Raw genomic sequence first — 97,625 nt, 5'->3', positions numbered from 1 at the left:
TCTCCAGTTCTGAGACAACCAACCCAGGTGCACCGACGGTTTCGGTATAGAAACCGTCGGTGCACCTGGGTTGCTTGCGCCGAGAGGCGGTGGTGGGTCCCTGGGTGCGGGCAGGGCCCGAGATGGCCGTGCTGGTGACGCCGGGTGGGGTACCCGATTTACCTTCCGGACCAAGGAGATACCTGCGGTACCGGCGGGGTCGACCGGCTGTGGTCCGGTTTCAGAGACACAAGACGAAAAGACCAAAGATTCAAGAACAAGGACGCCTGGAAACAAGGGATCGAAGAACACGAATCCGAAACACCCTGTCCGGCAACGACCTCTAGCACCGACAGGATGATCCTGTCGGTGACACCAGGGGCGGGAAACCTATTGTCGCGGTGGGGGTATGGCGGCCCGGCGCAGCACCCGGTACCGAACCGGGGACAACCCCGAGGCACGACAGACCCTGCGCGGCCGCAACGACGGCGGAACCTCGGTCAACAACTCGGCCGGGTGATGCAAGTGATTGACCCGCGGCGTCCGGGACGGATCCACATGCGCCGGAGCGATCCACGCCGTCCGACCCGGGAAATCCGAATCCTCACCGAGTTTGATGGTCTTCCACCCGCGTGGCCCGTCCTTGACCAGGGCGTGGCAGTGATCGCATGCCAGAGTGAGGTTTTCGATGTCGGTCGGGCCGCCCTTGCTGAACTCGGTCACATGATGGGCTGCGGCCATACTCGCCGGAGCCGAGCAGCCGGGGCGGGTGCACCCGCGTTCGGTGGCGATCAATGCCAGCCGTTGTGCCGGGTTCGCCAACCGGATTTCCCCGATGTGCAGGGGCATGCCGTTCTTGTTCTTCACGAGCACGAAGGTCTTGGAGTCGCGGGCCATCAACTGGAGGGCGTTCTCGACCGGGATCTGCCCACCGGTCGCCAAAGTCGCCACCCCCGAGGCACGTTCGACGTCGTCAATGCTCATCGTCATGATCGTGGAGACCGGCAGGCCGCGATGGGAGCCGAGCTTGGCGGGGTTGAAATCCGGGTGCAACACCGCCAGCAACGCATCGTGCTGGCGTTGGGCCTTGCTGCGCTGGTCACGGGCCGCGCAGGCTTCCAGCACCTCCCGGGGCACCGGGTGGTCCTCATCCTCGGCCCATGGGCTTTCCTTGTCGGCCGGGTTGCACATACCGGGGCGCGCCAGCTTGGCCATGACCGCATCGAACGCCGCACGGGCGTCGGGGGTGAGCTCGACGGTGAGGGTGGACATCAGGTCGTAGCGTTGCGGGCTCAGAACCGCGCTGCGCTGGTTCTGCCGGTCAGCGTCTTCGGTGAGTTTGCCGTCGGGGTCGAGGTAGCCCAGGATCATCTCCCCGATCCTCGGCAAATGCGTCGGATCCAAGGCACGGGCCTGCCGGGCGAGTTGTTGTTCGGCGTAAGCACGGGCCTCGGGAGCGACCTTGCCGGGCAACCGGTTCATCACCTGCCGGATCACCCGCACATGATCGAGAGAGATCGCCCCCTCATCGAGAGCCTGGGCGGCGTTCGGCAGCACCGGGGCCGCGCCGGGCTCGTCACCGACCCGATGCCACACCGCCAGATCCTCAGCGGTGCGCCACCGGTTGATCGCATCCCCGTGCGAAATGTGCAGCACCGATTGCAAATACAGGGCCGGACTACCGGAACCGTTGAGAGCGGGCAGCGACCGGGCGCAGGCTTGCACGATCACATCCCGTTGCACCGACGCCAACCGGCGGGTGCAGGTTTCGATCTGCTGCATCAACGCCACAATGTCGGTGTCCGACGCCGGAATCAACGGCAACGCGGTGAGGGAATCGACCGCCGCGACCAGTGCGGCTACACCGGTCGCGATTGCGGTTTCTCCCCCTGATTCCATGCCTCTATTCTACCTCCGGAAAACAGACCCGGAAAGGCGAATTCCGTTGTGATATAAGGCTATTCAGAATATTCGGGTTTTATCTTTCGCCTTGTTCTTATGTCTTGCTCTTCTTGTCCAGGCGTCTTTGTCTTGTCTCTTTTGCCTTGTTCAGTTGCACGCGGCATTGCGCTGAAGAATCCGCAGCGAACCTGTCACGGAAAGCTCGCGGAACTTTCCGCTGTCCATTGCTCGGCGGTAGATGTTGTACGGGGCCTGACCGCCGTCGGCGGGGTCGGGGAAGACATCGTGGATGGCCAGGAGGCCGCCGCCTGCGACCCAGTGGGCCCAGTTGTCGTAGTCGCGCTGTGCGGCTTCCTCGGTGTGGCCGCCGTCGATGAACAGCAGGCGCAGGGGTGTGCGCCAGATGCGGGCTGCGGCGGCGGAGGTGCCGATGATCGCGATCACGGTTTCGGCCAGGCCTGCGCGAACTATGCTGCGGCGGAATGTGGTTACGGTGTCGAAAACTCCGGTCTCGGGGTCGACCAGACTGGTGTCGTGGTACTCCCAGCCCGGTTGGTGTTCCTCCGAGCCGCCATGGTGATCGACAGTGAAGACCGTCGCTCCGGTTTCGCGCGCGGCCGCACCCAGGTAGATGGCGGATTTGCCGCAGTAGGTGCCGATCTCCAGAATGGTGCCGTCGCCCGCGTACGTGAGCGCGGCTTCGTAGAGTGCGCGACCCTCTTCCGGCGGCATGAATCCGGTGGTTTGCTCGGCGAGTTCGAACAAAGCGCGGGTGTCGGCGGAAATCTCGGCCTGCGTCATACGAAAACCTTTCTGGGGCGCACGCATTGATGCACATTGCACATCGGCGAGTTGCCCGGAGACCGGGCCCATAGTAGCATCCGGACACGTGTCTGATTCCCTTTCCGAACGCCCCACGGTGAGCATGGAGGCCACCCGCCGCCGGCTCACCGAGAAGCAGGCCGACACCGTCGATCGGCTCACCACGGCGGCGATGGAAGTGCTGTCCAGGGAGGGTTTCGCGGGGCTGACGGTGCGCATGGTCGCGGCCTCCGCCGGAGTCGGCACCGCCACCGCGTACACCTATTTCTCCTCGAAGGAGCATCTGGTCGCGGAGCTGTTCTGGCGGCGGCTGGCCGCCACGCCCGCCCCGGACAACGAGGGCCTCGACAGCAATGAGCGGGTGCTCGCGGTGCTGCGGCAGACCGCCATGCTCGTGGCCGACGAACCGGCGCTCGCGGGCGCGGTGACGAGTGCTCTACTGGGCACCGATCCGGATGTGGCGCATCTGCGGTTGCGCATCGGCAGCGAGATTCGCCAGCGGCTCATCGACGCCCTCGGCGCGGAGGCGGATCTGGACCTCGTGGAGACGCTCGAACTGCTGTACGCGGGCGCACTGGTGCGCGCCGGTATGGGGTACGCGTCGTATGCCGAAATCGCCGACCGCCTGGAGAAATCCGCGCTGCTCGCACTGCGCGACTGAGGTCTTCCGGAATCCGCGGATTCGGCTGCCGGGCACACACTCCCGTAGTACCGTCCAGACAGCTGTCTGCTGCACTGCGGGAGGTTTCCGATGACGCCGACCAGACCACGGCAGGTATCGGGCGGCGAACACGAGCACGGCCACCTCGAGGAATTCCGCACCGACCCCATCGCCCTCATGACGCGGGTCCGCGCCGAATGCGGTGAGATCGGCGCCTTCCGGCTGGCCCAGCGCGATGTCATTCTGCTGACCGGTGCGCAGGCCAACGAATTCTTCTTCCGCGCGAGCGATGAGGACCTGGATCAGGCCGCCGCCTACCCGTTCATGAAGCCCATCTTCGGTGCCGGCGTGGTCTTCGACGCCCCGCCGGAACGCCGTAAGGAAATGCTGCACAATCAGGCGCTGCGCGGCGATCAGATGCGCGGTCATGCCACCACGATCGCCCGCGAAGTGCACCGCATGCTCGAATCATGGGGCACCGCAGGCGAAATCGATCTGCTCGAATTCTTCGCCGAGCTGACCATCTATACCTCGTCGGCCTGCCTCATCGGCGTCAAATTCCGCGAAGAGCTCGACCAGCGCTTCGCACACCTCTATCACGAGCTGGAACGCGGGACCGACGCCTACTGCTACGTCGACCCGGACGCACCCATCGAAAGCTTCCGCCGCCGCGACGAAGCCCGCTGGCAACTGGTGAAGCTGGTGCGGCACATCATGGCGGGCCGGCTCGCGAATCCGCCCACCGGCAAAGACGATCGGGACATGCTGGATGTGCTGATCTCGATCCAGGACGAGCAGGGCAACCCCCGCTTCTCACCCAGCGAGATCACCGGCGTCTTCATCTCCATGATGTTCGCGGGGCATCACACCACCTCGGGCACCGCCGCCTGGACGATCATCGAACTGCTCCGCAATCCGGAGGTGATGCGGCGCGTCGTCACCGAACTGGACGAGCTCTACGCCGACGGCGCGGACGTGAGTTTCCATGCGCTACGCCAGATTCCACAGCTGGAGGCGGTGCTCAAGGAGGTACTGCGCCTGCACCCGCCGCTCATCGTGCTGATGCGCGTGGCCCGCGACGAATTCGACGTCTGCGGCCACACCATCGCCCCCGGCGACCTGGTGGCCGCGACACCCGCTGTCTCCAACCGCATTCCGGAGGACTTCCCCGACCCCGGCCGCTTCGACCCCGGCCGCTACTTGGACCCGAATCAAGCCGATCTGTTGAACCGCTGGACCTGGATCCCCTTCGGCGCGGGGCGCCACCGCTGTGTGGGAGCAGCCTTCGCCCTCATGCAACTGAAGGCGATCTTCTCGATCCTCTTGCGCGACTGGGAATTCGAGCTCGCCCAGCCGTCGGACACCTACCGCAACGACCACTCGAAGATGGTCGTGCAACTGCAGCAGCCGTGCGCGGTCCGCTACCGGCGACGGCGCATGTAGCCGGTAGGTGTGGATCCCGGCCAAAAGCATGCCGGGATGACGGGGGCGCCGTCCGCGAGGGCGGGGCTCGTCATCCCGGCGCACTTCGTCTCGTCATCCCGGCGCGCTTTTGGCCGGGATCCACACCGCAATGACTAGAGCGCGGCTTCGATTGCGCTGGTTACCGACTCGTCGGTGGGCTCGGTGCGGGGGCGGATACGGGCGAGCACCGTGCCGTCGCGGCCGATGAGGAACTTCTCGAAGTTCCACTGGACATCGCCGGCGGCGCCTTCGGCGTCGGCCACCTGGGTCAGCTCCCGGTACAGCGGGTGCGCGCCCTCGCCGTTCACCTCGAGCTTCTCCAGCAGCGGGAAGTCGACCCCGTACGTGGTGGAGCAGAATTCGGCGATCTCCTCGGAGGTGCCGGGCTCCTGGCCCATGAACTGGTTGCACGGGGCGCCGACCACGCTGAAGCCGCGCGCGCCGTAGGTCTGCTGCAGTTCCACCAGGCCGGTGTACTGCGGGGTGAGTCCGCATTTGGAGGCGACATTGACCAGCAGCACCACCTTGTCCCCGGCCAGTTCGGCCAGCGTGGTGGGCTTGTCGGTGAGCGTCTGGAGCGGGATTTCGCGAATTGAGGTCACGTCCACGAATATAGAACGAGTTCGTGGACGCCACCGTTCACCCACGTCACGCCCGGGTGCACGAATACCGGACGTCCGGTTCAGGCGTATCGGACCTGCCAGTGCTTGATGCCGTTGATCCAGCCCGCCCGCAATCGCTCCGGCGGTGCCACCTCGGCGAGATCGGGCATGGCATCGGCGATCGCATTGAACATGAGGTCGATCTCGAGTCGCGCCAGATTCGCGCCGACGCAGAAGTGCGTACCGGTGCCGCCGAACCCGACATGCGGATTGGGATCGCGCAGTACGTCGAACGAGAACGGATCGGTGAATACCTCGTCATCGAAGTTGGCGGAGCTGTAGAACAACCCCACCCGATCGCCTTCGCGAATCTTCTGCCCGCCGATTTCGGTGTCGCACAGCGCGGTTCGCTGGAAAGACGTCACCGGTGTCGCCCAGCGCACGATTTCGTCCGGCGCGGTCCGCGGCCGCCGCTCCCGATACAGCTGCCACTGCTCCGGATTGTCCACGAATGCCTTCATGCCGTGCGTGATGGCATTGCGGGTGGTTTCATTGCCCGCCACCGACAGCAGGATGACGAAGAAGCCGAATTCGTCACTGCCCAGCGCCTCACCGTCGACATCGGCGGTCACCAGCTGCGTCACGATATCCGCGGCCGGACAGGCGCGCCGCTGTTCGGCCAGGTTGTAGGCGTATCCGAGCAGTTCGGCATTGGCGGTCATATTCGCGCCGGCGAACTCGGGATCGTCATAGCTCAGCAGCTGATTGGACCAGGTGAACAGCTTGTGCCGATCGTCCTGCGGCACTCCGAGCAACTCGGCGATGGCCTGCAGCGGCAGTTCGGACGCCACCTGCTGCACGAAATCGCCACCGCCGGCGGCCTTCGCCTCGGCGACAATGGCTTTCGCGCGCATGGTGAGCGTCTTGCGCAGGGCTTCCACCGCGCGCGGGGTGAATCCCTGCGAGATGATCCGCCGAATCTTGGTGTGTTTCGGCGGATCCATATTGATCAGCAACGCATTTCGTGACAGCTCCAGCTGTTCCGGTAGCGAATCGGCAGGCATTCGGATGATCGCGCCCTTTTCGTGCGACGACCAGATCTCCGGTCTGCGGGATATCTCCTTGACGTCCTCGTGCCGGGTAATTGCCCAGAAGCCGCCGTCATCGAACGGTGCGGCCTGTTCGGGAGTCTGCGCATTCCACCAGACGGGTGCCGTGCGCCGGAGAGCGGCGAACTCCTCGACGGGACTGCGATCGGCCCAGAGTCCCGGATCGGTGAAATCGAATCCGGCCGGTAATGACGGAACAGACACTGTTCCTCCTACGGCAGCTAGCCGCTATGATCTCGAAACTGGAACGTGTTTCACGACGATTGAACCACGTCACCCGGCACGGTAACCCCGGTTTCGATGGCGTGATCGCGCCTCGGCCGCCCTCCGCCCATACAGTTACCGCTGGGCATTTCTAGAACATGGCCGCTCGTGACTCACTCGGTACCCCCTACCCCTTGAAGTCGATCTTATGACTGGACATCATGTCCACCGTGCGGGCAGACTAGAACCTGTTCTACAGTGACCCCAGGCACACTCGAGGATGAGGTAACGAACATGACCGCTTCTCCGCGCTCCGCGGACGCCGCAACAGCAGCCGACTACGTAGTCGTCGGCGCTGGTAGTGCGGGCGCCATCGTGGCAGGACGTCTCGCCGAGCGCGGCGCCAGCGTGATCCTGTTGGAGGCCGGCCGCAAGGACAACACCCGCATGGTCACCATGCCGGGCGCGATCAGCATGGTGCACACCGTCCCGCAGCTGAAGAAGCGCGTGACGTGGAAACAGTTCTCCACCCCGCAGAAGCACGCCAACGACCGCCTGATCCCCATGACGCGCGGCAAGGTGCTCGGTGGATCCAGCTCGGTCAACGGCATGCTCTACGTGCGCGGCAACAAGGCCAACTACGACTCCTGGGCCGCCGAGGGCAATACCGGGTGGAGCTACGACGAGGTCGTCCCCGCCTACAAGCGCCTGGAGAACTGGCAGGACGGCGCGACCGAACTGCGCGGCACGGGCGGACCCATCGAGGTCACCCGGCAGCAGAACCTGACGCCGATCGCCCAGCAGTTCATGGTCGCCGCCTCCGCCGTCACCGGCGCGCCGATCATCGAGGACTACAACGGCGAATCGCAGGAAGGCATCTCGATCTTCCAGCAGAGCGTCAAAGACGGTCTGCGGTACAGCTCTTCGCGCGGCTACATCACCGATATGCCGAACTCGAACCTGACCGTGCTCACCCATGTGCACGCCACCCGGGTCGTCATCGAGAACGGCCGCGCCACCGGCGTCGAGATCGCCGAGAAGAACGGCACCCGCCGCATCGTGCGCGCCGCCAAGGAGGTCATCGTCTCCGGCGGCGTCATCGGCTCGCCGCAGCTGCTCATGCTCTCGGGCATCGGCCCGGCCGCGCACCTGCGCGAACACGGCATCGACGTGGTCGCCGATCTGCCGGTCGGGCAGAACCTGCACGACCATCTCTTCGTGCCGATGACCTTCATCTCGAAGAAGGCCATCCACCGCGGCATTCCGACCCACTTCGCCAGCGGCATCATGCAGGAGATGCTCCGCCCGGGCAGCTCCTGGATGGGACGCACCGTGTTCGAGGCGTGCGGCTTCGTCAAGACCAAGTTCGCCGAGGGCGACTACCCGGACTTGCAGATCCACACCCTGCCGTGGAGCTACCCGATCCCCAACCAGGACGAGGACAAGCTGCACCTGGTCGATCGCCGTCCCGGCTTCACCATCTTCCCGAGCCTCATCTACCCGAAGAGCCGCGGCGAGATGACGCTGGCCTCCAGCGACCCGTTCGCCTCCCCGCTCATCGACCCGGGCTACCTGAGCGACCCGCGGGACACCGAATTCCTCATCGAGGGCATTCGGATGATCCGGGAGATCATGGCGCACAAGAGCATTGCCGACGACTGGACCGAGGAGCTCGCCCCCGGACCCGCACTGCAGGACGAGAACGCACTGCGCGCGGAGCTCCCCAATCGCGTGCACTCCATCTACCACCCGGTCGGCACCTGCCGCATGGGCGTGGACGAGCGCGCGGTCGTCGACCCGACGCTCAAGGTGCACGGCATCGAGGGCCTGCGCGTGGCCGACGCCTCGATCATGCCCAGCATCACCGGCGGCAATACCAATGCCCCGAGCTACATGATCGGCGAGAAGGCCGCCGAGTTCATCGGCGCGTAAAGCGTTGACAGCACTCCGCCCCGGGACCCGACCCCTCAGGTCCCGGGGCGGAGTGCTGTTGTCACCCGGCCGAGAAGAACCTCAGCCGATGACGATCGGTTCGTTCAGCTCGTACATGCTGCGGCGACCGGTCATATCCGTGACCACCAGGCGCGGCAGGTTCGGCCCGGAATCGGCGTAGGCGTGCGAGGTGGCCGGACCGTTCGTGGTCAGGTGCGCCCCATCGCCGAAGTACCACTCGTACTGGCGAATCGCACCGCCCGCCGGGGTGGCGTCGAAATCCACCGTGGACCCGGACGGACCGGCGGTGCGGGAGACGGTGAAGCCGTCACCGAGAGGCCCACCGCCGCCGAACCATTCGCGGACTCTCGGATTCAGCAGGAAGGTTTTCGCGTACTGCCGCGCACCTTCGACATCGGCGTGCCCGGCCACCGCCTTCCCGCACTGCGGCGCCTGATCACTGTGCGGCGGACAGGCCAGCAGCCGCAGCGAGATCTCCTCGTCGCCCAGCGGATTCATCCACAGCTTGGAATCATTGCCGACCGCTCCGCCGTCCTGACCGAACAGGCCGTCCGCGGCCACCGCGAAGGTCTCCCCGGCGGCGGTATTGGCGCGATCCGCGGCCGTGCGGAACGCCTCCGCCGAGGTCCGCACGAATTCCGACCAGCGCTGCTGCACACCCTGCGGGGTGCCCGGCGCGGCATCTCCGTAGAAGTAGTTGGACACCAGCACTTTCGGACTGCCGGGCAGCGCATGGGCCTTCTCGATGGCGTCCTGCATGCCCCGGCCGCCGTAACCCAGCTTGCTGCTGCTGAAGTACGGCACATTCGCGGCCGGATTGACCGGTTCGGCTCCCGCACCCCCGCATTCGCGGCGCACCGCGGCGGTCAGATCCTGACTGCCCGGCGTGAGTCCGACGGGGATCCCGAAGATCGGATCCAGATCATTGATGCAGCCGTCCAGCAGGACCAGGTCCACCTGATAGCCGCGGTCTCGGGCCTCGCCGCCCGCTTCCTCCAATTGGCAGAACACATCGGGTAGTTCACCGCCGCCGGCATTCGCGGCCGGACAGTGTGCGTTGTCGGCGTGCAGACCCGGTGCGTCCAGCGCCGCCCCGGAGACCGAATAGTCGTGTAGCCGGGTGACCCGGCCGGTCTGCGTGCCGAGCGTTTCGGTGGTGAGGTCACCGAACTTGCGATCCAGATCCAGCCCCTGTCCCCAGGTCACCGAATCACCGACCGAAACCACGTGCAGCGGACGGCAATCCCGGCTCACGCGCAGATTCCACGGCTTGCCGTAGCCGCTGACCGCACCACCGGGAATCCGGGAGCGAGCATCCACGCGAAGCCGGCCGTCCGCGGGTAGCTCGTCCTGCGAGATATCGAATCCCACCGTCACCACATCGCTGTTGACCGGTGCGATGCCGCTGCGAATCGGCTGCCCGCCACCCAGGATTCGCCACTCCACATCGGAGTGGGCGGGCACGCCCGGCGGGATGTACACGGCCGTGGTGCCGTGCAGCCCAGTATGTTCGGCTCCCTTCGTGCCGGCGCACTGCCCGTCCGCCGGCGTACTGACATCGATGATCAGTGGGTAATCGGAATTGGCATCGGCCTGGGCCATCGGCCCCGACACCGCGGTCGCACCCACTAAAGCGGGCAGCAGCGCCGCCCGCCACCAGCGAGATCGCCACAATTTCACATGTGCCTCCTGAGCATTCCGCAACTTGACAGCAGCCATAGTGCGGGCCCCCCGCCCAGTGCCAACCAGGCGCGCCGAATTGGCCTAATTTAGTCACTTCAAGCGGCGTTTCTGCTAGACAAACGGTATGAATGCGAGAAATCTGACGCTCGCTACACTGGCTTTCGCGCTGACCTTCTGGGCCTGGAACCTCATTGGTCCGCTATCAAGCAGCTACACAGACGATTTGGGTCTCTCGCCCGGTCAGACCTCCATGCTGGTGGCCACCCCCGTACTGGTCGGATCGCTCGGCCGAATTCCGGCGGGTGTGCTCGCCGACAAGTTCGGCGGGCGGCTCATGTTCGCCGTCATCTGCTTCGTCTCGATCATCCCCACCCTGTTCGTCGGCTGGTCGAATTCCTATGGCGCGCTGATCTTCTGGGGCTTCTTCCTGGGTATCGCGGGCACCTCGTTCGCGGTCGGCGTGCCCTTCGTGAACGCCTGGTACGAACCGTCCCGGCGCGGCTTCGCCACCGGCGTGTTCGGTGCGGGCATGGGCGGCACCGCACTGTCGGCACTGCTCACCCCGCGCCTGGTCGATCACCTCGGCCGCGCACAGACCCATGTGCTGATGGCGGTCGCACTGGCGATCATGGGCGTGATCATGCTGATGTTCAGCCGCAACTCACCGAAGTGGACCCCGGCGACCGAACCCGCACTGCCGCGCATCCGGGACGCACTGAAGCTCAAGGCCACCTGGCAGGGCGCGCTGCTGTACGCGGTGGCGTTCGGCGGGTTCGTGGCCTTCTCCACCTATCTGCCGACCGTGCTGCGCAATGTGTACGAATTCGCGCAGTCCGATGCGGGATTGCGCACCGCCGGGTTCTCCATCGCGGGCGTGCTCGCGCGACCGCTCGGCGGCATCCTCTCCGACAAGGTCGGCCCGGTCAATGTGCTGACCACCGCGTTCGGCGGCGCGGCCGTCATGGCCGTGGTACTGAGTTTCGATCCGCCACAGGAGTTTCCGGCCGGCGTGAGCATGGTGCTGATGGCTTACTTCCTCGGCCTCGGCACGGGTGGGGTCTTCGCACTCATCGCCGAGCTCGTCGATCCGGCGAAGGTCGGCACGGTGACCGGTCTGGTCGGCGCGGCCGGCGGACTCGGCGGTTATTTCCCGCCACTGATCATGGGATTGGTCTACTCCTCCCGGGGCAATTACACGATCGGATACCTGCTGCTCGCTCTCACCGCTGCCGCGGCACTGGCCTACACCCTGAAGGTGGGCCGCGAGATCCGCACCTGACGTCTCCGAAGGAGCCGCATGCGCACTGCACTCTCCGCCAGCCGCACCAACCGCAGGAAACGCCACCCCCTCGCCGCCGAACGACCCGACCGCGAGCAGCTGTGCGACAGCGCGGCCGCGATCGAGCATCAGGTACTGCGCCACCTGGATTCCTATCTGCTGCAATTGGAATCGATGGTGCGAGCGGCGGGCGGGGTGGTGCACCGGGCCTCCGACGCCGCCGCCGCGAATCGGATCGTGCTCGAGCTCGTTCAGGGCACCGGCGCGTCCGAGATCATCCGGGCCGATTCCGCGCTCACCACCGAGATCGGACTCGGCGATGCCCTCGCTGCCGCCGGAATCACCACGTGCGGAAACGATCTCGCCGCTGTCGATGGCACTGATCCGGCACTGCGCGAGAGACTACTGCGCGCGGAGGTCGCCGTCACGGGCGCGAATTTCATTGTGTCCGAAAGCGGCACGGCGATCATCGTGGAATCCGAAGGCGCCGGCCGCAGGTGCCTGACACTGCCGCGAACCCTCATCTCGGTGGCCGGCATCGATCGGATCGTGCCGACCTGGCGCGACCTCGAGGTGGTCCTGGAACTCCTTGCCGGTGGCGGCGAACGCATGCCACGCTGCATCTCCACCTGGACCGGAGTCATCGACGGCGACGGACCGAGCGAGTTCCATCTCGTCCTGGTCGACAATGCCGGCACCCGTGCGCTCGCCGATGAGCTGGTCCGGGCGGCCCTGCGCACCGACCGGCACGCGACGGCCGTCCCGCGCGAGTATCTGCGGCATGCGCCGGGCATCGAGCCGCATGATCGAACCGCCGTGCTGTCACTGTTCGTCGAACGCTCGAAACACCATGGCGCAGAGATACATCGGGTGACGGCCGACGAACTACCGGCGACCGTGACGGGGGCACTGATCCGGCACGGTGCGCACAGTGTCGTCGCTCCGGACGGCGTGCCCGCATCCTGGCTCGCCGAGTGGGTGGCGACCCCCGGCAATCGCCTGGTCGCCGACGAACCCGAGCTGACCCCGCTCGAGCTGGATCGAATCGATGCCGTGGTCACCAGTTGTGCTGCCGCCGTGGCGGATTCGGCCACCGTGGTGCTGGACGGCGGATCCGGCCAGGGCCGCCGGGCGCCGACGCTGCTGCCGGACTGCCATATCTGCGTGGTCCGAGCCGAGCAGGTCGCCTCGGCCATTCCGGAGGTGATCGCCGTGCTGGATCCCGATCGCCCGCTCACCTGGTTCAGCGGGCAGCGCCGGGTGGTGCTGATCCTGGTCGAACCGGAGTAGCGAAAAAGAGCCACTACCAGCGCTTTTCACTCTGCAAGATCTTTTTAAGGCCGTGCCAAGCGCGGCCGAGCATTGTTTGTCACAACGCCGGAGCAGTTCCGGCACACAGACCACAACCGGCGGGGCGGGAACGCCGGGGCACGGTCCGGCCACGAGGGGTGCCGGATCGTGCTCCAGCAATCCAACCAGCTGGTTCACATAGAAAAAGGCTGTCCTGTCGCGAAGGGGGCGACAGGACGGGGAAGATCCCGCCGGACCCGTCCACGAGGGGTGTCGGGTCCGGCGGGTTCTTCCTGCGCGAGCTACTGGCATGATAGGTAGTAAGTGCGCCAAGGAGATTGGATCAGACGATGGAAACAGTGGTCGTCCTCGTATTGGCCTGCCTGATCTACTGGTTCGGCCTCATTCACTGACCGGGCCGCGCTCAGGAGCGCGCTGCGGGCGTCGCCGCCACCGCGAGCAGGGCATCGGCTATCTGGCGGCAGAAATCCTCGGCACCGTCGGTGCCGTGCGTGAGCGCCCGGAACAGGGTCGCGCCGCGCAATAGTTCGAAGACGGCGTCGCCGTCGCAATCCGGGGCGGCCTGGCCGTCGGCCACCGCACCGGCCAGCAGCTCCCGCAGCACCTCCCGGGTGGGCAGTTCGCCGCGATCCAGCAGGCGGCGGTAGCTGTCATGATCGTCGTGATACTCCGAGAGCAGACCCGGTATGGCCGAACGCGCGGCCGGATGCGCTGACGCGGCCAGGAACAGGCGGGTCCACGCCAGCAGATCCGCGCGCAGATCACCGCTCGGGATCGGGTGTTCGAACGCCTCCAGACCGAAGATGGCGTCCTCGACCAGGGCCCGCTTACTCGGCCAGCGCCGATAGATCGAGGTGGTGACCACACCCGCCCGCCTGGCCACCGCCGCAATCGTGGTGGCCTGATAACCCTCCCCCACCAGCAGTTCCAGTGTCGCGCCGAGCACCTGCGCGTCCAGCTGCGGGTCACGTGGGCGGCCCGGACCGAGACGCGTGCCTGGGGGTGCGCTCACCGGAACTCTCCCATCGGGGTCGAAAAGAAAATCTGCGGATGAGGTTACATCCAGAACAGGTTTCAAATACGCTGCACCTCGTATTCTAATTGTGTGGCCGCGGCCACATGCACCGAGAGGCACCCGCCGATGCTCACCCCCCAGGACGAACTGCTCTGCCACCAGCTGCCCACCACCTTCGACCACGTCCAGCAGAGCGATCTGCGCTGGACCGAGCGGGTGGTCATGTACGGCTTCGACAAAACCCGCCGGGTGAGCGTGATGACCGGCATGGCGCGCTACCCCAACCGGAACCTGATCGACGCCTACGCCATGATCACCATCGGCGACAAGGCGCACACCATCCGCATGTCCCGGCAGATCGACGCCCGCTACGACGGGATCGGCTCCTGGCAGGTCGGGCCGTTCACCTACGAGATCATCGAGCCGCTGCGGAAGGTGCGCGCCACCCTCGCCGACAATGAGCACGGCATCAAACTGCAGCTCGAATTCGATGCGCAGTTCCCGGCTTACGAGCAGGAGCCCGCCTTCTTCCGCACCCGCGGCCGCGTCCGCGAGGATGCCCGGCGGTACTACCAGAACGGCCGCGTCTCCGGCTGGCTGGAGTACGACGGCGAGCGCATCGAGATCGATCCCGCGGACTGGTGGTTCGGCCGCGATCACTCCTGGGGCACCCGGCACGGCGGTGGCGGCGGCGCCATCAACGAGGGCGCCGGAACACTGCAGCCGAACGAGATCCCGGACGGCGTCCTCTACTACATGGGCATCTTCCAATTCGAGGATGAGCTGGTGCATTTCGCGCAGCGCGAGACGCCCGAGGGCGCCCGCTGGCACTTCGAGGGCAATATTCTCTCGCCGCTCGGCTCCGATACCGAGCCACAGCCGGTCCGCGACGCCGGCCACGATCTGACCTTCCGCGACGATTTCCGCATTGTCAGCGGCGGCACCTTCACTATCGTCGACGCCCTCGGCAAGACCCGGGAATTCACCATCACCCCGGTCGGCGACTTCTGGCCCGGCATCGCCGGTTACGACTTCTACCGCGGGTACGCCTCCGGCCTGTGGAAGGGCGAGGACTGGAGCGACAGCTTTGTCGCCGACCTCACCGACACCGCCGACCTGAAGCAGGCCAGCATGCTCAGCGAGACCTTCTGCAAGGTCGAAACCGAGGGCAAGGTCGGCTACGGGCTCGTCGAAATGGTCTTCATGGGCCGCAACGAGCGCTACGGATACAAGGGGTACTGACCTTGAGCACCGAGCGACTGTCAGCAGAGCGGCTGGCAGCGGCACTGGAACCCGCTGTGCACCAGAACTTCCCGGTATCCGGCGCGGCCCGAGTTCGCAATTTCAATCGCACCGATCGCGGATTCGCCACCGAGACCTTCCTTTTCGAGGTCGAAGACGAAAGCGGCGCGCTGCCCCTGGTTTTCCGGCGACCGCCGGAGATGTCGCTGTTCCCCGACTACGACCTGCTGCGGCAGGTGCTGGTCATGAAGCGGCTGGCAGCTACCGATATTCCGGTCGCCACACCGCTGTGGCTGGACCGGGAGGGCGAAACCCTCGGCAGTCCGTACTTCGTGATGAACCGGCTCACGGGCCAGGCGCCCAGTGATTACCCCTCGTACCATTCGGCGGGCAATTACTTCGAGGCCACACCCGAGCAGCGCGAGCGCATGTGGTGGGGATGCGTCGACACCATCGCCGATATCCACCGGCTGGATTGGCGCGCACTGGATCTCGATTTCCTGGCGATGCCGAAGCACGGCAGCGGGCCGGTCGAGCAGATCGTCAACTATCTGGATTCGGCACTGCGCTGGGCCACCGAGGGAGCACTGCCCGAGACCTATGAGCGGGCGCTGGCCTACCTGCGGGACAACAGCTACGTGCCGGAGCACACCACACTCTGCTGGGGCGATGCCCGCATGTCGAACATTCTGTACGACAAGGACTTCCAGGTCAGTGGCGTGCTGGATTGGGAGATCGCGTATCTCGGCGATCACGAGGCCGATCTGGGCTGGCTGCTGTTCCTGGACTGGGCCAGTAGCGAATTCGAGGGTCATGCGCCGCTGCCCGGAACGCCGACCCGCGAGGAGACCATCGCGTACTACGAGAAGCGCACCGGAATGCCGGTCCGCAACCTGGTGTTCAACGAGATCCTGGCGGCCGTGCTGCTGTCGGTTCCCCTGCTGCGCATGGCGAATCGGATCCAATTACCGCCGGAAATGAATATCACCGGCTTCTGCACCACCCGAATCGAGCAGTTGCTGCCCTGATCTCCTCGTCATCCCGGCATGCTTTTGGCCGGGATCCACACCGGCCGCAATACATCGGCTCCTGTGGATCCCGGCCAAAAAGCGCACCGGGATGACGGGGGATTCTCCCGCACGGAGTCCCTACTGTGCGTACTCGTGAGCGTCGGCCAACTCGCTTGCGTCTAACACCTCGGCCGAAACCTGCTCCGCGCCAGCCGCTTTCGCACCTCGCATCAGGAAGAAGGCGACCACGCACGCGGTCAGGACGGCCGCCGCACCGGCGGCGAAGGTGTGCGACATGGCGGTGGTGAACGCCTCCCGCGCCGCGCCGATCAGTTCGCCGTTACCGCTCATGACGGCGGGGGCGATGTTCGCGCGGGCCGCCTCCGGAGCCGAATCCGGCATCGAATCGGTGTAAGTGCTCGCCAGCACCGCACCCAGAATCGCCACACCCAGGGCCCCGCCGGTCTGCTGGATCGTGTCGTTCAGCGCGGAGCCGACACCGGCCTGCTCCGGCGGCACCGCGCCCATGAGCGCACCGATCGCGGCCGGCATGGCCAGACCCGCGCCCGCACCCACCAGTGCCATAGCCGTTGCGGGGAGCCAGAATCCGGAGTCCGCGGTCAGCGTGCAGAGCACTCCGGTTCCGGCCGCCAGTACCAGCAGGCCGCCGATGGTGACGCTGCGGACGCCCAGCTTGCCCACCAGACCGGCGCCGATCATGTTGAACACCAGCGCGGTCAGCGCCATCGGGGTGAAGGCGACCGCGGTCTTGATCGGCGAGTAGTCCAGCACGAACTGCAGGTACTGGGTGAGGACCAGCAGCAGACCGGCATTGGCGAAGGTGACCAGCACCAGGGAGAAGCTGGAACCGGTGAAGACGCGATTGCGGAACAGGTGCAGCGGAACCATCGGATGCTCGGCCTTCAGCTCACGAATCACGAAGGCGGTGAAGCCGATGACCGCGACCAGCAGCGACGGCCAGACCTCGGCGAGGCCATGACCCGGGAATTCGATAATGGTCCACACCAGCGCGGTGGTGCCGACGATCGAGAGCACCATGCCCGGCAGATCCGGCGCGGTCCACGGGCCCTTCGACTCCGGCATCAGCGCCAGCGCGGCGACAATGGCGACCACGGCGATCGGGACATTGAGCAGGAAGACCGAACCCCACCAGAAGTGGTTGAGCAGTACGCCGCCCATGACCGGGCCGCCGACCATGCCGATCATGGCGACCGCGCTCCACGAGGCAATCGCCCTGGGGCGCTCCTGCTCATCGAAGACCGTGATCAGAATCGACAGCGTGCTCGGCATGATGAGCGCGCCGCCGACACCCATGATCACGCGCCCGGCGATGAGCATTTCCGGGGTGGTGGCGTACGCGGCGAGCAGTGAGGCCGCGCCGAAGAGGATCAGGCCCAGCACCATCACCAGCCTGCGGCCGAACCGGTCCGAGAGACTGCCCGAGGTGAGCAGCAGGCCGGCGAAGACCAGGATGTAGGAGTCGATCACCCACTGGATGTCCTGGCCGGTGGCGCCGAGATCGGTGGAGATCTCCGGGATCGCCACATTCAGGACCATATTGTCGATGACCAGCACCAGCGAGCTCAGGCAGAGCACGATCAGGATGAGCCAGCGCTTCGGATTGCGCTGGGCCGCTGGCGAATCCGCCGTCGCGGCCGATGTGTTGGCAGTCATTTCGATCCCCTTCGGAACGTTCTCTCCGTACAGTGTTCGGTGTTGTCGAACACTGTACGGTTTACGTACACTGTTCGCAATACCGAACAGCGTCCCGAGTTTCGAACAGCGTTCTAGCAGGCGATATGCTGACGGCTGACAAAGGAGAAGACGTCATGGGCGAGGCAGAACAGCAGATCCAGTCGGTGTGGACGCGCGAACCACAGCGGCGCCGGCGCGAGCAACCCGCACTCAGCCGGGAGCAGATCGTGTCCGAGGCGCTCGCCCTACTCGACTCCGAGGGCATCGAGGCGCTGAGCTTCCGCAAACTCGGCGCGCGGCTCGGCGCGGGGGCGACCTCGCTCTATACGCATGTGGCCAATAAGGACGAGCTCATGGAGCTCGTCACCGATGCCGTGTTCAGTGAGCTGACGCCGCCGGTGGCCGGGCCGGACGGCTGGCGGCCGCCCATTCTGGCCTTCACCCACGAACTGCACGACCTGATGCTGCGCCATCCCTGGCTGGCATCGGTGCTCGGCGAGATCGGCCTGATGTATCTGGCGCCGAGTATGTTGCGGCTCAACGAATCCTTCCTCAGCCTGCTCGAAGGCTCCGGATTCGAACCGGCCGAGGCCGATACCGCGGTGACGGTGATCTTCTCGTTCGTCATGGGCATCGCCCTGAGTGAGGCCGCGAGCCGGAACACCTTCCGGCGCAGCGGACTCACCGAGATCGAGTGGTACCGCAAGCTCTGGCCCGCCGCCGAGATCGCCGCCCGCCCGTACCCCACACTGCACCGGCGCTACACCAGCTTCGGAGAAATCACCGCCGATCCGAATCTGGACATGAATGAACTGCAGCGCAAGCAGTTCGATATCCAGATCGGCTGCATCCTCGACGGACTCGACCCGGAGCTGCGCGGGAAGCGCTGAATCACGCTGCGGCGATGGCCATTCGACGGCGATGGAACGGGGCTTCCACCATGACCGAGACGGCAAGCAGCACCGCCAGCGCGGTCAGCAATGCCGCAACCGGAACATGGGTTGCGAGCGGGAGCGAAGCCAGGGCGAGCGCCGCGGTGACCACCCGGATCACCACCACACCCTCCCCGAAGCCGGTGAAGGCGGAGCGAATCATCGCCACCGAGAGCAGATAGACCGCCACGCCGCCGACAATGCACGCGGCGGCGGTGCGGTTCAGATGGGAACCGCCGCCGGACACCGCGATACCCATCGACGCACCGGTCAGGGCCAGGCCCAGCAGCAGCGGCAGATGCCCGAAAACGTAGATGTGCAGCAGCTTTCCGGTCCGGGCCAGCTGGGCGTGCGCGTTCGGCCGCATTTTGCCGCCATTGAAGTACGACCACCACAGCCCGGCGGTGAGCGCGAAGGCGGCCACCGCCGTCACCCCGGCCCAGCTCGCGGTGCGGGCCGCCGCCAGGCCATTGGTGAAACCGAGCACCGATTCGCCGAGCACGATGATCGTGAAGAGCCCGAAGCGCTCCTGCAGATGTTCGGTCTCCTGCGAGACCCGGGCCAGCCGCCGGCCGGCCAGCAGCGGCAGCGCCAATTCGAAGAGCATGGCGGCCGCCCAGATGCCGTAGCGCAGCGCCCCGGCCTCGAAAACCAGTCCGCCGAGCCACAATACGGCGCTCGCCGCCGAACCCAGTGTGAAGGAACGGAATACCGGCCGCAGCGCCGCATCCCGGCGCGAATCCCACCCGTACAGCGCCGCCACACCGGCCCGCGCCACCAGATACGCGATCACGAACCCCGCATCGGCATCCGACCCGCGCCCGACCCCGCCCGCGAACACCGCCATACCCACGATCCCCGCCAGCCCGGCGGTGGTCAGCAGCCGATGCGGATTCGAATCGCGATCGGCCCGATTCGCATGCACCGCATACAAAACCCACGCCCACCACAGCGGCACGAACAACCCCGCCGCCGCGGCCACCGACCCTCCATCCGGATGCGCCCCCACCCGATGCGTCACCTGCCCGATAGCGGCCACGAACACCAGATCCCCGAAACATTCGAACCAGGTAGCCCGCCGCGGCACCGTAACCTCCACCGCCACAGCAGAATCCGCGACGGCGCTGTGATCGCCGAGCGTGCCGGAACCATTCCCCCCGCCATCCCGAGACCGACCCTCGTCATCCCGAGACCGCCCCTCGTCATCCCGGCACACTTTTGGCCGGGATCCACGCAGGCGGAGCCTCAACAGGGTTTCGTGGATTCCGGCCGAAAGCACGCCGGAATGACGGGGCGGATCTGATGGCGTGTCCGGGTTCGGCGCCTGGGGGTCGAGCATGTCACCAAACTACTTGTGCGACCTGGTCGTTGATCAGCTCGGTGACCTGGTCGGTGATCGGGAGTTGACCAGGTCAGCAGCTGGCGGAGTGTGCGATCAGCGGCCGGTGGGGAGGTTGGTGCCGCCGTTGGCGTCCAGGACCACGCCGGTGATGAAGCCGTTGGTGGCGAGCATGTGGACGGCGCGGGCGATATCCTCGGGGCGGCCGACGCGGCCGACCGGGGTGGTGGCGACCATGCCGTCGAAGAGGGCCTGGCGCTGGGCGGCCGGGACGCGATCCCACCACGGGGTGTCGATGACGCCGGGCGAGACGGCATTGACGCGCACCGGCGCGAGCTCCACGGCCAGCGGCGGGACCATGGCGTCGAGGGCGCCGTTGATCGCGGCCAGGCCGACCGTACCGGGGAAGGCGGCGCGGGACGAACCGGCGGTGATCAGGGTGACCGAGCCGGTCGGGTTCAGGTGCGGCAGTGCGGCTTTGAGGATGCGGACCTGGGCCCAGAACTTCTGATCGAAGCCCGCGGCCAGATCATCGAGGTTCAGTTCCGCGAAGGGACCGCTGCCCGCCGCCCCGCTGACCGCGATGACCAGGTGGTCGATCGGGCCGGACTGCGCGAAGAAGGCCTCGATATCGGCCTGATCGGTGGCATCCATGCGGAAGCCGGTGCTCTTGCCGCCGATCCGGGCCAGGGCCGCATCGATCCTGTCCTGGGTGCGGCCGGTGATCACGACCTCGGCATTGCCGGCGGCGAAAGCGGTGGCGGTGGCCTCGCCGATACCGGAGCTGCCGCCCATGACGACGACGCGCTGCACGGTGGCTGAATCATTGGTGGTCATGTCTGACGCCTCTCTCGCTGTTGTCCCGCTCTATCCTTACGAGACCTACAGTCTTGATAACAGTGCTATCGAGACTTTTAGTCTCGACAAAGCAGTGAGTTGAATCACAGGAGGTGGAGCGTGAAATCAACCGGGGCACAGCCCAATCCGGAGCGGCCGCACACGGGCAGGCGGCGCAATGAGGCAACGCACCAGGCCATCCTGGATACCGCCCTGCGACTGCTCGCCGAATCGGACGGCGCACCCATCACCATCGACGCCATCGCCAAGGCGGCGGGGGTCGGGAAGCAGACCGTGTACCGGTGGTGGCCGTCGAAGGGCGCACTGCTGCTCGACGCACTGCTCGAGCGGGCCACGATCGACGTTCCGGCACCCGACAGCGGATCGATGCGGGAGGATCTGCGCACCGTCGTCGAGGCCACCTTCACGGGCGCACAGCGGAAACCGACCGGCCCCGCACTGCGCACCGTGGCCCGCGAGGCCGCACGCGATCCGCACCTGGCCGAACTCATGCGCGCTTTCACTGCCCAGCGGCGAACGACCGTGCACGACATACTCATTCGCGGACAGCAGCGTGGCGAACTGCCCGCCGGGGCCGACCTCGATCTCATGGTGGATCAGTTCTACGGCGTCTTCTGGTACCGCTTCATACTCGGCCACGCCCCGCTCGACCGCGCTACCGCCGATCGCCTCACCGACTCGATCATCCATGGCGCGTAGCGCGCACAAAGGCCCGCATGGCGACGAATCACCATGCGGGCCCGTGACTTTCGACTAGCTGCGGCTCACTTGCCGTTGAGCCCGGCGCGCACACCCTCTTCGATGCGCTTGCCGATCTCGGAATCGATGTTCTTCCAGTACTCGAAGACGCGGCTCAGCACCGGCTCCTGCACCCCGTCGAGCACATGCCCGACCACATTGCCCACCAGGCGATCTCGCTGATCATCGTTCAGCACCTCGCGCACCAGCGTGCCCGGCTGCGTGAAATCGCCGTCCTCGGCGTGCTCGATGTATCCGGCGTGCACCATGGTGGGCTCGAAGTCCCACAGGCCGCCGTCGGGCGCCAGCGACGGGTCCGCATGCGGTCCGCCGTACGAATTCGGTGCGTACACAGGCACATCCGCGCCGTTGTACTCGTACCGCATGGCGCCCTCCTTGGAGTAGGAGTTCACCTCCGCGGCCTTGGCCCGGTTCGGCGGCAGCTGCGCGTAGTTGGCGCCGATGCGGTAGCGGTGCGCGTCGGCATAGGCGAACACGCGGCCCAGCAGCATCTTGTCGGGCGAGAAACCGATGCCCGGAACCACATTCGACGGTTCGAAGGCGGCCTGCTCGATCTCGACGAAGTAATTGCCCGGATTGCGATTGAGCGTCCACTTGCCGACCTCGATCAGCGGGTAGTCCTTGTGCGACCACACCTTGGTCAGATCGAACGGATTGAAGCGGTAGCCCTCGGCGTCCGCGACCGGCATGACCTGTACGTTCACCGTCCAGCTCGGGAAGTCGCCGCGCTCGATGGACTCCCACAGATCCTGGCGATGGAAGTCGGGATCGGTGCCCGCGCGGGTATCCGCCTCGGCCTGGGTGAGGCTCTCCACACCCTGATCGGTCTTGAAGTGGTACTTCACCCAGAAGCGTTCGCCCGCGGCGTTTATCCACTGATAGGTGTGCGAGCCGTACCCATTCATATGCCGGTAGGACTTGGGCACACCGCGATCGCCCATCAGCCAGGTCACCTGGTGCGCGGTCTCCGGGCGCAGGGTCCAGAAGTCCCACTGCATATTGTGATCGCGAAGTCCGTTGCCGGGCAGGCGTTTCTGGGATCGGATGAAGTCCGGGAACTTGATCGGATCCTTGATGAAGAAGACCGGGGTGTTATTACCGACGAGGTCGTAATTGCCGTCCTCGGTGTAGAACTTCATCGCGAATCCGCGCGGGTCACGCCAGGTGTCGGGGCTGCCCTGCTCACCGGCGACGGTGGAGAAACGCACCAGCGATTCGGTGCGGGCGCCGGGCTGGAACAGCTTCGCCTTGGTGAAGCGGCTGACGTCATTGGTGACCACCAGTTCGCCGAAGGCGCCCGCGCCCTTGGCATGCACGATGCGCTCCGGGACGCGTTCCCGGTTGAACTGGGCCAGCTTCTCGATCAGATAGTGGTCGTGCAGCAGGATCGGGCCCTGGGTGCCGGCGGTGAGCGATTCGTTGTCACTCACGACCGGGGTGCCGGTATTGGTGGTGGTCGGCTTGGTCATTCGAAAGCCTCCTCGAGGTGTTAGGACGACTGTGGGCCACATTCGGGGCACAGCCCCCAGAACACGACCTCGGCTTCATCAATGGTGAAACCGTGGGCTTGATCGGGTTCCAGACAGGGCGCCGCGCCGGCGACACAGTCGATATCGACGACTGTCCCGCACTTCCTGCACACCAGATGGTGGTGGTTGTCCCCGGTGCGCGCCTCGTACAGCGCCGGTGAGCCCGCGGGCTCGATCCGCCGCAGCAGTCCGGCGCCCACACAGGCCTTCAATACGTCGTACACGGCCTGGGTGGAGACCGATCCGAGCGTCTCCCGCACCTTCGCAGCCACCCCGTCGGTATCGGAATGCGGGGCCAGGGCCACCGCATCCAGTACCGCGACCCGGGGAGCGGTGACCCGCAGGCCCACTGCCCGCAGCCGCTCCCGAGCGTCATAACCGGAGTGCATGCCCTCCACACTGCCCCCGTTTCTGGAATAAGTCAAGAAAAGGCACGGGTACCGGCAGAGGTTCGGCGGGTGTAGATGAAAGGTTCGTCAGCAGGCCGCGGCGTAGCCGTCGATCACGTCGGCGGGCTCGCGGCGCGGGGCCAGCGGGAGCGGCGCGGCGGCGGGCGAGGGCCAGCCCAGGCGCACGAGGGTCTGCGGATACGCGCAGTCGAAAAGCACCTCGGCACGGATGGCGGCACGCAGATCCGGCATTTCGATCGGCTCGGTCTGCAGGCAGGTGGACAGGCCGAGCTCCGTCGCGGTCAGCAGCAGCGCGCTGGCGGCCTCACCGGCACGCAGCTGGGCGCGGCGGTCGTCGGCGGGGGTGCACAGGACCAGCCATGCCGAGGCATCCGGGGCCGGGGCCGGATCGGTGAGCATGGGCTGCACGAATTTCCGCTGCCGAATCTCGTCGGAGGGCGGAATGTACGCGGAATTGCGCGCGGGGACACCGTCATTCGCACCGGTCCGGCCACTCCAGGCGGATAGTTCGCCGAGGTAGTCGAGGTTTGCGGCGTGCCGATCGGCGGCGATGCGGGTGGTGCGGGCCAGGGTCGCGCGCAGTGTGGGCGGAACCTCGCGGGCCACCGCGCCGAAGCCCGCGGCGCCGACGGCGACCTGACGCAGGTGACGGCTGTGGACCGGGCGGGAACCGTAGCGCCGCCGATCCGACTGGCGGTGCAGGACCGCGGCGGCGAGATCGATATCGGCACCGGTGGGCTGCTGCGGAGTGACCGCGATGTGCGCGAGGTGATCCGGATCCGCCGGGTCCGGCAGATGGGTGACATCGGCGGCCATACCGTGCACGGCCAATGCCACTCGCAGATGATGCAACGCAGCCCCGCAACTCAAGAGCAATTCACGCTGGGTGGGGTCGGACACATTCAGCTGACGGGTTCGGTCGGCGTGCAGGTCGATACCGCCTCCGGCGAGGCGCCAGCGCCACGGCTGCGTGTTGTGCACCGAAGGCGCGCGTACCGCCAGAGCGATCGCGGATTCGAATATCTCCATGTCGAGCTGTTTTTCTGCCATGGGTACAACGTTCCGTTCTTCTGAAACTCTCCATAGCGAACATACGGCAATTGTCAGGAGCTCGGTTTCGGCTGTGATATCGGCGGCACCTGAAAGGTCTGCCGGGGCCAGTTCGGAAAAGACGGGATGCGAATCTGGGATTGCAGATAATTCGACGGGAGCCGGGACGGCGTGGTGGATCGGCTCCCCGAATCATGGGCGACACCGGCCGCGGCCAGCCGGACGATGAGGAACACCAGGGCCGCGATCGCCCAGCCGTACCTGCGCCCCCGCAGCGGTTTACCGGCCGGCCGCGCCGCAACCGTGGATGACGGACCGTAGTCGCGCCCGGCCGGACGGGTGGTTTCGGCGGTTGCCCGGGCAGCGGCCGCGAGGCGATCATCCTCTCTGGCCAGCCATTCCAGATTCTCGCGGACGGCGTCGCCGTACTCCGGATCCAATCGCGCCACCCGTCGCAATTGTTCTTCTCCCGCAGCGCGATTGCCGCGTTCCAGATCGATGAGCGCCAGCTCGTACAGCGCCTCCGCATTCTCCGGATCCAGGCGCAGTACCGCGCGAAAGGCCTCCTCCGCCAGCCGCAGCGAATCGGGCCCGCGCAGATTCCGCCGCAGAATCAGCCCGCGCAGCAGGTACACCCCCACATTGTCGGGATCGACCTCCAGCGCCGCGGCCAGCTTCTGCAGGGCCGCCACCGGATCCTCGTCCCGCAGCGTGGCAGCGAGAATGCGCAGATTGTCGGCATTTTCGGGGTCGATCTCCACTGCCCGCCGTGCCGCCGCCACCGCGGCGGCCCGATGCTCACGCACCACCACCGGCCCCAAGCTCGCGTCCCGCGCCAAGGCCAGCTCCGCCAGCGCCCGCACCCGCCAGACGAAGGTGTCCTCCGGAGTCCGCCGCAGCGCCGCCGCACTGAACTCCAGCGCCCGCCCGTACTCCCGCAGCCGAAACGCCACCTCGGCCATATCCGCAAGCGCCACCGCGTTTTCCGGATCCCCGGCCAGCACCTCCCCCAGCAGCTCCCGCGCCCCCGCGAACCGGCCCAACTCCATCAAAACGCGAGCCTTCGCAATTCTGCCGTCCATCCCCCGAAAACCTTTCCACGAGCAAAACCTCGATCGTTCAGCCGTTACCACAATGGTCATCGCGGCCTATCGGCGTCTATCCCCCAAAAATCTCACGAAACGAATAATGCGGCGGTACACCTGAATTCAGGGATGCGCCGAAGGCGGGGCCGGCTCGGGCGGCAGTGTGAACCAGGGGCTGTCGAGCGTCGGCCACGGATCGATTGTGGGCATGAACGTCGGGGGTGGGACAGGGGCTTCCGGGGTGGAATCGGGGGAACAGCCTGCGGCGTACAGCAATAGGCGGATGGTGAAGAAGCCGCCGACCGTGACCGCGAAGATGGTGCGGCGCCGCGGGAGCGGGCGGGGCGGGCGGACCGGGCGATCCGGCCACGTCCGGGAGCGGCGGAGCAGCGTTGCCGCGATTCTGAACACCACGCCGCTGCGGAGCGTGGCCAGCCGCGCACGAACGCTGTCGCCGCGAGACGGGTCCAATTCGGCGACGCGGAGCAGAGTGCGCCGGGCGGGGCGGACCCGGCCGGAGATCATGTCGTTGAGCGCCAACTCTTCCAGGGCGTCGACATTCTCCGGGTCGATGCGAAGCGCCTCCCGCGCTGCCGCTTCCGACTGTTTCCTGGTGTCGCCGGGAGTGCGGCGCAGCATGCCCGCGTGCAGCACCCGCAGGGCCGCATTCTCGGGTGCGAGTTCGATGGCGCGGGCCAGGGCGCGCACCGCCGCATCGCGGTCCGCGGACTCCAGAACTATGGCCAGCACTCGATAATTCTGTGGTTCGTACGGACCGAGTTGCGTAGCGCGCCGGGCCGCATCGCGTGCTTGCTCGCGCAGGGTGCGCCATTGCACGCGGTCTGTTACGCGAACGGACTCCGCCAATCCGACACTCGACAGGGCCAATACCCGCAAAGCCCACTGGGATTCCGGATTCGCGCGCAGGGCCGCCGTACTCTGCGCGACCGCCTCGCGACGATCGCGCAGGCCGAGACTCGCCACCGCCAGCAGCGTCAGCGCCTCGGCATCGTCCGGCGTCGCCGCCAGCGCCCGGGCCAGCTCCTCCCGGGCGGCCTCGAAACGGTTGAGGCCGACGAGGATTCGGGCGCGGTCGAGCTCCGCGCTCACCGCACCTTCATGCGCTTCATGTAGGCGGCGAGCTCATCGTAGGTGCCGTCGTTATTGGCGAATTCGACCACATTGCGGGCGGATTCGAACCAGGCGCCGGTGCTGGGGCGGATCTGGGTGAGCGCCTGATCGATATCGGCCATACGGACCGGGCGCACGGTGCCGGTGCGCAGCGAGTCCGCCATGGCGAGCTGGGTGGCGGAGGTGCAGACGTGCGCGAGGTCCGCGCCCGAGAAGGATTCGGTGCGCTTGGCAATGGCCTTGAGATCGATGCCCTCGATGGGGCGGTCCTTCAGATGGTGACGCAGGATCGAGACCCGGGCCTCCGGATCGGGCAGGGTCACCAGCACCATGCGGTCGAAGCGGCCGGGCCGGCGCAGCGCGACATCGATATCCCACGGATGATTGGTGGCGCCGAGGATGTAGACGCCCTCGTTATTGCCGGTGGCCGAATCCATTTCGGTGAGCAGCTGATTCACCACGGTGCGCAGGCCCGCCGAACCGGACATCTGGCTGCGCTTGTAGCCGAGCGCGTCGATCTCGTCGATGAACAGCACACACGGCGCATTGCGGCGCGCCACCTCGAAGATCTGATGCAGGTTGCGTTCACTCGCACCCAAATGGATATCGAGGATCTCGGCGATCTCGATCGGATAGAAGTTCGCGCCCAGCTCCCCCGCCACCGCGGCGGCGATGAAGGTCTTGCCGCACCCGGGCGGCCCGTACAGCAGCAGGCCACCGCGCGCGCTGGTGCCGAACGCGCGCGCCAGTTCCGGATTGCGCAGCGGGCCCAGCAGCGACAGGTCCAGCTGCTTCTTGACGGCCTCCATACCGCCCACATCGGAGAGCGCCACCTTCGGCTTCTCGAACATGCCGACATCGCCCTCGGTGACCACCAGCGGTTCGCTGTCGTCGTCCACGAAGGCCGGTTTGATAATGTCGCCGACCTCGCGTTCCGCCGCATCCCAGTCGAAACCGTTGCCGCGCGCGGACTTCGGCGTATCGGCCGGTTCGACCGGCGTGGCGGCATCGGGTTCCGCCGGCGGCGTGAGCTGCGGCGCCGCTGCCGCACCGGCGGCCAGGGCGGCGGTGCAGCGCTGCAGGAGCGCCATGGTCGCCGCATTGCCGGGGTCCTGCCCGAGCGCGGTGGCACAGTGCGTCAGGGCCTCGGCGTAGCGGCCGCGGTCGGCGAGCAGCTCGATCACCCGGGTGCGGAGGGGGAGCAACTCCGGATGCTGCGCGAGCACGGTCAGGAGTTCGGTGATCACCGGATCGTCGGTCAATGCTCCCCCAGACAAAGTACGGACTGTTGTGCCGAATGCTAAACGCTCACGCCGACAGCGCGCACCGCTCATTTCCCGATGAGCGGCCCCGAAAGCGCCAAGGTTACGCACGTCACAGCGGTTGCGCTGGAATAGAACCACAACCTGGTCGGTTGATCACCACTGTCGGCATCGTTAACAGCCCCGGGCCTCACCCTCCGTCGCTACGAGCGACCACCCGCCGAGAGGCGCTTGTTGGGTGTCGACGTCACTTCGCGGCAGCGCCGCGGGCGACCGCCGCCAGGCATCCCCCCGCCTGGCGGCGTTTTGCTGTTCAAGCACAGTGCTGTTCAGGGGAATTGCGAATTCGCACCACGATAACCATTTCGGCGTGTTCGCCTATGGCGCGCGGTAATTCGCCACGCGGTGAACGCGAATTCCACGCAGGTAGCCGGGCTGTGGAGCTAGCCTGAAATATATGTTTCGCAAGCGCAGGGGGTTGGCCAGCGCGGTAGCGGTGGCATTGGCGATAGGCAGCGTAGTTTTCAGTTCCGGTGTCGCACACGCGACGCCGGACCAATTGCGTTGCAATGAACCGGCCGGGCGGGAATTCGAACGCGCGGCCCCGGAACAGACGGGACTGGACAGCGCGCGGGTGGCCGACGCACTCCAGTTCGCCGCCGACCGAAATCGGTTGAATGTGCAGATTTTCCGGCACAATTGCCTGATCGGCGAAGGCCCGACGAACAACACCACCGATCGCGTCCCGTGGAATGTCTGGAGCGTCACCAAAAGTGTGGTGTCGCTACTCGCCGGAATTGCCTGGGATCAGGGCAAACTCGATATCGACGCCCCCATCGACCGCTATCTTCCCGCCGGAATCGGCGATCCGCAGCACCGGGCGATCACGGTGCAGGATCTGCTCACCGAGACCTCGGGGCTGCGCATCGGCCTGGTCACCGAGGGCATCACCGGGGTCGTCCCCATCGATCCGTTCAGTGCGGTGCAGGCGATGGGCGTCCCGTTCGACAATCCGCCGGGCACCGAATTCCAGTACAGCCAGCGCAATGTGGACGTGCTCTCCTACGTGATCGAACTGGCCGTCGGCGAACCCCTGCAGGAGTTCGCCCAGCGGGAACTCTTCGATCCCCTCGGTATTCAGCGCGGCGACTACTACTGGGCGAAGGACCGCTCCGGGCACACCTACGGATACGCGCATCTCATGATTCCCCCGGTCGATCTCGCCAGACTCGGCATGCTGACCGCCGAGCACGGCGAATGGCAGGGCAGACAGGTCGTTTCCCGCGAGTACCTGCAGAAAGCCACCACACCCTCGGCGACCAACCAGTGCTACGGGTACCTGTTCTGGCTCGGGCCGGGCTGTGCGGAGAATCCCGAATTCCTGCCCGCCGACACCTATTCCATGTCCGGCCTCGGGCTGCAGCATGTGTTCGTCATACCCAGCCTGGATCTCATGGTGGTGTGGACCGGTGTCTTCGGCACCCACACCACGCAGGGCCTCAGCGGAATTCTGCAGTACGCGGGCGAGGTCTCGCACGAATTCTTCCGTCGCCTCTTCGCCGCATTCCAGGACGCTCCGATACCGGATCCGGGTCCGTATATGGAGTCACCGCTGCGGCTGGACCCCTCCAAGTACTTCGACACCGATATCGCGCTGGCGGTCTTCGGCCTCGGCCCGGACGCCTACCCCGGCTGTAGTGTGCTGTCCTGCTTGAATACTCCGCTGGCACCGCCGTTCAGCGATGAGCCGCCGGGCTGTCTGCTGCTGGCATGCCTCGGCTCGGATCCCCGCACTCCGGGTATCCGCTGATTCCGCACTGCTGCGCACCGGCATCCGTGGGTCCCCGAACCCACGGTGCCTGTCGGGGAGTGACGGCATTGTCACTCAATCGAACAGCAACCGACTCAAGGCGTCACGGCTGCGCGGGCCGCGAGCTCGCGCAGTTCATCGGCCGGTCGACGGCCGGCGAACTGCAGGAGATCCCGCACCACCTCCCGGGACCGATGGTCGTGATGCACCAGCTCCGGAGCCAGTCGCTCGGCATTGAGCAGCGCCTCCAATGCTTCGGCCGCCTGGCGGCGCTGCGCGTGTGCGCGGGCCACATCGACCAGGAAGCGAGCCTGCCGTTCCGGTGAGAGCACCGAGGCGTCCACGGTGCCCGCGGTGTCGAGAGCCTCACCGGCATCACCCAATTCGACCGCCACCGCGACCGCGTGCACGGCCACACTGGTCGGACCGAATTCGGTGTCGAAATCATTGCGGCCCTCGCCCAGTCGCTCCGCGGCTCTGCGCGCCGCGGCCAGACCCGTGCGGGCCGCCGTCCGATTTCCGTCCGTCGCCGCGATCACCGCCAGCATGAGCTGGAGAGAACCGTAGAGCGACAACACTTCCGGACGCACCAGCTCTTCGTCACCGTGGACCTGCGGCGCGAGTGCCGTCACCGACACGCGAGCCGCCTGCTGCGCCTGTTCGAGCCGTTGCAGGCGCAGGAAAGCCTGTGCCATGCGATAAGTTCCGGCTACCACGCTGAGCGCGTCACCGGATTCCTCCGCCGCCGTCAGCGCTCTGTCCGCCGCGACCCAGGCCGCGTCGACCTCCTCCTGCCGGGTGAATGCGGTGGCGGCCACCTGATAGGCGCGTGACAGCAGTGTCAGCACCTCCGGCCGCTTCACGGAGGTGCTCCGCGCCGCGTGTTCGAGATCCGGGATCAATTCCAGCAGACTGCTGCCGACTTCCACGAGCCGTGACTCGTGCGCCAGCTGCCAGGCCAGATCCACTCGTTCCTGTAGTGCCGGTAACTCATCGGCCGACTCGCGATCGGCCTCGTCACCGAGTAGTTGCTCCAAGGCGGGATGCCCGGTGAGCAGTAATCGCAGTTTGTCGAAAACGGCGGATCCGGCACGATGTCCGTCACCGCGGTCGGCGGCCATCGGTTCGGCCGCCTCGGGTCTCAGGTCTCGCACTGCTACGCCGAGGACGTCGGCCAGTCGCTGGAGTACCGATAGTCTTTCGACCGGCAGTACATCCCGTTCGACCTGCGACACCCAACTTTCCGAACGCCTGATGGCGGCGCCCAGTTCTTTCTGCGATAGTCCCCGCCGCCGGCGCAACTCCGCTACCCGTGCCCCTAGGGTACTTTCGGCCACCGGGTCAAACTCCTTCTGCCTGATCGGCTTTCCCGGTCGTCACCGCCCGCTTGTTTCGCCGATGCCTACCATGCCCTTCTCCTTCCCGATGCGATCTGCGGACAAGGATTCCAGACCGGGCGAGCTTACGGCGCACAGTATGGAACATGTATTTTTCTTATTGCACCGCAATTTTTCTGTGTTTAACGTTGATCAGTGAGACGTCGCACCAAATCCGACGACAAGAGGTGCCCCATGACCATCGCACCCGAAACGCGCGAAGTTCATGTGCGCCTGCGCTTTCCGGGCGGCATGGTGCTCGACTATCGCGCCGGGAGCACAATTGCCGAACGACTCGCGGCGCATCTGCGCCCGCATGGCATTGAAGTGACTGTGGATAGTGCGACGGTCACGATCGATGGTTCCGCAGTATGCGAACTTCGGCCACTCCCCTGTGCCGAACTCTGGGAAGACTGAAAATGACAGAAAAAATCGGGCCGCCCGATCCGAGTGGATCGAACGGCCCGATGGTGCCGACTCGGTGCTCTCGACTCAGCGGTCGGCGAGCAGAACCTCGGCGATCTGAATCGTATTGAGGGCAGCGCCCTTGCGAAGGTTGTCGCCCGAGATGAACAGCGCCAGCCCCCGGCCGTCCGGAACGCCCGGATCCTGGCGGATGCGGCCGACCAGAGAGTCGTCGATACCGGCCGCCGCGAGCGGGGTCGGCACCTCAACCAGCTGTACGCCGGGTGCGCTGGACAGCAGCTTCTTGGCGGTCTCCACCGAAATCGGCCGATCGAATTCGGCATTGATGGAGAGCGAGTGGCCGGTGAGCACCGGAACACGCACGCAGGTGCCGCTCACCAGCAGATCGGGCAGGCCCAGAATCTTGCGCGACTCATTGCGCAGCTTCTGATCTTCGTCGGTCTCCTCGGAGCCGTCATCGACCAGCGCGCCCGCGAGCGGGATCACGTCGAAGGCAATGGGGGCAACGTATTTGACCGGAGCCGGGAAATCCACGGCGGAACCGTCGTGCACCAGCTTCTCGGCATCGCCGATCACCGCGCGCAGCTGGGAGACCAGTTCCTCGACACCGGCCAGGCCACTGCCGGAGACGGCCTGGTAGCTGGAGACGATGAGGCGGCGCAGGCCGGCCTCGTCGTGCAGCACCTTCAGCACCGGCATGGCGGCCATGGTGGTGCAGTTCGGGTTGGCGATAATGCCCTTGACCAGGTTGCGGGTCGCCTCCGGGTTCACCTCGGAGACCACCAGCGGCACCTCGGGGTCCTTGCGCCAGGCCGACGAATTGTCGATGACGGTGACCCCGGCTGCGGCGAAGCGCGGCGCCTGCACCCGGGACATGGTGGCCCCGGCCGAGAACAGCGCGATATCCAGTCCGGTCGGATCGGCGGTCTCGGTGTCCTCGACCACGATCTCGCCGCCGCGGAACGGCAGCTTCTTACCGGCCGAACGCGCGGACGCGAAGAATCGCACCTCGTCGGCCGGGAAGTTGCGCTCTTCCAGCAGCTTTCGCATGACGGCGCCGACCTGCCCGGTCGCGCCGACAACACCTACACGCACACCCATGATCTAGCGCCCCGTTCCGCCGTGTACGACTGCCACCTCGGACCCGCCCAGATCGAAGGCCTTGTGCAGCACCTGCACGGCCTCGTCCAGGTCATTGTCCTTGACCAGCACCGAGATTCGGATCTCCGAGGTGGAGATGAGATCGATATTGATGCGCGCCTCGGCGAGCGCCTCGCAGAACGTGGCGGTGACACCCGGGTGCGACTTCATGCCCGCGCCGACCAGCGACACCTTGCCGACGTGATCGTCGTAGACCACCCGGGAGAAGCCGATCTCGCCCTGCTGCTTGCTGAGCAGTTCCACGGCGCGCGGTCCGTCCAGCTTGGGCAGGGTGAAGGTGATGTCGGTCTTGCCCGTCTCCACCTTCGAGACGTTCTGCAGCACCATGTCGATATTGATCTCGGCATCGGCAACGGCTCGGAAGACCTTGGCGGCGTAGCCCGGCTCGTCCGGAATGCCGACGACGGTCACCTTGGCTTCGCTGCGGTCGTGCGCGACGCCCGTGAGAATTGCCTGCTCCAACGGGATGTCCTCCATCGATCCGGAAATCATGGTGCCCTCTTTGTCCGTGTACGACGAGCGCACATGGACCGGCACGTTGTAGCGGCGCGCGTACTCGACGCAGCGCAGCATCAGAACTTTGGCGCCACAGGCGGCCAGCTCGAGCATTTCCTCGTAGCAAATGGTGTCGAGCTTCTGCGCGTCGGCGACAATGCGCGGATCGGCGCTGAAGACGCCGTCCACATCGGTGTAGATCTCGCAGACGTCGGCGTTCAAGGCCGCGGCCAGGGCGACGGCGGTGGTATCGGAGCCGCCACGGCCCAGCGTGGTGACGTCCTTACTGTCCTGACTGACACCCTGGAAACCCGCGACCAGCACGATGGTGCCCTCGGCGAGCGCGTTCTGCACTCTCCCCGGAGCCACATCGATGATCTTCGCGTTTCCGTGCCTGCCGGTCGTGATCACGCCGGCCTGCGAACCGGTGAACGAGCGGGCCTCCGCGCCGAGCGAGTGAATGGCCATGGCCACCAGCGAATTGGAGATGCGCTCACCCGAGGTGAGCAGCATGTCCATTTCACGTGCGGGCGGCGCGGGGGAAACCTGCTGTGCCAGATCCATCAGCTCATCGGTGGTGTCACCCATGGCCGAGCAGACCACGACCACGTCGTGGCCCTGCTTCTTGGTCTCGACAATGCGCTCGGCGACGCGACGGATGCGCTCGGCGGTGGCGACCGAGGATCCTCCGTACTTCTGTACGACGAGAGCCACTACGGAAATCCTCCAAGATCGACAATGCTGCTATCGACCCACAACATTACCGACCCAGGCCACGAGATTTCCGGCCACCTCCCGGCTGCGGCGTCCAGCAGCCCGCCAGCTAAGCCGCCTCGGCCTGCGCCGGGGCCGAATCGTGCCCGGCGATAAGGGTATTGAACAACCAGCTGTATTTCGTGTTGTGGAAGGCCGCGAACAACCATTCGCCGTCGGTCCGCACCACGACGTAGACGTTGACCTTGGTATTGAAACGATTGCGGCGGCGCTTGCCCTTCACGACCGCGCCCATGCCGTGCACCACGGCCACATCCGGGGTGACGAAGCGCAGCGAGGTGATCTCGCCGTCGGTGCGCGTCCCCTTCAGGTATTTGGCAAACAGTGGCGCATGCGCGGCCTCGATGGCCGCTCGCCCCTTCAGGTGCTGGCCGAACCAGGTCACGTAGTCGGCGTCGGGAGCGAAGGCCGCCGCGTACGCCCGCGCATCGCCGGCCTCCCAGGCGCTGATCGTGCTGTCGAACAGGTGTCGGATGGCGGCTTCGTCGGTGCGCTGTGTGGTCGTCATGGCATATCCCCTGAATCAATCAGTAGTTGATTGAGTAAGATAATGCTCGGGTAAGACTATGCTGTCAAGCGATGACGAAGAAACAGGAGTTGGCGGCCGACCTCACCCTCGCCGCCCAGCGCAGCGCCACCGATGCGGTCATGCTGCACGGAGCCATGGCCGATCGCCTCGGCCTGCACGTGACGGACCTGCGCTGCCTCAATCTGCTGCGAATGGGCGGCGCGGCCACCGCGGGCGAACTCGCACAGCGCACCGGGCTCACCACGGGCGCGATCACCCGGATGATCGACCGGCTATTGAAAGCCGGCTACGTGCGCCGGGAACACGATGAGCAGGACCGGCGGCGGGTGATCATTACCGCCGTCCAGGACCGCATCGACGAAATCGCCCCGCACTACGAGGTTTTGGCGCGCGAATTCGGCAAGATCACGGCCGGCTACACCGAGGAGCAACTGCACCTGCTGCTCGATATCTTCAACCGGCTGCACGAGACGTCGCTGCACGTCACCGCAATCCTGCGGGAAAACGCCTGAGCGCACCCGCGAGACCATCGCCGAACCGATGAGTGACACGGCCGAGCGCATCACCAGCTTCCGCACCGGCTATCTCGCACAGCTGGAACCGCGACCGGAAGCCGCTATCTCGCGCTCGATCGCCCGATCGTCGAACGGCTCACACTGCCCGGCATTTTCACCGCGGAGCAGAGCGCCGCATGGCGGCCGAACGCGCGATTCCCGAGGAGCGAATCGGCATGTGACAGCCGTCACTAAATAGTGAAGCGGAACTTACTCACGAGTACGTTCCGATTACGTTGCCCGCCAGTGAAATTCGCAAATACGGCCGAGCGGACAGGACCGATCGGTATGCGACACAGTTGACTCCGCGAGCGACGCTGGTCACAATCGGTGCCCAAGCTGGAGGGTAGGTATGCGCACTAAGACTGATCACCGCTTCATCATCGACATCGATCCCGATCAAGTGATGGAGGCGTTGCTCATGGTCGAGCAACTCCCCGACTGGTCCCCCGCACATCAGGACGTCCGCGTCGCCACTCGCGACACCCTGGGCCGCCCGAAGAAGGTGTACGTCTCGGCGAATCTGATGGGACGGCCCGACCGGCAGGTCGTGGAATACACCTGCACCGAGGACCGGGTCGCCTGGAAGGTGTCCGAGAGCAGCGCCGGGGCCGGCGGCCAGGGCTGGTTCGACCTCGCCGAGACCGAGGACGGCTATACCGAGATCTGGTACCACACCGAGGTCTATCTGCCGATTCCCGCGCCGGGCATGCTGCTCAAGCGCAGCGCGCGCCGCGAGGGCGAGACCACCATCGAGAATTTCATCGCCTTCGTCGAGACCGTCACCGGCATCGAGGGACTCGCCGAGGCCGACGAACAGCCCTACGCCGAGCAGGCCGGCTACGAGCCCGCGCCCTACACGCCGCCACTGCACTACGGCGGCAGCTTCGAACCGGGCTTCGGGACCGCCTGACATTTCGCGTGCCGCCGCTACTCGGGCGTGACACCGTTCCTCGTGTCACGTGACCCTGATGCCGACGTCACCGTGGCTGTGATCATGCCGAGCGCGAACACGCGTCGCTGACACTGTCTTTCGCGCCCCGGACCCTGCAATATGTCCGCCATGCCCGGTGCGCAACGATCCCGAATGACCATCGTGGCCGAGGACGGCTCGGTCACTCAACTCGAATTGTTCTTCGACCTGGTGATCGTCTTCGCCTTCACCATGGTCACCGATCTCGCCGCCCATGAGACCACCGCGGTGAATCTGCTGCGGGCACTGGTCATTCTCATGCTGCTGTGGTGGATGTGGATCGGCTACTCGTGGCTCGGCAATGTGGTCAAGGCCGATGAGGGCATTGCCCGGGTCGCCATGTTCGTGGCCATGGGCGCGTCGTTCCTGATCGCGCTCACCATTCCCGAAGCGTTCCACGATCTTCCGGGCGGCTGGTACGGGCCGCTGGTCTTCGTCATCGCCTATCTGGTGGCGCGACTGATTCACCTGTGGGTGTTCTGGCTGGCCAGCGCCGAGGACGAGCAGCTGCGCGGACAGGTGGTGCGCTGGGCAAGTGGATCTCTCACCGTCGGCGGCGCACTGCTGCTGCTCGGCGCGCACTACAACGGCGGCGCGCAGATCGGACTGTGGCTGGGGGCGCTCGCCTGGGACATGCTGTGGACGGCGTTCTCCGGCAACGAGTGGCGGCTCAACTCCGCCAAGCATTTCGCCGAGCGGTACGGGCTGATCATCATTATCGCGCTGGGCGAATCCATCGTCTCGATCGGCGTGGGCGTGGCCGGACTGCCCATCTCCTGGGCGATCACGCTGGGATCGATGCTCGGGCTGGCGGTTTCGGGGCTGCTGTGGTGGGCGTACTTCGATGTGGCGTCGCTGGTGGTCGAGCATGAGCTCGAGCACGCCACCGGAGAGCGGCGGGTGCAGATCGCGCGCGGTTGCTACACGTACTGGCACTTTCCGATGATCGCCGGAATCGTCGCCATGTCCCTCGGTTTGAAGAAGGTGCTCGGCTATGTGGGCGGGGCACAGGGACATTCACTGAGCGATGCGCTGTACGGCATACCGCTGTACGCCCTCTACGGCGGCGTGGTGGCCTATCTGATCGCCCTGGTGGGTTTCCGGTACTCCGCGACACACAAAGTGCTCATACCGCGTCTGGTGGCGGCTGTGGCGCTGCTGGCGCTCATCTGGCCCGCCACCGCGCTACCGGCGCTGGGGTCACTGGGGATGCTGTGCGTGGTTTTGCTCGCACTCATCCTCTGGGAGGTGGTGGCGTACGCGCAGAAGCGGGAGCGCATCAGGCACGGCGAATCGTCCGAGGACTGAGAGTCACTGCGGGAGCCGGTTGTTCACCGACTCCGGCACCCGCACTCCGGCGTGCACCGCGGCGCGCATCTGATTAACGTTCTCCCGCAACGCATCAGCTACCAACTCGTCGGTCCGGGGATCGGCGAGCACCTGCAGAATGATGCGGAAGCTGGCATCGGTGATGCCGTGAATGATCTCCTCGTGGAACGGGAAGTACCGCACCCGGCCCAGCTGGGGATCGCGCTGAATGAGATCCAGCATCATCTGATTGATCTCGGTCCGGTTCTCCTCCAGCGCATTCGCGATGTTCTGGGTGTAGTGGCCGGTGCGCAGCACATCGCCGACCTCGTCCAGGACGGCGATGGTGACAGGGCGCTTGACGATATCGACGATGGTGCCGACGAACCGGTTCACCACCGCCGCCGTGACCCGGTCACCGAAGGCGCGATCGGCCACCCGGGCCACCCGGACCGCGATCGCCACCACCCGCAGCAAACGGAAGCCGCGGAAGAACGGGCTGGTCACCGGGATCATGCCCAGCACCTCGTACCAGTAGATGAACGGGAACGTCCAACTCCAGCCCTCGTGCCGCCAGCGCCAGAGGAACTCGATCGCGAAGACCGCGCAGATGCTGTAGTCGATGTACCGGATCGTCCGGTAGGTGTCCTCGGCCACCGGGAAGAACGTCACCCAGGTGACCAGCGCGACCGACACCACCGCCAGGGCGAGCATGAAGAGATCCGTCCACAGGGCGGGCGGCTTGTGCGGGAATTCCTCCGCCTCCGGTTCACTGACCTCGATCACGCGGACCCCTTCCTCATCGAATGGCCTCCGCCAGCGTAATTGGCCCGGCTGAAACCGCCCGGCAACACCGCAGCCCGCGGTCCGGCTATCGGCCCGCGCGAATGATCGCTTCGATATTGCGTTCCGCGAGTGCGGTGATCGTGAGCGACGGGTTCACCGTGGCCGTGCTGCCGGGGATGGCGGCGCCGTCCATGACGTAGAGACCCGGATGGCCGATCACGCGCCCGTTCGCATCGGTCGCCTGCCCGAGCACCGCGCCGCCGAGCGGGTGTGCGGTGAAGGCCGCATTGGCGTCGTAGCCGATCGGGGTGTAATCGACGATCGAGCCGGCGCGCTCGGCGATCCGGTGATCGACCGCGCGGCAGGCGCCGACCACCGCGTCCTGTGCGCCGCGCGGCCAGGACAGGCCGACCGTATTGCGGGCGGCGTCGTAGCCGAAGCGGGCGCGGGTCGGATCCAGCGCGATACCGAGCGAGGCGATGGCGCCGGTATCCACCGGAATGCCTGGCACATACCAATTTTCGAGGGTCAGGGGCATACCGGATTCGTCGGCGATGCGGCTGGCGCTGGGCACACCGCTGCCGACACCCGCCAGTGAGCTCTCGGCGCGGGCGAGCACCACATCGCCATTGGTGCCCCAGCCGTCGCCGATATGCTCGTTCAGCCGCGGCAGCGCGCCGGTGGCCTGGGCCCGCACCAGCAGTTCGGAGGTGCCGACCGAGCCCGCGCCCAGGAACAGGCGGTCACAGGTGAGGGTGCGGGTGGCGAGCACCTGGCCGGTGGGCGCCAGCTTGGTCACCGAGACCACGTATTTGCCATTGGCGTCCTGGGCGATGGCGTCCACCCGGTGCCCGGGGAAGATCGCCGAGCGTCCGGTGCCTTCGGCGTAGCGCAGATAGTTCTGGTTCAGATCGAACTTGGCGCCATTGGAATTGCCGAGATTGCTGCGTGCGGCGGTCGCCGAGGCACGCGAATTGCCCGCCAGTTCGGCGCGCAGCACATCCCAGTTGAAGATCGAATCATTGGCCTGCGGTTCATAACCCGCGGCCCGGACCTGCTGGTCCCATACCCGGGAGTGGGTGAACGGCACCGAGTTGTAGATATCGGGCGGCATGGTGCTCAGCCGCAGCATGTCCCGCACGCGCGGGTAGTAGACGCGGTCGAGTTCGTCGTAGTCGACGATGCCGCCGAATACCGAGTCGAACAGATGCTTCGGCGGGGCCACCATCGCGCCGGTGAAGACGATCGACCCACCGCCGACCGCCGCACCGCGCCACACGTCGATGCCGGCGAATTCGGTGACGTCCAGGACGCCGCCGAAATCACTGAACGGCATGGGCACCTTGGTGACGCCGGTGAAGCTGGTGCGATGCCAGAAGCCGCGCCCGTCCGGCAGATCGTCGCCGGTGAAGATCTCCCGCTCGGGATCGTTCGGCCACCGCGAGCCGCGCTCCAGCACCGTGTTCTGCACCCCGGCCTCGGCCAGTCGCAGCGCCGTCACGGCCGCCCCGAATCCGGAACCGATGACAATGGCCTCGGAGTGTTCCGGCGGATCCGCCAGTGGCGCGAAGATCTCGGGCACCCACGCCTGAAACAGCGCGTTCCACAACGGATTTGCCGACGCGACACCGGCGCCGCGCACAGCGGCACCCGATCCCGCGCCCGCCAGCAAAGCCGCCAATCCGGCAGCCTTCAACACGGCGCGCCTGCGCAAGCGGCCACCTCCCTCATCAAGTAGGCCGCGCGCGACACTACCGGCCGGTCGCCTTGACAACAACACATTCGGCAACACCAGACCGACCGGTCATGCGTGTCTGCTATGTGTCGCGAGCGAACCGTGCTAGGCAACCGCCGTCAGAAACGACGCAGCCCGTGCCTGAACGGCACAGCGCATAAGCGATCTGCGCAGTTCAGACACGATCTGCGCAGTTCAGACACAAGCTGTTCCGTCAAGATGAACTGTTCCGTCGCGACCACACAGCGCACGTCCCGACCGCACAGCGCGTATACAAGCTGCGCTGTTCGGAGACGGTCTGTTCGGTCGGGATGGACCGGGCGGGTCAGGCGCGGAGGCGCTCGCGGCGGAGTTGGTCTACTTCCGGGAGGGCAAGGGGGGGAAGGGAATCGACGCCGAGGGCGCGGGCCAGGAGGTAGTCGGCGAGTTCGGGGTTGCGGGCCAGGGCGGGGCCGTGCATGTAGGTGCCGAGGACGGAGCCCTGGACCACGCCCTCCGAGCCGTCGCCGACGCCGTTGCCCACACCCTTGGTGACGCGGGCGAGAGCGGTGGCGTCGCCGCCGAGTTTGGTTCCGCCGCGGTGGTTTTCGAAGCCGGTGAGGGGTTGGGTGAGGCCGGGGAGCAGGGGCTGGGTGGCCACCTCGCCGATGGCGCGCTTGTCCTGGGGGGAGGTGGTGACGTCGAAGAGGCCGACGCCGTCCACGCGCTCACCCGAGGAGGTTTCGTACCAGTGGCCGAGCACCTGGATGGCGGCGCAGATGGCCAGGATCGGCGCACCACGCTGGGCGGCCTGCTGCATGCCGGGGTACTTCTGCAGGTGGCGGGTGGCCAGGCGCTGCGCGGAATCCTCCGCACCGCCGAGGGTGTAGAGGTCCAGCGAGTCGGGAACCGGGTCGGCCAGCGTGATTTCGACGATCTCGGCGTCGTGGCCGCGCATGCGCAGGCGCTGGCGCAGCACCAGCGCATTGCCGCCGTCGCCGTAGGTGCCCATGACATCCGGCAGCACCAGGCCGATGCGTACGGTCGATTCACTCATGCGCGGGCCTTCGCCTTCACTTCGAGATCGCGGTTCAGGTCACGGAATGCCGTGTAATTGGCGAGTACTTCCACCTGCCCCGGCGGACAGGATGCGATGGCGCGCAAGGGATCCGCGACCGTGGTGTGCTCCACCCCGGCATAGGTCAGGCGCACCGCGAGATCGGTGGCGCGCTCGCCGGCGGCGACCACCTGGGTGCCCTCGAAGTGCTCGAAACGCACATCCCACAGCCAGGACAGATCCTCGCCGTCGGGCACCTGGCCATTCACGGCGATCACCAAACCCGTTGCGGCAGGGTCGATCATGGACAGCGCCTCCTGCCAACCGGCCGGATTCTTGGCCAGCAGCAGGCGTGCGGTGCGGCCGTCGACCTCGACGGTGCGATAGCGCCCCGCGATCTCGTCCACGGTCCCGGTGGCCTTCGCCGCGGCGGCGGCATCAGCGCCCATCGCCACGGCCGCGGCCACCGCCTGGGCGGCGTTGCCCCGGTTGGCGCGGCCCGGAAGGGCAAGCGTGAGCGGCAATTCCAGCCCGCCGGGCCCGTACAGCGTGTGCTCGTCCACCGTCCACTGCGGCTCGGGGCGCTTGAAATCCGTTCCGGTGCTGTACCAGTGCGCGCCCTCCCACATGATGGGCTCACCACTGCGCGGGCAACTCGTGGCGTCCACCGACCACCCGCTGCCCGCCGACACCCACACCACATTGGGATGGTCGTAGGCGATCGAGGTCACCAGCACATCGTCACAGTTGGCGATGAGCACGGTGTCCGGATGCCGGGCCATACCGGCGCGCAGGCGGCGTTCGATCATATTGATCTCGCCGACCCGGTCCAGCTGGTCCCGGGAAAGATTGAGCAGTACGACAACGGCCGGATCCAGCGCATCGGCCACATGCGGCAGATGCAGCTCGTCCACCTCGATCGCCGCCAGCTCCGCGGTCCGATTCGCGGTGAGCGCGGCCACGATTCCGGCATCCATATTCGCGCCGTCCGCCTGCGTCGCGACCGCACCGAGCGTCTGCAGCGCGGCGGTGGTCATGCGCGTGGTGGTGGACTTGCCATTGGTGCCGGTCACCAGCACCGTGCGGCGGCCACGACCCAGCTGAGTCATGATCGTCGGGTCGATCTTCAGCGCGATCAGGCCGCCGATCATCGATCCCTTACCGCGCCCGGCCTGCTGCGAAGCCCATGAGGCCGCCGTTGCTGCGCGCAACGCCAGCTTGCCGCGTACCGAGATGTCTGCCACGCCGCGAGTTTATTGGTGCGACCCGGTTGCTGCGCAGGCGGTATCGCCGGATTCGGCGTGAGCTGCGCCGCACCCGGCGTTCCACCGCGTACCGTCGGCGCGCCGCCCTCAGGACTTGCGCAGTGCAGCACTCAGGATTTGTAGAGCAACTCCTCGTACGTGTGCGAGTAGTGCTTCTCCAATTGCTCCAGCGTCTCGGTGCTGTCCGGCTGCAATTCCTTGACCAGTCGCGCCTGCGAGGGCAGGGTGTCGGCCGGCCACTGCTCCGGCTTCCACAGCCCGCTGCGCAGGAATGCCTTGGCGCAGTGCAGGAAGATCTGCTCGACCGCCACCTCGATGGCGAGGATGGGCCGATGCCCGCGCACCACCATGTCGTCGAAATACGGTGCGTCGCGCACCAGGCGCGCGCGGCCGTTGACCCGCAGCGTCTCACCGCGCCCCGGAATCAGGAAGAGCACGCCCACATGCGGATTGGCCAGAATATTGAGGTAGCCGTCCGCGCGGCGATTGCCCGGGCGCTCCGGAATGGCAATGGTCGTATCGTCCAGCACTCGCACGAAACCGGCCGGATCACCCTTGGGCGAGGCGTCGCAGTTGCCGTCCGCGTCGCTGGTGGACAGCACCACGAACGGGGAGTTCGCGATCCACTCCCGGTCCCGCGGATGCAGTGCGACCCGCTCCTTGGCGATGGCGCGGGGAGTCGGCGCGCCCAGCAGTTCCCGCAGTTCAGCCGGATCGGTGATCTCGCTCATGACTCGATTGAACGCTTGCGCCACCGTGCGGTGCCAGTGGTTTGTGCGGAATCTCGCTAGAGCGGTGCGTCGAACAGGTTCGACTGCCCCGCCGCGTACCGCCCGATGTCCAGCTGCCGGAATGGTTCCAGCTCGGTGGCCCGGTACAGGGTGAACAGCTGACAGCGCGGGGCATTCGAACCGCTCACGTCCAGTATCGCGTTGACCGCGGTGCGCGCCGCCTCCGAGGCGCCCTCCATGGTGGCCAGGTCCACATTGGTGCGCACGTAATCGCCTGCCAGGAACAGGTTTTCGAGACCGGCGGTATGCGATACCGGGCGCAGCGCCCACGATCCCGCGGTATTGATCAGCAGCGGATCGGCATTGGCATTGCGGTGCTGCGCCGCATCCCAGGTGATGCCGGTGTCCAGGAACCAGGAGTGCAGGTCCTCATCGCGCAGCAGCACGTGCTCGTCATTGAGATGCGCCTTGAGCTGCGCCCACACCTCACGCGAAATCTCGTCGGGCGAGCACTCTTTGGCAGGTTTGCCGTACAGCATGCCCGGGGTGTTCCAGTCGGAGATGTCGACCGACAGGCAGTCCTGCACCGATCCGTCGCCGAAGCCGGGCAGCGGGGTGCGGTTCCAGAACTGGTTCTGCGCAATGGAAGTCAGCGACCACGGGGAATCCACATAGGCGACGTGACCACGCGCGATATCGGTCTGGGTGCGCATGAAGAACTGGATGCCGGTCATCCAATCCACCATGAGCTGGCTCATACCGGCCAAATCCGGTCGCAGCGCGAGGATTTCGGGCGTCCACAGGGTGCGGGCCACCTCGGTGGAGAGCGCGGTCACGAAGTAGTCTGCCTCGACCTGCTGCGCCGCGCCCGAGGCGTCGACAATGCGGGCGGCGGAGATCCGCCCGTCCGCGACTTCGAGGCCGCGCACCTCGGCGCTGACGAACTTCACGCCCAACTCACGCAGCCGCGCCACCCACGGATTGATCCAGGCCTCATTGGTGGCGCCGTTCAGCAGCCGGTCCAGGGCGCCGTCATTGCCGACCTCGAGCGGATTGCCGAGGAACTGCTCACCCATATTGCCGATGGTGAGCGTGCTGGCCAGATCATCCTTGGCGGCCACCAGCAGGGTGGTCAGCGTGCGCGAGAGCAGCATCCGGAATTCGGTGGAACGCCTTCCCGCGCCGACGTATTCGCGCCACGCCACCTTGTCCCACTGCCCGTAGCGGCGGGCATCGCAGCTGGTATTGAAGACCAGCAGGCGGTTGGCGAAGTACAGGGCATCGGCGTCGGTCATCTTGGTGCTGGTGCTGATGGCCGAACCGACGGTCTCCCGGAAATCGTCCGGGGTGGCCCACGGTTTCCCGGCTCGGCCCATCGGAATGATGGTGTCCGGGGCGTTCTGCCGGGAGAAACGCGCCTCGGGAGCCGCGACCAGGTTGTCCCACACGCCGTTCGCATTGCCCGCGAACGGGATTCGCCGCATGGTGTCGGGGATGTGCTTGTAGAAGCCGGGGAAGAAGCGGAAGCCGTGCTCGCCCCACAGTTCCGGGCGGCCGTCGCGGCCGGTGCCGGGCACCGCGATGCTGCGCGCTTTCCCGCCCAGCGCGCGACGCTCGTACACGGTCACGTCGAAGCCGCGCTCGGCCAGTTCGTGCGCGGCGGTCAGACCGGCGACACCGCCGCCGAGCACCACCACTCGACGACCCGGATCGGCGACCGCGGCGGTGGGGCGCAGTGTTGCGGCCGCCCCGGCCAACGCACCGGCCGCGACGGCGCCACGCAGCACCGTTCGCCGTGTGACGGACATACGCTGTCCAGCCATTCCCTACCTCCCACGCCTGGGGGAATCCTAGGCAGCAGGAACCGGCAGCGGGTCCGTAGGGTCGGTTTTTTCGTACCGGGAGTCTGCGGATTTTGCGAGGATGCCGACCGTTCGCTAGGCCTCGACGAGCCGGGGGGCGGGTTCCACCGGCACCGACCGGGGCTCCGAGCTGGGAGTCGAGACCGTTCGACGCCCGGCCGAGGTTGCTGTGAACGCGCCTGCGATGACAATCGCCGCACCCACAAGCGACAGCGCCGACGGCGTCTCGTGCAGGAACGCCCAGGAGGCCGCGATGCCCACCACCGGCACACCCAGCGACAGTGGCGCCACCGTGCTCGCCGGGTAGCGGCTCATCAGATACGTCCACAACCCCGAGCCCGCGATCGTGCCGAGCAGCACGATGTAGGCCAGTGCGGCGAAGGCGGGCCAGCCGCTCCTCGAGAAGGACGCGGCCAGATCGTGCCAACCGGTGGCCGGGCCCTCGGTGAGCGCCGAGAGCGCGAACATCGGCAGCGGCGGCACCACCGCCATCCACAGCGTGAGATGCAGCGGATTCACCGCAGGCCCCGCGGATTCGGCTGCGGCCAACCGCGATCCGAGATTGCCGAACGCCCAGCCCAGCCCGGCCGCCAGGGTCAGCAGCACCGGCAGCAGCGCGGCATGGTGCGACCGGTCCCAGCCGATCACCCCCATCCCCGCCAGGGCGACCGCGATACCGGCCAGCTGGATGCCGCGCAGCCGCTCCCGCAGGAACACCGCGCCCAGTAGCACCGTGAACGGCGCCGACGACTGCAACACCAGCGACGACAGCCCCGTCGGCATGCCCTCCCGCATGGCCGTGAACAGGAATGCGAATTGCAGAATCCCGAATCCCACGCCGTACAGCAGCAGCCACCGCCACGGCACCTGCGGCCGCGGCACGAAAATCAGCACCGGCACCGCGATCACCGCGAACCGCAACCCCGCGAAGAAGAACGGCGGAAAGTGGTCGAGCCCCACCCGAATAGCCAGAAAATTCAGTCCCCACAGCACCACAACGCCCAGCCCGAGCACCCGATCACGATTGGTCATACCCCGAATAGTGCGGCCGCCAATAGGTAAGAACAATCGAATATATCCACACCAACAATGTAGTAAAACTTACCTATGCCCCACCCCGAAGACCCCACACCCCACCCACCGCGCACCGTCCCACCCCCACGCCGCATCCAACCACCCACCGCCGCCCTCCCACCCGACCCCGCCACAACCACCCAGTCGATTCCCGACCCCGCCCCGCGCACCCCTGCCCGGCCCCGCCGAATCACCCCGGCGCCCGCCGGCCACAGCACTCGCGGCGCGACCACCGACGGCGGCAGAGCGGACACCGCCCTCGAGCCGTCCACTTCCGCCACCCGCAGGCCGAGAGCATCGAGCGCGCGCACACGCCCCGGGCGCGGTGAGGCGGCCCCCCTCGGCGACGACGAGCATGACACGACCGAAACGTCCCACGCTGAGACCGACAGCGAGTCTTCCGATACCGGCACGCTGCGAGGTGGCCCGGCTTCGGGTGCCGTGACCGGCAGCGCTTCCCACCCGCCCGACGCGAGCAGAGGATCCAGCAAGGGATCGGAAGGCACAGTGCGCGTGGATGATTCGGAGCTCGCCCAGAGTCGCGGCGGTACGGGGATGGCGATCGAGCGGTTGCGGGTTTTGCGGGAGTTGGCGGATCGGGGGACGGTGGCGGCGGTGGCGGCGGCCTTGTCGATGACGCCGTCGGCGGTGTCGCAGCAGTTGAAGGTGCTGGCACGGGAGGCGGGGGTGGCGCTGCTGGAGCCGGATGGGCGGCGGGTGCGGTTGACCGATGCGGGGCGGGCGCTGGTGGTGCGGGCGGATGAGGTGCTGGCGGCCATGGACAAGGCGGCGGCGGAGATGGCGTCCTATCGCGGGTCGCCGCGGGGGGAGGTGCGGGTGGCGCTGTTCCCGTCGGGGGCTGCGCTGTTGCTGCCGCGGGTGCTGGCCGAATTGGCCAGCAGCGGAGTGGAGATGGTGGCTCGGGACGAGGATGTGCCGGCGGTCGAAGTGCCGCGATTGCTGGCCGATTACGACGTGGTGCTCACCCACCGTGACGAACGGGCGGCATCGATCGGCGGGCCGCGGGTGGCCTCGCGGGTGCTCATGCGGGAGCCGATCGACGTGGTGGTCGGGCCGAATCATCGACTGGCCGGACACGGCGCGGTGGTGCCCGCCGAACTCGCCGACGAGACCTGGCTGAGTGTGCGCGGCGGATTCCCGGTCGACGACGTGCTGCGCTCCATTGCCACCGTCACCGGTGTGCAACCCCGAATTGCCCAGCGGCTCAACGACTTCACCGTGATCGAAGCGCTGGTCGCCTCGGGCTACGGCATCGCCCTCATGCCCCGGCACGCGGTGCGCCACCCGGACGTGGTCATGCTCCGCCTGGCCGGCGTCCGCGCCGCCCGCCTCTACGACCTGGCCACCCGCCCGCACGCCGAGAAGCGTCCCGCGGTGGCCACGGTGCTGGCCGCATTCCAGGCCGCCGCCCGCAGGGCCACAGGGCCGGACGATCAGCAAAAGTAACTGCGCGACTGGATCATTCGCTGCGATGGGCCGCCGTGGCGGCGCAGTCCGGCCGTAGCTCCGGCACCCGCCCGCGCGCGGGGGCACCGCCGGCCACACCACCCGCCGCGCCATACCGCCGCAGCTCTTGACTTGGAGTGCACTCCAGGTCATAGCGTTGACCGCATGAGCATTCGTCTCGGATACCAAATGCCAAACTTCAGCTACGGAGTGCCGGGGCGCGACCTGTTCCCGGCGGTTGTCGCGCAGGCGCGCGAGGCGGAGGCCGCGGGATTCGACGCCGCCTTCGTCATGGACCACTTCTATCAGCTGCCACTGATCGGCGCGCCCAGCGAGCCCATGCTGGAGGCGTACACCGCGCTGTCCGGTCTGGCGGCCTCCACCGAGCGAATCCAGTTGTCCGCCTTGGTGACCGGCAATACCTACCGCAATCCGGCACTCACCGCCAAGACCGTCACCACCCTGGACGTGGTGAGCCGCGGCCGGGCCGTGCTCGGCATCGGCGCGGGCTGGTTCGAGCTGGAGCACCAGGCCTACGGCTTCGAATTCGGGACCTTCACCGAGCGTTTCGAACGCCTGGAGGAAGCCCTCGAAATCATCACGCCGATGCTGCGCGGCGAGCATTCCACCTTCGACGGCAAGTGGTACCACACCAAGGACGCCATGAACGAGCCCCGCGTCCGCGACGACCTGCCGATCATGCTCGGCGGTGGCGGCGAGAAGAAGACCTTCGCCCTGGCCGCCCGCTTCGCCGATCACCTCAATATCATCTGCAACGCCTCCGAGATCCCCCGCAAACTCGAGGCCCTGCACGCCCGCCTCGACGAGGCCGGCCGCGATCCGAAGACGCTGGAAACCAGCTTCCTGGCCTTCGTCATCGTCGATGAGGACGGCGACCGCGCCCGCAAGATCCAAGCCGATCTGCTTGCCCGCCAAGGCATTGCCGACCTGTCCTCCCTGCCCGCCGAGGCTCTGCGCCAGTCCCCCGCCGACCGCCAATTCGTCGGCACGCCCGACGAGATCGCCGAACAGTTCCAAACCCGAGTCCTCGACCACGGCATCGACGGCCTCATCGTCAACCTCGTCACCGGCGGCCACGAGCCCGGCACCGTAGAACTGGCCGGCCGCGCCCTCTCCCCCCTCGTCCACGCCTGACCCACCCCGCACGACCACATAGCCCGTGCCCTCGCCGCACAGCCCCGATGGCGGCTGTCCCGCCGAGTCACGGCTGTTCGATGCGATTTTCCCGCGCGGCACGCCGACTTGGCAGCTGCGGGTGTGGATCCCGGCCAGAAGCATGCCGGGATGACGGAGGGAGTATGCACCGGGGATGACGGAGGGAGTATGCGCCGGGATGGGATGGTGCATGCTGAACAGCCAACGCCCCGCGGCTTGTTGCCGCGGGGCGTTGGTTTGTGTTGCGGGGGGGTGGGGGTTCGGGTCAGCGCTGCTGGTGCGGGGGCTGACTCTGACGGTTGGCGTGGTAGCCGAAGTCGTCGGCGACCATGGCGGCCAGCTCGAGGAGGGCCTGGCGGGTGGGTTTGCCGACCAGTTCGAGGTCGATCTCCGCGCCTTCGGCGAGGTGATCGTCGAAGGGCACCACCTGGACGGCGCGGGTGCGGTCCAGGAAGAGCTTGCGGAGCTGATCCAGGTCCACGGTCGAGGAACCCTTGCGAGAAGCGTTGACCACCACCACGGTTCGTTCCACCAGCTTGTGGTAGCCGTGGTGATCGAGCCAGTCCAGGGTGGCCGAGGCGCTGCGCGCGCCGTCGATGGCGGGCGAGGTCACCAGCACCAGCGAGCTCGCCATATCGAGCACGCCCGACATGGCCGAATGCATCAGTCCGGTACCGCAGTCGGTGAGGATGATGTTGTAGAACTGCTGCAGGATGCCGATGGCCTTGCGGTAGTCGGCCTCGCTGAACGCCTCCGAAACCGCCGGATCCTGCTCACTGGCAAGCACTTCCAGGCGACTGGGCGCCTGCGAGGTGTGGGCGCGCACATCGGAGTAGCGGGAGATGTGGTTGTCCTCCAGCAGGTTCCGCACCGTGGAGCGGGTCTGCCGCGGCACCCGGTGGGCCAGGGTGCCCAGGTCCGGATTGGCGTCGATGGCAATGACCCGGTCACCGCGCTCGGAAGCGAAGGTGGAACCGAGACCGACTGTGGTGGTGGTCTTTCCGACACCGCCCTTGAGCGACAGGATCGCAATGCGGTAATCACCGCGCACCGGCTGATTGACCCGATCCACCAGCTGCGCGTGCACCACATCCGCGGGCGACTCACCCGGGTTGATCACACCGCCGGAGGCCTTGTGCACGGCCCGGCGCCACCCGCTGCGCGGCGCCCGGCGCGCCCGCTTCAACAGGTTCAGATCATTGACCGAATGCCCCGGAGGCGGCGGCTGCTGAAAACCGCCCTGCTGCATCGGAAAGCCCTGCGGCGGCTGACCGTTCCAGCCCTGCGGCGGATAGCCACCCGGCGGCATCGGCGGCTGACCGCCCTGCTGCATCGGCTGCTGCTGCGCGGGCGGCGGGGACCAGCTGTAGATAGGCCCACCCGGCTGATCATTGCCCGGCGCGAACTGCTGCCCCGGTCCACCGAACTGCCCGGGCGCTCCGCCCGGACCGGGCGCACCCGGCTCCGGCGGCGCGGGCTGATCGGGAAACACTCGGCGAACCATGCCGTCGCTGCCGATTTCCTGCCGGATCTCACCGTACGGAGTGTTGTCGCGGACCTCGCCGTAGGTGCCCTCGGGCGGCGGGAACGCACCCGGCGCACCGGGATTCGGCGGCGGCGCGAACTGCCCGGCATCCGGCATCTGATGATTGCCGGAGTTCTGGAACCCCTGCTGGTACGGCCCACCCGGACCGTTGGGCCCTGGTCCGGCGAACGGACCCTGCCCCTCGAACGGTCCGTTCGGACCGCCCGCGAACGGACCCGGAGCACCGTACGGCCCCGCGGGCGGGAACCCGCCGGGCGCAAAGGGATTCGGCCCGTCACCAGGGCCCTGCGGCGCGAACGGGTTCGGCTGCCCCTGGCCGTACGGCTGCGCGAACTGCCCGCCCTCGGCCGGGAAGGCGGTGGTCTGCTCGATCGAGTCGGGAACCGGCGGGAAGAACCCCGACCCCGGCTGCTCACCCTCGCCCGGCGACTCCGCGGCGCCCTTACCCGGCTCCGGCGCAGCCCCGGCGGATGCGGCGTCGTCCTTGACGTCGTCGCCATCCCCGGTCGTGCCCGGCGCGGGCTTCGACTTCGAATTCTGATCGTTCGTGGTCACGTGTCCCCCATCTGCTCGACAGCTCGAACAGAGAGCTCGGCGCTAATGCAATCCAACGCTAGCATTGCCGACCGGCCCATACCCGGGCCTGGTAAACCTTCGCACCCCTCCGCAACTGCGCCGCAACCGAGAGTTCATCGAAGTGATCATGCGAATCGGCTATGAAAAGCTTTGGCCCGCAGGCGCGCTCGCCCTCCCCCGGGCCGATCGGCCCGGAAATTCGACGAGCCCGCCCGGACAATCCGGAGCGGGCTCGTCGTGTAGCTCTGCTCAGCTCTCGCGGGCTGCGCGGTTTACCGCGGAAACCACGGCACGCAAGGAAGCGGTGGTGATCGAGGTGGCGATGCCCACGCCCCAGGTCACCTTGTCGCCGATCGCGCATTCGACGTAGGCCGCGGCCTGGGCGTCGTCACCGGAGGACATGGCGTGCTCGCTGTAATCCAGCACGCGCACGTCGTAACCGATGGTCGCCAGCGCATCCACGAACGAGGCGAGCGGGCCGTTGCCCTCACCGGCGATGGCCTGTTCCACGCCGTCCACCTTGACCACGGCCTCGATGTGATCGACGCCGCCGTCCAATTCGGAGGCGGTGACCTTCTGGCGGATGCGCTCCAGCGGCAGGATCGGGGTCAGGTACTCCTCGGAGAAGACATCCCACATCTCCTTCGGGGTGACCTCGCCGCCCTCACCGTCGGTGATCTTCTGCACGGCCTGCGAGAACTCGATCTGCAGGCGGCGCGGCAGCACCAGCCCGTGATCGGTCTTCATGATGTAGGCGACCCCGCCCTTGCCGGACTGCGAATTCACCCGGATGACAGCCTCGTACGTGCGGCCGACATCCTTCGGATCGATGGGCAGGTACGGGACCGCCCAGGTCATATCGGCCACATCGGAATCCGCGGCGTCGGCGGCGGTCTTCATGGCGTCCAGGCCCTTGTTGATGGCGTCCTGATGCGATCCGGAGAACGCGGTGTAGACCAGATCGCCGCCGTACGGGTGGCGCTCGGCCACCGGCAGCTGGTTGCAGTATTCGACCGTGCGGCGGATCTCGTCGATATTGCTGAAGTCGATCTGCGGATCCACACCGCGCGAGAACAGATTCATCCCCAGCGTCACCAGGCAGACATTGCCGGTGCGCTCACCATTGCCGAACAGGCAGCCCTCGATGCGATCCGCGCCGGCCTGGTAACCCAGTTCGGCGGCGGCCACGGCGGTGCCGCGGTCATTGTGCGGATGCAGCGACAGCACGATGGAATCGCGGCGAGCCAGATTGCGGCTCATCCACTCGATGGAATCGGCGTAGACGTTCGGGGTCGCCATCTCCACGGTCGCCGGCAGGTTGATGATCAGCGGCTTCTCGGGGGTCGGCGCGATGATCGCGGAGACCGAATCACACACGTCCAGTGCGTAATCCAGCTCGGTGCCGGTGTAGGACTCCGGGCTGTACTCGTAGCGCCAATTGGTGTCCGGATACTTCTTCTCGATCTCCAGGCACAGCGACGCGGCGTCGGTGGCGATCTTCTTCACGGCCTCGCGGTCCGCGCGGAAGACCACGCGGCGCTGCAGGATCGAGGTCGAGTTGTAGAAGTGCACGATGGCCTGCGGGGCGCCGTTGCAGGCCTCGAAGGTGCGCTCGATCAGCTCGGCGCGGGACTGCGTCAGCACCTGAATGGTGACATCGTCCGGAATCGCGCCGTCCTCGATGATCTCGCGGACGAAGTCGAAATCGGTCTGGCTGGCCGCGGGGAACCCGACCTCGATCTCCTTGTAGCCCATACGGACCAGCAGATCGAACATGCGCCGCTTGCGCGCCGGGCTCATCGGGTCGATCAGCGCCTGATTGCCGTCGCGCAGATCCACGGCGCACCAGGACGGCGCGCGGTCGATGATCTTGTTCGGCCAGGTGCGGTCGGGCAGCGTGATCGGCTCGACCTCCTCGGCGAACGGCCGGTACCGGAAGGTCGGCATGGAGGAGTTCTTCTGCGTATTCCAGGCAGGCTGGTCGGCAGGAGCGGGCTTGCTCGGCACATTGATCGTGCGAGAGCCGGAAACGAAAGCATCAGCGGGTGACATGGCGATTATCTCCGAGAGTGTGGCTGGATCCCAGGGTTGGGGTAGACCGGCACGACTAGCACCCGCGACGGGCGCCGGTCCGTATCAGACCCCGTCGCGGCGGCCGAGGAGAAGGCTTGCCCGCTGCATGATGATCACGAGTTTACAGGGCGGCAATGAGTGCCCGGAAGCCCGGCTAGCTATCTGCCGGACGCGCGCAGAGTTCATGGATGAATCGCATCTTGTCGAGCACCGGCCCGGCCAGCACGAACGGATACAGATCGGGGTGTCCCATGGACCGGTTGACCATATTGAGCGCCCAGGTCAGCGGCAGCCACAGTTCGGTGATGCGGTCGAAACCGGCCTCGCCCAGCTGCGGACGGTCCAGGGTCGCGCCTGCCGGGGCGAAACCGAAAGCCGCGGCGGTATCGAGGGTGTCCCGGATGTGCAGGTAGTGGGCGAAGGTTTCGGCCCAGTCCTCGGCCGGATGCATGGTGGCGTACGAGGAGACGTGACTGGACTCCCAGCCGCGCGGCGGACCCTCGGAGTAGTGCCGGTCCAGCGCCTCCTGATAGTCGGCGAAGGGGTCGCCGAACAGGGCGCGGGAGCGATCCAGGTCGGCGCCTGCGACCAGGACCGGGAAGTAGTAGTGGCCGATCTCGTGGCGGAAGTGGCCGAGCAGGGTGCGGTACGGCTCGTCCATCTCGATGCGGAGTTGCTCGCGGTGCACATCGTCGCTCTCGGCCAGATCGAGGGTGATGACGCCATTGTCGTGGCCGGTCATGACCGGTTCCTCGGCACTGGCCAGCAGGTCGAAGGCGAGGCCGGACTCCGGATCGGCGACCCGGTCCACAATGGGCAGGCCGAGTTCGGTGAGCTCCAGGACCAGGCGGCGCTTGGCGGTCTCGGCCTCGGCGAACGCCGCCAGCCATTTGTCGTCCTGATCGGCGGGGCGGGTGCGGGTGAGGCGGCAGGATTCGCACAGCACCGTGCCGGGCCCGGCCTTGACCAGCCAATTGCATTGCGCAACATGCTGGTTGGAGCACAATCGGAACTCCGAGGCAGCCACGGTGCCGCCGTTCGCGGGAGCGGATTCACTCGCCAGCACCAGGAGCGTTCGCTCGGCCAGACTGAAACCGAGTGGGCTGCGGCAACTCAGGCACAGCGAGTTCTCGAAGGCTAGGCGCTGGCCGCATCGGGGGCAGTTGAAATCACGCATAGCTCACACCTCGACTGGAGCGACGTCGACGGACACGGTAATGGTGCTCTCCTTCGCGTCGGTGTAGATGATGCCGCGCACCGGCGGCACGTCTGCGTAGTCGCGGCCCCAGGCCAGGGTCACGTAGCGCTCGTCGGCGAATTTATTGTTGGTGGGGTCGAAATCGATCCAGTGGCCGGAACCGCCGGGCAGCCATACCGCCGCCCAGGCGTGCGTGGCGTCCGCGCCGATCAGGCGGGGCTTGCCGGGTGGCGGGTTGGTAGCCAGATAGCCGGAGACGTAGCGGGCGGCCAGGCCCTGCGAGCGCAGGCAGGCGATGGCGAGGCGGGCGAAATCCTGGCAGACGCCCTTGCGGGCGATGAAGACATCGGCGACGCGGGTGCTCACGGTGGTGGAACCGGATTTGTAGGTGAAGTCGGTGTAGATGCGATCCGTCAGCTCGGTGACCGCCTCGAGTAGCGGGCGACCCGGCGGGAACGATTCGGCGGCATAGGCGGCGATCTCGGGATTGAGCTCCGGCGGATTCAGATCCATGGTGAATTCCACCGCGAGCGGGCCGTTTTCGATGCCGGGGCGGGCCTGCTCCCACGGGACGGAGTCCGGCGGCGGGAGCCGGCTGCTCACCTCCACCATCGATTCACCGGTCACCTCCAGGCGGCGATGTTCGGCGGTGACATGGAAATACAGGGTGGTATTGCCGTACACATCCGCGCCGACCGAACGGTCCGAAGGCACCGGATCGATCCGGACGTCGTGCGACAGCAGGCGCTGACCGGGAAATTCACGGGGCGTCAGATAGGCGCGACCGTACGAACTGGAGACCACGTCCGAGTACACGTAGATCGTGCGATGCAATACCCGATAGCGGCGCACCCTCACCCCACCACCCGGGTGGTGCCCCACAGCGGCTGTGTTTCACGTGGCACCGAAAGCCTTGTGGTCTCGAAGGATTCGGATATCTTGCGCAGCCGCAGGTGAACGCCGTCGAGCAGTTCGGCGAGTTCGGTGTAGCAGCCGGTGGCGTCGACGATCTCCAGATCGGCGGGATCGACCCGGCGCAGCATGCGCTGAGCATCGGTCAACAGGCGTTGCGGGCGTGAGGATCCGGAGGCCGCGGGCAGCGCAAGGAAATCGGCTTCGAGACGCTCGAGCTGATAGGCGAGCGAGCGCGGATTGCTCGAATCGAACAGCAGCAAGCCCGCAACAGCGGACAATCGCACCGAATCCCGGTGGCGGCGGCGATAACTCACCGCGGACACGGTCGCCTGCAGCACCGCGTCGACGACCACCCGGCCGATCGGCTCCGGATAGGTGTCGGTGAGGGCGGCCGCGAGCAGCGATGACAGGGCGAGTCCCCGTTCGATCCGCCGTCCGATATCCATCACATGCCAACCGGTATCGCGCACAGTCGATTCCGCGTCGATGCCCGACAGCGACAGCAGCGCGGCCAGGGCCCGCGAATGCACCGCAGACAGCGCCGCTCCCCGATCCCCGCGCGTCCCACGGTATTCCGACAGCGCCCGGTCGAGCGAGCCCAGCACCATCCAGGTATCCGGCGAAAGCTGATCGCGCACCGCCCGCGCCGCCTGCCCGTACCGCTCCACCGCATAGGCCAGCGACCCCGGCAACTCCCGATCCACCGTCAACGACACCAGATACGCATGGTCCCGCCGCGAAGCCCCCGGCAATGCGATCGGCATTGTCGGCTGATCGGAATACTCCCGCCGGCTCGGCCGCAGTCCACCCGAGCCCTGCTGCTGCCCACCCGGTCCTTGCGATTGACCACCCGCGCCCTGCGACTGCCTTCCCGAGCCCTGCGACTGCCTTCCCGAACCCTGCGACTGCCCCGCCGAACCCTGCGACTGGCCGCCGGAGCTCTGCGACTGGCCGCCCGAGCCCTGCGACTGCCCGGTTGCGCTTTGTCGTTGCCACGAACCGGTCTGCTCCGCAATCGGTTCCGGATTCTCCGGGAGTGATTCCTGCTGGGCTGCAGAGGTTCTGGGGAGGGGCGGGGTGGTGCCGGTCATGTGGCCGAGGGCGGCTACCAGGATGGGCATGGCTTCGGCGCCTTCCATCCAGGGGCGGTAGCGGTAGTCCTGGTGACGGTCGTGGGTGGCGCCGAGGAGGCGGACGGTGGATTCGGCGCGTTCGCTGTAGCGGCCCATCCAGAAGAGGTCGTTGAGGACGCGGGGAGAACTGATGACGTCCAGGGCGGGGGCGGCCGGGGCGCGGCGTTCGCGCTCCTCCAGGACATCGACGGCGGGGACGTCGGCGGGAAGGGCACGGACCCAGATGTCCTTGGCGGCCGCTTCGCCGATCATGCCGTCGGGGCCGGTGCGCTGATGCAATTGGCCGAGTCCGCCTGCCATGACGCGGTATCCGACCCGGCCGGCCAGCGAGAAGAGCCGGACGGCGACGGGGGCCGCGTGCAGATCCCCGGAACCGGAGACGGCGGGAGCCACCGAGAAGCGGGCGGGCTCGCGGCCCACCCACTTCCAGCCTTCGGCGTTGATGCGGGCTCGCCACTCGGCGCGCTGTGCCGCCGTGAGCAGGTGCCCGAAAACCGTGGTGCCGTCGACGGTGGAGCGCAGAATCAGGCGCGGCAATTGGGCGATGAGCTGCGAGCGCGCGGAATCGTCTCCACCCCAGTAGGTTTCGATGCTCGGAAGTTTCAGCTCCTCATCCAGCAGCGCACGCGAGAGTTGCGGCAGGAACGCGGCGAGAGCGGGGCTCTCCAGCAGTCCGCTGCCGAGCGTATTCACCACCGTGACCGCGCCCCGGCGCAGCACCTCCACCAGACCCACCACGCCCAGGCGCGAATCCGGCCGCAGATCCAGCGGATCGGAGAATTCGGCGTCCACCCGGCGCAGCACCACATCGACCTGTTTGAGCGTACCGAGCGAACGCATCCACAGCCGTCCGTCCCGCACCACCAGATCGGCGTTCTCCACCAGCGGGAAACCCAGTACCGACGCGAGATATGCCTGATCGAAGGCGGTTTCGGACTGCGGCCCCGGGCTCAGCACCACGACCACCGGTTCCTCGTCGGCAGCGTGCGGCGCGGCCTCCACGAGCATGAGCCGCATGGCGCGCACGAACGGCGTGATCGGCAGCGGACTGGCCAGTTCGAAGGCCTCCGGAATGGCCGAGGCCACCACGCGCCGATCCGCGATCGCATAACCCGCGCCGGACGGCGCCTGCGCCCAGTCCGACAGCACCCGGAACTGCCCATCGCTCCAGCGGCTGATATCGCAGGCGTGCAGAAACAGCTGATGCCGTCCGGGCAGCGAAATCCCGTGCGCGGCACGCATATACCCGCCGCACCCGAACACCACCTGCGGCGGGAGCAGTCCCGCGGTGAGGGTGCGGCGCGCTCCGTACACATCGGTCAGCACGGCATCCAGCAGTCGCGAGCGCTGTGCCACGCCCGCCTCCAGGGTGGTCCAGTCCTCGGCGGACAGCAGCAGCGGAATCGGGTCGAGCCGCCAGAGTCGCGGTGCGGCGGGCTCGTTCGCGGTGGCGCCGAGCTCGGTGTAGGTGATGCCGTCGTCCTCGATCAGCCGCCGCACCCGGGAATCGAGTGCGTGCAGCCCGTCGCGACCCTGCTCCAGGAAGTCGGTGGAGAGTTCGGACCAGATCGGGCGCAGCCGTCCGCCGCCGTTCACCAGTTCGTCGTAGTAGCCGTCCGTGGGCAGCCCGCAGGCGTCGAAAGCACCGGTATCGGCCGCCGCCGCACGGTATTTCGCATACTCGCCGGCCACCCCCGCACCGGCCGGGGCGCCCCAGCCGTGGGGCCCGCCGGCCGTGGCGTCATCGGGTGGCGTCGTGTCGAACACTGTCACCGCTACCACTTCCCAGGGTGTGCCTACCGGTCGCCGGTCATGCCCCACACCGTGCGTGCCCGGCGTAGATCGAGGATCCCAGGCGCACCGACATCGGTGGCCTGGATGGCCGATTTGGCGCGCAGATCCGCGATATCGACCGGGCCGGGGGTGTGGCCGTTCGGTTCGAACCGACGATTGCGCCGAGATTGCGCCACCATCGCATTCACCGGCGGCGACGGATAGAACATGCCGCCGGGATGCGATACGTAATAGGTGCACCCGCCCAGGGATACCCCCGCCTCCAGATCGATCACATCGAAGACCAGCGGCGCATCCACCGTGATCGACGGGTGCAGCGAGTTCGGCGGCTGCCAGGCCCGGAAGCGCACGCCCGCCACCTGCACATCCGCTTTGTCGGTGGCCAGCAGCGGTACCGGAAAACCATTGCAGGTGATCAGGTATCGGCCGCGATCGCCGCCGACGACCCGCAGCTGCAGGCGCTCCACCGAGGAGTCCACATAGCGAGCGGTGCCGGAGAGCGTGGTCTGCTCCCCCAGCGTGTTCCACGGTTCGATGGCGCCGCGCAGTTCGAGCTCCATACCCCCGTGTACCACCGTGCCGATGCGCGGGAAACGGAATTCGGTGAACGGATCCAGCCAGCTGATATCGAAATCGATGCCGTGCGCGCGCAGATCGGCCGCGACCTCGGACATATCGGCGATCAGGAAGTGCGGCAGCAGATATCGGCCGTGCAAATTCGCCCCGTGCCGCAGTAGCGGCGCGGTATACGGCCGCTCCCAGAACCGCAGCACCAGCGCCCGCACCAGCAGCGACTGCACCATGGCCATGCGGAAGTGCGGCGGCATCTCGAAGCCGCGCAATTCCACCAATCCGAGCCGCCCGCGCGCGGAGTCCGGGCTGTACAGCTTGTCGATGCAGAATTCGGCGCGGTGGGTATTGCCGGTGAGATCGGTCAGCAGATGCCGCAGGGCGCGATCCACCATCCATGGGGCGGCGGCGCTTTCACCGCCGCCGCCCGAGCCGCGCGCACCTGCGGTCGAGCCGTGCGTGCCGGCGGTCGAGCCGTGCACGCCGGCGGTCGAGCCGTGCGTGCCGGCGGTCGAGCCGTGCGTGCCGGCGGTCGAGCCGTGGACGCCGGTCCCTGCGCCGCCGGCGGCCGAACCGCTCGCAGCCACCATCGAGCCGCCGGTGGCCGAGCCGAATCCAGCTGTGGCCGAACCGCTTCCAGCGGTGTTGCGCTGTGACAGCCGAGCGATCTCCGCGAACGCTATCTCCAGGTCGTAGAGGGAGTCCGGACGCGATTCGTCCGCCCGCGGCGCCTGCGAGGTCGGGCCGATGAAGCGACCGGAGAACAGGTAGGACAGTGCCGGGTGGCGCTGCCAGTAGGTGAGCATGGAGACCAGCAGATCAGGGCGGCGCAGCAGCGGTGACTGCGCCGGGGTGCGACCGCCCAGCGTGATGTGATTGCCGCCGCCGGTGCCGCTGTGCGTACCGTCGATATCGAAGGTCTCGGTGCTCAGACGCGCCAATCTCGCCTGCTCGTACAGGGTTTCGAGCAGACGGGACTGCTCTGCGAAGCTGCCGGTCGGCTGGATATTGACCTCGATCACGCCCGGATCCGGCGTGATGGACAGGCTGTGCAGCCGGGTGTCGACCGGCGGCGCATAACCCTCCAGCACGATCGGCTGACCCACCGCGACCACGGCCGCCTCCACCCGGCACACCAGATCGAAGAAGGCTTCCAATTCCTCGACGGGCGGCAGGAATACGCACAGCCGGCCGTCCCGCACCTCGACCACCAGCGCGGTGATCGGCGCCCGATCGGCGGGTTCGATCACGGCGGGCGGTTCATACGCGGCGAGCGGCTGCGGGCGCGGTACCACCGGGTCCACCTCGAACGGAATCGGCGGCTCATGCCAGGAGATGGCATTGAGCGGCAACCGCAGTCCGGCCGGAGAATCGCCCTCCGTCAACATGATTCGACCGCGCCGCAGCCGCCAATCCGAACTCGCCCACCCGGATTCGTCCGCCCGCCGATACAGCGGGAGCACATAGGCGACAGGCTCGGTGACCGCGGCATCGAGCCGGGCCAGCAACTCCTTGCGCGCCTGCACCGAATCCTGCTCCGGCGCGAGATCCTCGCCCGACTCGACCGGTTCCCCCTCCGGCGCACGCGCTTTCGCCGCCATCCGCAGCAGCGGATCCTCGAACGCGGGCCGAATCTGCGTATGCGGCAACCCCAGTCCGTCCGCCACCTCGCTCAACAACAGACGCGCCGCAGCCGCATCCGCCTGCCACGGCAGCCCGGAAACCGCAGCATCCTCCCCGACCGCAGCACCAGCCCGCTGCTGCTGACTCACCGTCGAAGCGGAATGCTCCGCAGTCGAATAACTTTCGCGGCTGCCCCCGACTACGGGCTGTCCGCCACCCGGCTCGCCGACATCCCCGTGCTGCTCACCACCGATTTCGCCGCGCTGCTCACTATTGTCCAGTTCACCACCGATTTCGCCGCGCTGTTCGCTGTCCGGTTCGCCGCCGATATCGCCGCGCTGCTCGCCGCCTTCGGCTCGTTCGCCCTCCGCCTCCACCGGTTGCCGATGGCCTGCGCTCTCATACTGTTCGCCGCCAACGTCTTTGCGCTGCTCGCCGCCGGTATCGTCCGGCCGCTCGCGGGCAATGTCCTGGGGCGCGGCGGGAGACCGGCCTGGCGGCACGGCCCGCGGTGGGGCGGCGGTGGGCAGCCAGGGGTCGGCGAGGAGTTCGGGGTTGAGCCAGAGGGCTTCGCCGTCGGCGCGCCAGAGGGTGGCGATTTCCCAGCGCGGCAGGGGTTCTCCCGGATACCACTTGCCCTGGCGGTATTGCACGAGGCCGCGCGGGGCGTAGATGCGGCGCAGGCGCTGTGCGAGGTCGGCGGCGCGCTGGCGCTTGTGCGGGCCGTCCGCGTCGGTGGTCCATTCCGCACCGGTCTGATCGTCGATGGAGACGAAGGTGGGCTCACCACCCATGGTGAGTCCGATGCCTGCCGCCTTGGTGCGCGAATCGATGGCCGCGCCGGTGGCGGTGATCCGATTCCACTGGATATCGCTGTAGGGCAGCGTGACTCGCGGATCCTCGTGGATCCGCCGCACGGTATTGGAGAAATCGAGCGTGGCATTGACCGGATCGGTGGCGCCGGTGATCGGCGCGGAGGACACCGGGTGCGGGGTCGCGGCGAGCGGGATATGACCTTCTCCCGCGAAGAGACCGGAGGTGGGATCCAATCCGATCCAGCCCGCACCGGGCAGATACACCTCGGTCCAGGCGTGCAGATCGGTGAAATCGGCGGGCGGTCCCGAAGGACCGTCCAGTGACGGAACATCCTGTGCCAGTTGGATGAGATAGCCCGAGACGAAGCGGGCTGCCAGCCCGAACTCACGCAGGATGGACACCAGCAGCCAGGCCGAATCCCGGCACGAGCCGAGCGCGGCGCGCAACGTGTGATCGGGCGTCTGCACGCCCGGTTCCAGCCGGATGGTGTAGTCGACGTCCTGGCGCAGCGCCTGATTCAGGGCGATCAGGAATTCGATGGTGCGCGGCCGATCGCGCGGTGTGTTCCGCCGCACCCAGTCGCGCACCGATTCGCCCGGCCCGGAACCGGTTCGATGCTCGTCCACCGGCCGCAGGTACGGCTCCAGATCGGCGGCCAGCTCCGGCGCGTAGGTGAACGGGAAGTGCTCGGCGTACTCCTCGATGAAGAAGTCGAACGGATTGATCGTGGCCATATCGGCGACCAGGCCGATCACCACCGAGAGTTCGGTCGCGGGTTCGTGGAAGACCAGGCGCGCAAGGAAATTCCCGAAGGCGTCCTGCTGCCAGTTGACCCAGTGATCGGCAGGCTCGACCCGCATGGAGTACGCCTCGATGGCCGTGCGCGTATGCGGCGCAGGCCGCAAACGAACCACGTGCGGATGAATCTGCACGGGGCGGTCGAAGGTATACGTCGTGCGATGTTCGAGGGAAACACGAATCCCCATAATCAAGTTCACCACGCCAGTGCCCTGACACGCGGGCTTATTCCCGACAGATCGGACGACACGCGGCGACCTCCCACAGTTGTCACACCCGAGTGCTTGGATTTACAGCGACGATCGAAGGAGGTTTTATGAGCCACGCAACCTGCTCGCTCTGCGTATCGGCCCTCGATCACTGTCACGGGACACTGATCGCGCATGCCGACGGTTCCGCCGAGTGCACGGATTGGGCGTGCGCCGATACCGATCGGCTACGCCACCCCTTCCGCGCCGACTGCTCCGATGTGGCGGGCGGCTGCGAATGCGCGCAAGACCTGGTCAGGCCCGGTATGGCCCGACGTCCCCTGGCGGGTTGACCGGCGCACCACCGGGTTTCGGGTCCGGCGCCGGGCTCGCTGCGGCCCCTCCCCGGTCGGCTACTAGCCTGGTCAGGTGAGCTACGACTACGTTCTGCTGCCCTCCGGCGCTGCCGCGACGCCCGCCGACGTCGATGCGTATCTGACCGCGCAGGACGGTGAACCCGCTGCGAACCCGGTCGCCGAGATGGCCGCCGAGCTCGACAAGCGCAATGCGGAGCTGCCCGAAGACGATCGGTTCCTGAGCGCCGACGCCGTCGACGGCGCGATCGGCGCCGCACTGTTCGTGTCCAGCCCCTATGACGCCATCGGGCATGTGCGCGCCCTGCTGTTCGAGCTGGCGACGCCGCGCGGCTACGCCGTCTACGATCCGCAGCTGGCCTGGATCATCGATCCGGCCGGTTCCGTGCCGGTCACGGTCTCACACGGCGGCGCGGGCGAATTCCCTTATCTCACAAGCGCACTGGCGCATCGGTGGGTGCCGGAGCTGAGTGCGCCCGGCCCGTACCTGATCGTCGAGAGCGCCGAACAGGTCTATATCCAGATCTACCGGCACGAGGACGGGCGCTACGACGTCGAATACCGGGACGGTTCGCCGGACCGGCATTTCACCGTGCGCATCGATGATCCGCACACCGTGGCCGACCTGATCTGGTCCTGGACCCTGGATGATCGCTCGAACTTCGGCGTCCTCGATTGGCAGCGCCTCACCTTCTGAGCGGACGCGAGCAATAGCGGACGCGAACAATGCAGTAACAACCGCATCTCGATTCGGATTCCTACACCCGTACCGTCCAGTCTGCACGGGTGTAGGAACGCTAGCCTTTCACTAATGCAACAACGCACCGATGCGGTAGCACGCTGTCTCGTGCCGCATGAAGTTTCACGCTGCTTGTTCTCGTAACTCACCCGGAGCGAGGAGAGAACGTATGAAGCTACGCCGACGAAAAGCCACCACCCCGAGGTTGCGCAAGAGTCTGGCCGTCCTGGCCGGAATCGCCGCCGCCCTGGCCGCGGTGGTCGCATTGCACGCCACCGGCGCGGGCGCCGACGTACCTCGCAACAGCCAGCACATCCCGTGCCCGCACCCGGCGGCACTCGCACCGCCCGTGTGGACGTGATCAACTCTCGATAGCTCTCAGGGGCTACGCCCCTGGAACCCCAAGACGGGGAGACACCTGGGGGCTCCGCCTCCCCGGACGTCCGGCGCCTAGAGAACTCGGCGGCCGGAAAGGGCTCGGCCGAGGGTTAATTCGTCGGCGAATTCGAGGTCGCCGCCCATGGGCAGACCGGAGGCGAGCCGGGTGACGCTGAGGCCGGGGAAATCCCGGAGCATGCGCACCAGGTAGGTGGCTGTCGCCTCGCCCTCGGTATTGGGGTCGGTGGCGATGATGACCTCGCTGACATCGACGCCGTCGTCCTGATTGCCGATGCGCGTCAACAGTTCCCGGATGCGCAATTGATCCGGGCCCACACCCGACAGTGGATCGAGCGCGCCGCCGAGTACGTGATAGCGGCCGCGGAATTCGCGGGTGCGCTCGATGGCCTGCACGTCCTTGGGCTCCTCGACCACGCAGATCATGGTGCGGTCGCGACGCGGATCGGCGCAGATACGGCACAGCTCCCCATCGGAGACGGTGCCGCAGACGGCGCAGAACCGCACGCCGTCGCGCACCTTCTGCAGCGCCGCCTGCAGGCGGTCGATCTCGGGCGGCTCCACCGCGAGGAAATGAAAAGCAATGCGCTGTGCGCTCTTCGGCCCGACGCCCGGCAGCTTGCCCAGCTCGTCGATGAGATCCTGAACCGGACCCTCGTACACGCCTTCACACCTCTCTGTGGCTTGCCCCGACGTCGATCAGAACACGGCTGCCCGAATCAGAACCCGGGAAGTGCGCCGCCGCCGCCGAGACCGCCGGCCAGCGGGCCCAGCCGATCGGCGGCCAGCTGCTGCGCATTGTCCATGGCGTCATTGAGCGCGCCGATGACCAGGTCCTGCAGCGTCTCGACATCCGCCGGATCGACCACCTTCGGGTCGATGGTCAGCGACAGCACCTCGCCGGTGGCGCGAATCCTGGCGCGCACCAGGCCACCGCCCGCCTCGCCGTCCACCTCGGACTCCGCGATCTCCTGCTGTGCGGCCATCACGGCCTGCTGCATCTGCTGGGCCTGGGCCATCAACTGCTGGATATCGAACTCTCCACCGGGTTGCACGGTGCGTCCTCTCTGCGGGGCCTGCGCTTCTCTAGTAAGCGATCGGCACCAGCCTAGTCGTCGCCGTGCGCGGCGAGTCTTGACTCTCCCCCGGTAGGAGAGTGTTCGCTGAAGGCATGACAGCGACGGTCCCGATCGGGGAGTTCTCCCGGCTCAGCCATCTCAGCGTGAAGGCGCTGCGGTACTACCACGAGATCGAGCTCCTGGAGCCGACCGCAGTGGATATCAGCTCCGGCTACCGCTTCTATTCGACCGATCAGGTGGAGCAGGCGCATCTGATCCGGCGGCTACGCGAGCTGAACATGCCGGTGCCGGAGATCAAAGCGGTACTGGCCGCACCGGATCGGGAGGCACGCGATGCCGCGCTGCGGGCGCATCTGGCGCGCATGGAGGCGGAGCTGCTGCGTACCCGCGATGTGGTGGCTTCGCTGCGCGCACTGCTGCTGCCGCCGAGCGAGGTTCGGTTGCGGATCGAATATCGTTCGCTCCCAAGCTATCCCGCGCTCGCCATCACCGAGAAGGTGACCCGGGACGCGATCGACGTGTGGTGCGAGAGCGCCTTCCCCGCGCTGTACCAGGCGCTGGAGATCGCGGGCGTACAGCCGGACGGACCCGGCGGGGCGACCTATGCGCTGGAGTTCTTCGAGGAGGACTTCGGCGAGGTGGTGGCCTTCGTGCCGATCGCACCGGCGGACCGGGAGCGTTTCGCGACACTCGGCGGCATCACCGGGACGCTCGGCGGCAGTGCCGAAATCATCAGCACGGTGGTCGATATGCCCGCCCGCCGCTTCGCCGTCGCCGTCCATCACGGCCCGTTCACCGACTTCGACCGCACCTACGGCGCACTCGGTACCCATGTGGCCGAACACGACACCGCGCTCGCGGAACCCATTCGCGAGCTCTACCTGGTCGGTCCCGGCGATGCCGAACCGGCCGACTACCTCACCGAAATCTGCTGGCCCATCGGCCGGCTCTGAACAGGAGACACCGCTATGGCATTGAAGATCGCCAACATCACCGTCGACAGCGCGAATGCCGCCGAACTGGCCGGATTCTGGGCGCAGCTGCTGGAGCGCACCGTCGATCCGGGCGGCAACGAGCACTTCGCCACGGTCGGCGAGAGCACCGGATTCACTCCGACACTCATGTTCGTCCAGGTCCCGGACAAGACGCCGGGCAAGAATGTGGTGCATCTGGATCTGACCGCGAACGATCTGCCCGAGTCACACGAACGTGCGGTTGCCCTCGGCGCCAAGCACATCGCCGATTTCGACGAGTACGGCGTGCGGTGGTCGACCTTCGCCGACCCCGAGGGCAACCTGTTCGATATCGCTGTGGAGAAAGCGGCCGATTAAGCGAGTTCCCGCTTGAGGTTTTCGAGCACCTCGGCCTGAATCTTCTTCAGGCCGAGCGGCGCGAAGATCCCCTCGAAGATGCCGCCGATCCCGCCGGCGCCCTTCCAGCTGGTGCGGGTGGTGACCAGCGAGCCCTCACCCTGCGGGGTGACCGTCCAGGTGGTGACCATGGAGGAGTTCGAATCCCGTTCCGTCACCATGGAATCGGAGACCGAGATGGTCGCGTGCACATTGCGTGACCGCTTCTCGGTGGCGTCCAGCGTCCAATCAACTACAGTGCCGGCACCCTTGCCGCCCTCAACCACCTTGTAGTCCCGGTAGTGCGAAGAGAGAATGCGAGGCCGCACCGACTCGTAATCCGCGATCGCATCGAGAGTGCGCGTCGGATCTGCCGTTACGACGACCGAACTGGAGGCGCTGACCTGTCCCACCATGTGCTCCTTATGTTTCCGTGTGCCCTGTGCCGCCCGGTCATGTTACGCCGGATCACTTCCTCGAGCCCTGCTCCGAGACCAGCGCCCGACGGGGCAGCGGCGGTACGCGAACCTAATCATTAGCTGAGGTAATAATAATCACCGGGCAACCGGGAATAGACTCGGAGTGCGGCAGGTAGCAACAGCCGTGGCATTGGAAAACTGTGCGTGAAAAACCGGCCCGCCGGTGTCCTCCTGCTGGCCTGAGCGGTCCGTGCAGGCTAGCGTTCCGGGGGTGGCAGTGAGTCTGTTGGGGAAGGCCGGCCGCGCAACGGCCGCGCAGGAATCAGGGTTCGCAGCGCATCAGGCTGGGGTCGATCGACTGCTCGCGTCGTATCGCGCCATTCCGCCCGATGCGAACGTTCGCCTGGCCAAAAAGACGTCCAATCTGTTCCGGGCGCGCGCGAAGAGCACCGCGCCGGGCCTGGACGTTTCCGGATTGACGCAGGTCATAGCGGTGGATCCGCAGGCGCGGACCGCCGATGTGGCGGGCATGACCACCTATGAGGATCTGGTCGCCGTCACCCTGCAGTACGGCCTGGCGCCGCTGGTGGTGCCGCAGCTCAAGACCATCACCCTCGGCGGGGCGGTGACCGGACTGGGGATCGAGTCCACCTCCTTCCGCAATGGCCTGCCGCACGAGTCGGTGCTGGAGATCGACGTGCTCACCGGGGCGGGCGAGATCGTCACCGCCACCCCCGACGGGAAGTACGCCGATCTGTTCCGGGGGTTCCCGAACTCCTACGGGACGCTGGGCTACTCCACCCGCCTGAAAATTCAGCTCGAAGTGGTCGAACCGTATGTGGCACTGCGGCACATACGGTTTCATGATCTGCGGGAGCTGGAAACAACCATGGCGCAGATCATCGCGGACCGCTCGTACGCCGACGAGCAGGTCGACTACCTCGACGGCGCGGTATTCACCGCCGACGAGAGCTATCTGGTGCTGGGCCGGCAGACCGCCGAAACCGGTCCGGTCAGCGATTACACCGATCAGGGCATCTTCTACCGGTCCATCCAGCACGATTCGGCCGAGCCCAAACGCGACCGGCTCACCATCGCGGATTATCTGTGGCGCTGGGACACCGACTGGTTCTGGTGCTCGCGCGCGTTCGGCGCCCAGAACCCGAAGATCCGCAAGATCTGGCCGAAGCAGTACCGGCGCAGCAGCTTCTACTGGAAGCTCATCGCCCTCGACCAGAAGTACGGCATCGGCGACCGGCTCGAGGCCCGCCAGGGCAATCTGCCGCGCGAACGGGTGGTGCAGGACATCGAGGTGCCCATCGAGCGCACCGCGGAATTCCTGCACTGGTTCCTGCGCGAGATCCCGATCGAGCCGATCTGGTTGTGCCCGTTGCGTTTACGGGGCCCTGCCAATATTCCGCTCGCGGAGGGTGGCCCGGAACGCCCCTGGCCGCTCTATCCGCTGGAACCCGATCGCACCTATGTGAACATCGGCTTCTGGTCTGCCGTGCCGACCACCGCGGGGCAGCCGGAGGGCGCGGCCAATCGCGCCATCGAACACGAGGTGTCCGCTCTCGACGGCCACAAGTCGCTGTACTCGGACTCCTACTACGAACTGGACGAGTTCGCCGACCTCTACTACGGCGGCGACACGTACCGGAATCTCAAACGAACCTACGACCCGGATTCTCGTTTACTGGATCTGTATTCGAAGGCGGTGCAACGCAAGTGACCACGTTCAAGGATCGTTCCGACGTATTCGCCGAGCTCGGAACGAAGCTCACCATTGCCGAGATCTTCGAGACCCTCATCGACGGCCCGGTGCCGATTCGCTTCACCGCGTACGACGGCAGCAGCACCGGTCCCGAGGACTCGGAATTCGGCCTGGAGATCATCCATCCCCGCGGCGTGAACTACGTAGCCAACGCACCCGGTGATCTGGGTATGGCCCGCGCCTACATCTCCGGCGATATGATCGCGCACGGCGTGCACGCGGGCGACCCGTACGAACTCCTGAAGGCCATGGCGGGCTTGAAGTTCCGCCGGCCCACCGCCATGCAGCTGGTCGCCATCGCGCGCTCGCTCGGCTGGGAGCTGCTCAAGCCGGTGGCCCCGCCGCCGCAGGAGACGCTGCCGCGCTGGCGCCGCATCGCGCTGGAAGGCCTGCGGCACAGCAAGACTCGTGACGCCGAGGCGATCCACCACCACTACGACGTCTCGAACACCTTCTACGAGCACGTCCTCGGCACCTCCATGACCTACACCTGCGCGGTGTACGAGGACGAGTCCTGGACCCTCGAGCAGGCGCAGGAGAACAAGTACCGGCTGGTCTTCGACAAGCTGAACCTGAAGCCCGGCGACCGGCTGCTCGATATCGGCTGCGGCTGGGGCGGCATGGTGCGGTACGCGGCCAAGCGCGGGATCAAGGTCATCGGCGCCACGCTCTCGGCCGAACAGGCCGAATGGGCGCAGCAGAAGATCGCCGAGGAGGGCCTGTCCGAGCTCGCCGAGGTGCGCCACTCCGACTACCGCGATGTGGCCGAAGACGAATTCGACGCCGTCTCCTCCATCGGCCTCACCGAGCACATCGGGGTGCAGAACTACCCCGCCTACTTCGAGTACATGCAGTCCAAGCTCCGGGTCGGCGGCACCTTCCTCAATCACACCATCACCCGGCCGGACAATAAGCACACCACCCGGGCGGGCGACTTCATCGACCGCTACGTGTTCCCCGACGGTGAGCTCGCCGGCTCCGGGCGCATCATCTCCGAGATCCAGAACGTGGGACTCGAGGTGCTGCACGAGGAGAACCTGCGCCAGCACTACGCGCTCACCCTCGCCGAATGGTGCGACAACCTGGTGAAGAACTGGGAGGCCTGCGTCGACGAGGTCGGCGAGGGCACCGCCAAGGTGTGGGGGCTGTACATGGCCGGCTGTCAGCTCGGCTTCGAGAAGAATGTGGTGCAGCTGCATCAGGTGCTGGGCGTGAAGCTCGGTGACGATCAGGCCTGGACGGTGCCGCTGCGGCCGTGGTGGAAGCCCTGAGCCGAAACGGCTGAAATCGGCTGAGCCACACCTGAAATCGAAATGCCCCGGGTATCCGCCCGGGGCATTTCGCTTGTTTCGCTCAGGCCCGCAGCCTGTTTCGCTCAGGACTGGTTCTGCACCGGCAGTCCGAGGCGAGCCGTCAGCCACGGCAGCGACGAGGTGAAGGCGGACGATGCGAACTGCCAGGTGTGACCACCCTCCGCGGTGTTCACCCAGCACGTCATATTCACCTTGCGACCGTCGCCGCAGAGGGTGTCCGCCGCGCCGACCTCACCGGTGTCCATGACGCCGTCGTGCCCGCCCAGTCCGGCATTGTCGTCATCCTTGGCGGGGCCGCGCATCTGGGAGTACTTCTGGTACATCTCCGCCTGCCGCTTCGGCGGGGTCAGATCGTCGAAGACGCCGACCATATCGGAGTACGGCCCGTGCTTGGCCATGACCGTCTGCGGATCGAATTGTGCCCAGGCATCGGCATTTCCGCCGTACAGCCGCCGAATGGTCTGCTCCTTGGTGCCCGCGGTCGGGCCCAGGTCACCGGCGATATCGACGAAGGTGTTCAGCAGCTCCGGGTGCATGACCGCGAGATCCACCGCGCAGGTGCCGCCCATGGACCAGCCGACCGCCGCCCACTTGGCCGGATCGCTGGAGACGCCGAAGGTCGACTCCACATAGTCGGGCACATCCTTGGTCAGGTGATCGGCCGTATCGCCGCGGGTGCCGTTCACGCATTCGGTGTCATTGTTGAAACTGCCGCCGGAATCGACGAACACGAGCACCGGCGCCTGGCCGTTGTTGTTCGCCGCGAAATCGTCCACCGCGGGCATGATCTGGCCGCTGTTCACCCAATCCTTCGGAGTGTTGAACTCACCGCCGATCATCATGATCACCGGAAGTGCGGGCGGCTTGTCACCGGCGAACCAGGCCGGGGGCAGGTAGACGTACTCGGTGCGGTGCTTGAAGTGGCTGCCGGTCTCCGGAATATCCACCGGGACAATGCGACCCGTGCCGACATTCGTATTCCGCAGACTCGCGAGGGAGGCCAGGCTCGTCTGATGCGGCAGCGGCTCGGCGGTCACCGCGGCCCACGCCGACTGCACGGTCGGGTAGTAACCGACCCACTGGTCCAGCACGATCAGCGCGTTCACGAGTGCGAACGGCACCGCCAGCACCGCGGCGACCGTCTGCCACCACGGACCGCGGCGGAAACCCACCACGATCGCGCCGAGTGCCGCCGCGATCATGCCGATGCAGACCCACAGCAGCATCGGAGCCGGATCCGATGCCAGCCCTTCGTCATTCATGTACATCCAGGAGCCCCAGGCGACGGCAACCCCGACGGCCAGACAGATCGGCAATCCCACCAGCCACCAGCGCCGGTTGAACCGCGCCAGCGCCACGATCAGAGCGAATACCGCCAGGAACGCCGCTACCTGCGGGACCCAGCCGTTCAGCAGCGAAAGCCCGTGATGGAACTCGAACCCCTGATGCCCTGTATTCACCGGCGCGTGCGGCGCTGGAGGCGGAGCCAGGGGTGGGGTCTGCGACAGCACTCGGGTGGATAGCACGTCGGCGATTGTCGATGACTTTCCTCGAGAAACCCTGTGAACGACCTCAATGAAACCTGGCGACCGCATGAACACTCGTAATTCAGGGGTGTTTCGAGGGAGGATCGATCACGTAACTGTGAATCCCGGCTTGCTCAGAGTAGGGCGTCGAGGAAGGCGCGGGGCAGCTCCGGAGCGTCACCGGTATCGACCAGCGAGAGTTGGCTGCGCATGGTGCGCAGGATGCCCTGTACGCCCGGCCCGGCGTCCAGCAGCGGACGCGTCCAGCCCAGTTCGGCACAGCGGATCACCACGGGCGTCAGCACGCCTATGGACTCACCGACCCATCCGGAAGCGGACAGGCATTCGGTGAGCAGCAGCGCCGCGTCGAGTTCGGCCCGGGGGCGATTCTTCTCGCGTATCCGGGCATGCAGCACACGAGCCCGTTTGACGGCGGTGTCGTCCGTGCCGAGGGGTGCGAGCGCATCGGTGCCGCCGAGGTCGTCCCCGCGATAGTGGCGGGCCAGCAGAGCGCGGATGACGGCGATCTCCTCGGCCTCGGAGGCCAGCGCGGACGCACCCGTGAGATGCCGGACGGAACGGACCATGGGGTCGGTGATCAGACCGGCGGTCAATTGATCGGACGGCAGGCCCAGCCGCAGCCGCTCGGCCCGGATGTGCGCGGCGAGGCGGACGAGCTTGCGATCCACGGCGATCCGCGCACCCTCGTCCAGCCGGGCGGCGGCGGTATCGAGATCACCGTGCGCCGCCTTCACCCGCGCGCCGATCACGAAGATGCTGACCAGGAAGTCGACCGGCCCGACATGGGTGACCAGCTGATGACTCTGATCCAGCAGTCGCTCCGCGCTCTCCAGATCGCCACGGCGATAAGCCAATTCGCCCAGCAGTGCCGCCGCCACCCGCACCGAGTCCGAGCGCGGGCCGGAGCGATCCCGTGCCGTCTGCCATGCCTGCTCGAAACATGCTGTGGCGGTGGCGATATCGAGCTGCTCATAGGCGGCATCACCCTGACTGCACAGGCCGAACACCTCGCCCAGCGGATCGGCGGAACGCTGGTGATAGGGCTCGGCCCACTCCTGCATACCGCGCGCACCGTCGAAGTCGAAATCGCAGAGCCGCACGAACGACACCAGATTCGCGGCGGTGGAGACCGTCCAGGCCGGGAGCTCGTCGGCCAGCTCCAGACAGTCGGTGAGCTTGTCCAGCACACCGTCGGTGCGGTCCCGCGCCACCTGATCGGCGGCGGCCAGCACCGCCGCTTGGCAGCGCTGATTCACCGCGTCCGCATCGGTGGGCGAGCTGCGCGCCAGCATGCTGGAGAGCCGGCCCAGTGCGGTGCGCGCGGCGCCGGACTGCTGCAGATTCACATTGGCCCGCGCCAGCGCCATCAATAGCTTGCTGCGCGAAGTCACCTGCTGCACAGGAAGTTTCGACACCGTGCCGAACAGGGTCGCCAGCCGGGAGCGGTCGATCAGATCCATGCCGCCGTTCTCGACCAGATCCAGGGCGAACTTGAAATCGGTGGCGGCCAGCGCGTGATCGACCGACTGCCGCAGCAGCTGATGTTCGGCGAACCAGCGGGAAGCCTTGCGGTGCAGCGCTTTCACCTGACCGGGGTGGGCGCGCTCCAAGCGGGCCCGCAGATGCTCCGCCACCATGGGCTGCATGCGATACCAGGCGGAATCCTCGGAGAGCCGGTGCAGGAACAACTCCCGCTGTTCGGCCTGATCGAGTAGGTCGGCGGCCTCGGCGATTCCGGTCAGCGCCTCCGCCAGTGAGGCGTTCACCCGCTCCGGTACCGAGATTCCGGTGAGGAAGTCGAGCATGCGCGGTTCCAGGCTGTCCAGCACGTTCTCGGCGAGGTATTCGCGAATCGCCTTGTTGTCACCGGATATTCGGGAGATCAGCTTGTCCGCGTCCGATTCCCGGGCGCGCAGCGAGAGCCCGGCCAATTGAATGGCGGCGGGCCAGCCGTCGGTAGCGCTGTATATCTGTTCGATCTGCCGGTCGGTGAGCTGCAAGCCGGTGCGATCCACCAGGATCTGCCGGGTCTCCTCTTCTGTGAGACTCAGCTGCTCACAACCGATCTCGACGAGCTCGTCGGCCACCTGCAGGCGGCTCAGCGGCAATCCGGCCCGCTCACGGCTGGTGACGACAAAACGCAAATGGTGGCAACCATTGTCGAGCAGCGAATCCATCACGCGATGCGCACCGGTATCGGTGACACGATGCCAGTCGTCCACCACCACGACAATGGATTTGCCCCCGGCATGCACCTCGTCGATGAGCGCGGACACCGCATACGGCACCGCCTCGGCCGGGCGCTCCTCCAGCACCTGCTCCAGCCCGGCCCCGAGCTCCGGCCGCACCCGGCGAATGGCCGCGATGATGTGGGCCAGCAGCCACACCTCATTGTCGTCGTCGCGATCGATGCCGATCCAGGCCACCGCGACTCCGCGATCGGTGAGCTCGGCGCACCACTGTGCCGCCAGGGTGCTCTTACCGAATCCCGCCGGACCGTGAATGATTGCGAGCCGCCGCCGTCCCCCGGCCCGCAGCGGTTCCAGCAGGCGCGGCCGCGATACCGGCTCGCGCGCGGGTGTCGGCGGGCGGAATTTTGTAGTTGCCGTGGGCGGCAGCGTATTTCCGGTCGGCGTACTCACTCCGCCCAGGAGCGGGAACTTGCCGCTCGGCGTCCCCCGCCCCAGTATCAGTGAGCGATTGCGCGGGGAGCTCACCACCGGTCCCGGGCGTTGCCGCGAATACTGCTGGGTGGCACCGGATTCCGCACCATCGCTGGATTCGATCTCCACCGCGCCGTCCAGCAGCGCCATTTCGTCCGGCACCTGCCCGTTCTCGGCCTGGGCCGTACGCAGCAGTTCCCCGAATTCCACCGCCGTCTCGGGCCGGTCGCGCGGATCGGGCGACATGGCCGCCTCGATGGCGGCCGCCACCGCCGGTGGAATCTCCAGCTCCCGCAGATCCGGTACCGGCTGGCTGGTAATGCGCAGGAACTGCGCGATCACCTTCTCCCCCGCCTGCCTCTCGTAGGCGGCATGGCCGGTCAGCAGGGCGAACAGGGTGGAGCCGAGACCGTACACATCCGAGCGCACCGTCGGCTCGTCACCCTTGAGGACCTCGGGCGCGGTGAAGGCGGGCGATCCGGTGATCAAACTTGTGGAAGTGCGGAAACCGCCTGGGATGCGGGCTATTCCGAAGTCGGTGAGCTGCGGTTCGCCGTATCGGCTCAACAGCACATTGGCGGGTTTCACATCGCGATGCAGGACCTCGGCGCGGTGGGCGGTCTCGATGGCCCCCGCCAGCTTCACCCCGACCCGCAGGGAATCGGACCAGGTGAGCGGGCCATTGTCGCGCACCAGCTGTTCCAGCGACCCGTGCGTCGCATACGGCATCACAATGTAGGGCCGGCCGCTCGCGGTCACGTCGACCTGCAGGATGTCGACGATATTCGGATGCCCGGAGAGCCGCCCCATGGCGTGCTCCTCGCGCAGGAAGCGCTCCCGGCTCTCGTCGTCGATCTCGGTCGAGAGCACCTTCACCGCGACAATGCGGTCCAGAACGGCCTGTGTACACCGGAAAACCACCCCGAACCCGCCGCGCCCGACCTCCTCGGCCGCGACCAGCCCCATGGCCTCGAGTTCATCGACAATGCTGATGGGAACGTATGCCTGCGTGGCAGATTCGGGGCGAGTAGAGTCGCCCCGAGAGCCTTCCGGATGCGGCTGTGGTTTCATCTCGCCCACCTCCCGCCATTACGAGCGCGCCCCGAACCCGCGGGCGATTCCGGTGTTCTACCCGCGCATATTCCAAACGTAGCGCGAGATGCACCGAAGTGTGCGGTAATCGCCCGCACGCCACGCTCCCGACTGCTCACGCCCATACCTATACAAACGACAGGGCCCGGATCGCGATTCCGCAACCCGGGCCCTGCTCGAATCAAGGCGTGTCACCGCCCCTGGGGGCGGTGGCAGCGCTCGTACTACTTACGCAGCGAAGCCGGAACCTCGAAGCGCTCACCGAACTTGGCGGCCAGCTCATCGGCGCGAGCCACGAAGCCGGCGGTGCCGCCCGGGTAGCCGACGACGAACTGGTGCACGCCACCGGTCCAGGCCGGGTAACCGATACCGAAGATCGAGCCGATATTGGCGTCGGCGGTGGTGGTCAGCACACCCTCGTCGAAGCACTTCTGGGTCTCGATGGCCTCGATGAAGAGCATGCGGTCCTTCAGGTCCTGCAGCGAAACGCCCTCGGGCAGTTCACGCTTGGAACCGAAGGCCTCGCGCAGGCCCTCCCAGATGCCGGCGGTCTTGCCGTCGACATAGTTGTAGAAGCCGGCGCCGCCGAGCTTGCCCTTGCGATCGAACTTGTCGATCATCGTGTCGATGACATTGCCCGACGCGAGCGAGGCGGCCGAGATGACCTTGCCCTCGGCCTCGGCGGCGGCCTTGGTCTCCTTGAAGATCTTGTTCATCGTCTCGAAGTTGAGCTCATCGCTCAGCTTCAGCGGCGCCGCCGGGTAACCGGCCTGCAGACCGGCCTGCTCGATGGTCGCGGGATCGATGTTCTCCTGGAGCATCATGATCGCTTCATTGATGAAGGTGCCGATCACGCGCGAGGTGAAGAAGCCGCGGCTGTCGTTGACCACGATCGGGGTCTTGCGGATCGCGAGGGTGTAGTCGTACACCCGGGCCAGCGCCTCGTCCGAGGTCTTCTCGCCGCGGATGATCTCGACCAGCGGCATCTTGTCCACGGGGGAGAAGAAGTGGATGCCGATGAAGTCCTCGGACCGCTTCACACCATTGGCCAGCAGGGTGATCGGCAGGGTCGAGGTGTTCGAGCCCAGCAGCGCGTCGGGATCGACGATGTCCTCGATCTCCTGGAAGACCGCGTTCTTGAGCTCGGGCTTCTCGAAGACGGCCTCGATCACGAAGTCGACGCCGGCGAAATCGGCGGCATCGGCGGTCGGGGTGATCCGGGCCAGCAGCTCCTTGGACTTCTCCTCGGTGGTCTTGCCACGCGAGAGCGCCTTCGCCTCGATCTTCTCGGAGTAGTTCTTGCCGCGCTCGGCCGCCTCGATGGTGACGTCCTTGAGCACAACGGTGTAACCGGCCTTGGCGGAGACGTACGCGATGCCCGCGCCCATCATGCCCGCGCCGACGACGCCGATCTTCTTGATCTCACGCTTCGGCACGTCCTTGGGACGCGAACCGCCGTTGTTGATCGACTGCAGATCGAAGAAGAACGCCTGGATCATGTTCTTCGCGACCGGGCCGGTCAGCAGCGAGACGAAGTAGCGCGACTCGATCAGCGACGCATTGTCGAAATCGACCTGGGCGCCCTCGACCGCGGCCGACATGATGGCGCGCGGCGCCGGCATGTTCTGGCCCTTGATCTGCTTGCGCAGGTTGGCCGGGAAGGCCGGCAGGTTGGCGGCGAGCGCCGGGGTGGACGGGGTGCCGCCGGGGATCTTGTAGCCCTTGACATCCCAGGGCTGCACGCCCTTGTCCGGGTTGGCCTTGATCCATGCCTTGGCGGCCGGGATCAGCTCTTCGATCGAGCCGACAACCTCGTTGATGATGCCGGTGGCCTTGGCCTTGGCCGGGGTGAACTTGTTGCCCTGCAACAGAACACCCATGAGGCCGTTGGCAATGCCCAGCATGCGGGTGATGCGGGTGACGCCGCCACCGGCCGGGAGCAGGCCGAGGGAAACCTCGGGCAGGCCCAGCTGCACGCCCTTGACGTCGGCGGCAATGCGGTAGTGGGTCGCGAGGGTGATCTCCAGGCCGCCGCCGAGGGCAGCACCGTTGATCGCGGAGACGACCGGCTTGCCCAGCTGCTCGAGACGACGCAGGTCGCCCTTGATGCTGGTGAGCTCCTCCATGATGTCCGCCGCGTTCTCCGGCGTGGTCTTCATCATGTTCTTGAGGTCGCCGCCGGCGAAGAAGGTCTTCTTCGCGGAGGTGATGACAACACCGGTGATGTCGTCCTTCTCGGCCTCCAGGCGATCGACGGTCGCCTTCATGGAGTCCTTGTACAGCTGGTTCATCGTATTGGCGCCCTGGTTGGGGTCGTCCATGGTCAGCACGACGATGCCGTCGGCGTCCTTTTCCCAGCCGATCATGTTCTCAGTCATTGTGTTTGGTTCTCCTCGAGAAAAGTCGGTGGGCGTTAGACGCGCTCGATGATGGTGGCGACGCCCATGCCGCCGCCGATGCACAGGGTGACCAGTGCGTAACGGGCGTTGCGACGGTGCAGCTCGTCGACCATGGTGCCGGTGATCATGGCGCCGGTGGCACCCAGCGGGTGGCCCATCGCGATCGCGCCACCGTTGACGTTCAGCTTCTCGTCCGGGATCGCCAGGTCCTTCTGGAACTTCAGGACGACGGAGGCGAAGGCCTCGTTGATCTCGAACAGGTCGATGTCGTCGACCGTCAGGCCGGCCTTGGCGAGCGCCTTGAAGGCGGCCGGGGTCGGGCCGGTCAGCATGATCGTGGCGTCCGCACCCGAGGTGGCGGTCGCGACGACGCGGGCACGCGGGGTCAGACCCGAAGCGGCGCCGGCCTCTTCGGAGCCGACGAGCACCAGCGCGGCGCCGTCGACGATGCCGGAGGAGTTGCCACCGTGGTGCACGTGGTTGATGGCCTCGACGTAGGTGTAGCGCTGCATGGCGACGGCGTCGAAGCCGCCCATCTCGCCGATGCCGGCGAAGGCCGGGTTCAGCTTGCCCAGGTCGGCGGCGGTGGTGCCGGGACGCATGTGCTCGTCGTTGTCCAGCACGGTCAGGCCGTTGATGTCCTTGACCGGAACGACGGAGCCGTTGAAGTAACCGTTCTTCCAGGCGTCGGCAGCGCGGTCCTGCGAGCGGACGGCGTAGGCATCGACGTCATCGCGGGTGAAGCCCTCGATGGTGGCGATGAGGTCGGCCGAAATGCCCTGCGGGACAATGTAGGAGTCGAAGCTGGTGGCCGGGTCCATGAACATGGCGCCGCCGTCGGAGCCCATCGGCACGCGGGACATGGACTCGACGCCGCCGGCGATGACCAGGTCATCGAAGCCGGAGCGGACCTTCTGGGCAGCCAGGTTCACGGCCTCGAGGCCGGAGGCGCAGAAGCGGTTGATCTGAATGCCGCCGACGGTGTCGGGCAGCTTGGCGGTGAGCACCGTGGTGCGGGCGATATCGGCACCCTGGTCACCCACGGGGGAGACGACACCCAGGATGATGTCCGAGATCCGATCCTCATCGAGGTTCGGGAAGCGCTTCCGCAGCTCTTCGACCAGACCGGTGGTCAGATCGATCGGCTTGACCGAGTGCAGCGACCCCTTCTTGTTGCGGCCGCGCGGGGTGCGGATGGCCTCGTAAATGTAGGCCTCTGTGGTCATATCGGAGTTTTTCCTTCCTTAAGGTGCGCCGACACCGCGTTGTGCGGTCAGCACGTAGCCATAACCTCGCCGGTCAGCCTCTCGACCAACCGTCTGACGCTGTACAAACAGCCTCACGAGCCGACCGACGCGCTCGCAGATAGCCCGTACGCCTGGGCATACCTTAGAACTTCGCCGAACCGATACTCACGGCCACCCGATCATAGTACCGCCCAATGCGAACTCCGGTTAACTTAATGCGTCTCACAGGGCAACTGTCAACCCTCCAGCGGAGTAGCCCCCAATTCGGCGCGCAGGAGTTCCAAGGCCACATCATCAGGGTCGCGGCGCTCCTCCGGGGGCACCGGCACGGCTGCCTCCGCCATCATCTCGCGCTCGTCCTCCGGCGTAATAGCAGGTGGGACGCTGTCATAACCTACTGGCGAGTAGTCCGCGGGCCCCGGGTCGTCCGGAAGGTCCGGGCCGTCCGGCAGCGGAATATCGTCTTCCGGCGGGGTATTCCGGGGCGCGGCGGGACGCTCGAAGACCCGCGGTTCGGCGGGGGCCGACACCTCCACCACCGGGGGCGGGCTCACCGCGGCCGTCGCAACTGCGCCACCTCCGGTCGGGCCGTTGCCCCAGTCCGTCCCATCCGTGACGACCGTCGCCGCACCGGCACTCGCCGTCGCGCTCTTGGACTGGCTGGGCCGCGAGAACTTCGCCGCCGCCTTCTTCGGTGCGGTATCCCCGCCCGCGGCCGGTCCCTTCCCCGCACTCTTCGCGGCCGCGGGCGCACCCGCGCCCCCGACCTCCCACTTCACGTCATGATCGCGCCCGAGCACGGCCTGTACCGCCGACCGCACCGCCTGCACGTTCTGCGGCTGCGCCAGCCGCTGCGCCAACATCTCATTGGGATGCGCGAAAACGATCAGCTGCCCATCGATCCGAGACACCGAAGCCCCGGACAGCATCGCCTGCACCGTGGCCCCGAACTCCCGCACCTTGGCCCGAATATCGGCCCAGGCCCCCTCGATCTCCCGCAGCAGCTCATCACCGTCAAGCCCCGCAGGCACAACCTCCGCCGCCGCGGGCGCATCCACAACCGGCGCAACCTCTTCCACCGGCGCGGAAACCGCCGCCTCAGCACCGGCGTCAGCCGCACTCACCGGCTCGGAGTCCAGCGCCGGCGCCATATCGAAAATCTCAGCGCCCGAATCAGCACCGGCCGCAGCGGAATTCACGACTGCGACGGGCTCGGCTCCCACTGCCTGCTCCACCGGAGACACAGCCGCCGAGGCGGCACTGTCTTGCGCCTGCGCAATATCGGCTGCATCGAACAACGGCACATCTTCGAACGCGGGACCGCCCTCAGCCTGAACCGAGAACGCAAACCCCGGAGCGTCGTCCTCAGCGGCCCCGGAGCCCCGCGTCACCTCGGCGGGCTCCACCCCCAGCGCTGTCTGAACCGGATCCACCGAAACATCGACAACTGTCATCGCCACACCGCGCCCTGCATCCGGCACCGACTCGGCGGCCGAATCGGACTCCCCCGCAGCCGATTTCACTTCCAGCGCAGGAGCGGACAGCGCCGACGCATCATCGGCAAGCGCTGCTTGAGCCACCACAGTCGCAGGCGGCGCCGAAACAGGCTGCTGGGCAGGCGCTTCTGCCTGTGCGGCGGAACCGGCGATATGCGCCGAATCGGCGGAATCAGCCGTGCGAGCGCTCCGCGTGACGCTCTCGGCCGTCGCGACCGGCGCCACAGCCTCGGCGGGCGGCGCGGAAACAGGCTGCTGCGCAGAGATTTCGGCCGGAGGCCTGGTGGCCTGCGCAGCGGAATCGGCGGCCTGCGTCGCATCGGCGGAATCGGCCGTGCGTGTGCTCGGGGCGGCGGAAACCGATTCCTGTGCGGCACTCTCGGCCATTGCGGCCTGCACCACGACCTCGGCGGGCGGCGCGGAAACAGGCTGCTGGGCAAGCGTTTCCGCGGACGGGGTGGCGATGCTCGCCGGGGCGGCGTCGCCGACCGGGACGCGGGCGGCACTCATTTCGGGCGGACGAACCGCGACCCGTTGGGCAGGCTGCGGCGAATCACCCTGGGACAGGGTCGCAGCAGCGTCTGCTGCGACCCTCGCACCACTGCCCACCTCGGGCTTCGACGCGGGCGCGGCGGGCTGAGCGGACTCGTCCTGAGCAGGCACGATGGGCCTGACCGCTTGCGGAGCCGCCGGCGGAGCCGTGACGGGCTGGGCCGAAGGTTGTGCCGCAGCCGTCGCGGGCCGGACGGCCTGCGGGGACTGCACGGACTGTGCGGTGGGCGAGTCCACCGCAGGGCGAGCCGGAGCGGGCTGGGAGGCCTGCGGGTCCTGGCGCGGCGCGGCGGCAGGTGGGGCCGTCCGCGGAGCCTGGCTCGGCATAGCGGACTGCTGGGGAGGGGTTGGGGCAGTGGGGGTTTCACCGCGATTGCCGCGGAGGGCGGCGAGGGCTTCGGCGCCTCGGCGGCGGGGTTCGCCGGAAGGCGGTGCGGGCGAGGGAGCTTGGGAGGCCGGGGCCGCAGCCGGGCGGGCGGCGGGGGTCGAGTTGCCGGTGGGGGCGGCCGCGGGGAGGGCGCCGCCTGCCATGCGGCGTTCGAGGGTTTCCAGGCGCTGGAGGGTCGCTACCTCGGTGTCGGTGGCGGCGGGGAGGAGCATGCGGGCCGCTACGACCTCGAGGAGCAGGCGGGGGGCGGTGGCGCCGCGCATATCGCCGAGGCCCTCGTGCAGGAGTTCGGCGTAGCGGGTGAGGGTGGCGGGGCCGATGCGCTGGGCCTGGTCGTGCATGCGGTCGAGGACGTCGCCGGGGCCGGTGACGAGGTTGCGTTCGACGGCATCGGGGACGGCGCGCATGAGGATGAGGTCGCGGAGGCGTTCGAGCAGGTCGGTGGCGAAGCGGCGGGGGTCGTGGCCGGCCTCGACGACGTGATCGATGGTGCCGAACAGGGCCGCGCCGTCGGAGGTCGCGAGAGCCTCGACCGCGTTATCGATCAGTGCCACGTCGGTGACGCCGAGCAGCGAGACGGCCCGGGGGTAGGTGACGCCTTCGGGACCCGCACCCGCGAGCAGCTGGTCGAGGACGCTGAGACTGTCGCGCGGTGAGCCGCCGCCGGCCCGAATCACCAAGGGGTACACGGACTCTTCGACCTGGACGTTCTCCTGGTCGCAGATCTTGCCGAGCAGCCCGCGCATGGTGGCGGGCGGCAGCAGCCGGAACGGGTAGTGGTGCGTGCGGGAGCGAATGGTCGGGAGGACCTTCTCCGGCTCGGTGGTGGCGAAGACGAAGATCAGGTGGGCGGGCGGCTCTTCGACAATCTTGAGCAGTGCGTTGAAGCCCGCGGTGGTCACCATGTGCGCCTCATCGACGATGAAGACGCGATACCGGGATTCGGCCGGGGCGTAGAAGGCGCGATCGCGCAGTTCCCGGGTGTCGTCGACACCACCGTGGCTGGCCGCGTCGAGCTCGATGACATCGAGATTGCCGGACCCGCCGGGGCCCAGCGCGACACAGGAGTGGCAGACCCCGCACGGCGTGGAGGTCGGACCCTCCACACAGTTGAGCGAGCGCGCCAGGATGCGCGCGGAGGAGGTCTTGCCACATCCGCGCGGTCCGGAGAACAGGTAGGCATGACTGATCCGCCCGGTGTCGAGCGCGGTACTCAGGGGCTCGGTGACGTGCTCCTGCCCCACCACTTCAGCGAACGTTGCCGGTCGGTACTTCCGGTACAGAGCCACGGCTTCTGAGGGTACCGAGTACCTCCGACATCGGACGATTCGCTGCCTGCGTGGCTGCCGGTCCGTCCGATTAGTGCCGCTCGGCTCGCGTTTACCGCACCTCGGCGCGTCAAACTATGGCGTATGTCACATGCAATCCGCGCGCCTGTTCGATACCGACCGGACTGAACTCGGTATTGGTTGTCCAAGCGAGCAAATTCTTAGCGCGTCCTCCTGAGGCGATAGCCGGACGCGGCCTCCACCCAAGATCACCGTTTACGGATGCGCATTCGGTTTCAACTCGGCAGACCGGACATAACGATCACATCAACCGATGCAGCAAGATCGCAATCGTTTGGCTACCGTGGAACTCGGCAACTTCGGTAGCCAAACCTTCATCAGGTTGGTGGCCCCGGCCGGTCCCTCATCCCGACCGGGGCACAACCAAATTTTCCGGAGGAACTCCCCGTGCCGTCGCACGACGACATTGCAGAAGCCTGGCTCTCCAGCACCGAATTCGCCGGCGATCTCGCCGCGGTCGGATTGCTCAGTCGAGCCATCAGCCCAGAGAACTACGACATCAAGCGCGCTTCGCTACCGGTATCGGCAGCGGCCGATCCGGCAACAGCGGGCGCCATTCTGGAGCTGCTACAGCGCGGCCAGGTGCCGACGCTGGCGGCCATCCAGACCCTCATCGTGCAGAACGATATGCGCGCCGAGGCCGAGCGCATCGAACGCCTGGGCCGCCGCGCACAGCGCAGCGTCGAGGATTTCGGCCGGGTGCTGGCCAAGCTCACCGACGAGTACTGGACCGCGCACGGCACCGGGCCGACCCGGCGCGACATCCTGCTGTCGGAACCGGTCTTCGACCTCATCCGCGATCGGGTCGGCGATATCCCGCCCGCCGCGGTCAAACATCTGTGGCTGATCGAGCGGGCGCAGCGCGCCGGCTGGATCGCCTACAGCGCGACACCCCGATCCCTGTGCGCCGGAAGGCGTTTCCATGCCGCGCGGTACGGCAATCGGGTTTCGCTGCGCCCGGTGAATACGCTCGGCGCCCTGGTCACGGCATATCTGCGAGATCAAGTGGCGGAGAACGGGCGGCCGCCGCGCTGGTCGGTGCTGGCCTACGAGCTGCGCGACGATCGCGGGCGGCGGGTGTTCAATGACACAGCCGATGCCCGGGCCCAGCAGCGATGGCTGACCACGGCCGAGTGGATGGCGCTCGAGGAGGATCTGCCCGTGCCGGGACCGCGTGGAATGCGCGTGCTTGCCCGCAAAGGCCGGGAACGCAATAGCTGACGCTGTTACGGACAGGTATCCGATTCCTCATTTTCGTAACAGCGCCGAAACGTGAGGATTCGGTAACTTCCCTGCAACGCGATAACGCGCGAAGGGAGTTACTCCATGACCACGACCATCGACCCGGCGGCCACGGCCTGGCTGCTCGCAGCCACGGCCATGGTGCTGCTCATGACGCCGGGGCTGGCCATCTTCTACGGCGGCATGGTGCGCTCCAGCGGTGTGCTCAATATGCTCATGATGAGCTTCATTTCCATTCCGCTGGTGACGGTGGCATGGCTGATTGCGGGGTACAGCCTCGCCTTCGGTGATGATGCCGGTGGCGGGCTTATCGGAAATCTCGGACATATCGGACTTTCGGGAATCGACCCGAAGACCGTGCATGCCGCGAGCGGAATTCCGGAGTTGCTGTTCGTCACCTTCCAGCTGACCTTCGCCATTCTCACCGTCGCCCTCGTCAGCGGCGCCATCGCCGATCGCGCCAAGTTCTCGGCGTGGATGATCTTCGTACCGGTCTGGGCGCTCATCGTGTACGCACCCATCGCGCACTGGGTGTGGACTCCGGACGGCTGGCTGGCCTCGCTGGGCACCCTGGACTTCGCGGGCGGCCTGGTGGTCGAGATCGCCTCGGGCGCTTCGGCGCTCGCACTGGCGCTGGTGCTGGGTCCGCGGGTCGGCTTCAAGATGGATGCCATGCGCCCGCACAATCTGCCCTTCGTGCTGCTGGGCGCGGGCCTGCTCTGGTTCGGCTGGTTCGGATTCAATGCCGGTTCGGCGCTGGCCGCCAATGGCACTGCGGCAGCGGTCTTCCTGAACACACTGGTCGCGGGCTGCCTCGGCATGCTGGGCTGGCTGATCGTCGAGCAGATTCGCGACGGTAAGCCGACCACCTTCGGTGCGGCCTCGGGTGCGGTGGCCGGTCTGGTCGCCATCACCCCGTCCTGCGGCTACACCAACACCATGGGCGCGCTGATCGTGGGTCTGGTTGCGGGCCTGGTGTGTTCGTTCGCGGTGGGCTGGAAGTTCAAGGGCGGCTACGACGATTCACTCGATGTGGTCGGCGTGCACTTCGTCGGCGGCATTGTCGGCACCCTGCTCATCGGCTTCCTGGCCAATCGGGCGATGACCGGTGACAACGGCCCGCAGGGCCTGCTCTACGGCGGCGGGCTCGGCCAGCTGGGCAAGCAGGCGGTGGGCGTGATCGTGGTGGCGGCCTTCGCCTTCGGCGTGACCTTCGCGCTCGGCAAGCTGATCGACAGGACCATCGGCTTCCGGGTCAGCCGCGAGGACGAGATCGGCGGCATCGACTTCGCACTGCACGCGGAGACCGCGTACGCCGAGGGTGTGCACGGGCACGGCGCACCGCGCCGCCTCGGGGACGGACCGTTCGGGCACTGAATCGTGTTCGGGCACTGAGTTTTACGAAATCGGCCGGGGTGGCGAATGATTCGCCACCCCGGCCGATTTCGATGTTCGGGTCAATTCACCTTGTTCGCCGCCGCGCCGAACGTATTGCATTGCGCCGTACGGTTTTTGTCGTAGCCGAGCGACCACCAGGTACCGCCGTTGTTCGAGGTCCCGTGGTCGCGCATATCGCCGGGAGCGTCGCCGCGGTGGAACATATCGTTGCGGGCCACACCGGCCTGCGCGGAGGTCAGTGAGCCGCCGTTGTTCGAGGACGCCAGGAACATGCCGTCGAAGCAGTTGGCCTGCAATTCGGTTCGGCGCGAGAGCTCGAGGCCGGTGGCGCTGGTGGCTCCCGCGTCACGGCGCTCCTGATGCACCTTGCCGAGGATGCCGGATTCCGCCTGTACGTGATGTCCGTATTCGTGCGCGAACACCGACAGGTAGACCACCCAGTTGTCCTTGTAGATATCGGTCTGCAGCTGGCTGACCGGCATGTAGATGGTCTGGTCGGCCGAGCAGTAGAAGGCGGCGAAGTTGGTGCTGTTGCCGGTGCACAGGGTGGTGATACCGCTGGTGGTCGCCGAGACATTCAGTTTGGGCGGTACGAACGGCAGCTTGATGTCGTCGAAGAGCGGCTTCCAGGCTTCGGCGAGACAGCTTGCGGCAGTTTCGAAGAACTTGCGTGCGGTGTCGACCTGGGTGCCCCACGGCGAGTAGTTGCAGCGTTCGGGGATGAGCGTGTAGCTGTCATCGGTGACCAGCGGATTGTCCGAGGTCTTGGGGACACCGGCGTTGTCGTCGGGTGAGTTCGTATAGGTGGTCTGCACCTTGTCACCGGGGCTACCGGCGCCGAGGTGGTTCAGGCCGTGGGAGACGGCGGTGCGCACCAGGGCGGCGGTCACCAGCAGCACGAAGATGACAACCAGTGCGCCCCAGCGGCCGCGGCGCGGCGGCGCGGGGCGCTGCGGTGGGGGCATGCCGATCTGGAAGCCCGCGGTGGGCGGGGGCAGGGGCTGCCGGTAGGCGGGTGGCATCGACTGGCCGTAGCCGGGCGGACGGTATCCGGGCGGCGGACCGTAGCCCTGCTGCGGCGGAAACCCTTGTCGCTGTGGATAAACCGGACGCTGCTGTGGATAGCCGGGCTGTGCCGGAAATCCAGTGGGCGGTGCGGTGGGTCCGGACGGCTGCATCGGCTGCCCCGGCGGCTGTCCGGGTTGTCCAGGATATCCGGGTTGCTGAGGGCGTCGCGGGTCGGGTTGGGGCGGCCAACCCCCGGGGGGAATCGGTCCGTATCCGGACGGTGGGCGAGTCATCCCCCGCACCCCCTCGTTCTCTGCGATATCCGACAGCCGCTGAGGAAGAATAGCAAGCTGTCTAAAGTAACCTTCCATGCAGATTTTTCGGGGGGGCGCTCTCGTCGCGCTGCTGCTCGCTCTGGCAGGAGTAATCGCGCCTGCCGCACATGCGCAGCCCAGCGACGGTGTGCGGATCACCGCCGATGTCGATCTCGGCGACGACGGTCTGCTGCGCGTCACCGAAACCGTGGAAGTGCCTGCGGGCAGCGAGTTCCGGCAGGTGCTGCCGCTGCGAGTGCAGGTCACCGATGCGGTGCAGCGCAATTTCCAGGTCACCGATATCAAGGCCGACGGCGACGGTGATGCGGCTGTCGCGGACGACCGGTTCACCCTCGATGCCCGGCCGGGGCAGGTGACGTTCAAGTACACGGTGCACAACACGGTCACCGAGACCACCGGCGCACAGCTGTTCCACTGGACCGGCGTGCTGAATACCGATGTGGCGACCATCAGCGTCACCGTGACCAGTCCCGATTTCCGGATGGGCGTCACCAAGTGCACCATCGGCCCGCCCGGAAAGCCGGAGGACTGCGCGGATATTCGGGTCGAGCCGGACGGCGTCGCGCATCTCGACAAGACCGACCTGCACAAGGGCGATGTCATCGATGTGACGCTGCAGGTGCCGGCGGGCACGGTGAAGGCGAATGCCGATATCGCCGATGACAATGCGCCCGGCCCGTTTTCGGTGACCGGTCCGGTGCTGGCGGCATTCGCGGTGCTGCTGGCGGCGCTGGCGGCCGCCGCCGGATATGTGGTGTGGGCACGGCGCACGACGCCGGGCGGAACCGAAACGCTCGATCCGCTGCTGCGCGAGGGCAATCGGGTGGAGTTCACCTCACCGGACGCGGTACTGCCCGGGACCGCCGGACTGCTGGTGGACGGCCATGTGGACGCCCCCGATATGGCGGCGACCGTGGTGGACCTGGCGGTTCGCAGCTATGTCTGGATTGCGGCCGTAGGTGATTCGGCCTGGCGGATCACTCGGATGAACCCGGCGGATGAGCAGCTGACCGCTTACGAGCGGACGGTGTACTCGGTGCTGCTGCCCGAGGGCACGGATTCGGTGCTGCTGTCGGAGCTCAGCGGCAAGGTGCCCGCGACCGCGGTGCGCAAGGCGCTCATCGACGATGCCACGGCGCGTGGGGCTTTCATCGATCGCACCCGGCGCGGTTTCGAATTCTGGCTGGGCGTCGCGCTGATCGTCGCCGGTGTGGCCACCACCATCGGACTGGCGCTGGGCCCGGGGCATGCGCTGATCGGCGTGGCGCTCGCGCTCGCCGGCGTGGCCGCCCTGCTGCTCCCCCGCTATCTCCCGTCCCGTACGGCACTGGGCCGGGAGCTGACCGGCCGGGTGCAGGCGATGCTGCGCGGTCTGGATGCGGTTGTGCCGCAGCAGATTCCCGCACCGGATCAGGAGATGGTGTTCTCCCGCGCCCTGCCCTTCATGGTGGCCGGGCGGCGCACCGACCAGTGGGTGCGCACCTTCCGCGAACTGGACCCCACCGCCGACGGCACCCCCGGCCTCTACTGGTTCGGCGGCTTCGAAGGCGACCGCGACCTGCACCGCTTCGCCGCCCACTTCCCCTACTTCATTACGGAGTTGGAGCATCTGTTCAACTGAGTCCTTCGGCCGGTGTGGATCCCGGCCGAAAGCAGGCCGGGATGACGGGCGGCTCGGTCAGGTTCCGGCGTGGACCGCCAGGGCGCGGCGGGCGTAGGCGCGGACGTCGGCATCGGTGTCTTCCAGGGCCGATTCCAGGGTGATGCGGGCGGTTGCGGATTCGGGCCAGCTGCTGAGGGTGAGGACGGCAGCCTTGCGGACGTCCGGATGAACGTCGGCGAGGGCGGCCTGTAGCGGTTCTGCGGCCAGATCGGGGCCCGCCGAGGGCAGGCCCCGGGCAGCGCCTTCACGGACCTGCCAGGCCGAATCCCTCAGTGCTGCGGACAGTGTGGGGGTGTCCTCGGCATTGCCGAGCCGGGCGAGTGCGGTGAGGGCGGCGGCGCGCACCAGCGGGTCGCGGTCCGGGATGAGGGCACGGACCGCCTCGATACCGCCGAGGCCGACGGTGGCCAGACCACGTGCGGCGGCGATGCGGACCTCGCGGTTCTCATCGTGCGCGGCGGTGGCCAGTGCGGACCACTCGTCCAGGGAGACCAGCCCGTTGACCGCTTCGATGCGAACGCGGTGGTCACCGTCCACTGCGGCCTTGGTGAACAGTTCGACCGAACCCGCGTGCAGCGCGCGCAGTAGATCGATCACCGCGGCGCGCACGGCCGGATCGGGGGAATCGGCGTGCGTGGCGAGGTCCTCGGCTCCCGGCAGGATCTCCACCAGTTCGCGTAGTCCGGCTATGGCCGAACTGCGCACCGTCACCTCGGAATCGGCGAGCGCGGCAATGAGGCGGTCGCCGAAGCCGTCCGGGGTGCCCTCGGTGAGTACCGATATCGCGGTGGCGCGCACCTGCGGGTCCGGATCTTCCAGGAACGACGCGAGTTCGGCGACAGACGGCGCATCCAGACTGAGCAGCAGGGCAATACGCGGCGCGACGGGAGTCTTGCCGGGGACGGGCGCGGCCGTACCGGCACTCGCGGGCGCGGCATTCAGGTTGGGCGGACTGCCGACGAGTGCGGGCTGTGTCACCGGGATGACGGTGTCATCGGCGGAGGGCAGATCGTCGAGTCCGGGCACCGGCACGAAATACGGTGCGACCGGCCGCTTCAGGAATTCCATCTCGCTGTCCGCGTTCTTGCGCAGGTTGAGGTGGTACCGCCATTCGACATCGTCGCGCTCGGGCAGATCGGCGCGCTCGTGGTACAGCCCCCAGCGCGATTCGGTGCGGGTGAGCGAGGAGCGGGCCGCCATCTCGGCGCAGTCGCGAATGAAGCTGACCTCGGCGCAGCGCATGAGTTCGTGCGGGGTCTGCGCGCCCATGGCGTTCAGGTCGTCGAGCATGCGGTCGAAGGTTTCGATGGCCAGCGACAGCTTGGTGGCCGTCTTGGGCGGGGCCACATAGTCATTGACGAAGCGGCGCAGCTTGTATTCCACCTGCTGCTGCGGCGGGCCGTCCGGATTGCGCAGCGGCTGGTAGACGAGTTCGTGTGCGGCGGCGATCTGGTCGGCGGGAAGATCCCCCGGGGCCGGGGTGCCGGCGAGGGTGCTCGCGGCGTGCGCGCCCGCCAGGTCGCCGTAGACGAAGGCGCCGATCATGTAGTTGTGCGGTACGCAGGCCAGGTCACCGGCGGCGTAGAGACCGGGAACCGTCGTGCGTGCATTCTCGTCGACCCATACGCCGGAGGCGGAATGACCACTGCACAAACCGATTTCGGAGATGTGCATCTCGATATCGTGCGTCCGGTAGTCGTGCCCGCGATTGGCGTGGAAGGTGCCGCGCGTGGGCCGTTCGGTGGTGTGCAGAATGCCTTCGAGCGCGTCCAGGGTCTCGGTCGGCAGGTGTGAGACCTTGAGATAGATGGGCCCGCGCGCGGATTCGATCTCCCGCTTCACCTCCGACATCATCTGGCCGGACCAGTAGTCGGAGTCGACGAAGCGTTCACCGAGCGCGTTGACCTGATAGCCGCCGAACGGATTGGCGACATAGGCGCAGGCCGGGCCGTTGTAATCCTTGATGAGCGGGTTGATCTGGAAGCATTCGATGCCCGAAAGCTCCGCACCGGCGTGGTAGGCCATGGCGTAGCCGTCGCCCGCATTGGTGGGGTTCTCGTAGGTGCCGTAGAGGTATCCGGAGGCGGGCAGGCCGAGTCGGCCGCAGGGCCCGGTCGCCAGAATGACCGCTTTCGCCGCCACCGTGACGAATTCGCCTGTGCGCGTGTTCAATGCGGCGGCGCCGACCGCGCGGCCGTTCTCGGTGAGGACGCGCACCGGCATGAGCCGGTTCTCGATCTGGATCTTCTCGCGCATCTTGCGTTGCCGCAGTACGCGATACAGCGCCTTCTTGACGTCCTTGCCCTCCGGCATGGGCAGCACATACGAGCCGGAGCGGTGCACGCGCCGCACCGCGTACTCGCCGTAGGCGTCCTTCTCGAACTTCACGCCGTAGCGTTCGAGCCGCTGCACCATGGCGAAACCGCGGGTCGCGGTCTGATAGATGGTGCGCTGGTTGACGATTCCGTCATTGGCGCGGGTGATCTCGGCGACGTAGTCCTCGGGCTCGGCCTTACCGGGGATGACGGCATTGTTGACGCCGTCCATGCCCATGGCGAGCGCACCGGAGTGCCGCACATGGGCCTTCTCCAGCAGCAGGACGTTCGCGCCCTGTTCGGCGGCGGTGAGCGCGGCCATGGTGCCGGCGGTGCCGCCGCCGATGACGAGCACATCGCAGTCGAGACGGGTGGTCTCGGCCAGATCGGGAATCTCCATCAGCACACCAACATTCGGTCGGGAATCGGTCGGGGATCGGCGCCGTCAGAGGGCGGCGAGATCGCCCGAGTGATCCAGGGCGGTAATGATTTCGGCGCGCAGCTGCGAGCGGTCGACGCCCACCGCGCGCGGTTGCGGCACCTCGAGCAGGGCGCGCAGCGGTTCGCCGGCGCGGCCGAGGACGGCGACCCGGTCGCCGAGCAGCAGTGCCTCGTCCACATCGTGGGTGACGAAGACGATGGTGGTCGGGTGGGTCTGCCAGGTGTCGACAAGCAGGCGCTGCATGGTGGCCCGGGTCTGGGAGTCGAGTGCGCCGAACGGTTCGTCCATAAGGACCGAGCGCGGTGCCCCCGCCAGGCCACGCGCGAGCTGCACGCGCTGCCGCATGCCGCCGGAAAGGCTCTTGGGCAGGAAGTCGGCGAATCCGGTGAGGCCGATCTCTTCGATCCAGCGCTCCGCCAGAGCTTTTCGGCCCGCTCGAGGTTCACCCCGGAGTTTCAGGGCCAGTTCGATATTCGATCGCACGGTGCGCCAGGGCAGCAGCGCATTGTCCTGGAATACGACCGCGCGATCCCGGGAGGTTCCGGCGACCTGTGTACTGTCGGCCAGCACCTGACCGGCGTCCGGTCGCAGCAGTCCGGCGAATGCGCGCAGCACCGTGGACTTTCCACAGCCCGACGGGCCTGTGAGGATGAGGATCTCCCCCGGCCGCACCTCCAGGGACAGGTCGGCGATGACCGGTGTTCCGGTGTAGGACAGGTCGATTCGATCCAGCCGCAGGCTCATGCCGATGCCGCTCATTTCGCCACCTCCGGTACGCGCGGCAGCCAGTGCGTGACACGGCGGCCGATGAGCTCGACGGCGGCGGAGGTGCCGTATCCCAGCACACCGATGGTGATGATGCCGACGAAGACGCCCGGATAATCGACGATGGTGTACGCCTGCCAGGTCCGATAGCCCACGCCGAGTCGTCCGGAGATCATCTCCGCGGAGACCACGCAGATCCAGGCCACCCCGATGCCGACCGAAAGCCCGCTGAAAACTCCGGGAAGACTGCCCGGCAGCACAACTCGCAGCAGCACATCCCAGCGACTGCCACCGAGCGTGCGCACCGAGTCCTCCCAAATGGTCGGGAGCGCCCGCACCGCATGCCGCGTGGACACCATGACCGGGAAGAAGGCCGCGAGGAATGTGATGAACACGATCCCCGCCTCATCGTCGGGAAACAGCAGAATCGCCACGGGGACCACCGCGATGGCCGGAATCGGCCGCGCGAGCTCGGTGAGCGGCCCGACGATATCCGCGAACCACCGCGAACGCCCCAGCGCCACACCGGTTGTCACGCCCAGCACGGCGGCCAGGCCGAACCCGGTGAGAATCCGAATCAACGACTGCCCGAGATCCAGATAGAAGGTGTCGGTCCCCAGCTGATGCCGGAACGCCTGCACGATCTGCGTGACGGTGGGCAACGTATCGAACCGCACCCACGCCCGAATGTGATTGGCGGTCAGGAACTGCCAGGCCCCGATGGCCACAGCCACCGAGGTGAGTCGAACCAGCCGAGAGCGCCACGCACCCTGGGCCCGGTGCGGACTACTCGCAACAGCCGCCCGCTCCCCCACTGCCGCACCGATATCGACCCGAACCGCGGTTGACGTACTCATCGCCCAACCCCCGCATTTCCAGCGTGGCCCCGCACCCTCGTCATCCCGGCATGCTTTTGGCCGGGCTCCACACGGGTAGCGGGCCAGCGGGTTTCCGTGGATCCCGGCCAAAAGCGCGCCGGGATGACGGGGGTTGATCGCGCCAGGATGGTGGGGGCGGTCATTGCCGGACCTCGCTGACCGCCTGGTCGTACGAGACCGTCATACCCGACGGATGCGCGGCCAGGTAGCGCTGGGCCGCGGCCGGAGTGGTGAACGGGAGGTAGGTTTCGCCGTCTCGGACCCAGAGGGATTTGTCGGCGAACCAGCGGGTGCCGAGCTCGGCGTCCGGGATGTACGCAGCGCGGACTGTTTTGCCCTGGGCGCGTGCCTGTTTGATGGCGCGCAGCAGGCTGGTGGGGTCGGCGGCGGGCTGGGTGGCGTCCGATCCGGTGAACCAGATCTCGCCGGCCAGTGCCGGATTGGACGCGGGGCGGTTGCTCACCGGGTCGGTGCCGGAGATGAGCGCGGGGTTGGCGTTATTGCCCAGTGTCGCATCGTAATTCGCGCCGGATTCCTGGAAGGCCTGGCGCAGCGCGGTGTCATCGACGAACTTGTCGATATCCAGATCGGCGAAGTCGCCGATCGACTTCAGGTACGGCACATCGCCTTTGAAGGCGTCGAGCAGGCTCGGCTTCAGCGTGGCGTCGAAGGAGGTTCCGCCCGGCCCGTTGTAGAGGTACACGACCTCCTGGGCCAGCCCGGAGTTGTCCGCGACGATCTTGGCCGCCGCCAGGGGCTGCTGGTGAATGAAGTCGGTCGCGTCCAACTGTGCGCGCAGGAAGGCATCGAGCACCTCCGGGTGCTGTTTCGCGTAGTCGCGGCGGGCCACCACGCCGTGGAAGGTGGGTACGTTCAGCTCCGCGCCGTCGTAGAGCAGTTTGGCCTTGTTCTGGAAGACCAGCAGGCCGGGCCAGGCGACGAACTGCGAAAGTGCCGCCACCTGACCGGATTCCAGCGCCGAGGAGCCGATCTGCGGCTGCTGGTTGAGCACCTCCACCCCGGACTTGGGGTCGATGCCCGCCCGGCCCAGCGCCTGCACCAGCGTGCCGTGCCCGGCGGAGCCGACGCTGGTCGACACCTTCTGCCCGGCCAGGTCCTTGATCGATTGCGCCTTCGAATCCGGCGCGACCACCACCATGTTCAACGCGCCCTTGGGGTTGTATCCGGTGATGGAGACCAGTTCGGTCTTCGCTCGCTCATTGGCCTGGGTGCGAGAACCGTTGATGAGCAGCGGATAGTCGCCCATGGAGCCGATATCGATCTTCTCCGCCACCATCTGTGCGGTGATCGGTGCGCCGGTGTCGTAGTCCTGCCACTCCACCTGATACTTCGGGCCGCCGTGCGCGGTCAGATCGTTCAGCCGCTGCTCCAGGAATCCCTTGGCCTTCAACAGGGTTCCGGCGGTGACGGTATTGATCGTCTTGGACTGGTAGCCGATGACCAGCTTCACGGTATTGCCGCCGCCGCTCGAATCGAGCGAGCAACCGGAGACGGTGAACGAGAGGGCAGCGGCCAGTGCCACCGCAGCCAGGCGGGCAGTGCGGTACTTCATGGAGAGGATCCTTCAGCGCAGCAGATAGGGCATATTGACGGTGACCGCGCCGGTGGGACAGCGGGCCGCGCACGGGCCGCAGTACCAGCACTCGTCCACGTGCATGAAGGCCTTGCCGTTCTCGGGATTGATCGCCAGTGAATCGAGCGGGCAGATCTCCACGCAGAGCGTGCAGCCCTGAATGCAGAGGGATTCGTCGATGGTCACGGGAACATCGGTGCGCTGATTGACGAGAGCCATTCAGATCAGCCTCCATGTCTCTGCTCTGAGGAGAGCGTCGGTGCCTTCGGGCGGCCGGGTGAGGCTGCCGCGCATGGTGATCCGGTCGCCGCGCATCCGGATGTATTCGAGGTCGACCGGGCGGCCGTCCTCGAGCTTGGTCAGGCGCTCCAGCAACAGCACGGCGCCGCCCTCGGGCAATTGCAGGGTGGCGGCCGAATGCGCGTCGGCGGTAATGGCTTCCAGGGCGAGGTCGGCCGCGCCGAGCGGGCCGCCGCTGATCTGTTCGATGAGCGCGAACACGTCGTTCGTCTCGAGATCGCGGGTGATGACCTCATCGCCGATATCGGGAACGAGATAGGTGAGGTCCAGGCTGAGCGGCAGATCGCCGAAGTACCGGAGCCGCTCGATATATACGGCGTGCTGTCCGGGCTCCAGCTGCAATTTGCGGGCTACGGCCGGCGGCGGGTTCACCCGGGTGGCGGTGCGCACCTCATTGCGCACCTCGCCGTGCCCGCGCAATGTCTCTTTCAGGCCGAGCAGCGCATCCAGCCCGTGGTCGTATTTGCGCCGCGCCACATGGGTGCCGATCTTGGGTGCGCGCTCGATCAGGCCCTCGTCCTTGAGCAGTGCCAGCGCATCGCGAACGGTATTGCGGGAGACGGTGAATTCGGCGGCCAGCTCCGGCTCCGACGGCAGTGCGCTGTCGAATGCTCCGGCGTGAATCTGCTGGCGCACGATATCGGCGACCTGGCGGGCTCGATCGGCCCGGCGCAGCGGTACTGGTTCCGGCGACACTTCATCTCCTTTCCGCCTTTGACCTGCGGCTACAGACTGTAGAGGCGATGCGGCCGACCACCGCGAGAGTGCGTGCGGACGGTCATCTGCCCCACGCGTTATGCGCCGCCTGCCGAGCGGCCCCGCCAGCCGAGATGGGCGGGATTTCGGCTATTGCGCCACCCCGCCGACCTGGGCTGTGACTTGTAATCACGCTGATCGGAATGCGTGTGCGGGTACGTACCGAGGAGTGGAGTGGTATCGAGTGAGCTGCCACTCATTTCTCGAGATGTGGACAGATGGATTCCGTTCAGCTCGAGTGCAGTGTTAACTTGAATGCATGTCTGCAAGCCGTCCCCATGCCGCGCACGTCACGTATGTGACCGTTGCGCTGGGTGTACGGCTGCCACGGCAGCGGGAACTGTGTTGTCCCTGCCGTCGCGCAGCCGAGTACTGATTCCCCGATTCACTCGAGTCCGGGCATCCTCGCTGCCCCCGCTGAATTTTTCATCTAGGCATCCGTCCCGTCGGCTGTACACGGGACTGCAGCGAGGACTTCGAAATGACCAGCCCCACGCTCGAACGCACCCATTCCGCTTCCGTCACCACCGCGCGCCTGGCTCCGGCCCGGCCCGCGGTGCCGCCGGAGCTGCGGATCACCGATAACCCGGCGGCCGCCGTACTGCGTGCCGCCGCCCGCGGTCCGATCTTCCGCGATATCGCCGCACAGTCCACCGGCCTCAGCATTGCCACCGTGAATCGCCAAGTGTCGGCGCTGCTTTCGGTCGGACTGCTGCGCGAGCGCGCCGATCTCACCGCCTCCGGCGCGGTCGGCCGTCCCCGCGTGCCCTTCGAGGTCGACACCGATTCGTTTGTCACCGTGGGTGTGCACATCGGCTCCACCCTCACCCGCATCGTGGCCGCGGATCTGTCCGGCAAGATTCTCGGCGGACTCGAAATCGCCACTCCCCAAACAGGTCAGGACGCGGCGCTGACCATAGTGGCGCGCAGCGCCAAGGCCTTCCTGGATCGACTGCCGCGCCGCCGTCCGCTGTGGACCGGTGTGGCGCTGGCCGGCCGGGTGGATCCGGCGGCCGGGGTCGTCGATCACCCGCGGCTCGGCTGGCAGGCCGCGCCCGTCGCCGCCGTCTTCAGCAGCATTCTCGATCTGCCGGTATCGGTCTCGGCGCATGTCGAGGCGATGGCGGCCTCCGAACTGCTGCTCGCCGGCCGGGAGCCGGGCGAGGGACCGCGCCCGGGCAGCAGCCTCTACATCTACGCTCGCGAAACCGCGGGTATCGCAGTGACACTGCACGATCGGGTGCACACCCCCGCCAATGGCCCCGGCTCCATCGCGCACCTGCCGACCGGCTCGGATGCCGATTGCACCTGCGGCCGGCGCGGCTGCTTGGAGGCCACCATCGGTGAGCGCTTCTTCCTGGAGCGTGCGGTGCGCCAGGGTGTACTGCCCAAGCCGGAGGCCCCGCGCCGCCCGGTTATCACCGATCTGTACCGCGCCGCCGACGGCGGTTCGGTCGCGGCGCGCGATCTGCTGCTCGAGCGCGCCGAAATCCTCGGCCGCACCGCGGCACTGGTGCGGGATATGTTCAATCCGGATCGAGTGGTGCTGGGCGGCCAGGCCTTCACCGGCTACCGCCCCGGAATGGACCGGGTGGCAAAGGCTTTCGCCGAGAGCACCACGCTGCCCGCGGCCGATCTGCGCATCAGCCGCTTCGGCGGCCGGGTGCAGGAGTTCGCCGCCGCCGTGACCTCGCTCAGCGTCTTCTACGCCGATCCGGTCTCGGCCATGCGCCGCGCCACCCGCACCGGGCGCTGAAAGTTCTTGTACGCCTGAGGGTCTGGATCCCTGCCACAAGCATGCCGGGATGACGGAGTCCTGAATACGGAAATGGCCCGGCCGCTACGTCGGCCGGGCCATTCCGTGCTTCAACCCACTGCGTGTTTCAGGTCAGCGGAAGATGGTCATGTACCACTGGCCGTCGCTGCCCTGGTCGCAGCGGTACTGCCAGCCGTCTTCGCCGCGCAGCTGTACACCGTTGGCGTGGAAGCTGCCGTTGGAGCCGTCCGCATCACAGCCTGCGGCGGAGGCGTAGCTGCCATCGACCTGCAGCGTCTCGGCATTGGCCGGTCCGGCGCCCAGACCGGCGGCGGCGAGAGCGAGGGCGGCGATGGTGAGTGTTTTCTTCATGGGAGGTATTCAACGGGCCGCATCATGACGATTTCGTGACCGGCACAACGGGATAGCGTTCGCCGGATATGGCGGATCGGGCCCGGGCGGTCCACGGCCCGGGCCCGATCCTGTGCCGCATCTACGGTCGGCCCATTGGCGCAGATGCGGCTTCTCCCTCCACTCGCCTGCGGAGTCCCCTTCCTCGGCGAGCGGCGGAGAGATCTCAGGCCGCGCGAATGTGCGACAGTCCCCATTCGCGGGCGAGCAGGCGGTGCGAGTTCAGTCGATCCTCGTGATCGTGGGTGACGCTGGTGATCACGAGTTCGTCTGCGCCGGTGAGCTGTTGCAGTGCACGCAGCCGCTCCGCGACCGAGGCGGCCGAACCGACGAACTGGGTGGTGACGCGGTCGTCGACCAGGCGGCGCTGCGGACCGGTGAGCGGCGGTGCGGCGGCGGGGTCGAGGTATTCGGCCGCACCGGCGCCGCTGCGAATGCTGTACACCCAGTGGCCGTAGCTGGAGGCCAGGCGCTGGGCCGTCGCATCATCCTCCGCCACCACCACATCCGC

At 66.9% G+C, this 97,625-nt stretch carries 74 protein-coding genes and 4 pseudogenes (1 of these 78 running past the window's edge); 27 read left to right on the top strand and 51 right to left on the bottom strand.

Annotated features, from left to right (window positions below; translation table 11 throughout):
- Positions 1 to 369: 369 nt before the first annotated feature.
- The gene (locus tag ABZX86_RS21215) at positions 370 to 1,878 is read right to left on the bottom strand and encodes a DUF222 domain-containing protein (protein ID WP_355125808.1); all 1,509 of its coding nucleotides are present in this window, start codon (positions 1,876 to 1,878) and stop codon (positions 370 to 372) included.
- A 150-nt stretch (positions 1,879 to 2,028) separates the two neighbouring features.
- A complete protein-coding gene (locus tag ABZX86_RS21210; RefSeq protein WP_355125806.1) occupies positions 2,029 to 2,682 on the bottom strand; it encodes a class I SAM-dependent methyltransferase in 654 nt (217 codons plus the stop codon).
- 118 nt (positions 2,683 to 2,800) lie between these two features.
- On the opposite strand from ABZX86_RS21210, the gene ABZX86_RS21205 reads away from it, so the two are divergent.
- Both ABZX86_RS21205 and ABZX86_RS21200 read left to right on the top strand, forming a co-directional pair.
- Positions 2,801 to 3,364, top strand: a complete 564-nt coding sequence (locus ABZX86_RS21205; protein WP_327146359.1) for a helix-turn-helix domain-containing protein — start codon at positions 2,801 to 2,803, stop codon at positions 3,362 to 3,364.
- A gap of 90 nt (positions 3,365 to 3,454) precedes the next feature.
- A complete protein-coding gene (locus ABZX86_RS21200; protein WP_355125804.1) occupies positions 3,455 to 4,807 on the top strand; it encodes a cytochrome P450 in 1,353 nt (450 codons plus the stop codon).
- Positions 4,808 to 4,941: 134 nt separating this feature from the next.
- On the opposite strand, the gene ABZX86_RS21195 is transcribed toward ABZX86_RS21200, so the two are convergent.
- Together ABZX86_RS21195 and ABZX86_RS21190 are read right to left on the bottom strand one after the other, a co-directional pair.
- Positions 4,942 to 5,430: a glutathione peroxidase gene (locus ABZX86_RS21195; RefSeq protein ID WP_355125802.1), complete on the bottom strand. Its 489-nt coding sequence runs from the start codon at positions 5,428 to 5,430 to the stop codon at positions 4,942 to 4,944.
- Between the two features lie 80 nt (positions 5,431 to 5,510).
- Positions 5,511 to 6,743, bottom strand: a complete 1,233-nt coding sequence (locus tag ABZX86_RS21190; protein WP_355125800.1) for a cytochrome P450 — start codon at positions 6,741 to 6,743, stop codon at positions 5,511 to 5,513.
- Positions 6,744 to 7,037: 294 nt separating this feature from the next.
- On the opposite strand from ABZX86_RS21190, the gene ABZX86_RS21185 reads away from it, so the two are divergent.
- Positions 7,038 to 8,675 (top strand): GMC family oxidoreductase N-terminal domain-containing protein, encoded by a 1,638-nt coding sequence (locus ABZX86_RS21185; RefSeq protein WP_355125799.1) that lies wholly within the window; start codon positions 7,038 to 7,040, stop codon positions 8,673 to 8,675.
- A gap of 81 nt (positions 8,676 to 8,756) precedes the next feature.
- Here ABZX86_RS21185 and ABZX86_RS21180 read toward each other — a convergent pair whose 3' ends face one another.
- Positions 8,757 to 10,376, bottom strand: coding sequence for a PKD domain-containing protein (locus ABZX86_RS21180; RefSeq protein ID WP_355125797.1), 1,620 nt, complete (start codon positions 10,374 to 10,376; stop codon positions 8,757 to 8,759).
- 127 nt (positions 10,377 to 10,503) lie between these two features.
- Here ABZX86_RS21180 and ABZX86_RS21175 point away from each other — a divergent pair, with 127 nt between their 5' ends.
- Entirely contained in the window at positions 10,504 to 11,658 is a 1,155-nt protein-coding gene (locus ABZX86_RS21175) for an MFS transporter (RefSeq protein ID WP_355125795.1), read from the top strand.
- A gap of 18 nt (positions 11,659 to 11,676) precedes the next feature.
- The gene (locus ABZX86_RS21170; RefSeq protein WP_355125793.1) at positions 11,677 to 12,948 is read left to right on the top strand and encodes an LUD domain-containing protein; all 1,272 of its coding nucleotides are present in this window, start codon (positions 11,677 to 11,679) and stop codon (positions 12,946 to 12,948) included.
- Positions 12,949 to 13,372: 424 nt separating this feature from the next.
- Here ABZX86_RS21170 and ABZX86_RS21165 read toward each other — a convergent pair whose 3' ends face one another.
- Positions 13,373 to 13,981 carry a TetR/AcrR family transcriptional regulator gene (locus ABZX86_RS21165; protein ID WP_355125791.1) on the bottom strand — a complete coding sequence of 203 codons (609 nt, stop codon included), beginning with the start codon at positions 13,979 to 13,981 and terminating at the stop codon, positions 13,373 to 13,375.
- Between the two features lie 129 nt (positions 13,982 to 14,110).
- On the opposite strand from ABZX86_RS21165, the gene ABZX86_RS21160 reads away from it, so the two are divergent.
- Positions 14,111 to 15,226: a hypothetical protein gene (locus ABZX86_RS21160; RefSeq protein ID WP_355125789.1), complete on the top strand. Its 1,116-nt coding sequence runs from the start codon at positions 14,111 to 14,113 to the stop codon at positions 15,224 to 15,226.
- 2 nt (positions 15,227 to 15,228) lie between these two features.
- Entirely contained in the window at positions 15,229 to 16,254 is a 1,026-nt protein-coding gene (locus ABZX86_RS21155; protein WP_355125787.1) for a phosphotransferase family protein, read from the top strand.
- A gap of 120 nt (positions 16,255 to 16,374) precedes the next feature.
- Here the strand turns inward: ABZX86_RS21155 and ABZX86_RS21150 are convergent, their stop codons facing one another.
- Positions 16,375 to 17,931, bottom strand: coding sequence for an MFS transporter (locus ABZX86_RS21150; RefSeq protein WP_355125785.1), 1,557 nt, complete (start codon positions 17,929 to 17,931; stop codon positions 16,375 to 16,377).
- Positions 17,932 to 18,086: 155 nt separating this feature from the next.
- Here ABZX86_RS21150 and ABZX86_RS21145 point away from each other — a divergent pair, with 155 nt between their 5' ends.
- Entirely contained in the window at positions 18,087 to 18,842 is a 756-nt protein-coding gene (locus ABZX86_RS21145; protein WP_355125783.1) for a TetR/AcrR family transcriptional regulator C-terminal domain-containing protein, read from the top strand.
- Between the two features lies 1 nt (position 18,843).
- Here the strand turns inward: ABZX86_RS21145 and ABZX86_RS21140 are convergent, their stop codons facing one another.
- Entirely contained in the window at positions 18,844 to 19,989 is a 1,146-nt protein-coding gene (locus ABZX86_RS21140) for a low temperature requirement protein A (RefSeq protein ID WP_355125781.1), read from the bottom strand.
- A gap of 330 nt (positions 19,990 to 20,319) precedes the next feature.
- Complete coding sequence (locus ABZX86_RS21135; protein WP_355125779.1) at positions 20,320 to 21,060, bottom strand: SDR family oxidoreductase; 741 nt, start codon at positions 21,058 to 21,060, stop codon at positions 20,320 to 20,322.
- Between the two features lie 120 nt (positions 21,061 to 21,180).
- Between ABZX86_RS21135 and ABZX86_RS21130 the strand changes: the two genes are divergently transcribed.
- On the top strand, positions 21,181 to 21,780 hold the full coding sequence (locus ABZX86_RS21130) for a TetR/AcrR family transcriptional regulator (RefSeq protein ID WP_355125777.1): 600 nt from the start codon (positions 21,181 to 21,183) through the stop codon (positions 21,778 to 21,780).
- 65 nt (positions 21,781 to 21,845) lie between these two features.
- Here the strand turns inward: ABZX86_RS21130 and ABZX86_RS21125 are convergent, their stop codons facing one another.
- From ABZX86_RS21125 to ABZX86_RS21100, 6 genes are all read right to left on the bottom strand, one after another.
- Positions 21,846 to 23,309, bottom strand: a complete 1,464-nt coding sequence (locus ABZX86_RS21125) for a catalase (RefSeq protein WP_355125775.1) — start codon at positions 23,307 to 23,309, stop codon at positions 21,846 to 21,848.
- A gap of 20 nt (positions 23,310 to 23,329) precedes the next feature.
- Entirely contained in the window at positions 23,330 to 23,758 is a 429-nt protein-coding gene (locus ABZX86_RS21120; protein ID WP_327143241.1) for a Fur family transcriptional regulator, read from the bottom strand.
- A gap of 87 nt (positions 23,759 to 23,845) precedes the next feature.
- Entirely contained in the window at positions 23,846 to 24,829 is a 984-nt protein-coding gene (locus ABZX86_RS21115) for a hypothetical protein (RefSeq protein ID WP_355125773.1), read from the bottom strand.
- Positions 24,830 to 24,882: 53 nt separating this feature from the next.
- Entirely contained in the window at positions 24,883 to 25,911 is a 1,029-nt protein-coding gene (locus tag ABZX86_RS21110) for a tetratricopeptide repeat protein (RefSeq protein ID WP_355125771.1), read from the bottom strand.
- A 126-nt stretch (positions 25,912 to 26,037) separates the two neighbouring features.
- Positions 26,038 to 27,024 carry a hypothetical protein gene (locus tag ABZX86_RS21105; protein ID WP_355125769.1) on the bottom strand — a complete coding sequence of 329 codons (987 nt, stop codon included), beginning with the start codon at positions 27,022 to 27,024 and terminating at the stop codon, positions 26,038 to 26,040.
- Positions 27,021 to 28,307, bottom strand: a complete 1,287-nt coding sequence (locus ABZX86_RS21100; protein WP_355125767.1) for an ATP-binding protein — start codon at positions 28,305 to 28,307, stop codon at positions 27,021 to 27,023. Before ABZX86_RS21100 ends, ABZX86_RS21105 begins: the two co-directional genes overlap by 4 nt.
- A gap of 457 nt (positions 28,308 to 28,764) precedes the next feature.
- Between ABZX86_RS21100 and ABZX86_RS21095 the strand changes: the two genes are divergently transcribed.
- A complete protein-coding gene (locus ABZX86_RS21095) occupies positions 28,765 to 30,117 on the top strand; it encodes a serine hydrolase (protein WP_355125765.1) in 1,353 nt (450 codons plus the stop codon).
- 95 nt (positions 30,118 to 30,212) lie between these two features.
- Here ABZX86_RS21095 and ABZX86_RS21090 read toward each other — a convergent pair whose 3' ends face one another.
- Positions 30,213 to 31,454 carry a helix-turn-helix transcriptional regulator gene (locus ABZX86_RS21090; protein ID WP_355125763.1) on the bottom strand — a complete coding sequence of 414 codons (1,242 nt, stop codon included), beginning with the start codon at positions 31,452 to 31,454 and terminating at the stop codon, positions 30,213 to 30,215.
- A 234-nt stretch (positions 31,455 to 31,688) separates the two neighbouring features.
- Here ABZX86_RS21090 and ABZX86_RS21085 point away from each other — a divergent pair, with 234 nt between their 5' ends.
- Positions 31,689 to 31,910, top strand: a complete 222-nt coding sequence (locus tag ABZX86_RS21085) for a hypothetical protein (RefSeq protein WP_355125761.1) — start codon at positions 31,689 to 31,691, stop codon at positions 31,908 to 31,910.
- A 75-nt stretch (positions 31,911 to 31,985) separates the two neighbouring features.
- Here the strand turns inward: ABZX86_RS21085 and ABZX86_RS21080 are convergent, their stop codons facing one another.
- From ABZX86_RS21080 to ABZX86_RS21070, 3 genes are all read right to left on the bottom strand, one after another.
- Positions 31,986 to 33,020: an aspartate-semialdehyde dehydrogenase gene (locus ABZX86_RS21080; RefSeq protein WP_355125759.1), complete on the bottom strand. Its 1,035-nt coding sequence runs from the start codon at positions 33,018 to 33,020 to the stop codon at positions 31,986 to 31,988.
- 3 nt (positions 33,021 to 33,023) lie between these two features.
- Positions 33,024 to 34,289, bottom strand: coding sequence for an aspartate kinase (locus tag ABZX86_RS21075; protein WP_355125757.1), 1,266 nt, complete (start codon positions 34,287 to 34,289; stop codon positions 33,024 to 33,026).
- 109 nt (positions 34,290 to 34,398) lie between these two features.
- Positions 34,399 to 34,857, bottom strand: coding sequence for an SgcJ/EcaC family oxidoreductase (locus tag ABZX86_RS21070; protein ID WP_355125755.1), 459 nt, complete (start codon positions 34,855 to 34,857; stop codon positions 34,399 to 34,401).
- Between the two features lie 71 nt (positions 34,858 to 34,928).
- Between ABZX86_RS21070 and ABZX86_RS21065 the strand changes: the two genes are divergently transcribed.
- From ABZX86_RS21065 to ABZX86_RS21055, 3 genes are all read left to right on the top strand, one after another.
- Positions 34,929 to 35,390 (top strand): MarR family transcriptional regulator, encoded by a 462-nt coding sequence (locus tag ABZX86_RS21065; RefSeq protein ID WP_355125753.1) that lies wholly within the window; start codon positions 34,929 to 34,931, stop codon positions 35,388 to 35,390.
- A 394-nt stretch (positions 35,391 to 35,784) separates the two neighbouring features.
- Positions 35,785 to 36,345, top strand: coding sequence for an SRPBCC family protein (locus ABZX86_RS21060; protein WP_355125751.1), 561 nt, complete (start codon positions 35,785 to 35,787; stop codon positions 36,343 to 36,345).
- Between the two features lie 150 nt (positions 36,346 to 36,495).
- Positions 36,496 to 37,713 carry a low temperature requirement protein A gene (locus tag ABZX86_RS21055; RefSeq protein ID WP_355125749.1) on the top strand — a complete coding sequence of 406 codons (1,218 nt, stop codon included), beginning with the start codon at positions 36,496 to 36,498 and terminating at the stop codon, positions 37,711 to 37,713.
- A 3-nt stretch (positions 37,714 to 37,716) separates the two neighbouring features.
- Here ABZX86_RS21055 and ABZX86_RS21050 read toward each other — a convergent pair whose 3' ends face one another.
- The 7 genes from ABZX86_RS21050 to ABZX86_RS21020 form a co-directional block, all read right to left on the bottom strand.
- Positions 37,717 to 38,499, bottom strand: coding sequence for an ion transporter (locus tag ABZX86_RS21050; protein WP_355125747.1), 783 nt, complete (start codon positions 38,497 to 38,499; stop codon positions 37,717 to 37,719).
- 85 nt (positions 38,500 to 38,584) lie between these two features.
- Positions 38,585 to 40,213 (bottom strand): GMC oxidoreductase, encoded by a 1,629-nt coding sequence (locus tag ABZX86_RS21045; RefSeq protein ID WP_355125745.1) that lies wholly within the window; start codon positions 40,211 to 40,213, stop codon positions 38,585 to 38,587.
- 346 nt (positions 40,214 to 40,559) lie between these two features.
- Complete coding sequence (locus tag ABZX86_RS21040) at positions 40,560 to 41,270, bottom strand: glutamine amidotransferase (protein ID WP_355125743.1); 711 nt, start codon at positions 41,268 to 41,270, stop codon at positions 40,560 to 40,562.
- A complete protein-coding gene (locus ABZX86_RS21035; protein WP_355125741.1) occupies positions 41,267 to 42,514 on the bottom strand; it encodes a MurT ligase domain-containing protein in 1,248 nt (415 codons plus the stop codon). Before ABZX86_RS21035 ends, ABZX86_RS21040 begins: the two co-directional genes overlap by 4 nt.
- 131 nt (positions 42,515 to 42,645) lie before the next feature.
- The gene (locus ABZX86_RS21030; RefSeq protein ID WP_355125739.1) at positions 42,646 to 43,266 is read right to left on the bottom strand and encodes a pyridoxamine 5'-phosphate oxidase family protein; all 621 of its coding nucleotides are present in this window, start codon (positions 43,264 to 43,266) and stop codon (positions 42,646 to 42,648) included.
- A gap of 56 nt (positions 43,267 to 43,322) precedes the next feature.
- Positions 43,323 to 45,074: an FAD-dependent oxidoreductase gene (locus tag ABZX86_RS21025; protein ID WP_355125737.1), complete on the bottom strand. Its 1,752-nt coding sequence runs from the start codon at positions 45,072 to 45,074 to the stop codon at positions 43,323 to 43,325.
- A 129-nt stretch (positions 45,075 to 45,203) separates the two neighbouring features.
- The gene (locus ABZX86_RS21020) at positions 45,204 to 46,160 is read right to left on the bottom strand and encodes an EamA family transporter (RefSeq protein WP_355125735.1); all 957 of its coding nucleotides are present in this window, start codon (positions 46,158 to 46,160) and stop codon (positions 45,204 to 45,206) included.
- Between the two features lie 597 nt (positions 46,161 to 46,757).
- On the opposite strand from ABZX86_RS21020, the gene ABZX86_RS21015 reads away from it, so the two are divergent.
- Together ABZX86_RS21015 and ABZX86_RS21010 are read left to right on the top strand one after the other, a co-directional pair.
- Entirely contained in the window at positions 46,758 to 47,669 is a 912-nt protein-coding gene (locus tag ABZX86_RS21015) for a LysR family transcriptional regulator (RefSeq protein WP_355125889.1), read from the top strand.
- Between the two features lie 165 nt (positions 47,670 to 47,834).
- A complete protein-coding gene (locus tag ABZX86_RS21010; RefSeq protein WP_355125733.1) occupies positions 47,835 to 48,824 on the top strand; it encodes an LLM class F420-dependent oxidoreductase in 990 nt (329 codons plus the stop codon).
- 286 nt (positions 48,825 to 49,110) lie between these two features.
- Here ABZX86_RS21010 and ABZX86_RS21005 read toward each other — a convergent pair whose 3' ends face one another.
- The 8 genes and pseudogenes from ABZX86_RS21005 to ABZX86_RS20970 form a co-directional block, all read right to left on the bottom strand.
- Complete coding sequence (locus tag ABZX86_RS21005; RefSeq protein WP_355125731.1) at positions 49,111 to 50,946, bottom strand: AAA family ATPase; 1,836 nt, start codon at positions 50,944 to 50,946, stop codon at positions 49,111 to 49,113.
- A gap of 270 nt (positions 50,947 to 51,216) precedes the next feature.
- A complete protein-coding gene (gene leuA, locus ABZX86_RS21000; protein ID WP_355125729.1) occupies positions 51,217 to 53,019 on the bottom strand; it encodes a 2-isopropylmalate synthase in 1,803 nt (600 codons plus the stop codon).
- A gap of 175 nt (positions 53,020 to 53,194) precedes the next feature.
- On the bottom strand, positions 53,195 to 54,217 hold the full coding sequence (locus tag ABZX86_RS20995; protein ID WP_355125727.1) for a putative zinc-binding metallopeptidase: 1,023 nt from the start codon (positions 54,215 to 54,217) through the stop codon (positions 53,195 to 53,197).
- A 3-nt stretch (positions 54,218 to 54,220) separates the two neighbouring features.
- Positions 54,221 to 55,096 carry a transglutaminase family protein gene (locus ABZX86_RS20990; RefSeq protein WP_355125725.1) on the bottom strand — a complete coding sequence of 292 codons (876 nt, stop codon included), beginning with the start codon at positions 55,094 to 55,096 and terminating at the stop codon, positions 54,221 to 54,223.
- Positions 55,093 to 58,059 (bottom strand): circularly permuted type 2 ATP-grasp protein, encoded by a 2,967-nt coding sequence (locus ABZX86_RS20985; protein WP_355125723.1) that lies wholly within the window; start codon positions 58,057 to 58,059, stop codon positions 55,093 to 55,095. The genes ABZX86_RS20990 and ABZX86_RS20985 overlap by 4 nt, the downstream gene beginning before the upstream one ends.
- A 23-nt stretch (positions 58,060 to 58,082) precedes the next feature.
- A pseudogene (locus ABZX86_RS20980) lies at positions 58,083 to 59,054 on the bottom strand (transglutaminase family protein); the annotation flags it as partial.
- Positions 59,055 to 59,303: 249 nt separating this feature from the next.
- Positions 59,304 to 60,341, bottom strand: a pseudogene (locus ABZX86_RS20975) (transglutaminase family protein); the annotation flags it as partial.
- 462 nt (positions 60,342 to 60,803) lie between these two features.
- Positions 60,804 to 62,075 (bottom strand): annotated as a pseudogene (locus tag ABZX86_RS20970) (transglutaminase family protein); the annotation flags it as partial.
- 128 nt (positions 62,076 to 62,203) lie between these two features.
- Here ABZX86_RS20970 and ABZX86_RS20965 point away from each other — a divergent pair.
- The 3 genes from ABZX86_RS20965 (at position 62,204) to ABZX86_RS20955 (ending at position 63,549) form a co-directional block, all read left to right on the top strand.
- The gene (locus tag ABZX86_RS20965) at positions 62,204 to 62,428 is read left to right on the top strand and encodes a hypothetical protein (protein WP_355125721.1); all 225 of its coding nucleotides are present in this window, start codon (positions 62,204 to 62,206) and stop codon (positions 62,426 to 62,428) included.
- A gap of 76 nt (positions 62,429 to 62,504) precedes the next feature.
- On the top strand, positions 62,505 to 63,146 hold the full coding sequence (locus ABZX86_RS20960) for a hypothetical protein (RefSeq protein ID WP_355125719.1): 642 nt from the start codon (positions 62,505 to 62,507) through the stop codon (positions 63,144 to 63,146).
- 211 nt (positions 63,147 to 63,357) lie between these two features.
- The gene (locus tag ABZX86_RS20955) at positions 63,358 to 63,549 is read left to right on the top strand and encodes a hypothetical protein (protein ID WP_355125717.1); all 192 of its coding nucleotides are present in this window, start codon (positions 63,358 to 63,360) and stop codon (positions 63,547 to 63,549) included.
- 89 nt (positions 63,550 to 63,638) lie between these two features.
- Here ABZX86_RS20955 and recR read toward each other — a convergent pair whose 3' ends face one another.
- Together recR and ABZX86_RS20945 are read right to left on the bottom strand one after the other, a co-directional pair.
- A complete protein-coding gene (gene recR, locus ABZX86_RS20950; protein WP_327143212.1) occupies positions 63,639 to 64,247 on the bottom strand; it encodes a recombination mediator RecR in 609 nt (202 codons plus the stop codon).
- A 56-nt stretch (positions 64,248 to 64,303) separates the two neighbouring features.
- Positions 64,304 to 64,639 carry a YbaB/EbfC family nucleoid-associated protein gene (locus tag ABZX86_RS20945; protein WP_355125714.1) on the bottom strand — a complete coding sequence of 112 codons (336 nt, stop codon included), beginning with the start codon at positions 64,637 to 64,639 and terminating at the stop codon, positions 64,304 to 64,306.
- Between the two features lie 116 nt (positions 64,640 to 64,755).
- Here ABZX86_RS20945 and ABZX86_RS20940 point away from each other — a divergent pair, with 116 nt between their 5' ends.
- Entirely contained in the window at positions 64,756 to 65,616 is an 861-nt protein-coding gene (locus tag ABZX86_RS20940; protein ID WP_355125712.1) for a MerR family transcriptional regulator, read from the top strand.
- Positions 65,617 to 65,631: 15 nt separating this feature from the next.
- Positions 65,632 to 65,994 carry a VOC family protein gene (locus ABZX86_RS20935; RefSeq protein ID WP_355125710.1) on the top strand — a complete coding sequence of 121 codons (363 nt, stop codon included), beginning with the start codon at positions 65,632 to 65,634 and terminating at the stop codon, positions 65,992 to 65,994.
- Here ABZX86_RS20935 and ABZX86_RS20930 read toward each other — a convergent pair.
- Positions 65,991 to 66,425, bottom strand: a complete 435-nt coding sequence (locus ABZX86_RS20930) for an SRPBCC family protein (RefSeq protein ID WP_355125708.1) — start codon at positions 66,423 to 66,425, stop codon at positions 65,991 to 65,993. The two genes, ABZX86_RS20935 and ABZX86_RS20930, sit on opposite strands and share 4 nt — an antisense overlap.
- Positions 66,426 to 66,708: 283 nt before the next feature.
- Between ABZX86_RS20930 and ABZX86_RS20925 the strand changes: the two genes are divergently transcribed.
- Both ABZX86_RS20925 and ABZX86_RS20920 read left to right on the top strand, forming a co-directional pair.
- Complete coding sequence (locus tag ABZX86_RS20925; RefSeq protein WP_355125887.1) at positions 66,709 to 68,163, top strand: FAD-binding oxidoreductase; 1,455 nt, start codon at positions 66,709 to 66,711, stop codon at positions 68,161 to 68,163.
- Positions 68,160 to 69,476 (top strand): class I SAM-dependent methyltransferase, encoded by a 1,317-nt coding sequence (locus ABZX86_RS20920; RefSeq protein ID WP_327143207.1) that lies wholly within the window; start codon positions 68,160 to 68,162, stop codon positions 69,474 to 69,476. Before ABZX86_RS20925 ends, ABZX86_RS20920 begins: the two co-directional genes overlap by 4 nt.
- 104 nt (positions 69,477 to 69,580) lie before the next feature.
- Here the strand turns inward: ABZX86_RS20920 and ABZX86_RS20915 are convergent, their stop codons facing one another.
- From ABZX86_RS20915 to ABZX86_RS20895, 5 genes and pseudogenes are all read right to left on the bottom strand, one after another.
- Entirely contained in the window at positions 69,581 to 71,044 is a 1,464-nt protein-coding gene (locus tag ABZX86_RS20915) for an alpha/beta hydrolase-fold protein (protein WP_355125706.1), read from the bottom strand.
- A gap of 134 nt (positions 71,045 to 71,178) precedes the next feature.
- Positions 71,179 to 74,799, bottom strand: a complete 3,621-nt coding sequence (locus ABZX86_RS20910) for a protein kinase (RefSeq protein ID WP_355125704.1) — start codon at positions 74,797 to 74,799, stop codon at positions 71,179 to 71,181.
- 245 nt (positions 74,800 to 75,044) lie between these two features.
- Entirely contained in the window at positions 75,045 to 77,198 is a 2,154-nt protein-coding gene (locus tag ABZX86_RS20905) for a 3-hydroxyacyl-CoA dehydrogenase NAD-binding domain-containing protein (protein ID WP_327143204.1), read from the bottom strand.
- A 35-nt stretch (positions 77,199 to 77,233) separates the two neighbouring features.
- Positions 77,234 to 78,445 (bottom strand): acetyl-CoA C-acetyltransferase, encoded by a 1,212-nt coding sequence (locus ABZX86_RS20900; RefSeq protein ID WP_327143203.1) that lies wholly within the window; start codon positions 78,443 to 78,445, stop codon positions 77,234 to 77,236.
- Positions 78,446 to 80,454: 2,009 nt separating this feature from the next.
- Positions 80,455 to 82,191, bottom strand: a pseudogene (locus tag ABZX86_RS20895) (DNA polymerase III subunit gamma and tau); the annotation flags it as partial.
- 447 nt (positions 82,192 to 82,638) lie between these two features.
- Here ABZX86_RS20895 and ABZX86_RS20890 point away from each other — a divergent pair.
- Together ABZX86_RS20890 and ABZX86_RS20885 are read left to right on the top strand one after the other, a co-directional pair.
- Complete coding sequence (locus tag ABZX86_RS20890; RefSeq protein ID WP_355125701.1) at positions 82,639 to 83,472, top strand: hypothetical protein; 834 nt, start codon at positions 82,639 to 82,641, stop codon at positions 83,470 to 83,472.
- A 105-nt stretch (positions 83,473 to 83,577) separates the two neighbouring features.
- On the top strand, positions 83,578 to 84,870 hold the full coding sequence (locus tag ABZX86_RS20885; protein ID WP_327143201.1) for an ammonium transporter: 1,293 nt from the start codon (positions 83,578 to 83,580) through the stop codon (positions 84,868 to 84,870).
- An 80-nt stretch (positions 84,871 to 84,950) separates the two neighbouring features.
- Here ABZX86_RS20885 and ABZX86_RS20880 read toward each other — a convergent pair whose 3' ends face one another.
- Positions 84,951 to 86,069, bottom strand: coding sequence for a neutral zinc metallopeptidase (locus ABZX86_RS20880; RefSeq protein ID WP_355125699.1), 1,119 nt, complete (start codon positions 86,067 to 86,069; stop codon positions 84,951 to 84,953).
- 199 nt (positions 86,070 to 86,268) lie between these two features.
- Between ABZX86_RS20880 and ABZX86_RS20875 the strand changes: the two genes are divergently transcribed.
- Positions 86,269 to 87,855, top strand: coding sequence for a DUF2207 domain-containing protein (locus ABZX86_RS20875; RefSeq protein WP_355125697.1), 1,587 nt, complete (start codon positions 86,269 to 86,271; stop codon positions 87,853 to 87,855).
- 57 nt (positions 87,856 to 87,912) lie between these two features.
- Here the strand turns inward: ABZX86_RS20875 and ABZX86_RS20870 are convergent, their stop codons facing one another.
- The 6 genes from ABZX86_RS20870 to ABZX86_RS20845 form a co-directional block, all read right to left on the bottom strand.
- Positions 87,913 to 90,612 carry a fumarate reductase/succinate dehydrogenase flavoprotein subunit gene (locus ABZX86_RS20870; protein WP_355125695.1) on the bottom strand — a complete coding sequence of 900 codons (2,700 nt, stop codon included), beginning with the start codon at positions 90,610 to 90,612 and terminating at the stop codon, positions 87,913 to 87,915.
- Positions 90,613 to 90,657: 45 nt separating this feature from the next.
- Positions 90,658 to 91,413: an ABC transporter ATP-binding protein gene (locus tag ABZX86_RS20865; RefSeq protein WP_355125693.1), complete on the bottom strand. Its 756-nt coding sequence runs from the start codon at positions 91,411 to 91,413 to the stop codon at positions 90,658 to 90,660.
- Positions 91,410 to 92,276 carry an ABC transporter permease gene (locus ABZX86_RS20860; protein WP_355125691.1) on the bottom strand — a complete coding sequence of 289 codons (867 nt, stop codon included), beginning with the start codon at positions 92,274 to 92,276 and terminating at the stop codon, positions 91,410 to 91,412. Before ABZX86_RS20860 ends, ABZX86_RS20865 begins: the two co-directional genes overlap by 4 nt.
- A 160-nt stretch (positions 92,277 to 92,436) precedes the next feature.
- Entirely contained in the window at positions 92,437 to 93,870 is a 1,434-nt protein-coding gene (locus ABZX86_RS20855; protein ID WP_355125689.1) for an ABC transporter substrate-binding protein, read from the bottom strand.
- 12 nt (positions 93,871 to 93,882) lie between these two features.
- Positions 93,883 to 94,110, bottom strand: a complete 228-nt coding sequence (locus ABZX86_RS20850; protein ID WP_327143194.1) for a ferredoxin family protein — start codon at positions 94,108 to 94,110, stop codon at positions 93,883 to 93,885.
- On the bottom strand, positions 94,111 to 94,887 hold the full coding sequence (locus ABZX86_RS20845; protein WP_355125687.1) for a GntR family transcriptional regulator: 777 nt from the start codon (positions 94,885 to 94,887) through the stop codon (positions 94,111 to 94,113). It lies immediately after the preceding gene.
- Positions 94,888 to 95,428: 541 nt separating this feature from the next.
- Here ABZX86_RS20845 and ABZX86_RS20840 point away from each other — a divergent pair.
- A complete protein-coding gene (locus ABZX86_RS20840; protein WP_355125685.1) occupies positions 95,429 to 96,703 on the top strand; it encodes an ROK family protein in 1,275 nt (424 codons plus the stop codon).
- Between the two features lie 132 nt (positions 96,704 to 96,835).
- Here ABZX86_RS20840 and ABZX86_RS20835 read toward each other — a convergent pair whose 3' ends face one another.
- Positions 96,836 to 97,075 (bottom strand): hypothetical protein, encoded by a 240-nt coding sequence (locus ABZX86_RS20835; RefSeq protein ID WP_355125683.1) that lies wholly within the window; start codon positions 97,073 to 97,075, stop codon positions 96,836 to 96,838.
- A 205-nt stretch (positions 97,076 to 97,280) separates the two neighbouring features.
- A protein-coding gene (locus ABZX86_RS20830; RefSeq protein WP_355125681.1) for an LLM class flavin-dependent oxidoreductase crosses the window boundary here: on the bottom strand, positions 97,281 to 97,625 show its 3' end. Its footprint extends 789 nt past the window's final position; the window shows 345 of its 1,134 coding nt (coding positions 790-1,134); the start codon falls outside the window, past its right edge — the gene reads right to left on this strand; it ends in the stop codon at positions 97,281 to 97,283.

Source organism: Nocardia sp. NPDC006630 (assembly GCF_040611495.1).
In the GTDB taxonomy this organism is placed as follows: domain Bacteria; phylum Actinomycetota; class Actinomycetes; order Mycobacteriales; family Mycobacteriaceae; genus Nocardia.
This window is presented reverse-complemented; position numbering and strand designations above follow the sequence as displayed.

Excerpts from the sequence above, each read along its gene's own strand:
- ABZX86_RS20995 (WP_355125727.1), bottom strand. The coding sequence starts at position 54,217 with ATGCGTGATTTCAACTGCCCCCGATGCGGCCAGCGCCTAGCCTTCGAG.
- leuA (WP_355125729.1), bottom strand. The coding sequence starts at position 53,019 with ATGTCACCCGCTGATGCTTTCGTTTCCGGCTCTCGCACGATCAATGTG.
- ABZX86_RS21015 (WP_355125889.1), top strand. The coding sequence starts at position 46,758 with ATGGCGATCGAGCGGTTGCGGGTTTTGCGGGAGTTGGCGGATCGGGGG.
- ABZX86_RS20900 (WP_327143203.1), bottom strand. The coding sequence starts at position 78,445 with ATGACCACAGAGGCCTACATTTACGAGGCCATCCGCACCCCGCGCGGC.
- ABZX86_RS21080 (WP_355125759.1), bottom strand. The coding sequence starts at position 33,020 with ATGGGTGTGCGTGTAGGTGTTGTCGGCGCGACCGGGCAGGTCGGCGCC.
- ABZX86_RS20865 (WP_355125693.1), bottom strand. The coding sequence starts at position 91,413 with ATGAGCGGCATCGGCATGAGCCTGCGGCTGGATCGAATCGACCTGTCC.
- ABZX86_RS21065 (WP_355125753.1), top strand. The coding sequence starts at position 34,929 with ATGACGAAGAAACAGGAGTTGGCGGCCGACCTCACCCTCGCCGCCCAG.
- ABZX86_RS21200 (WP_355125804.1), top strand. The coding sequence starts at position 3,455 with ATGACGCCGACCAGACCACGGCAGGTATCGGGCGGCGAACACGAGCAC.
- ABZX86_RS21135 (WP_355125779.1), bottom strand. The coding sequence starts at position 21,060 with ATGACCACCAATGATTCAGCCACCGTGCAGCGCGTCGTCGTCATGGGC.
- ABZX86_RS21030 (WP_355125739.1), bottom strand. The coding sequence starts at position 43,266 with ATGAGCGAGATCACCGATCCGGCTGAACTGCGGGAACTGCTGGGCGCG.
- ABZX86_RS21055 (WP_355125749.1), top strand. The coding sequence starts at position 36,496 with ATGCCCGGTGCGCAACGATCCCGAATGACCATCGTGGCCGAGGACGGC.
- ABZX86_RS21095 (WP_355125765.1), top strand. The coding sequence starts at position 28,765 with ATGTTTCGCAAGCGCAGGGGGTTGGCCAGCGCGGTAGCGGTGGCATTG.
- ABZX86_RS20875 (WP_355125697.1), top strand. The coding sequence starts at position 86,269 with ATGCAGATTTTTCGGGGGGGCGCTCTCGTCGCGCTGCTGCTCGCTCTG.
- ABZX86_RS20880 (WP_355125699.1), bottom strand. The coding sequence starts at position 86,069 with ATGCAGCCGTCCGGACCCACCGCACCGCCCACTGGATTTCCGGCACAG.
- ABZX86_RS21160 (WP_355125789.1), top strand. The coding sequence starts at position 14,111 with ATGCTCACCCCCCAGGACGAACTGCTCTGCCACCAGCTGCCCACCACC.
- ABZX86_RS21040 (WP_355125743.1), bottom strand. The coding sequence starts at position 41,270 with ATGAGTGAATCGACCGTACGCATCGGCCTGGTGCTGCCGGATGTCATG.
- ABZX86_RS20860 (WP_355125691.1), bottom strand. The coding sequence starts at position 92,276 with ATGAGTACGTCAACCGCGGTTCGGGTCGATATCGGTGCGGCAGTGGGG.
- ABZX86_RS21060 (WP_355125751.1), top strand. The coding sequence starts at position 35,785 with ATGCGCACTAAGACTGATCACCGCTTCATCATCGACATCGATCCCGAT.
- ABZX86_RS21115 (WP_355125773.1), bottom strand. The coding sequence starts at position 24,829 with ATGGCAGAAAAACAGCTCGACATGGAGATATTCGAATCCGCGATCGCT.
- ABZX86_RS21020 (WP_355125735.1), bottom strand. The coding sequence starts at position 46,160 with ATGACCAATCGTGATCGGGTGCTCGGGCTGGGCGTTGTGGTGCTGTGG.
- ABZX86_RS20910 (WP_355125704.1), bottom strand. The coding sequence starts at position 74,799 with ATGAAACCACAGCCGCATCCGGAAGGCTCTCGGGGCGACTCTACTCGC.
- ABZX86_RS20855 (WP_355125689.1), bottom strand. The coding sequence starts at position 93,870 with ATGAAGTACCGCACTGCCCGCCTGGCTGCGGTGGCACTGGCCGCTGCC.
- ABZX86_RS20840 (WP_355125685.1), top strand. The coding sequence starts at position 95,429 with ATGACCAGCCCCACGCTCGAACGCACCCATTCCGCTTCCGTCACCACC.
- ABZX86_RS20905 (WP_327143204.1), bottom strand. The coding sequence starts at position 77,198 with ATGACTGAGAACATGATCGGCTGGGAAAAGGACGCCGACGGCATCGTC.
- ABZX86_RS21120 (WP_327143241.1), bottom strand. The coding sequence starts at position 23,758 with ATGCACTCCGGTTATGACGCTCGGGAGCGGCTGCGGGCAGTGGGCCTG.
- ABZX86_RS21150 (WP_355125785.1), bottom strand. The coding sequence starts at position 17,931 with ATGACTGCCAACACATCGGCCGCGACGGCGGATTCGCCAGCGGCCCAG.
- ABZX86_RS21085 (WP_355125761.1), top strand. The coding sequence starts at position 31,689 with ATGACCATCGCACCCGAAACGCGCGAAGTTCATGTGCGCCTGCGCTTT.
- ABZX86_RS20965 (WP_355125721.1), top strand. The coding sequence starts at position 62,204 with ATGAGCCACGCAACCTGCTCGCTCTGCGTATCGGCCCTCGATCACTGT.
- ABZX86_RS20870 (WP_355125695.1), bottom strand. The coding sequence starts at position 90,612 with ATGGAGATTCCCGATCTGGCCGAGACCACCCGTCTCGACTGCGATGTG.
- ABZX86_RS20835 (WP_355125683.1), bottom strand. The coding sequence starts at position 97,075 with ATGAAGAAAACACTCACCATCGCCGCCCTCGCTCTCGCCGCCGCCGGT.
- ABZX86_RS21175 (WP_355125795.1), top strand. The coding sequence starts at position 10,504 with ATGAATGCGAGAAATCTGACGCTCGCTACACTGGCTTTCGCGCTGACC.
- ABZX86_RS21110 (WP_355125771.1), bottom strand. The coding sequence starts at position 25,911 with ATGGACGGCAGAATTGCGAAGGCTCGCGTTTTGATGGAGTTGGGCCGG.
- ABZX86_RS21185 (WP_355125799.1), top strand. The coding sequence starts at position 7,038 with ATGACCGCTTCTCCGCGCTCCGCGGACGCCGCAACAGCAGCCGACTAC.
- ABZX86_RS21025 (WP_355125737.1), bottom strand. The coding sequence starts at position 45,074 with ATGTCCGTCACACGGCGAACGGTGCTGCGTGGCGCCGTCGCGGCCGGT.
- ABZX86_RS21070 (WP_355125755.1), bottom strand. The coding sequence starts at position 34,857 with ATGACGACCACACAGCGCACCGACGAAGCCGCCATCCGACACCTGTTC.
- ABZX86_RS20850 (WP_327143194.1), bottom strand. The coding sequence starts at position 94,110 with ATGGCTCTCGTCAATCAGCGCACCGATGTTCCCGTGACCATCGACGAA.
- ABZX86_RS20935 (WP_355125710.1), top strand. The coding sequence starts at position 65,632 with ATGGCATTGAAGATCGCCAACATCACCGTCGACAGCGCGAATGCCGCC.
- ABZX86_RS20955 (WP_355125717.1), top strand. The coding sequence starts at position 63,358 with ATGAAGCTACGCCGACGAAAAGCCACCACCCCGAGGTTGCGCAAGAGT.
- ABZX86_RS21170 (WP_355125793.1), top strand. The coding sequence starts at position 11,677 with ATGCGCACTGCACTCTCCGCCAGCCGCACCAACCGCAGGAAACGCCAC.
- ABZX86_RS20885 (WP_327143201.1), top strand. The coding sequence starts at position 83,578 with ATGACCACGACCATCGACCCGGCGGCCACGGCCTGGCTGCTCGCAGCC.
- ABZX86_RS21145 (WP_355125783.1), top strand. The coding sequence starts at position 18,087 with ATGGGCGAGGCAGAACAGCAGATCCAGTCGGTGTGGACGCGCGAACCA.
- ABZX86_RS21125 (WP_355125775.1), bottom strand. The coding sequence starts at position 23,309 with ATGACCAAGCCGACCACCACCAATACCGGCACCCCGGTCGTGAGTGAC.
- ABZX86_RS21215 (WP_355125808.1), bottom strand. The coding sequence starts at position 1,878 with ATGGAATCAGGGGGAGAAACCGCAATCGCGACCGGTGTAGCCGCACTG.
- ABZX86_RS21010 (WP_355125733.1), top strand. The coding sequence starts at position 47,835 with ATGAGCATTCGTCTCGGATACCAAATGCCAAACTTCAGCTACGGAGTG.
- ABZX86_RS20940 (WP_355125712.1), top strand. The coding sequence starts at position 64,756 with ATGACAGCGACGGTCCCGATCGGGGAGTTCTCCCGGCTCAGCCATCTC.
- ABZX86_RS21210 (WP_355125806.1), bottom strand. The coding sequence starts at position 2,682 with ATGACGCAGGCCGAGATTTCCGCCGACACCCGCGCTTTGTTCGAACTC.